At 40.6% G+C, this 110,604-nt stretch carries 120 protein-coding genes, 1 pseudogene, 4 riboswitches and 1 other annotated feature (1 of these 126 only partly in view); of the genes and pseudogenes, 86 read left to right on the top strand and 35 right to left on the bottom strand.

The annotated features are described in order from the left end of the window. Nucleotides 1-39: 39 nt before the first annotated feature. From LCD34_RS18535 to LCD34_RS18525, 3 genes and pseudogenes are all read left to right on the top strand, one after another. On the top strand, nt 40-1,158 hold the full coding sequence (locus LCD34_RS18535) for a tetratricopeptide repeat protein (RefSeq protein ID WP_057079666.1): 1,119 nt from the start codon (nt 40-42) through the stop codon (nt 1,156-1,158). Further along, on the top strand, nt 1,148-1,321 hold the full coding sequence (locus LCD34_RS18530) for a RapH phosphatase inhibitor (protein ID WP_148780218.1): 174 nt from the start codon (nt 1,148-1,150) through the stop codon (nt 1,319-1,321). Before LCD34_RS18535 ends, LCD34_RS18530 begins: the two co-directional genes overlap by 11 nt. Before the next feature lie 110 nt (nt 1,322-1,431). Beyond that, nucleotides 1,432-2,261 (top strand): annotated as a pseudogene (locus tag LCD34_RS18525) (SMI1/KNR4 family protein). Nucleotides 2,262-2,302: 41 nt separating this feature from the next. Here LCD34_RS18525 and LCD34_RS18520 read toward each other — a convergent pair. The 4 genes from LCD34_RS18520 to LCD34_RS18500 form a co-directional block, all read right to left on the bottom strand. Further along, nucleotides 2,303-2,551, bottom strand: coding sequence for a DUF2651 family protein (locus LCD34_RS18520; RefSeq protein WP_035392368.1), 249 nt, complete (start codon nt 2,549-2,551; stop codon nt 2,303-2,305). Between the two features lie 19 nt (nt 2,552-2,570). Further along, a complete protein-coding gene (locus LCD34_RS18515) occupies nt 2,571-3,761 on the bottom strand; it encodes a hypothetical protein (protein WP_065864795.1) in 1,191 nt (396 codons plus the stop codon). Nucleotides 3,762-4,060: 299 nt separating this feature from the next. Continuing rightward, nucleotides 4,061-4,945, bottom strand: a complete 885-nt coding sequence (locus LCD34_RS18505) for a LysR family transcriptional regulator (protein WP_224559828.1) — start codon at nt 4,943-4,945, stop codon at nt 4,061-4,063. A gap of 23 nt (nt 4,946-4,968) precedes the next feature. Beyond that, entirely contained in the window at nt 4,969-5,667 is a 699-nt protein-coding gene (locus tag LCD34_RS18500; RefSeq protein ID WP_224559827.1) for an aspartate/glutamate racemase family protein, read from the bottom strand. A gap of 192 nt (nt 5,668-5,859) precedes the next feature. On the opposite strand from LCD34_RS18500, the gene LCD34_RS18495 reads away from it, so the two are divergent. Next, nucleotides 5,860-6,384, top strand: a complete 525-nt coding sequence (locus LCD34_RS18495) for a DinB family protein (RefSeq protein WP_224559826.1) — start codon at nt 5,860-5,862, stop codon at nt 6,382-6,384. Nucleotides 6,385-6,388: 4 nt separating this feature from the next. Here LCD34_RS18495 and LCD34_RS18490 read toward each other — a convergent pair whose 3' ends face one another. Next, a complete protein-coding gene (locus LCD34_RS18490; protein ID WP_048003231.1) occupies nt 6,389-6,952 on the bottom strand; it encodes a GNAT family N-acetyltransferase in 564 nt (187 codons plus the stop codon). Nucleotides 6,953-6,968: 16 nt separating this feature from the next. Further along, nucleotides 6,969-7,874: a LysR family transcriptional regulator gene (locus LCD34_RS18485; protein ID WP_017359617.1), complete on the bottom strand. Its 906-nt coding sequence runs from the start codon at nt 7,872-7,874 to the stop codon at nt 6,969-6,971. A gap of 109 nt (nt 7,875-7,983) precedes the next feature. Between LCD34_RS18485 and LCD34_RS18480 the strand changes: the two genes are divergently transcribed. Then, nucleotides 7,984-9,144, top strand: a complete 1,161-nt coding sequence (locus tag LCD34_RS18480) for a CynX/NimT family MFS transporter (protein ID WP_017359616.1) — start codon at nt 7,984-7,986, stop codon at nt 9,142-9,144. A gap of 114 nt (nt 9,145-9,258) precedes the next feature. Here LCD34_RS18480 and lpdA (LCD34_RS18475) read toward each other — a convergent pair whose 3' ends face one another. Then, a complete protein-coding gene (gene lpdA, locus LCD34_RS18475; RefSeq protein ID WP_046343321.1) occupies nt 9,259-10,653 on the bottom strand; it encodes a dihydrolipoyl dehydrogenase in 1,395 nt (464 codons plus the stop codon). 184 nt (nt 10,654-10,837) lie between these two features. Here lpdA (LCD34_RS18475) and LCD34_RS18470 point away from each other — a divergent pair, with 184 nt between their 5' ends. The 3 genes from LCD34_RS18470 (at nt 10,838) to LCD34_RS18460 (ending at nt 13,109) form a co-directional block, all read left to right on the top strand. Continuing rightward, nucleotides 10,838-11,407 carry a TetR/AcrR family transcriptional regulator gene (locus LCD34_RS18470; RefSeq protein ID WP_007498915.1) on the top strand — a complete coding sequence of 190 codons (570 nt, stop codon included), beginning with the start codon at nt 10,838-10,840 and terminating at the stop codon, nt 11,405-11,407. A 20-nt stretch (nt 11,408-11,427) separates the two neighbouring features. Continuing rightward, nucleotides 11,428-11,847 (top strand): GNAT family N-acetyltransferase, encoded by a 420-nt coding sequence (locus LCD34_RS18465; RefSeq protein WP_007498913.1) that lies wholly within the window; start codon nt 11,428-11,430, stop codon nt 11,845-11,847. Between the two features lie 128 nt (nt 11,848-11,975). Beyond that, complete coding sequence (locus LCD34_RS18460; RefSeq protein ID WP_136944435.1) at nt 11,976-13,109, top strand: tetratricopeptide repeat protein; 1,134 nt, start codon at nt 11,976-11,978, stop codon at nt 13,107-13,109. Between the two features lie 789 nt (nt 13,110-13,898). Here the strand turns inward: LCD34_RS18460 and LCD34_RS18455 are convergent. Then, entirely contained in the window at nt 13,899-14,162 is a 264-nt protein-coding gene (locus LCD34_RS18455) for a hypothetical protein (protein ID WP_024720168.1), read from the bottom strand. A 251-nt stretch (nt 14,163-14,413) separates the two neighbouring features. On the opposite strand from LCD34_RS18455, the gene alr reads away from it, so the two are divergent. Further along, the gene (alr, locus tag LCD34_RS18450) at nt 14,414-15,595 is read left to right on the top strand and encodes an alanine racemase (RefSeq protein WP_224559824.1); all 1,182 of its coding nucleotides are present in this window, start codon (nt 14,414-14,416) and stop codon (nt 15,593-15,595) included. A 78-nt stretch (nt 15,596-15,673) separates the two neighbouring features. Here alr and LCD34_RS18445 read toward each other — a convergent pair whose 3' ends face one another. Next, complete coding sequence (locus tag LCD34_RS18445; protein WP_206116146.1) at nt 15,674-16,786, bottom strand: NAD(P)-dependent alcohol dehydrogenase; 1,113 nt, start codon at nt 16,784-16,786, stop codon at nt 15,674-15,676. Between the two features lie 215 nt (nt 16,787-17,001). Here LCD34_RS18445 and LCD34_RS18440 point away from each other — a divergent pair, with 215 nt between their 5' ends. The 6 genes from LCD34_RS18440 (at nt 17,002) to hag (LCD34_RS18415) (ending at nt 23,893) form a co-directional block, all read left to right on the top strand. After that, nucleotides 17,002-17,616, top strand: a complete 615-nt coding sequence (locus LCD34_RS18440; protein ID WP_113747577.1) for a TetR/AcrR family transcriptional regulator — start codon at nt 17,002-17,004, stop codon at nt 17,614-17,616. A 133-nt stretch (nt 17,617-17,749) separates the two neighbouring features. Beyond that, the gene (locus LCD34_RS18435; RefSeq protein WP_224559823.1) at nt 17,750-19,270 is read left to right on the top strand and encodes a kelch repeat-containing protein; all 1,521 of its coding nucleotides are present in this window, start codon (nt 17,750-17,752) and stop codon (nt 19,268-19,270) included. Between the two features lie 230 nt (nt 19,271-19,500). After that, nucleotides 19,501-20,403: a flagellin Hag gene (gene hag / locus LCD34_RS18430; RefSeq protein ID WP_148780209.1), complete on the top strand. Its 903-nt coding sequence runs from the start codon at nt 19,501-19,503 to the stop codon at nt 20,401-20,403. A 274-nt stretch (nt 20,404-20,677) separates the two neighbouring features. Next, nucleotides 20,678-21,598 (top strand): flagellin Hag, encoded by a 921-nt coding sequence (hag, locus tag LCD34_RS18425; protein WP_144610177.1) that lies wholly within the window; start codon nt 20,678-20,680, stop codon nt 21,596-21,598. Nucleotides 21,599-21,811: 213 nt separating this feature from the next. After that, on the top strand, nt 21,812-22,684 hold the full coding sequence (gene hag, locus LCD34_RS18420) for a flagellin Hag (protein WP_008346308.1): 873 nt from the start codon (nt 21,812-21,814) through the stop codon (nt 22,682-22,684). 288 nt (nt 22,685-22,972) lie between these two features. Continuing rightward, nucleotides 22,973-23,893 carry a flagellin Hag gene (hag, locus tag LCD34_RS18415; protein WP_041092274.1) on the top strand — a complete coding sequence of 307 codons (921 nt, stop codon included), beginning with the start codon at nt 22,973-22,975 and terminating at the stop codon, nt 23,891-23,893. 27 nt (nt 23,894-23,920) lie between these two features. Here hag (LCD34_RS18415) and LCD34_RS18410 read toward each other — a convergent pair whose 3' ends face one another. Then, a complete protein-coding gene (locus LCD34_RS18410) occupies nt 23,921-25,390 on the bottom strand; it encodes an NAD(P)/FAD-dependent oxidoreductase (RefSeq protein WP_224559822.1) in 1,470 nt (489 codons plus the stop codon). 221 nt (nt 25,391-25,611) lie between these two features. On the opposite strand from LCD34_RS18410, the gene LCD34_RS18405 reads away from it, so the two are divergent. Next, nucleotides 25,612-26,436 (top strand): methyl-accepting chemotaxis protein, encoded by an 825-nt coding sequence (locus tag LCD34_RS18405; protein WP_224559821.1) that lies wholly within the window; start codon nt 25,612-25,614, stop codon nt 26,434-26,436. 39 nt (nt 26,437-26,475) lie between these two features. Here the strand turns inward: LCD34_RS18405 and LCD34_RS18400 are convergent, their stop codons facing one another. After that, complete coding sequence (locus LCD34_RS18400) at nt 26,476-26,847, bottom strand: DUF5412 domain-containing protein (RefSeq protein ID WP_017359605.1); 372 nt, start codon at nt 26,845-26,847, stop codon at nt 26,476-26,478. Between the two features lie 244 nt (nt 26,848-27,091). Here LCD34_RS18400 and LCD34_RS18395 point away from each other — a divergent pair, with 244 nt between their 5' ends. Further along, a complete protein-coding gene (locus LCD34_RS18395) occupies nt 27,092-27,715 on the top strand; it encodes a poly-gamma-glutamate hydrolase family protein (protein WP_047945590.1) in 624 nt (207 codons plus the stop codon). On the opposite strand, the gene LCD34_RS18390 is transcribed toward LCD34_RS18395, so the two are convergent. Further along, nucleotides 27,706-28,290, bottom strand: coding sequence for an ImmA/IrrE family metallo-endopeptidase (locus tag LCD34_RS18390; protein ID WP_017367071.1), 585 nt, complete (start codon nt 28,288-28,290; stop codon nt 27,706-27,708). The genes LCD34_RS18395 and LCD34_RS18390 overlap by 10 nt on opposite strands. Nucleotides 28,291-28,601: 311 nt before the next feature. Between LCD34_RS18390 and LCD34_RS18385 the strand changes: the two genes are divergently transcribed. Continuing rightward, nucleotides 28,602-29,501 carry an N-acetylmuramoyl-L-alanine amidase gene (locus LCD34_RS18385; RefSeq protein WP_224559820.1) on the top strand — a complete coding sequence of 300 codons (900 nt, stop codon included), beginning with the start codon at nt 28,602-28,604 and terminating at the stop codon, nt 29,499-29,501. On the opposite strand, the gene LCD34_RS19605 is transcribed toward LCD34_RS18385, so the two are convergent. The 6 genes from LCD34_RS19605 to LCD34_RS18360 all read right to left on the bottom strand — a co-directional run bounded on the left by LCD34_RS19605 (nt 29,490) and on the right by LCD34_RS18360 (nt 33,071). Further along, a complete protein-coding gene (locus tag LCD34_RS19605) occupies nt 29,490-29,621 on the bottom strand; it encodes a hypothetical protein (RefSeq protein ID WP_255201815.1) in 132 nt (43 codons plus the stop codon). The genes LCD34_RS18385 and LCD34_RS19605 overlap by 12 nt on opposite strands. 99 nt (nt 29,622-29,720) lie before the next feature. Then, the gene (locus LCD34_RS18380) at nt 29,721-29,897 is read right to left on the bottom strand and encodes a type II toxin-antitoxin system SpoIISB family antitoxin (protein ID WP_008346289.1); all 177 of its coding nucleotides are present in this window, start codon (nt 29,895-29,897) and stop codon (nt 29,721-29,723) included. Further along, nucleotides 29,866-30,636 (bottom strand): type II toxin-antitoxin system SpoIISA family toxin, encoded by a 771-nt coding sequence (locus LCD34_RS18375; RefSeq protein WP_019743468.1) that lies wholly within the window; start codon nt 30,634-30,636, stop codon nt 29,866-29,868. The genes LCD34_RS18380 and LCD34_RS18375 overlap by 32 nt, the downstream gene beginning before the upstream one ends. Before the next feature lie 138 nt (nt 30,637-30,774). After that, a complete protein-coding gene (locus tag LCD34_RS18370) occupies nt 30,775-31,773 on the bottom strand; it encodes an inorganic phosphate transporter (RefSeq protein WP_008346283.1) in 999 nt (332 codons plus the stop codon). Between the two features lie 15 nt (nt 31,774-31,788). Continuing rightward, entirely contained in the window at nt 31,789-32,406 is a 618-nt protein-coding gene (locus tag LCD34_RS18365) for a DUF47 domain-containing protein (protein WP_017359157.1), read from the bottom strand. A gap of 206 nt (nt 32,407-32,612) precedes the next feature. Then, the gene (locus LCD34_RS18360; protein ID WP_135226790.1) at nt 32,613-33,071 is read right to left on the bottom strand and encodes an ASCH domain-containing protein; all 459 of its coding nucleotides are present in this window, start codon (nt 33,069-33,071) and stop codon (nt 32,613-32,615) included. A gap of 227 nt (nt 33,072-33,298) precedes the next feature. Here LCD34_RS18360 and ggt point away from each other — a divergent pair, with 227 nt between their 5' ends. From ggt to LCD34_RS18270, 18 genes are all read left to right on the top strand, one after another. Next, complete coding sequence (gene ggt, locus LCD34_RS18355) at nt 33,299-35,053, top strand: gamma-glutamyltransferase (RefSeq protein WP_148780207.1); 1,755 nt, start codon at nt 33,299-33,301, stop codon at nt 35,051-35,053. A 258-nt stretch (nt 35,054-35,311) separates the two neighbouring features. Then, a complete protein-coding gene (locus tag LCD34_RS18350) occupies nt 35,312-36,343 on the top strand; it encodes a sulfate ABC transporter substrate-binding protein (protein WP_224559819.1) in 1,032 nt (343 codons plus the stop codon). Between the two features lie 11 nt (nt 36,344-36,354). After that, on the top strand, nt 36,355-37,200 hold the full coding sequence (gene cysT, locus LCD34_RS18345) for a sulfate ABC transporter permease subunit CysT (RefSeq protein WP_224559818.1): 846 nt from the start codon (nt 36,355-36,357) through the stop codon (nt 37,198-37,200). A gap of 5 nt (nt 37,201-37,205) precedes the next feature. Next, nucleotides 37,206-38,075, top strand: a complete 870-nt coding sequence (cysW, locus tag LCD34_RS18340) for a sulfate ABC transporter permease subunit CysW (RefSeq protein WP_224559817.1) — start codon at nt 37,206-37,208, stop codon at nt 38,073-38,075. A 15-nt stretch (nt 38,076-38,090) separates the two neighbouring features. Beyond that, on the top strand, nt 38,091-38,822 hold the full coding sequence (locus LCD34_RS18335; RefSeq protein ID WP_224559816.1) for a sulfate/molybdate ABC transporter ATP-binding protein: 732 nt from the start codon (nt 38,091-38,093) through the stop codon (nt 38,820-38,822). Nucleotides 38,823-39,062: 240 nt separating this feature from the next. After that, on the top strand, nt 39,063-39,530 hold the full coding sequence (locus LCD34_RS18330) for a PTS sugar transporter subunit IIA (RefSeq protein ID WP_008346265.1): 468 nt from the start codon (nt 39,063-39,065) through the stop codon (nt 39,528-39,530). A 50-nt stretch (nt 39,531-39,580) separates the two neighbouring features. Beyond that, complete coding sequence (locus LCD34_RS18325; RefSeq protein WP_035700436.1) at nt 39,581-40,954, top strand: PTS galactitol transporter subunit IIC; 1,374 nt, start codon at nt 39,581-39,583, stop codon at nt 40,952-40,954. A gap of 19 nt (nt 40,955-40,973) precedes the next feature. Then, complete coding sequence (locus tag LCD34_RS18320; protein ID WP_008346262.1) at nt 40,974-41,252, top strand: PTS sugar transporter subunit IIB; 279 nt, start codon at nt 40,974-40,976, stop codon at nt 41,250-41,252. Between the two features lie 62 nt (nt 41,253-41,314). Further along, nucleotides 41,315-41,761 carry a hypothetical protein gene (locus tag LCD34_RS18315; protein WP_224559815.1) on the top strand — a complete coding sequence of 149 codons (447 nt, stop codon included), beginning with the start codon at nt 41,315-41,317 and terminating at the stop codon, nt 41,759-41,761. Then, complete coding sequence (locus LCD34_RS18310; RefSeq protein WP_041092293.1) at nt 41,758-42,789, top strand: alcohol dehydrogenase catalytic domain-containing protein; 1,032 nt, start codon at nt 41,758-41,760, stop codon at nt 42,787-42,789. The genes LCD34_RS18315 and LCD34_RS18310 overlap by 4 nt, the downstream gene beginning before the upstream one ends. Before the next feature lie 180 nt (nt 42,790-42,969). Further along, a complete protein-coding gene (pdhA, locus tag LCD34_RS18305; protein WP_008346257.1) occupies nt 42,970-43,953 on the top strand; it encodes a pyruvate dehydrogenase (acetyl-transferring) E1 component subunit alpha in 984 nt (327 codons plus the stop codon). Between the two features lie 31 nt (nt 43,954-43,984). Next, nucleotides 43,985-44,965, top strand: coding sequence for an alpha-ketoacid dehydrogenase subunit beta (locus LCD34_RS18300; protein WP_224559835.1), 981 nt, complete (start codon nt 43,985-43,987; stop codon nt 44,963-44,965). An 18-nt stretch (nt 44,966-44,983) separates the two neighbouring features. Then, nucleotides 44,984-46,303 carry a dihydrolipoamide acetyltransferase family protein gene (locus LCD34_RS18295; RefSeq protein WP_224559814.1) on the top strand — a complete coding sequence of 440 codons (1,320 nt, stop codon included), beginning with the start codon at nt 44,984-44,986 and terminating at the stop codon, nt 46,301-46,303. 12 nt (nt 46,304-46,315) lie between these two features. Next, complete coding sequence (lpdA, locus tag LCD34_RS18290) at nt 46,316-47,698, top strand: dihydrolipoyl dehydrogenase (RefSeq protein ID WP_224559813.1); 1,383 nt, start codon at nt 46,316-46,318, stop codon at nt 47,696-47,698. A 31-nt stretch (nt 47,699-47,729) separates the two neighbouring features. Continuing rightward, nucleotides 47,730-48,425: an SDR family NAD(P)-dependent oxidoreductase gene (locus LCD34_RS18285; RefSeq protein WP_224559812.1), complete on the top strand. Its 696-nt coding sequence runs from the start codon at nt 47,730-47,732 to the stop codon at nt 48,423-48,425. Continuing rightward, on the top strand, nt 48,403-49,188 hold the full coding sequence (locus LCD34_RS18280) for an SDR family NAD(P)-dependent oxidoreductase (RefSeq protein ID WP_224559834.1): 786 nt from the start codon (nt 48,403-48,405) through the stop codon (nt 49,186-49,188). The genes LCD34_RS18285 and LCD34_RS18280 overlap by 23 nt, the downstream gene beginning before the upstream one ends. Nucleotides 49,189-49,281: 93 nt before the next feature. Further along, nucleotides 49,282-50,238 carry a sugar-binding transcriptional regulator gene (locus LCD34_RS18275; RefSeq protein ID WP_224559811.1) on the top strand — a complete coding sequence of 319 codons (957 nt, stop codon included), beginning with the start codon at nt 49,282-49,284 and terminating at the stop codon, nt 50,236-50,238. A gap of 63 nt (nt 50,239-50,301) precedes the next feature. Continuing rightward, nucleotides 50,302-50,631 carry a hypothetical protein gene (locus LCD34_RS18270; RefSeq protein ID WP_017359142.1) on the top strand — a complete coding sequence of 110 codons (330 nt, stop codon included), beginning with the start codon at nt 50,302-50,304 and terminating at the stop codon, nt 50,629-50,631. 13 nt (nt 50,632-50,644) lie between these two features. On the opposite strand, the gene LCD34_RS18265 is transcribed toward LCD34_RS18270, so the two are convergent. Continuing rightward, complete coding sequence (locus tag LCD34_RS18265) at nt 50,645-51,970, bottom strand: APC family permease (protein ID WP_019743458.1); 1,326 nt, start codon at nt 51,968-51,970, stop codon at nt 50,645-50,647. 329 nt (nt 51,971-52,299) lie between these two features. Here LCD34_RS18265 and LCD34_RS18260 point away from each other — a divergent pair, with 329 nt between their 5' ends. After that, nucleotides 52,300-53,250, top strand: coding sequence for a ring-cleaving dioxygenase (locus LCD34_RS18260; RefSeq protein WP_017359141.1), 951 nt, complete (start codon nt 52,300-52,302; stop codon nt 53,248-53,250). Nucleotides 53,251-53,292: 42 nt separating this feature from the next. On the opposite strand, the gene LCD34_RS18255 is transcribed toward LCD34_RS18260, so the two are convergent. Beyond that, nucleotides 53,293-54,612 carry a S1C family serine protease gene (locus tag LCD34_RS18255; RefSeq protein ID WP_224559810.1) on the bottom strand — a complete coding sequence of 440 codons (1,320 nt, stop codon included), beginning with the start codon at nt 54,610-54,612 and terminating at the stop codon, nt 53,293-53,295. Between the two features lie 169 nt (nt 54,613-54,781). Here LCD34_RS18255 and proG point away from each other — a divergent pair, with 169 nt between their 5' ends. The 10 genes from proG (at nt 54,782) to LCD34_RS18205 (ending at nt 65,375) form a co-directional block, all read left to right on the top strand. After that, the gene (gene proG, locus LCD34_RS18250; RefSeq protein WP_039963379.1) at nt 54,782-55,606 is read left to right on the top strand and encodes a pyrroline-5-carboxylate reductase ProG; all 825 of its coding nucleotides are present in this window, start codon (nt 54,782-54,784) and stop codon (nt 55,604-55,606) included. Between the two features lie 189 nt (nt 55,607-55,795). Continuing rightward, on the top strand, nt 55,796-56,620 hold the full coding sequence (locus tag LCD34_RS18245; protein WP_008346235.1) for a M55 family metallopeptidase: 825 nt from the start codon (nt 55,796-55,798) through the stop codon (nt 56,618-56,620). Nucleotides 56,621-56,638: 18 nt separating this feature from the next. Continuing rightward, a complete protein-coding gene (locus LCD34_RS18240; protein ID WP_008346233.1) occupies nt 56,639-57,574 on the top strand; it encodes an ABC transporter permease in 936 nt (311 codons plus the stop codon). After that, complete coding sequence (locus LCD34_RS18235; protein WP_224559809.1) at nt 57,571-58,533, top strand: ABC transporter permease; 963 nt, start codon at nt 57,571-57,573, stop codon at nt 58,531-58,533. The genes LCD34_RS18240 and LCD34_RS18235 overlap by 4 nt, the downstream gene beginning before the upstream one ends. A 7-nt stretch (nt 58,534-58,540) precedes the next feature. Further along, on the top strand, nt 58,541-59,554 hold the full coding sequence (locus tag LCD34_RS18230; protein WP_008346229.1) for an ABC transporter ATP-binding protein: 1,014 nt from the start codon (nt 58,541-58,543) through the stop codon (nt 59,552-59,554). Further along, nucleotides 59,551-61,170 (top strand): peptide ABC transporter substrate-binding protein, encoded by a 1,620-nt coding sequence (locus LCD34_RS18225; protein WP_017359136.1) that lies wholly within the window; start codon nt 59,551-59,553, stop codon nt 61,168-61,170. Before LCD34_RS18230 ends, LCD34_RS18225 begins: the two co-directional genes overlap by 4 nt. A 312-nt stretch (nt 61,171-61,482) precedes the next feature. Beyond that, complete coding sequence (locus LCD34_RS18220) at nt 61,483-62,424, top strand: LD-carboxypeptidase (RefSeq protein WP_017359135.1); 942 nt, start codon at nt 61,483-61,485, stop codon at nt 62,422-62,424. Further along, on the top strand, nt 62,421-63,500 hold the full coding sequence (locus LCD34_RS18215; RefSeq protein WP_144678888.1) for a dipeptide epimerase: 1,080 nt from the start codon (nt 62,421-62,423) through the stop codon (nt 63,498-63,500). Before LCD34_RS18220 ends, LCD34_RS18215 begins: the two co-directional genes overlap by 4 nt. Next, nucleotides 63,500-64,417 carry an NlpC/P60 family protein gene (locus tag LCD34_RS18210; RefSeq protein ID WP_224559808.1) on the top strand — a complete coding sequence of 306 codons (918 nt, stop codon included), beginning with the start codon at nt 63,500-63,502 and terminating at the stop codon, nt 64,415-64,417. The genes LCD34_RS18215 and LCD34_RS18210 overlap by 1 nt, the downstream gene beginning before the upstream one ends. Further along, nucleotides 64,407-65,375, top strand: a complete 969-nt coding sequence (locus LCD34_RS18205; protein WP_008346217.1) for an ABC transporter ATP-binding protein — start codon at nt 64,407-64,409, stop codon at nt 65,373-65,375. The genes LCD34_RS18210 and LCD34_RS18205 overlap by 11 nt, the downstream gene beginning before the upstream one ends. A 61-nt stretch (nt 65,376-65,436) precedes the next feature. Here the strand turns inward: LCD34_RS18205 and LCD34_RS18200 are convergent, their stop codons facing one another. Further along, nucleotides 65,437-66,297 (bottom strand): dimethylarginine dimethylaminohydrolase family protein, encoded by an 861-nt coding sequence (locus LCD34_RS18200; protein WP_017359132.1) that lies wholly within the window; start codon nt 66,295-66,297, stop codon nt 65,437-65,439. Nucleotides 66,298-66,476: 179 nt separating this feature from the next. On the opposite strand from LCD34_RS18200, the gene LCD34_RS18195 reads away from it, so the two are divergent. The 5 genes from LCD34_RS18195 (at nt 66,477) to LCD34_RS18175 (ending at nt 69,557) form a co-directional block, all read left to right on the top strand. Next, nucleotides 66,477-66,998, top strand: coding sequence for an acyl-CoA thioesterase (locus LCD34_RS18195; RefSeq protein ID WP_008346212.1), 522 nt, complete (start codon nt 66,477-66,479; stop codon nt 66,996-66,998). A gap of 114 nt (nt 66,999-67,112) precedes the next feature. Continuing rightward, the gene (locus LCD34_RS18190; protein WP_017359131.1) at nt 67,113-67,439 is read left to right on the top strand and encodes a PadR family transcriptional regulator; all 327 of its coding nucleotides are present in this window, start codon (nt 67,113-67,115) and stop codon (nt 67,437-67,439) included. Nucleotides 67,440-67,443: 4 nt separating this feature from the next. Continuing rightward, nucleotides 67,444-68,196: an HAAS domain-containing protein gene (locus LCD34_RS18185; protein WP_017359130.1), complete on the top strand. Its 753-nt coding sequence runs from the start codon at nt 67,444-67,446 to the stop codon at nt 68,194-68,196. Nucleotides 68,197-68,506: 310 nt separating this feature from the next. Continuing rightward, nucleotides 68,507-68,995, top strand: coding sequence for a small multi-drug export protein (locus LCD34_RS18180; RefSeq protein ID WP_007498817.1), 489 nt, complete (start codon nt 68,507-68,509; stop codon nt 68,993-68,995). Nucleotides 68,996-69,011: 16 nt separating this feature from the next. Next, nucleotides 69,012-69,557 (top strand): GNAT family N-acetyltransferase, encoded by a 546-nt coding sequence (locus LCD34_RS18175; protein WP_048002074.1) that lies wholly within the window; start codon nt 69,012-69,014, stop codon nt 69,555-69,557. Here the strand turns inward: LCD34_RS18175 and LCD34_RS18170 are convergent. Next, on the bottom strand, nt 69,552-70,610 hold the full coding sequence (locus LCD34_RS18170; RefSeq protein WP_048002073.1) for a bifunctional transcriptional activator/DNA repair enzyme AdaA: 1,059 nt from the start codon (nt 70,608-70,610) through the stop codon (nt 69,552-69,554). The genes LCD34_RS18175 and LCD34_RS18170 overlap by 6 nt on opposite strands. Before the next feature lie 199 nt (nt 70,611-70,809). Then, a riboswitch (guanidine-I (ykkC/yxkD leader) is annotated at nt 70,810-70,919 on the top strand. Between the two features lie 66 nt (nt 70,920-70,985). Between LCD34_RS18170 and LCD34_RS18165 the strand changes: the two genes are divergently transcribed. Together LCD34_RS18165 and LCD34_RS18160 are read left to right on the top strand one after the other, a co-directional pair. Then, a complete protein-coding gene (locus LCD34_RS18165; RefSeq protein ID WP_024719620.1) occupies nt 70,986-71,315 on the top strand; it encodes a DMT family transporter in 330 nt (109 codons plus the stop codon). Then, nucleotides 71,312-71,626, top strand: coding sequence for a DMT family transporter (locus tag LCD34_RS18160; protein WP_017367096.1), 315 nt, complete (start codon nt 71,312-71,314; stop codon nt 71,624-71,626). Before LCD34_RS18165 ends, LCD34_RS18160 begins: the two co-directional genes overlap by 4 nt. 33 nt (nt 71,627-71,659) lie before the next feature. Here the strand turns inward: LCD34_RS18160 and LCD34_RS18155 are convergent, their stop codons facing one another. Beyond that, complete coding sequence (locus LCD34_RS18155; protein WP_024719622.1) at nt 71,660-71,845, bottom strand: hypothetical protein; 186 nt, start codon at nt 71,843-71,845, stop codon at nt 71,660-71,662. Between the two features lie 163 nt (nt 71,846-72,008). Between LCD34_RS18155 and purU the strand changes: the two genes are divergently transcribed. The 6 genes from purU (at nt 72,009) to LCD34_RS18125 (ending at nt 77,583) form a co-directional block, all read left to right on the top strand. After that, a complete protein-coding gene (gene purU, locus LCD34_RS18150) occupies nt 72,009-72,911 on the top strand; it encodes a formyltetrahydrofolate deformylase (protein WP_138825629.1) in 903 nt (300 codons plus the stop codon). Between the two features lie 43 nt (nt 72,912-72,954). Further along, nucleotides 72,955-73,174: a binding site (T-box leader), on the top strand. Between the two features lie 56 nt (nt 73,175-73,230). After that, nucleotides 73,231-74,328: a glutamate 5-kinase gene (proB, locus tag LCD34_RS18145; protein ID WP_025207224.1), complete on the top strand. Its 1,098-nt coding sequence runs from the start codon at nt 73,231-73,233 to the stop codon at nt 74,326-74,328. A gap of 12 nt (nt 74,329-74,340) precedes the next feature. Beyond that, a complete protein-coding gene (locus tag LCD34_RS18140; RefSeq protein WP_224559807.1) occupies nt 74,341-75,588 on the top strand; it encodes a glutamate-5-semialdehyde dehydrogenase in 1,248 nt (415 codons plus the stop codon). A gap of 124 nt (nt 75,589-75,712) precedes the next feature. Then, the gene (locus tag LCD34_RS18135) at nt 75,713-76,849 is read left to right on the top strand and encodes a tetratricopeptide repeat protein (RefSeq protein ID WP_008346192.1); all 1,137 of its coding nucleotides are present in this window, start codon (nt 75,713-75,715) and stop codon (nt 76,847-76,849) included. Beyond that, complete coding sequence (locus LCD34_RS18130) at nt 76,839-76,973, top strand: hypothetical protein (RefSeq protein ID WP_008346190.1); 135 nt, start codon at nt 76,839-76,841, stop codon at nt 76,971-76,973. Before LCD34_RS18135 ends, LCD34_RS18130 begins: the two co-directional genes overlap by 11 nt. 181 nt (nt 76,974-77,154) lie before the next feature. Next, a complete protein-coding gene (locus tag LCD34_RS18125; RefSeq protein WP_017367099.1) occupies nt 77,155-77,583 on the top strand; it encodes an organic hydroperoxide resistance protein in 429 nt (142 codons plus the stop codon). Nucleotides 77,584-77,613: 30 nt separating this feature from the next. On the opposite strand, the gene LCD34_RS18120 is transcribed toward LCD34_RS18125, so the two are convergent. After that, nucleotides 77,614-78,060 (bottom strand): MarR family winged helix-turn-helix transcriptional regulator, encoded by a 447-nt coding sequence (locus LCD34_RS18120; RefSeq protein ID WP_008346188.1) that lies wholly within the window; start codon nt 78,058-78,060, stop codon nt 77,614-77,616. A gap of 161 nt (nt 78,061-78,221) precedes the next feature. Between LCD34_RS18120 and LCD34_RS18115 the strand changes: the two genes are divergently transcribed. Further along, entirely contained in the window at nt 78,222-78,641 is a 420-nt protein-coding gene (locus LCD34_RS18115) for an organic hydroperoxide resistance protein (RefSeq protein ID WP_008346186.1), read from the top strand. A gap of 72 nt (nt 78,642-78,713) precedes the next feature. On the opposite strand, the gene LCD34_RS18110 is transcribed toward LCD34_RS18115, so the two are convergent. The 3 genes from LCD34_RS18110 to LCD34_RS18100 form a co-directional block, all read right to left on the bottom strand. Then, complete coding sequence (locus LCD34_RS18110; protein WP_008346184.1) at nt 78,714-79,184, bottom strand: nucleoside deaminase; 471 nt, start codon at nt 79,182-79,184, stop codon at nt 78,714-78,716. 142 nt (nt 79,185-79,326) lie between these two features. Then, on the bottom strand, nt 79,327-81,615 hold the full coding sequence (metE, locus tag LCD34_RS18105; RefSeq protein ID WP_224559806.1) for a 5-methyltetrahydropteroyltriglutamate--homocysteine S-methyltransferase: 2,289 nt from the start codon (nt 81,613-81,615) through the stop codon (nt 79,327-79,329). 155 nt (nt 81,616-81,770) lie between these two features. Beyond that, nucleotides 81,771-81,963, bottom strand: a riboswitch (cobalamin riboswitch). A 113-nt stretch (nt 81,964-82,076) separates the two neighbouring features. After that, nucleotides 82,077-83,036 carry a S8 family peptidase gene (locus LCD34_RS18100; RefSeq protein WP_007498796.1) on the bottom strand — a complete coding sequence of 320 codons (960 nt, stop codon included), beginning with the start codon at nt 83,034-83,036 and terminating at the stop codon, nt 82,077-82,079. 460 nt (nt 83,037-83,496) lie between these two features. Between LCD34_RS18100 and LCD34_RS18095 the strand changes: the two genes are divergently transcribed. The 9 genes from LCD34_RS18095 to LCD34_RS18055 all read left to right on the top strand — a co-directional run bounded on the left by LCD34_RS18095 (nt 83,497) and on the right by LCD34_RS18055 (nt 90,192). After that, entirely contained in the window at nt 83,497-83,799 is a 303-nt protein-coding gene (locus LCD34_RS18095) for a hypothetical protein (protein ID WP_224559805.1), read from the top strand. Between the two features lies 1 nt (nt 83,800). Next, complete coding sequence (locus LCD34_RS18090) at nt 83,801-84,004, top strand: helix-turn-helix transcriptional regulator (protein WP_008346178.1); 204 nt, start codon at nt 83,801-83,803, stop codon at nt 84,002-84,004. Between the two features lie 200 nt (nt 84,005-84,204). After that, complete coding sequence (locus LCD34_RS18085) at nt 84,205-84,891, top strand: response regulator transcription factor (RefSeq protein WP_008346176.1); 687 nt, start codon at nt 84,205-84,207, stop codon at nt 84,889-84,891. Nucleotides 84,892-84,894: 3 nt separating this feature from the next. Continuing rightward, nucleotides 84,895-86,244, top strand: a complete 1,350-nt coding sequence (locus tag LCD34_RS18080) for an ATP-binding protein (RefSeq protein WP_056704869.1) — start codon at nt 84,895-84,897, stop codon at nt 86,242-86,244. Nucleotides 86,245-86,310: 66 nt separating this feature from the next. Beyond that, nucleotides 86,311-87,000: a PepSY domain-containing protein gene (locus tag LCD34_RS18075; RefSeq protein ID WP_060780998.1), complete on the top strand. Its 690-nt coding sequence runs from the start codon at nt 86,311-86,313 to the stop codon at nt 86,998-87,000. A 92-nt stretch (nt 87,001-87,092) separates the two neighbouring features. Continuing rightward, nucleotides 87,093-87,611, top strand: a complete 519-nt coding sequence (locus LCD34_RS18070; RefSeq protein WP_008346169.1) for a PepSY domain-containing protein — start codon at nt 87,093-87,095, stop codon at nt 87,609-87,611. Between the two features lie 76 nt (nt 87,612-87,687). Beyond that, nucleotides 87,688-87,831 carry a hypothetical protein gene (locus LCD34_RS18065; protein ID WP_008346168.1) on the top strand — a complete coding sequence of 48 codons (144 nt, stop codon included), beginning with the start codon at nt 87,688-87,690 and terminating at the stop codon, nt 87,829-87,831. A 131-nt stretch (nt 87,832-87,962) separates the two neighbouring features. Then, a riboswitch (M-box (ykoK) riboswitch) is annotated at nt 87,963-88,126 on the top strand. A gap of 207 nt (nt 88,127-88,333) precedes the next feature. Continuing rightward, a complete protein-coding gene (mgtE, locus tag LCD34_RS18060) occupies nt 88,334-89,692 on the top strand; it encodes a magnesium transporter (protein WP_007498785.1) in 1,359 nt (452 codons plus the stop codon). 101 nt (nt 89,693-89,793) lie between these two features. Beyond that, the gene (locus tag LCD34_RS18055; protein WP_048002065.1) at nt 89,794-90,192 is read left to right on the top strand and encodes a lipoprotein; all 399 of its coding nucleotides are present in this window, start codon (nt 89,794-89,796) and stop codon (nt 90,190-90,192) included. Nucleotides 90,193-90,326: 134 nt separating this feature from the next. On the opposite strand, the gene LCD34_RS18050 is transcribed toward LCD34_RS18055, so the two are convergent. After that, on the bottom strand, nt 90,327-91,190 hold the full coding sequence (locus tag LCD34_RS18050) for a LysR family transcriptional regulator (protein ID WP_056704864.1): 864 nt from the start codon (nt 91,188-91,190) through the stop codon (nt 90,327-90,329). Nucleotides 91,191-91,390: 200 nt separating this feature from the next. On the opposite strand from LCD34_RS18050, the gene LCD34_RS18045 reads away from it, so the two are divergent. Then, nucleotides 91,391-91,753, top strand: a complete 363-nt coding sequence (locus tag LCD34_RS18045; protein WP_224559804.1) for a cupin domain-containing protein — start codon at nt 91,391-91,393, stop codon at nt 91,751-91,753. 245 nt (nt 91,754-91,998) lie between these two features. On the opposite strand, the gene LCD34_RS18040 is transcribed toward LCD34_RS18045, so the two are convergent. Then, a complete protein-coding gene (locus LCD34_RS18040; protein ID WP_007498778.1) occupies nt 91,999-92,328 on the bottom strand; it encodes a MerR family transcriptional regulator in 330 nt (109 codons plus the stop codon). Nucleotides 92,329-92,520: 192 nt separating this feature from the next. Between LCD34_RS18040 and LCD34_RS18035 the strand changes: the two genes are divergently transcribed. The 3 genes from LCD34_RS18035 (at nt 92,521) to LCD34_RS18025 (ending at nt 93,699) form a co-directional block, all read left to right on the top strand. Continuing rightward, nucleotides 92,521-92,676 (top strand): hypothetical protein, encoded by a 156-nt coding sequence (locus tag LCD34_RS18035; protein ID WP_008346151.1) that lies wholly within the window; start codon nt 92,521-92,523, stop codon nt 92,674-92,676. 38 nt (nt 92,677-92,714) lie between these two features. Continuing rightward, the gene (locus LCD34_RS18030; protein WP_144684399.1) at nt 92,715-92,879 is read left to right on the top strand and encodes a stress protein; all 165 of its coding nucleotides are present in this window, start codon (nt 92,715-92,717) and stop codon (nt 92,877-92,879) included. A 355-nt stretch (nt 92,880-93,234) separates the two neighbouring features. After that, nucleotides 93,235-93,699, top strand: coding sequence for a MarR family winged helix-turn-helix transcriptional regulator (locus LCD34_RS18025; RefSeq protein ID WP_088004396.1), 465 nt, complete (start codon nt 93,235-93,237; stop codon nt 93,697-93,699). Between the two features lie 30 nt (nt 93,700-93,729). On the opposite strand, the gene LCD34_RS18020 is transcribed toward LCD34_RS18025, so the two are convergent. Next, nucleotides 93,730-96,153, bottom strand: coding sequence for an EAL domain-containing protein (locus LCD34_RS18020; RefSeq protein ID WP_058213834.1), 2,424 nt, complete (start codon nt 96,151-96,153; stop codon nt 93,730-93,732). A gap of 248 nt (nt 96,154-96,401) precedes the next feature. On the opposite strand from LCD34_RS18020, the gene LCD34_RS18015 reads away from it, so the two are divergent. The 4 genes from LCD34_RS18015 (at nt 96,402) to LCD34_RS18000 (ending at nt 100,250) form a co-directional block, all read left to right on the top strand. Then, complete coding sequence (locus LCD34_RS18015; protein ID WP_007498772.1) at nt 96,402-97,016, top strand: DedA family protein; 615 nt, start codon at nt 96,402-96,404, stop codon at nt 97,014-97,016. 78 nt (nt 97,017-97,094) lie between these two features. Next, a riboswitch (yybP-ykoY riboswitch) is annotated at nt 97,095-97,201 on the top strand. 96 nt (nt 97,202-97,297) lie between these two features. Continuing rightward, nucleotides 97,298-98,089, top strand: a complete 792-nt coding sequence (locus LCD34_RS18010; protein ID WP_048003405.1) for a TerC family protein — start codon at nt 97,298-97,300, stop codon at nt 98,087-98,089. Between the two features lie 215 nt (nt 98,090-98,304). Next, entirely contained in the window at nt 98,305-99,060 is a 756-nt protein-coding gene (sigI, locus tag LCD34_RS18005; protein ID WP_008346139.1) for an RNA polymerase sigma factor SigI, read from the top strand. Next, nucleotides 99,057-100,250 carry an anti-sigma factor domain-containing protein gene (locus LCD34_RS18000; protein WP_144684393.1) on the top strand — a complete coding sequence of 398 codons (1,194 nt, stop codon included), beginning with the start codon at nt 99,057-99,059 and terminating at the stop codon, nt 100,248-100,250. The genes sigI and LCD34_RS18000 overlap by 4 nt, the downstream gene beginning before the upstream one ends. 39 nt (nt 100,251-100,289) lie before the next feature. Here LCD34_RS18000 and LCD34_RS17995 read toward each other — a convergent pair whose 3' ends face one another. Together LCD34_RS17995 and LCD34_RS17990 are read right to left on the bottom strand one after the other, a co-directional pair. Next, nucleotides 100,290-100,484, bottom strand: a complete 195-nt coding sequence (locus tag LCD34_RS17995) for an alpha/beta-type small acid-soluble spore protein (RefSeq protein WP_008346135.1) — start codon at nt 100,482-100,484, stop codon at nt 100,290-100,292. Between the two features lie 124 nt (nt 100,485-100,608). Beyond that, nucleotides 100,609-101,325, bottom strand: coding sequence for a DUF1836 domain-containing protein (locus LCD34_RS17990; RefSeq protein WP_046343373.1), 717 nt, complete (start codon nt 101,323-101,325; stop codon nt 100,609-100,611). A gap of 279 nt (nt 101,326-101,604) precedes the next feature. Between LCD34_RS17990 and htpX the strand changes: the two genes are divergently transcribed. From htpX to LCD34_RS17965, 5 genes are all read left to right on the top strand, one after another. Then, complete coding sequence (gene htpX / locus LCD34_RS17985) at nt 101,605-102,504, top strand: protease HtpX (RefSeq protein ID WP_007498762.1); 900 nt, start codon at nt 101,605-101,607, stop codon at nt 102,502-102,504. Nucleotides 102,505-102,647: 143 nt separating this feature from the next. Beyond that, entirely contained in the window at nt 102,648-103,994 is a 1,347-nt protein-coding gene (locus LCD34_RS17980; RefSeq protein WP_007498761.1) for a TrkH family potassium uptake protein, read from the top strand. Between the two features lie 300 nt (nt 103,995-104,294). Beyond that, nucleotides 104,295-104,822 carry a DUF421 domain-containing protein gene (locus tag LCD34_RS17975; RefSeq protein ID WP_017359458.1) on the top strand — a complete coding sequence of 176 codons (528 nt, stop codon included), beginning with the start codon at nt 104,295-104,297 and terminating at the stop codon, nt 104,820-104,822. Continuing rightward, on the top strand, nt 104,819-104,983 hold the full coding sequence (locus tag LCD34_RS17970; protein WP_008346124.1) for a hypothetical protein: 165 nt from the start codon (nt 104,819-104,821) through the stop codon (nt 104,981-104,983). The genes LCD34_RS17975 and LCD34_RS17970 overlap by 4 nt, the downstream gene beginning before the upstream one ends. Then, nucleotides 104,976-105,128: a hypothetical protein gene (locus LCD34_RS17965; RefSeq protein ID WP_217967278.1), complete on the top strand. Its 153-nt coding sequence runs from the start codon at nt 104,976-104,978 to the stop codon at nt 105,126-105,128. Before LCD34_RS17970 ends, LCD34_RS17965 begins: the two co-directional genes overlap by 8 nt. A gap of 64 nt (nt 105,129-105,192) precedes the next feature. On the opposite strand, the gene LCD34_RS17960 is transcribed toward LCD34_RS17965, so the two are convergent. After that, on the bottom strand, nt 105,193-106,212 hold the full coding sequence (locus LCD34_RS17960; protein WP_224559803.1) for an acyltransferase family protein: 1,020 nt from the start codon (nt 106,210-106,212) through the stop codon (nt 105,193-105,195). Nucleotides 106,213-106,505: 293 nt separating this feature from the next. Here LCD34_RS17960 and LCD34_RS17955 point away from each other — a divergent pair, with 293 nt between their 5' ends. From LCD34_RS17955 to LCD34_RS19600, 3 genes are all read left to right on the top strand, one after another. Then, a complete protein-coding gene (locus tag LCD34_RS17955) occupies nt 106,506-108,701 on the top strand; it encodes a PAS domain-containing sensor histidine kinase (protein WP_008346118.1) in 2,196 nt (731 codons plus the stop codon). A 1-nt stretch (nt 108,702) separates the two neighbouring features. Continuing rightward, nucleotides 108,703-109,194 carry a methylated-DNA--[protein]-cysteine S-methyltransferase gene (locus LCD34_RS17950; RefSeq protein WP_019743074.1) on the top strand — a complete coding sequence of 164 codons (492 nt, stop codon included), beginning with the start codon at nt 108,703-108,705 and terminating at the stop codon, nt 109,192-109,194. Nucleotides 109,195-109,283: 89 nt separating this feature from the next. Continuing rightward, nucleotides 109,284-109,418, top strand: a complete 135-nt coding sequence (locus LCD34_RS19600; RefSeq protein ID WP_017359454.1) for a hypothetical protein — start codon at nt 109,284-109,286, stop codon at nt 109,416-109,418. A 24-nt stretch (nt 109,419-109,442) separates the two neighbouring features. On the opposite strand, the gene mtnA is transcribed toward LCD34_RS19600, so the two are convergent. After that, nucleotides 109,443-110,504 carry an S-methyl-5-thioribose-1-phosphate isomerase gene (gene mtnA / locus LCD34_RS17945; RefSeq protein ID WP_017367119.1) on the bottom strand — a complete coding sequence of 354 codons (1,062 nt, stop codon included), beginning with the start codon at nt 110,502-110,504 and terminating at the stop codon, nt 109,443-109,445. 6 nt (nt 110,505-110,510) lie between these two features. Further along, nucleotides 110,511-110,604 carry the 3' portion of an S-methyl-5-thioribose kinase gene (gene mtnK / locus LCD34_RS17940; RefSeq protein WP_224559802.1) on the bottom strand. Its footprint extends 1,100 nt past the window's final position, so only the last 94 of its 1,194 coding nucleotides appear in the window; its start codon lies off the right edge, out of view — the gene reads right to left on this strand; it ends in the stop codon at nt 110,511-110,513.

The raw sequence follows: 110,604 nt of genomic DNA, 5'->3' as shown, positions 1-110,604 counted from the left end.
AATGTCATATAAGGGAGTTCAATGGAAGGGGGATAAGGGATGGAGAAAGTTCTTTCTTCACATGTAGGTGTTAAAATCAATGAATGGTATAAAATGATTCGACAATTTAGTGTACCAGATGCAGAGATTTTGAAAGCTGAGGTCGAACGAGAAATTGAACGAATGGAAGAGGATCAAGATCTGCTCATTTATTATCAATTGATGTGTTTTCGCCATCAGCTTATGCTCGATTATATTAAACCTTCAGAAAAACGATCGCCTTCTGTTTCTGAATTGGTTGATAAAATTGAGAATTCTAATCATCAACTTTCGGGTATGCTGCAATATTACAATGCTTTTTTTAGAGGAATGCATGAATTTAGTAAGAAAGAATATGTACAGGCTATTCAATATTACAAGATCGCTGAAAGGCAGCTTGCACTGGTTGTCGATGATATTGAGCAAGCGGAGTTTCACTTCAAGGTGGCTGAAGCCTACTATATTATGAAACAAACTCATGTTTCTATGCATCACATCATAAAGGCGCTAGATATTTATAAAGAACATGAGCAGTATAAAGTTCGCCAAATTCAAAGTCTAATTGTCATTGCAGGAAATTATGATGATTTCATGAGATATGAAAAGTCGTTGCAACATTTAAAGACTGCTTATTCAATTGCTGTGGGCGCAAACGATCAACGTTTAGTAGCAAAAACATTATTAAATATTGGTAATACATATGATAGGCAATCAAAGTATACAGAGGCAATAAAGCATTATAAAGAAGTGTTAGATGTCATTTCTTCGGAAAATAGTGACATAAAGCCAATCACTCTATTTAGTTTGTGTTGGTCGCTGTACAAGTCTAATCAAACTGATGAAGCGGATCTGCTCGTTGAAGATGGACTTATATATTCCTCAAAGGTAAATGATTCGCTAAGTGTCTTGTTATTTAAAGCATTAAAAGCTATTTATATGGATACTAATGAACAAGCTTTGAAAGAAGTGTTTGATGTTTTTGAAGAAAAGAAACTACATGTCTATGTGGAAGCATTTGCTCAAAGTGTCGGATTATTTTATGAAAAAAAAGGGGACTTTGAAAAAGCTGCCGAATATTACAGAAAGGCTCTTAAGGCTCAAAATGATATTCAAAAAGGAGAGTGTCTGTATGATTATTAAAAAATTACTAATCATTTTATCCATTGTATTGTTAAGTGTTTCAACAGCAGAAACTTTAAAAATCATTGAAACGAAATCAATTCGGAATACAACAATGGAGGAACAAAAATCAAATCGAAACACGATTATGATTGATCGAAATACAACTTCTGAAAATGTATAGACAAGATTAAAACAGACTTTAAGAGTCTGTTTTTTTATGAATTAGAATGAGTAAATGAACAGTGGGTCAATGTTATACTTATCTCAGATAGATACGAGGAGGCATCCACTTTGAAATCATTCTGGGAGAAAGAAGAAGAGAGTCCTTTTACGTTAGAAAAGATAGATGAAGAACAAATTCTTGAAGCAGAAGGAACGCTTGGTGTCACTTTACCTGATACATACAAAAAACTCATTTTAGAATGGAATGGTGGTTTTACAGTTCGTAATGCTTTTCCAACCGATCGGCGAATTCATGGGCAGAGGATCATGTTCAATTCGACCATCTAAGAGGAATCGCCAAAGATGATGGAATTATGAATAGCGCTCAGTTAAGTGATGAATTGGAGCTGCCCGAGGGACTTGTTTTCATCAGCGGGGAAGAAGATACATGGATCGCCATGGATTATCGAGAAACGAAGGAACATCCTCCTATTCACTATTTCGATTTAGAGATGGAAGTGAATTTTAAGCTGGCAGATACTTTCGATGAATTTGTTGAGCGGTTATATACAGCTGACGATGCCATGGTTGATGTAATAGAGATTGAGGAGGAAGCTTCGGATTTATATATCAGTAAAGAAGAGCTTGAACTCATTTTTGAGAGAGGAGACCTTCGTCAGCAGAATCTCTTCAAAATGGCACATTATCCAATGGAAGACATTGAAGAGATCGCATGGTTTTTCTTGCGCATGAAACAGTGCATCAAACAGATAAAAGATCAACAGGTCTTGTATGAAACAGCTACTGCTATTCACTCCAACCTTCTGTTAAACCCAGATATGCCAAGGAATGACCGTATTAATCAAGAGCTGCAAGAAATTGCTGAATTTCTAGAAAATAGTGAAGATCCGAATACCGCCTTTTTGGGAGAGGACATTCATCCAGTGAAAAAACGATAGTGAAAGATGAAAAGCCCTTTCTAGGGCTTTTCGAATGTAGTTTATGATCTCTTTTTATTTAAAATTTTCATAATGAATAATGCTATATATGAAGCAATGAATGAGCCTAAAGTGTAAACAACAGCCCAGCCAAAGAAAGAGACATTAAAAAGTGTAAATGTCAGAATAAGCAAAATGATAAAGCTCACAATTGGCATGAAATAAACCTTTTGTACAAACAATGTGACGATAAAAGAAGCGATGATCATACTGACTGGAAGCAAGCCGAATGCGAATTCTAAATGAGTCATCTTCATTCTCCCTCTAGAATCACCTATTAAATATTTTGAGAACATCATTTCTATTTTGTTCTAACATGAAAAAGTCATATTCAGAAACATGATTCTTATCCAAAATTTTGTCGAGACCTTTTATCTTTAAAGAATTCAATCTTTTTCCCTTTTGGTATGAATAAGAAGATATTTCATATTCTCCGGTCTTTTTTTGGTTTAATGAATATATATGATCAGAATTTAAATAAACGAACTTAACTTCAAGTCCTTCTTTTTGTTCTAAGGAAAAGGATCCTTCTGATTTCATTGTTTTTGTGTTAAATGTATAAATCTTAGAATGTGCAGTGAAATGATATAAAATATCGTCTTTTATATAGAAGTGCTTTTCATTTGGTGGTATTAGTTGATCTTCACTTTTATAACTGCCAAGTAAATATGCTCCTCTTAATTTGTTCTTTTCTATATCAAATACGGCTACTTTAAAAGACACATCTTTTGAATCTTCAGGAGTGTGATAGAGGATAAAATAAGCTAATTTGTCCTTAATAATGATATTTGAATAAACTTCCCAGTCTTCGTTGATGGGCTTAACATGACCACCTTTTTTAAGAGTCGGTCTGTTCTGTAAATTCAATTCATGAAATGTAGAATGATCAGTATCCATATCTTGATTGATCACGTAAATTTTATCATCATCGCTTCCTGTACTAACAAAGTATCCATTTAAAAGCTGCTCTTGAAATTTTTGACTGTTGCCCCATCTGATTAAACTTTGATAATCTTTTTCTCCAAAACCTTGGTTGTTTAATGTATAAAATATTTTTTTGTTCTTTAAATATCCATTAGCTTGGCCATAGCCAGTATGTACTTTATTTTTAAACTTAAAATGGGCAGTTTTTTTTCCAAGAATATTTATTTCAGAAGGGTTCTCTTTCATTAACATCTGTTCACCTTGAGCAATAGAACCTAATTCAATTGCGCCACCTTTTGAGGTAGTTATTTCGCCTTTTTTATCTATATATACTGTGTAGCTCCCTTCACGCTGATAATCAATTGATGCTGAAAGGTAGATAGTAGCTAATTTGTCATTTAGAAATGAAGGTTTGAATTCATTTTCTGATACAGCTGTAGCATTTTCTTTGATGAATAAATGTTTAAGTAAATAATAGGAAGAAAACAAAACAAAAGCAATAAGAACGCTAATAACTAATTTTTTCTTGAATCTCATCGTCAAACAACCTTTCTAATTAGGACTGTATCATGAAAAGAATGATTTAGAAAAATTTGCTCCCTTTAGAGAGTATGAAGTCTTTCTAAAGGGAGCTTACTTTATTTAACTTTTCTCACCAACTTTGTATACCCTGAGTCACGAACATCTCGAGGATAGCCCCCTAATCCTCCATTTTTGTCTATATCAATCTTTGCTTTCAATTTAAAGGCAGATTAACTTACCGTAAAAGCAGCGCAGTTATGAAGTTACAATTGCATAAAGTCATGACTCCAAAAAAGCCCTTAAAAAGGGCTTTTTTAAGTAGCTGAATCTAAGTCATGAAAAAATTGTTTAAGGTGATCAATGAAAACGGATTTGGATTTTCCTTTTTTATAAATGAACTCAATATTGATGTTGAAATTGATAGATGGCTCAATTGAAATTTGTGTTAATGTTCCTTGTTTTACTTCATTTCTAACACAATGATGAGGTAGAAACGATAGTCCCATTCCTTGCAGCACTAAATTTTTTGCAGTTTCCATATGATCAACCTCAATGGAGATGTTCGGTGTAATATTGTTTTTTTGAAATAATCGGTGGAGCATCAACCAATCAAATGACCCATAGTCAAAGAAAATAAAAGGTTGTTCTTCTAGTTCATTCATATTGATGTTGCCTAGGCTGGCAAGCGGGTGATGAGTTGGGACGAACAGCCCGATTGGATCGCTGAAAATCGGGATTGATTCAATTTGAGGATGTGTTTCAGTCCTGACAATGCCAAAGTCTACTTGGTTGTTAATCACTTTTTGGACAACATCCTTTGAATGTCCTGTTACAATTTTCACTTTCAGGTTTTCGTATTTTTCTTTTAGGGCGGGCAATATGTTAGGCAATAGATTATTGGAAATAGAGGATGCGCATCCAATCGTCAATTCATAAGGGATCATCGTTTGTTTGAGACTATGCTTTGCTTCTTGATAAGAATGGAGAATCTTTTTGGCATGCGGGTAAAACTGTTCACCTTTTTCCGTCAGAGATAATTTATTTCTCTGTCTATCAAATAATTTCAGGTCTAATTCTTTTTCTAACGATTGAATACGTGCCGAAACAGAAGGCTGGGTTAAATACAGTGCTTCTGCAGCTTTATTGATACTGCCTAGCTGGCATACATAAATAAACGCTTCTATATTCTCAATATTCATGTTATCCCCTTATATGACGTTCTTTAAATGTTTAGCTTTTCAAGCTCATACACTAATTTTACAGCTTCTTTCGCCAAAATGACAGTAGGGTCAATCACTTTCACAGCTTTGGTTGACCTTAGAACTAAAGGAATTTCTGTACAGCCGGCAATGATGGCTTCTGCTCCTTGATTGATTAAAATTTCTGCAGCTAACGCCAGTTCACTTTCGCCTTTACTCAATTTCCCTGCTTTCACGGCATAAATCCCATTCATCACGTTTTTCTGAAGATTTTCACTAGGAGTCATGACATCAATCTTGTGATGGGCACAAGCCTTTTGATAGAGCTGGGTTTTTAATGTGCCATCAGTACATAGTAAGCCCACAGACGTATAGTGATGTTTGTTCAGGTGCTTTGCAGTTTCTAATGGCATATTCATGATAGGGATATGAGTGGATTGTTGTACGTTTTCTAAAAAGAAGTGAGCGGTATTGCATGCAATCAGAATAAAGTCCGCTCCTGCGCGTTCTAATCTTTTAGCTGATGCAATCATATGTTCTGTAGGATCTTCGCCTTTCCCAAATATGGCATTGGTTCTATCAGGGATTTGCGGATCATTATCAGCAATCACATGGAGATGATCCTGATCTTTAATAGCTGGTGTATGAGAGATGATTTTTTTCATCAGATCAATCGTCGCTAAAGGGCCCATACCACCCATAATCCCAATCGTTGTAGACATCACTATCACCACATTTCATTTTTTTCTATTATAAAAAAAGAAAGGATGGTGAGTGTTATAGAAAAGTTCTATTTGTATATAGAAGGTTGATTAAAAGCACCTTTTATTTTCTTCTTTATCTGTTTTGCAGTATGAGTTGCAATCTAATCAAAAAACATTAGAATAAAGAAAAATTGATAAAGGAGCTACCATATGAATTTCAATTTGGATGAAGCTTTAGATATGTTGAGTCGAACTCCTCGTACATTAGAAAGTCTTTTGTCAGGTTTATCGAAGGATTGGCTTCACAGTCGTGAAGGGGAGGGAACGTGGAATCCCGTTGAAGTCATTGAACATTTGATTGAAGCAGAGAAATTCAACTGGATTCCTCGATTAAATGTCATTCTTGCTGATGGAGAGAATGCCCCATTCCCTGCATTTGACCGCTACTCCCATTTGAATCAAACTGAAAGACAGATAGAACAAGCACTAGCGGAGTTTCATCATGTGCGGATGGAGAATGTGGCATACATTCAGCGTATGACACATTCAAGTCTTGATCTAGAGAAAAAGGGCGTCCATCCAGAATTCGGCGTCGTGCAAGTGAGCGAATTACTTTCTGCGTGGGTTGTCCATGATTTCACCCATATCTCCCAAATTGTTCGGGTCATGGCGGAACGATATCGAACCGATGTAGGACAGTGGAGCGCTTATTTAGGGATTTTGAATAGGAAATAAATGTTTAATGACGCTTCGCGGCCCACTCAGATTGAAGAATGGCATATTGATATTCATCGACCCAATGTCCTTTTGACATATAATTTTGCAGCAAATGTCCTTCGCGTCTCATGTCTAAACGTTCCAGCACTCGAATGGATTTTTCGTTGCGTACATCTGTAAAGGCAATGATTTTATGCTTGTTCAGTGTAGTGAAAATATATTCGATCATTGAATTCAAGGCTTCGTGAATATAGCCCTTTCCTTGAAATTCAGGCGCGAGTGTAAATCCTATTTCAACGATTCTAGGCTCGCTGCCGAGTGTATGAATGGCGCAATCTCCTATCAGCTGATTGGATTCAGATAAGGCAATCGCGTATTGAAACCACGTCCCTGGTTGATTAGGTTGTTGCGTCATTTGGTGTTGAACAAATGATTCAGCTTCTTCGTGCGTGTAGTTTTCCCAGGATTGAAATGTGGCAATAGAGGGATTTGATCGGTATTGATAAAATGCTTCAATATCCTGCTGATCAAACTGACGAATCACAACCCGGTTTGTTCTTGTAAATATGCTGTTTGCATTCTTCATGTGTTACCCTCACTTTTTAATTTGTTCTTGATTTGAAAAAGTCTATTAGCCATTCAGATAGCTGTTTTTGCGCTTTGGTCACAAATCGATCGGCATAATACGTTAATTCAAGATGCCGAACAGGAGCAGGAGCAGAAATAGGGATAGAGACAATATTAGGCCATGCTGAATGTTGCTTTAACAGCCCTCTTGGCTGGATGGTGGCACCGATCCCGGCTTCAACCAACTGCAATAATGAAGTGGCAGACCCAACATCCATGACCGTGTCCAATTCAAAACCGTGTTCTTTACATACGTCATCGACCAAATCTCTTCCTAGATAGCCTTTTGGATACATGACCAGCGCATGCTTTGTCAGCTCTTTTAGCGTCACTTCACGCCTTTTTGCCAGTTCACTGTCTGAATGAACAAACAATTCGTAGGGCTCATCGCCAAGTGGAATTTGAATCAGGCGTTTATCCGCAGGCCCGCGCAGCCCAATTCCGATATCGACTTTATGTGAGAGCACCTCGTCACGAACAAAGATGGTCGAAAAAGCCTTTAGATTGATCTCTGGATACAGCGTTTTAAATTCTACAAAAAGCGGAACAAGCTGAAAGTCAAGATCAGAGGGAAGGACGGCAAGCCGAACGGTACCCCGCTGTTCAGATAAGAGTTCTTTCATAGCATTTTTGGCATCTCGCTCAGCCTGAAGCATTTTCAAGCCATATTGATAAAGAAGCGTACCAGCTTCAGTTGCAACTACTTTTTTACCGATTCGGTCAAAAAGCGGCATCCCAACTTCAGCTTCAAGCAGCTGAATCTGTTGGCTTAATGTAGGCTGTGATATACCTAGTTGCTCTGCAGCCTTTGTGAAATGTAAATGATCGAATACAGCCATAAAATAGGTAATGTGACGAGTATCCATATGCCATCCTTTCATTAATGATAGTATTTTCCTATCATCATAATACGAATTATTGTATTGATCAATGAATGAAGCGGATTTATACTCATAGTAACCTCAACAAGATGAGAGAGGAAGAAGAGTATTGATAAAAAAAGTATTTTATTTAGCTGCTTTATTTTTAGCTGCCTTAAACTTGCGCCCAATCATTACATCCGTAGCTTCTATGATGAGCATGATTCAATCAGACCTTGGCGTTAGTGCACTCACGGCAAGTCTTTTAACCACTTTGCCGGTCTTGTGCATGGGAGTGTTTGCCCCTGTAGCAACGAAACTAAGCCGCCGGTTTGGATTAGAGAGAACTCTTTTTTTCTCGATTTTTCTTATCACAATTGCGACTGGACTGCGTGGTACAAGTCAAACGGTTACCATCCTTCTCATGACTGCTTTTGCAGGAGGAGTTGGAATTAGTTTTGCCGGACCATTGTTGTCTAGTTTTATTAAAAAGTATTTTCCGAAAAGTCCTGGGATTGTCAGTGTGTACTCTATATCGATGACAGTTGGCGCTGCACTTGCTTCGGGCTTGACCATTCCGATTTACCTTCGCAGTGAGCATAACCTTCCACTTGCGTTAGCCTGCTGGGCGGTTTTAGGCGTTATTGCACTGATTTTATGGCTCGGTCTAGCTCGTAAAAACCAACAAGCAGATCATGCAGACGTGCCGCTGAGATTACCGCTACGAAACAAAAAAGCTATTCAATTTACTTTGTTCTTTGGCTTTATGTCTAGCATGTTCTATTCGTTAACAGCGTGGATTTCACCCATTGCGCTTGATTTTGGGAATAGTCCGCAGTATGCCGCCATGCTGCTTACGATATTTACGCTCATTCAGATTCCGGTGGCATTACTTGTTCCAGCAATCGTTAATCGTCTAGGAAAGCCGAAATTATTTCTGATCTTATGCAGTTTGTCAGAGCTGATTGGCCTCATATTCCTTCTACTGCCAATGCCGATCCTGCCAGCTGTTATTTTTCTAGGGATTGGAGCAGGTGGATTATTTCCTTTGGCGCTTATGTTGCCTATTATTGAAACGCGTACGCCAGAAGAAGCCGGTACATGGTCAGCGATGTCACAGATGGGCGGGTATATCATGGGAGGATTTGGTCCATTTTTAATCGGTTTGATTTTCGATATCAGCGGACATTTTCAAGCTGCTATTGTCGCAATGCTCGCCATCGTGATGCTGATGATTGGCGTGCAGTTATCGATGAAGTTAGGGAAAAAACGTGATGAGGTATCCAATTAAAGATCAATATACCGCTGCTTTTATATCATGACTCAATTGAAATCGCCATAGCCTATTCCTAAGTAGGCTATGGCGATTATTTTACTCAATTTTTAAAAGATGCACCTGAATGAATTATCGTGCCAGATTTTTTTCAACTTTACGAGTGGCCATTTCTGCAGCCTCCATGATCATTTCACCTAATGTTGGGTGAGGATGAATCGTCATGGCTAAATCTTCTACTGTAGCACCAATTTCAATAGAGAGAGAAAGTTCTGATATAAGAGTAGATGCCTCTGCACCTACGATCTGTGCTCCTAAAATAAGGCCAGATTCAGCATGGGCCACAATCTTCACAAATCCTTCTGGTTCTTTTAATGCCAGTGCTCGACCATTAATAGAGAACATTGTTTTTCCAGTAACAGTCGGAATGGATTGTTGCTTGCAATCCGTTTCGCTCAGTCCAACACTCGTCAATTCTGGGCTAGAAAACACAACAAGTGGGATCGCTTTATAATCGATCATCGAAGGTTTCCCGGCGATTGCCTCTGCTGCCACCTTCGCTTCATAGGAAGCTTTATGAGCCAGAGCAGGACCCTCGGTGATATCACCAATTGCATAAATGTGCGGAATGGAAGTTCTGCATTGTTCATCAATTTTAACTAGTCCGTTAGGGGTAATGGACAAACCGATAGAATGGAGACCTAATGTTCCATCTGTATTCGGTTTTCTTCCGACAGTAATCAGTGCATAATCTGCTTTCAACGTGTAACTTTCTTTCTGTTTCTCATAATAAAGATCAATTCCGCTCATATGCTGCTCAGCACCTATGACGTTTGCTCCTGTAATCACGGTGATGTCATCTTCTTTCAATTGTCGAACAACAGGTGAGACAAGTTCACTTTCAAAGCCAGGCAATACTTGATTACCGCCTTCCAGAATGGTGACTTTTGATCCAAACCTTGCAAACATCTGTCCGAGTTCAACACCAATATATCCACCCCCAACTACGACAAGGCTTTTAGGGATTTCGGGAAGGGATAGTGCTTCAGTGGAAGACAATATACGACCTCCGAAAGGGAGTGATTTAATTTCAATTGGACGAGAGCCGGTTGCTAATATAAGGTGTTTGAAGTTGATTCGTTTTTCACCTTTTTCGGCATGTTGAATCACCGCTGTATGCTGATCGAACAAGCTTGCCTCGCCTTCCAAAATAGTAACTCCCGCTGACTTTAACAAAAATTGGACGCCCCCAGCTTGTTTTTCCACAACAGCTTTTTTGAACGCTTGGGCTTCATTGAAAGAACCGCCTTCTTGAAAACCACCCCATTGTGTGCGGAGTTTGAACCGCTCTGCTTCTGCTATTAGCGCTTTAGAAGGGATACAGCCTACATGGGTGCATACGCCACCTAACTGATCACGTTCTACAATCGCTGTCTTCATGCCGAGATGAGCTGAACGTAACGCCGCCACGTAGCCTCCCGGACCTGATCCAATCACTAATGTATCTACTGTTTCTAAATGAATCATTTCTTGCACCTCCAATTTCAAAATATGATGATCATAATATATTATAGTCATCATATTTTGGCAAAGTCAATCCCATTTGAGTGAGGAAAGATGGATTTCAGTCAATTGACACATGATAATATGATGAATATAATTTTTTAATAAATACACTTAGATGAGTTAAAAGGAAGGAGGAGAAAAGAGGATGCCTTATCCGAAAGGTCATAAGTCAAAAGTGAGAGAGCAGATCATCGCTAGTGCTGCACGAGCATTTCGAACAAATGGCGTCCGTAGTATCAGTTTGCCATACATTATGAAAGGGGCAGGTCTAACTCATGGAGGGTTTTACGCTCACTTTAAGAACAAGGATCAGTTGGTGATAGAGACTTTTCATTTTGCTATTACTGATACGATCAAGCTGCTGCAAAGTGTTGCAGACAAGAAAACAGACCAGCCTCGAATTCAGACGATCATTGACTTTTATTTAAGTTCCGTTCACCGTGATCAGACGGAGATCGGCTGTATATTGCCTGCACTGGCAGGGGAGATTGCTCAATTATCGCAAGAGGTACGTAAAGCCTATACAGATGAATTGAAACGGTTTATGGCGTTTATAGCTGATACGGGAAACATAGATCTCTCTACCAGTTACGCACTAGTAAGCAGCATGATTGGTACAATTGCTCTTGCACGAGCTGTCAATGATTCGCAGTTCAGTGATCAATTGTTAATGGCAGGTAGAACACAGGCAAAACACATTTTAAATTCAAATTAAAAAACATAGGGGATGTTGCGATGTTGATTAGAGAAGCAAGCATAGAAGATTATCCACAATTAAGACAAATCTATTTAGAATCCCGACGTCAGAGCTTTCACTGGCTCAATACAGAAGAAATCAAACTGCAAGATTTTGATCAAGATACGCAGGAAGAGCAAATTTTTTTAGCTGAGGAGAGCAATAAAATCCTTGGATTCATCTCATTATATGTACCAGATCGTTTTATTCATCTCTTGTTTGTACATCCAGAAGCTGCTGGTCAAGGGGCTGGCGATCTGTTGCTGAAACATGCGATCAAAGTGCTCGGAACACCAGTCACCCTCAAATGTGTATCCGAAAATCACAAAGCTTTGTCTTTTTATCAAAAAAGAGGATGGAAGGCTGTTGTAGAGGAAGGGGAACCTGGGGCGAAGTACTGGGTGCTTATTTATGAATAGAAGTCATGTTATCTATCATTCACACGGCCCTTTATAGGGCTTTTTTGCGGTTTATTTTCGGTGTCGAATGATTCATAAAATGATAATATATGTCATTGTAGGGAAAATAGAGGAAGGGGTAAGAGCTGATGGAGAAAGTGCTTTCTTCTCACGTCGGTTTGAAAATCAATGAATGGTATTATCATATTCAACGATTTAATGTACCGGACGCCGAAGCATATAAAGAAGAAATCAAATCAATGATTGATCATATGGAAGAGAATCAAGATTTATTATTGTATTTCTCACTCATGGAGTTCAGACATAAATTAATGCTAGATTACTTGAATCCTTTAGAAAATGGGAAAGAACGAGCGAACTTCAGGGAACTTGCAGTGAAGATAAAAAAAGATCAAGAGAAATTAACAGGATTGCTTGAGTATTACTTTAATTTTTTCTATGGGATGTATGAATTTGAAAACTACGAATACCTCAATGCGATTACCTTCTATAAGCGAGCAGAAAAAAAGCTGTCTCTTGTCAGCGACGATATTGAACGTGCCGAGTTCAATTACAAGATGGCGGAAATCTATTACCACATGAAACAAACCCACATGTCCATGCACCATATCGCACAGGCGATAGAATGTTACCGAGAAAAAGATACATACACAGTCAGAGAAATCCAGTGTTCTTTTGTCATTGGATTAAACTATATTGATATGGGCTGCCCCGAAAAAGCCATTCCACATTTTGAACGTGCGCTTGAACAAGCTGCCGATCACTCAACAAAAAGACTAAAAGGGTCAGCGCTCTATAATTTAGGGTTGAGTTATTTCCATCATGGTGACCTAGCACAAGCAATTGTTCACTTTAATGACTCGATTCGAGCATTTAAAGAGCAGGGGTACGAGCATTTAAATCGAATTTTAGACCCTCTCGTTATGTTATCAAAATCCTATTTTAAAAAGAACGAACAAGATCTAGGTACGTATGCATTACATAACGGTATAGAACTATCTGAAAAGCTGAAAGATCATGTGTTGTTACGTATCTTTACGTTTTTAAAATCACTATACGTTGACAACAATTTTGAACAACTAGAAAAAATTTCAGATTGGTTAGAGATGAAGTCCATGTATCCTGACCTTGAAGACTTAGCAAAAGATGCTGCAAAATATTATAATGAGATGGGAGATAAAGACAATGCGATGCATTTCTATGAAAAAATTCTTTATTTCCAAACTCAAGTAAAGCGGGGTGACTGTCAGTATGAAATTTAAAACGTTATCAGTAGTATGTGCAGTGATCAGTGTCATCAGTATTGTTAGTTATTTTACATCTGAAGTGACAGCAAGTCATGATGAAGCTAGGAGAGGTCATACGGCAAGTATCGGTTATACTGCTTAAATAAAAAGCCCCTTAAGGGCTTTTTATTTTAAGACGGTATATATGCTATGAATAAAGAATATTTTTCCCATAGAAAAGATATTGAGGAGGAAGTAAAATGACAATGTTAAAATCCAAATTATTTCGAAGGATTTTCATTATATTCTTTGCTTTAACCTTTATGATTAGCCTGTTTAATATGGCTGTATTTCCAGGGACGCCAGTGTCTTATTATGTTGGTCTGATTTGTAAGATGTTGTTAATCAGTTTGTTAAATGGTATGTTTTTCGGAACAATCTTCTATTTGATTGTCACCTTTCTTATCGCTAAAGATTTTAATCAAAATCAATAGTTAGCAAAGCATTCATGAATTTAACATTCTGATTGGCAGGCAGTATAAGCCGATACTAGAACAACAAAGATTCAAAAGTTCTCAAGTCTCATTTTTCATTCGCAAAACTCCACTATAAACTCATTCAAAATTTGAATTGCCAATGTAAATTTCTTTTTCGTCTTTATATCGATTCAATGTTGAATGTTGTTAATAATATGAGAATAGCTAGAAAAGTGTACCACATGAATAATGATTACTAGGGGGAATCATTATTCATGTGAGGCCTCTAAGTATGTGAAGCAAAAAAATCTGCCCTAATAAAGGGGGCAGATTTTTTTGCATTTTTACATTATTCGTAAACATAACAAGTGCCGCTTATAACAGTGACACATTCATAAGTATTAGAGTAAGACTTACCATTCGAATCTCTAAAGAAAACGGTGACGGTTGCTACTCCACTGCTATTGTAGCCATTCCATTGATATTGATAGCCATCATACTTGTCCCTAATAGGGATTAAATTCGAAGCGGCATCAGCAGGAATTGCAGAGAACATTAAAGCACCAGTGAAGAGAGTAGCTCCCACTATTTTTTTCATTTTTCCCTTAAACATTAAAACATCTCCCTTTTCCTTATTTTTCTATTAAACCAATGTTTAACAGATGCTTATAAGAATAGCACGTCTAGTAGGAGAAAAATGTCAAAAAATGTCTAAATAAATAAAAATTTAAAAAATATACATATTTAGGAATTATTTGTCTTCGGCATGATCGAATTTTTTTTCCTAAAAATGAATAAAGATAGACTACGCATAAAAGTGAACATGGATAAAGGGATGATTAAATTGATTAGGAGGAGAAATACATGCAAAAGCTTTGCAGGGAAGTCTGGATTGAAGTCAATCTTGATGCGATTAAAAGAAATATCGAAGCCATTCAAGCGCATATTCCAAAGAAGAGTAAGATCATGGCCGTCGTGAAGGCGAATGCTTATGGACACGGTTCAGTGGAGGTAGCGCGGCAGGCACTAGAAAGCGGTGCGACAGAACTTGCAGTTGCTAGCTTAGAGGAAGGCATTGTGCTGCGAAGAGCAAAAATTGAAGCGCCGATTTTGGTTCTTGGATTTACCCCGCTCGACTGTGTGAAAAGGGCCGCAGCCTGGAGAATTGATCTATCTGGCCTTCGTGAAGATTGGATTGCTCAAGCAAATGAGATCTTAGCCGAAGAAGAAAGCCAGCGCCGGCTTGGGATTCATGTCAATGTTGACACGGGGATGGGGCGATTAGGTGTACGGACAAAGGAAGAGCTGTTAGCGGTGGTGAAGGCGCTTGAAAAGAGTGAAAACCTGAGGTGGGATGGAATATTTACGCATTTCTCCACTGCGGATGAGCCTGACCCTGATTTCACGTTGCTGCAGCACAGCATCTTCATTGATTTTCTTCGGTTTTTGAAAGAAGAAGGGATCAAACTGCCGACCGTACATATGAACAATACAGCTGCTTCGATTGCGTTTCCTGAATTTAGTGCCGATATGATCCGGCTTGGTATCGGACTTTATGGACTGTATCCATCGCAATATATTCAAAGCTTAGACGCTGTTCAATTGGAACCGGCACTAAGCTTAAAGGCAAGAATTGCTTTTGTAAAAGAAATGGTCACAAAACCTAGGACGGTCAGCTATGGGGCAACCTATGTCGCAAAGCCTGACGAAGTCATTGCGACCATACCGATTGGTTATGCAGATGGGTACTCACGTGCTTTATCCAATCGAGGGTTTATGCTTTTCCGCGGAGAACGAATGCCAATTGCGGGCCGAGTCACAATGGATATGACCATGATCAGCTTAGGAGAGATGAAAGCAAAGCAAGGCGAGGAAGTCGTCATTTATGGCCGTCAAAAGGGCGGAGAAATTTCTGTTGATGAAATTGCTGAAATGCTCAATACGATTAACTATGAAGTCATTGCAACATTAAGCCGCCGTGTTCCAAGGTTTTATCGTCGAGGCGGGAAGATTATTAAAATATCGACGCCGGTGATGTATGTGTGAAGGTAAGGACAGCATGAAAGTCCAAAAATCCCCCTTTATACGGAAAGGGGGATTTTGAGTTTCATTTCTTATTTCGGCTTAAGCTCGATACTCTTTATCTAAAATAAGAATGGGTTTAATCGTAGATCCATTTTTAGAATCTTCAAAAGCTTGTTCAATCTCTTCTAATTCGTAGAATTTTGCTAGTTTCTCAACTGGGAATTGTCCATTTTTAAAGAACTTGACTAGTTTAGGAATGAATAGTTGAGGAACGGCATCTCCTTCTATCACACCTTTTAACGTGAGCGCATTGAGCATGAGATCATTTGTCACATTAAACGTTAAATCGCGCTTTCCTACTGCTACTGTTGCACAAGTTCCTTTGACACGCAGGCAGTGAAGAGCAGCTAACGTGACTTCTGGTACTCCAGTTGTTTCAAATGAGTAATGTGCTCCTTTTCCTTCTGTGATTTCCTTAACTTTTTCAGCTGGATTCTCATGTTTACTGTTGATGACATGTGTTGCACCTAATTCTTTTGCTAGCTCAAGGCGGCTATCATGGATATCAACGGCAATAATCGGATCACAGCCTGCAATTTTTGCTGCCATTAACCCACTTAAACCAACAGCGCCTGTACCGAACACAACAAAGCTTGTACCTGGAGCTGGAGCAAGTGAATTTAAGACAGTACCGCTCCCAGTCATTAAGCCGCAGCCAAATGGTCCTAAATAACGTAAATCAGTTTCTTTGTCTACTTTCACCACATTTTTCTCATCAACCGTTGCATATGTACCAAATGACGATTGACCAAAAAATTGTGATACATCTTGATGCTCATGTGTATGGATAGGCGTTTCATTATGTTTATTACGACCAGAAAAATTTAGTGGAATCATGTTTTCACATCCACCAGCGTTCCCGTCAAGACAATTATGGCAATGACCGCAATAAGCGAAACCAAGTACAACGTGGTCTCCTTCTTGAACGGTTGTGACATTAGAACCTGCTTTCACGACTATGCCAGAGCCTTCATGTCCTAATAAAGCAGGACGTGGAACAGGGAGCGTGCCATCTAATACAGTGGCATCCGTATGACAAACGCCAGATGCAACGATTTTGACAAGCACTTCATCTGCTTTTGGATCATCTAGTAATAGTGTTTGTTTCTCGAAATCTTTTTCATTTGTTGTGACCATCGCTTGAATTTCCATATCATGTGCCCTCACTTTTTGTATAGTATGATATTCTGAAGAAAGGTTAGATCAAATGTCACAAAAAATTCATTTCTTTATGACTAAGTTGATTGTAGGACGAAAGATTTTCCGTTTCAATCAGCAAAAAATCTTTTTTGTATAGGTTTTCAACACAAATGAATTTATGTATCTCTAATCAACATTTTTTAAAAAGTGTCTAAAGGAGGGGCCCCATGATCAAAAAAGAGGATCGCCGTGTTGAGCGAACAAAAGAAACACTTCGTCAAACATTCAAAATACTAGTAAAAGAAAAAGGATATTCGCACGTAAAAGTGAAGGATATTGTGGAAAAGGCAAACTATAATCGGACCACGTTTTATGTGCATTATGAAAGTAAAGATGAATTAGCAGCAGATGTTATTCACCGGGAAATGGTCAATTTCGAATATGAATTTTGTAAGCCGACTCGTGAAAATCCACTGTTGGATTTAACTCGCATGAAACCAGAGGGCACCGATGTATTTCAATATATCGTTGAAAATCGCGACTATTATGATTTATTAGTGATGGAAGACCGAATTCCCCACATACAAGAAAAATTGCTTAAAAAAATACAATATATTTTCCAAAATAGAATGTCGTTTGTGAGTGATCAGTATGCAGAAATCAACGACAGTTATTTTGTCCAGTATCGTTCATACGGCATCTTTGGTTTTATCATTGAATGGATCAGAAATGACTACAATGCATCTCCCTCAGAAATGGCACGACGTATTATCAATTTATTATATATTCAATCCTCACTTATGATTCAGTTGAAAGATGAAGAAGCGATTATGAAAAGGTGATGCTTAGGCCGCATCTCTAGCGCACAACATTTTGAATGTATATAAAGTTTCGTTTAAAACTTCTTTAAATTGTAAACTTTGTAAAAAACAGCACGATAAAAGGAGGGAACATAACGAGTTGGAGGAATAGAAAATGAAAAAAAGGTTTTTATTATTTATCACGGTACTCCTATTAATGAGTACTCTTAGTCCATTTAAAGCAAATGCAGAAAATTCAATTGGATGGACGAAACGAGCTGATTTACCAGAAGAACGTATTAATGCTGGTGTGGGAGTCGTTGATGGGAAGATTTATGTATTTGGTGGAGCAAGTGAAATAAATAAGTTGAATAACCAAACATTTATGTATGATCCAAAAAAAGATGTTTGGGAAGAGAAAGCCAGTATGCCAAGAAATAGAACAGGCGGTACTTACGCTACTGTAGGTAAAAAAATCTATCTAATAGGTGGAATTAATGAAGAGACAGAAGTAGCTTATAACACTATAGATATTTATGATGCAGAACTTGATCAGTGGGCTGAAGAGCCGATTCGAATTCCAAGAGAGCCGGTTTTTTCAGCTTATAGTAAAGGAACTTTACAAGCAGTTGCAGTGAAAGAGAAGATATATATTGTATCTTCAAAAAACTCATATAAAAATAATGTCTATGAATACAATACAACCTCTGGTGAATGGAAGAGCTTGGACTCCTCAGGCTTACCATCTCGAAATGGGAGAGCCATTTCTGCAATTGACGGAAAAATATATGTTGCAGGTGGCGAAAATTCGATAGGGCATAGTAGAGAAAAGTATTTGTTTCAGTATGATATTTCAACAGATACTTGGAAGAGATTAATTGATGTTCAGTTAACATCTTATACATATGAACCCTCCTATGAAACTTACAACGGCAAGTTCTTTATTATTGGTGGGCAATTATATGGTGATAGTTCGAAAAATATGGTAAACAAAGTTCAGATTTTCAATCCAAAAGATGGCCAATTTAAAAATTCAGCATATGATTTACCAGAAGGTAGAGTATCAGCTGTCGCAGCAATTGTTGATGACCAATTGTATGTCATTGGCGGACGTAACTATTCGGAATCTATGAGACATCTTTCTGTGAAAAGTGATTACAGATCCGTGATTTCTATTTCATTAAAAGACTTACAAGTGACTGAGGATGAAAAAAAACCGGATGATGGGATAGCAGAAGACCCAAAGGATCAAGATGGGACACAGCCTGGTGATGGAACAACCGAAGAACCGAAAGATCAGGACGGGACACAGCCAGGTGATGATACAACCGAAGAACCGAAAGATCAGGACGGAACAAAGCCAGGTGATGGTACAACAGAAGAGCCAAAAGATCAGGACGGAACAAAACCTGGTGATGGTACAACAGAAGAGCCAAAAGATCAGGATGGAACAAAGCCAGGGGAAGAATCAACAAAAGGTATACTTTCAATTACTATGATAAACGGACTGCAAAAGGATTATCTGCTCTCAATGAAAGAAATCAACAATTTTCTTAACTGGTACAAAGAAAGAAGCTTTGGAATTGGGATGAACTTCTATGAAATCAATGATGAGCATAATAAAGGGCCTTTTACAAGTAAGAAGGATTATGTGGTGTACCAAAATATCCTAATGTTTGATATCAAACAATACTGATATTCATATAATGGAAAAACTGCTGGTGAAAGATCAGCAGTTTTTGTTTTTGTGAAATTGTTAAAATTAGGACTAATATCATTAAAAATGCGTTATTTTTTAAAAAATCTGTTAAACATCCTATAACCATGTCCGATATTAAAATTGACAGGGGTGATAAGCCCTAGAACGAAGGACTTTTTTCAGACAAGGACGTCTGTCAGGTCCCACATACATGGAGGTAATAGGAAATGAGAATTAACCACAATATCGCAGCACTTAACACATTAAACCGTTTATCTGCAAACAACGGTGCGAGCCAAAAGAACATGGAGAAACTTTCTTCTGGTCTTAAAATCAACCGTGCAGGAGATGACGCAGCAGGTCTAGCGATCTCTGAAAAAATGCGTGGACAAATCCGCGGATTAGAAATGGCTTCAAAAAACGCCCAAGATGGTATCTCACTTATCCAAACAGCTGAAGGTGCATTGACTGAAACTCACTCAATCCTTCAACGTGTACGTGAGCTTGTTGTTCAAGCTGGAAACACGGGTACACAAGACGATACAGATCTTGGTGCAATTCAAGAAGAAATCAAGAACCTTGTCCAAGAAATTGGTAATGGTTCTGAGAAGAATGGTATCTCTGATCGTACTGAGTTCAACGGTAAAAAATTGTTGAATGGTGCTTTCGCTAATGGTACAGCTACTTTAACTTTCCAAATCGGTGCAAATAAAGCACAAAAATTAGAAGTGAATATCGAAGCAATGTCTTCTGATAAAATTGGTGCTACTCAACCAGATGGAACTCTTGTAACTGGTCAAGCGGTCTCTAACATTGATGTTACACAATTCGCTGCTGCTACACCAACACTTACATTTGATCAGCAACTAGACATCGTAGATGGTGCAATCGAACAAGTTTCAAATCAACGTTCTAAACTAGGTGCGGTTCAAAACCGTCTAGAGCACACGATCAACAACCTTGGTGCTTCTGGTGAAAACTTAACAGCTGCTGAGTCTCGTATTCGCGACGTTGACATGGCGAAAGAAATGAGTGAGTTCACTAAGAACAACATTCTTTCTCAAGCTTCACAAGCAATGCTTGCACAAGCGAACCAACAGCCACAAAACGTACTTCAATTACTTCGTTAATGACAGGCCCCTTTATGGGGCTTTTTTGTTTTGTTCCTATTCAATTTAATACAGGTTATGTGCTCATCACTTGAACGAAGAGAATAATAGAAATCTATTTAAAACTAAATGGTGAATAAAGATATGTAAAATCGATCAATATATATTAAAAAATGTTAAACTTCCTATGAAATAATCCGATAAAAGAATTGTCAGGGTTGATAAGCCCTAGAATAAAGGACTTTTTTCAGACAAGGATGTCTGTCAGGTCCCACATACATGGAGGTAATAGGAAATGAGAATTAACCACAATATCGCAGCACTTAACACACTGAACCGTTTATCTGCAAACAACGGTGCGAGCCAAAAGAACATGGAGAAACTTTCTTCTGGTCTTAAAATCAACCGTGCAGGAGATGACGCAGCAGGTCTAGCAATCTCTGAGAAAATGCGTGGGCAAATCCGCGGATTAGAAATGGCTACTAAGAACGCACAAGACGGTATCTCTCTTATCCAAACGGCTGAGGGTGCATTGACTGAAACTCACTCAATCCTTCAACGTGTTCGTGAACTAGTGGTTCAAGCTGGAAACACGGGTACACAAGACGATACAGATCTTGGTGCAATTCAAGAGGAAATCAAGAACCTTGTCCAAGAAATTGGAAATGGTACTGATAAAAACGGTATCTCTGATCGTACAGAATTTAACGGAAAGAAATTACTTGACGGTACGTTCAGCGCAGCTGGTGCTACACCAAAATCATTAACTTTCCAAATTGGTGCAAATAAAGCACAAAAATTAGAAGTTAATATTGAAGCAATGTCTTCTACAGCACTTGGTGCGGTTGATCCCGGTACTGGTGCTCTTATTGCAGACCACGCAGTAGCTGACATCGATGTAACACAATTCGCTGATCCGACTGCTACTGGCGCACTTTCTTTTGATGATCAATTAGATATCGTTGATGGAGCGATCAAACAAGTATCTGACCAACGTTCTAAACTCGGTGCAGTTCAAAACCGTCTAGAGCACACAATCAACAACCTTGGTGCTTCTGGTGAAAACTTAACAGCTGCTGAGTCTCGTATCCGCGACGTTGACATGGCGAAAGAAATGAGTGAGTTCACAAAGAACAACATTCTTTCTCAAGCTTCACAAGCAATGCTTGCACAAGCAAACCAACAACCGCAAAACGTACTTCAATTACTACGTTAATGAAGAGCCCTTTAGGGGGCTTTTTTTGTTTCCTAACTTCATACAGTTCATAAAACTGAATATGTTGAAATGCGATAAAAAATATTAAAGAATGTTAAACTTCCTATAAAATAAACCGATAATACACTTGTCAGGGTATATAGACCCTAGAACGAAGGACTTTTTTCAGACAAGGACGTCTGTCAGGTCCCGCATACATGGAGGTAATAGGAAATGAGAATTAACCACAATATCGCAGCGCTTAACACATTAAACCGTTTGTCTGCAAACAATGGTGCGAGCCAAAAGAACATGGAGAAACTTTCTTCTGGTCTTAAAATCAACCGTGCAGGAGATGACGCAGCAGGTCTAGCAATCTCTGAAAAAATGCGTGGACAAATCCGCGGATTAGAAATGGCGTCTAAAAACGCACAAGACGGTATCTCACTTATCCAAACAGCTGAGGGTGCATTGACTGAAACACACTCAATCCTTCAACGTGTTCGTGAACTAGTGGTTCAAGCTGGAAACACGGGTACACAAGACGATACAGATCTTGGTGCAATTCAAGAGGAAATCAACAACCTTATCAAAGAAATCGGTGGCGGAACGGATGGAAATGGAATTTCTGATCGTACTGAATTCAACGGTAAAAAATTGTTGAATGGCGACTTTGAAACAGATACATTAACATTCCAAATTGGTGCAAACAAAGCTCAAAAATTAGATGTGAACATCAAAGCGATGTCTGCTGATAAAATTGGAACAGATCCAACTGACGCTACTAAAACAGTATCTGCTATTAAAGTAACTGATTTTGCAACAACTAGTTTCGATGATCAACTAGATATCGTTGACAATGCAATTAAACAAGTATCAGACCAACGTTCTAAACTTGGAGCAGTCCAAAATCGTCTAGAGCACACAATCAACAACCTTGGTGCTTCTGGTGAAAACTTAACAGCTGCTGAGTCTCGTATCCGTGACGTTGATATGGCGAAAGAAATGAGTGAGTTCACTAAGAACAACATTCTTTCTCAAGCGTCTCAAGCAATGCTTGCACAAGCGAACCAACAGCCACAAAACGTACTTCAATTACTACGTTAATGAAAGGCCCCTTGATGGGGCTTTTTTTAATGCCGTTTTTTCTTCGTTTTTTCTCCTTAATTATGATTCTTAAATCCCTCTGATAAATCATGAAAAATGACCTTTAAATTTGGCATACTCTAGCGAAACAATCATAATGAATAAGACTTTTTCCTTATTTATTCCTTTTTTGTTAAACATATTCCATTAAAGTTCGATAAATGGATTGTAAGGCTTACAAAAAAATTCTAATTTAGAACTTTTGGACATGGATGTCTAATTGGTTCAAACACATGGAGGTCATTTAATATGAGAATTAACCACAATATCGCAGCACTTAACACACTGAATCGTCTTTCTACTAACAACGGTTCAAGCCAAAAGAACATGGAGAAACTTTCTTCTGGTCTTCGCATTAATCGCGCAGGGGATGACGCAGCAGGTCTTGCGATCTCTGAAAAAATGAGAAGTCAAATCCGTGGTCTAGAAATGGCTACTAAAAACTCTCAAGATGGTATCTCTCTTATTCAAACGGCTGAAGGCGCATTGACTGAATCTCATGCGATACTTCAACGTATTCGTGAGCTTGTTGTTCAAGCTGGGAACACAGGTACACAGCAGGAAGAGGATTTAGCATCCATTCAAGATGAAATTTCAAACTTGCAAGATGAGATTACAAGCATTTCTACTCGTACAGAGTTTAACGGGAAGAAATTATTAGACGGAACTTATTCGTCTAAGGGTGCTGATGACGGTGGTGAGGCACAAAGCCTTGTATTCCAAATCGGTGCAAATGCAACACAGCAAATTACACTTAACATTGAAAACATGGGTGCTTCAGTTTTAGGTACAGATGGGACGGCTGAAGGTGAAGATGGAGCCGGTTCTGTTGCTGGAATCGATGTGACAAAATTTATTAGTGCAAGTGGTGAAGATGGCGAGGAAGCTGCTGGATTTGATGCACAACTTGGTATTATTGAAACAGCTATTAAGCAAGTGTCTGCTCAGCGATCTAAGCTTGGTGCAGTCCAAAACCGTCTAGAGCACACAATCAACAACCTTAGCGCTTCTGCTGAAAACTTAACAGCTGCTGAGTCTCGTATCCGTGACGTTGACATGGCGAAAGAAATGAGTGAGTTCACTAAGAACAACATTCTTTCTCAAGCTTCACAAGCAATGCTTGCACAAGCGAACCAACAGCCACAAAACGTACTTCAATTATTACGTTAATTAAAAGCCCCCGTTGAGGGGCTTTTTTTATGTTGATTTTAGCAATTGATGTAATTGAAAGTCTGGAACAGCTTCGTAGAAGAAAGCTTGATTTAATTCATCATTCTTTTGATCCCACCTATGCCACCAGTGGCCGACCTCACCAGTGGAGTCAGCTTGAATCATGTCTTGCAGCTGCTCTAGGTTGATGATTTTTCTCGGTTCTATTAAGAATGAATGCATACGATGATATGCCTCAAGGTATTTAGTTTGTTTTGTTTGAACGGCATATTGTACATAATAATTGAAAAATTCTTGTACAAATGTCAGATGCGGAATGGGGGTTCCTTTTAATTCGACGCCTTCCCAAGCCATATCCGCAATTGCACAAAGCCACCAGCCAAGTTCATTGGCGTGCTGCATTTGTTGTAAGGTATGTCGTTCGAAAGAAATAAGCTCATTTTCTTGTGCTTGTTTGAGCATACGCTCAAGTGTCTGTGCCTCAAGAGCTGCCTTTGTCATTCCCTGACCATGTATTGGATCTAATGTGCATAAGGCATCACCCATGACCAATAAGCCGCTTGGCCAATCTTCCATTTGTTCATAGTGGTTTCTGACACAAGCCGGAACTCTAAATCCTTTTGGTTTCGTATAGGGAATTAAATGAGTGATGGCTTCTGCTATCGAGGGATTGGTCAGCCTAGCGGTCTCTGCATCAAACTGATCAGCGTCCGTTGTTGGATAATGAGAACCGCCAGCTGCTGAGAGAAGAACAGCTGCTAAATCATGATCTACTCGTTCAAACAGTCCTGTAGGAATTTTCTTATTTGGCTGTCCAACGATGACCATTGGTTCCAGATTCGGTGCCTCAGGTGGTATTTGGTAGTATCTTGTGCTATAGCCAAGAGACACGATTAGCTCATCTGTCTGCGGCAAGGTTCGCCCTGCGCTTTTCAGCCATTTTGGCAATTTAGACATTCTTCCAGACGTATCAATGACTAAGTCCGCACTTATTTTGTTGATGATTCCAGGCTTTATCCTCCGATCTTTGACCTGTAATCCACTCACTTTAGTCGTTTCTTCTTCAAAAAGAAGAGCGATCGCTTCATGTTTTTCTAAAAATTGAACACGTTCCTCACGTAACATTCTTTGCATCAGCACCCACTCTAGCATGGCACGTCGTGTGACAGCTGTTTCTTCAGTATCGGTGAGTACTAACTCGCCATCTTTTGTCATAAAGCGAGATGTCTGATGCCATGTGTTGTACCCGCCCATTTCGAGTAATTCTTTTGTATAACCAGGAAATAGACGTTCCACTATTTGTTTGCCTAGTGGCAGCATTCTATGTGGATGAAAAGCTTGAGGCGTGCCAAGACGATTCTCAGGAGCGTCTGGCAATTCGTCCTTTTCAATAATCAATACTTCAAGGTAAAAACTTGATAAAACCTTTGCAGCGAGCATTCCCGTTATTCCGCCTCCGATGACGATCGCCCGCTCATACTTCATGGGTTGTGTCACAACATGCGCCTCCAGTGAATATATAAAATGGTTACATGACCATTTCATCATATGTTGATTTTCTAAGTATAGCAAATTCTTGTTTTTTTGAATATAGAAAGGAATTGGCATACTTTTTACTCGTAAATATGAAAAAAACTTCAATCTTGATCATTATTTTTTAAAAATCATGATCAAATTTAAGAGGAATGACCGATAAATACATTAAGGGGGTAGAGAGAATGGATATACTACAGAGTATTGTAACCGCAGTACCTTATATGATGAAGATTTTAAAAGATGAAGTGACGATGGGGGTCATTGATCGAGAAAAATTCTTGCTGTATTTGCCATCAAAAGATGTGGATTTTCAAATACGGACAGGAGATCTCATTAAACCAGATGATCAGAATATGAAAAATGCGCTTAGAGGCAAAACATCAAGTACATTTGTACCTGAATCGGTGTATGGGACGCCTTTAAATGCAATGGGATTGCCGATTTTCGATGAAAATCAACAAGTCATTGGTGCAATCGCTTTAGGTTTTCCGCTTAAAAATCAAATAGAGCTTGAGGCGTATATGGAGTCATTGAACGACATCATTCAAAGTATTCAAGAAAAAGTACATGTGGTGGCGGCTCATTCAGAAGAGCTCTCTGCGACAAGTGAGGAAATGACATTCCAAACACAGCAAACACTTGAAAGTTCGAAAAAAACTTCAGATATTACAAAAATGATCAAAGGTATCTCTAAACAAACGAGTTTGCTAGGATTGAATGCTTCAATTGAAGCGGCCAGGGCAGGGAAAGAGGGAGCGGGTTTTAGTGTGGTAGCGAGCGAGGTTCAAAAGCTCTCAAGCGAAACCTCACGTGCAACAGAAAACATAGAAAGCTCATTGCAAGGGATTTCCTCTAATATACATACGTTACTTGAGAGTATGGGCCATATGAAAGGGTCATCTTCAGAACAAGCTTTATTAGTGACGGAGTTTAGTGAAATTGTAGATAGGTTGACGATGGTTAGTAAAGAAATGAAAGAATTTATGCAAAAGGTGATGTCAACGTAAAAAACGAATCCAGAAAGGGTTCGTTTTTTTGTTGGCTCGTTATTTTCTGTTTTTCTGATCAAAGCGATAATCGTATGTTTCACCTTTGACCACATTTAAAAACTCATGTCCAATTTGAACGAGCTGTGCATTTTCCCATTTGATCAGAGGATCTTTATCAGGGTACTTCCAGTAGATTGTTTTCTTGTGATGGGTGAGTTTGTTTTCAATTTCTGCTCTGACCGCATTCTCTTTTAGCTTTCCTCCGCTATGTCGATACGTGTTAATGGTATAGGTTCCATCAGGTGATGATATCGAGCGGATGAATGTTCCGTGAGACACGCCTTGAAGAGAGAAGCATTTCCAGTAAATAATTCCGGCGAAGCTAAGACATAAGATGGCAAGGATGATGGTGGTTTTCTTTTTAAACATGAATTCCTCCAGGTGTAGATCGCAATATTCTAATATATGAGAGAGATGACAAAAAGATTCATATAGTTCAAAAGTTCTATTCATTTCAATTATCGGTCATTTTTTCTCAACATTCAACAGTTAGCCCGTAAAGATAAGGAAAATTTAAGGATGCATTCAGATCACACTGGTGAATCGAAAACACTTTACAAAAGAATTTGCGATCAGTAGACTTATGCTCATATAGAGAAATGGGGCAGATGGAATGAATCAAATCATAGATACGTATCAAAATTATGAAGAGCTTTCCGCTCATGAAAGAAAAGGGATCGACTATCAGATTCTTCATCAGCGGAAAGGGGATCAGCTTCTCGTCCTGTCACCTCATGCGGGAGGAATTGAATCTGGCGTGAGCGAGCTGGTCCATGAAGTGGCAACAGATTATTCTATGTATTTATTTGAGGGCCTTAAAGTGAAAGGCAATCATGTTCTTCATATTACGAGCACACGTTTTGATGAGCCGATTTGTCTTTCTCAAGTGCATACACATCATTATACGTTTGCACTCCACGGCTATGGAGAAACAGACGTCCTACAAACTTTAGTTGGCGGTACCGACAGGGAAAAAGCTGCTGAAACAGTGAAGTGTCTCACACAAAATGGCTTCCATGCCTTGCTTTTATCTGAATCGGATCAATTTGCTGGAACACATCCTCAAAATATTAATAATCAATGCCTCACAGGAAAAAGTGTTCAAATTGAAATTAGCCAAGCTCAGAGAAGAGCTTTCTTTCAAGACTTTAGGCGGAGCCGTAGGCGTGATACACAAACCGAACAATTTTATCAATACACAAATGTACTGAAACAAGTGTTAAGCCTTTATGAATAAACTTCTGACGTCACGTGTGCTGACGCTTTTGTTTGATACGCAGCTTCATTTTCTGCGACCTTGCTGGCTCTCATTAAATAAGAAGTGAATTCTTTTTGAAATTGAATGCCGGCTCTTCGCTGTTCAAATAGAGCAAGCCGTTTTTCAGCAAAAGCCCGAGTGACATGAAATGTTTGAGCAATATGCAAAATGGCTTGCTGCCTAAGGTTTGGGAGCGTCATTTGCAGCAGCATAAAAGTCGGAACACAAAAATGATACATGAATTGTTTTGCTTGAAACTCTTGCAGTTCTCGAAAGAGCTTGTGCATGTTAAAGTGGTTGCCTGTATGCTTCAGCACATGACAAAGCTCGTGGGCGAAATCCTGCCACTGTTCTTCTGACGATAAGGCTCTGTTTAAAATAATACTGTAAAGACCTTGATGTTTGATCATCATGCTGCCAGTATCCTCGTAGTGTACCCATACATGAAATTCAGCTGCGATCCTATGCATGTCTACATAGGCAGGACCGCTTATTTGCAGTTGAGTGTATAACCGTTTAATATCTTCTTCTAAATGGGTTAAAAAATAAGTCATGTCAAAACCTCCATACAAACGTATGTTCTATTTTTGCCGTAAAAGAAAAGTCCATATAGGACTAAATGGCTAATAAAGCTATCGCTTACTTTTTATATCGGCTTGTTTTTAACAATTTTAACATAAAATCAAAGAAAATTGGAAGTTTTTCCTGTTTTTTATTCTGATTTTTTATTTTTTACAAAGATAAAACGGCGATTGAATTCAAATTTTACCATAGTCTTATGACGAAAACAAACAAATTTGTCTTACGTTTGCCACCGATTGATGAGCAAGATCAAACATCAATTTAACAAAAAGGAGTGCAAAACATGGTACAAATTTATCAAGATTTTATTCCAGTTGGAAACGGAAATCGGCCAGGATATGCTATGACGCCGCTTTATGTAACTGTGCATAACACAGCCAATACATCTAAGGGAGCTGACGCAAAAAGTCACGCGGCATATGTCAAACGCTCAACAACAGAGGTAAGCTGGCACTTTACAGTGGATGACAAGGAAATTTTTCAGCATCTCCCTTTAAATGAAAATGGATGGCATGCTGGGGATGGACATGGAGATGGCAACCGAAAATCGATTGGCATTGAAATTTGTGAAAATGAGGATGGAAACTTTCAACAAGCTGTCAAACATGCCCAGTGGCTTATTCAAAAGCTTTTAAAAGAACATGGCATTCCATTAGCAAATGTGGTGACGCATCAGCATTGGTCAGGAAAAACATGTCCACGTCTGCTGCTAGCTACATGGGATGAATTTAAAAGAGGAATTGAGACTGCAGGTGATCCGGAAACGGTGATCACATATGTGGTGAAAAGCGGGGATACGCTAACGAGTATTGCCAAAGCCCATGGTGTTACAGTGAGTGATTTACAGACATGGAATCAGATTAGTGACCCGAACATGATTCGAGTTGGACAAGTTCTCAAAATTTATCGTGCAGAAGAAAAGCTCAGTTATGAACTGCCGGATGGGGTGTTAAAGGTGACATCACCTCTGACAAAAGGGGAGCATGTACGTCTCGTCCAAAAAGCGCTTGCTGCTGTGTATTTTTATCCTGACAAAACAGCTGCAGATAAGGGCATTGATGGCGTTTATGGGGAAAAAACAGCCAATGCCGTCGCGCGATTTCAACTGATGAATGGTCTAACAAGTGATGGAGTATACGGTCCTAAAACAAAAGTGAAGTTGCTTCAACTATTAAATCAGTGAGTCTTTCTTTTTGGCCGCTTGAATGACGGCTTCACTTTTTTCGTGTAATCGGCAGATATAAGGGGATGGCTTAAATTCAGCAAACTGAACATACCTCAATTGTTTAAGTTTCTTTTTCATATTGGCACCTCAATCGTTGCAGCAGTTGGTTTTATTGTATGCAAGTAGATGTGAAAATGGAAGTAGGACGCGGATGAAGTTCCGCGTCCTTTAGTGTAATCAAGCTTTTTTATTTTTATACTCATCTAGGAGCTGTTCATTCTTTTTGAAAATACGCTCCGTATGGGGACTTACTTTGTAATCAGCCATACTAATATGGCGCTTTTTCTTTAAAATCTTAAATGGGTTTTTCTTGCGATTGTTATTATCCCCTTGAAGTGCGTGTTCCATCTTCATCACCTTCCTCTTCGTCAGGCAAGATTAGGTCATAAATCGTTGTAAGTGAAGTCATTAATAAATAGTCGAATTCAGTGACAATATCCTCAGAGGTCAGCTTAATCACAAAGTGCGCATCCGCTACTGAAAACGGGATGAGAACCAATTTGCCGAAATCATCGTAATACACTTCCTGCCTGTCAAGCTTTGCTTGAATGAGCGCTCTCTGATCAAGTGTCCGCAGCAGGTCATCTTTTTGCTCCTGCGTATCATAAGGACAAAGAACTGCTTGAATATTCATTTTTTCTGCAAAAGAATAGATCAGTCGTTCAATTCCCTCTATATATGCTTCTATACTTCCATAATATACATGGATCGGTTCGTTTTTCAATAGGTATTGGTACGTTTTTAGTTTATTGAGGTAAGAATGAAGCAGGTCGTTATTTTGTTCTAGGAGTTGATGGGTGTCGGTTTCAAGTTCATGATTTCCGAGTTTTTTAATATAGGAGCTGAGGAAAATAAAGGCATCAGTTAATGCGAAAAAAACAGCAATAATCAGGTAGTGCATCCAATCGGTGAAGATTGAAGCAGGGTCATTTGTCCAGTATACAACAGCACCCGCTACATAAATCCAATACCACGTTTTACGAATCGCAAACATCTTTTCTTTTACTTTTTGTTCAAAGCGCCATACCGCAAATACATATACAGCAAGAGCACCTAGCAATAACCAAACAGTCAATTGAAAAAATAATAGCATGTTCTTCTCTCCCATAGACAGATGGATACTTATTTATTTCTATGGATATGATTGGAAACCCTGCTTCATGAAAAAATGGCTTGCAGAAAAAGAGGATGCAAACAAATAAAAAAAGACCTGTTAGACAGGTCTTTGATATTAGAGAATCGCATTTAACACAAAGTATATAAGTGCCCCTAGAGTTCCCGAAATCGGTAATGTGATCACCCAAGTGACAAGCATACGTTTTGCCGTACCCCAGTTGACTCCTTTTACTCTATGTGCAGATCCTACACCTAGAATAGAAGATGAGATCACGTGAGTGGTACTAACCGGTAAGTGAATAAATGTTGCACCGAAGATAATAGCTGCACCCGTTAAGTCTGCAGATACTCCGTTTACTGGACGAATCTTCATGATTTTACCGCCGACTGTTTTAATAATCTTCCAGCCGCCAATAGACGTACCTAGTCCCATTGCAAGCGCACAAGAGAATTGTACCCAGAAAGGAATGTCGTCTGTTGTATGCAAATTACCTGCAATTAAAGCCATCGTAATAATTCCCATCGCTTTTTGCGCATCGTTTGTTCCGTGGGTATACGATTGCAATGCAGCCGTTAAAATTTGAACACGTCGGAATTGTTTATTTGTTTTTGCGAGATTGTTGTTTCGGAATACAATTTTGATAATGGTATACACGATATATCCCAAAACAAAAGCCAGGATAGGTGAAAGCAAAAGTGCTTGAATGATTTTAATGAATCCCGAATAGTTTAAAGCGCCAAAACCAGCAGAGGCAATAACAGCTCCTGCAATTGATCCGATCAGTGCATGTGAAGAACTACTCGGAATCCCGTAATACCAAGTAAGCAAGTTCCAAGTAATGGCTGCAATTAAAGCAGCCAAAATGACGACAGATCCGTTTTGAAGTGTAAAAGGATCTGCGATGTCTTTTGTAATGGACTTTGCCACACCTGTAAATGTCATTGCTCCTAAGAAGTTCATGAACGCTGCCATAATAATAGCATGTCTAGGCTTTAACGCTTTTGTTGAAACTGAAGTGGCAATGGCATTTGCTGTATCGTGGAATCCGTTAATGAAATCAAAAGCAAGTGCACAAATGACAATAAGTATGGTAAGGATGAGTAATGTATCCATGTTTAACTAACCCCGTTACGCATTCTTCATAATGATTGTTTCTAGATTGTTAGCAACACTTTGACAGGAATCTGCGATTTCTTCAAGTGTTTCGTAAATTTCTTTGTATTGAATGACCTTAATTGGATCTGTTTCTTTTCCAAACAAGTTCTTTAGTGATTTGCGGTGAAGATTGTCACAATTATGCTCAATCTCTTTAATTTTGATTGCGTGCGGATGAATATCTTTCAAGCGATTATCAGCCAGTAATTCAATAGTCGTTAAAATTTCTTTCGCACATTCTCTGATGTAGTGGCTGAATTTGTCGATATGTTCGTCAGAGCTTGTAATTGAATAAATTTCTAAAGTTGCTGAAAAATGCTCAATGCCGTCTAAAACATCGTCGAGGCTATTCGTCAATTGAAGAATGTCTTCACGTTCAATCGGTGTAATAAAGGCTTTATTCAGCTCTTTAATCATGGTATGAACATGATTATCACCTTTTGTCTCATATTCCTTCAATGTGTCAGAAAATTCTTTCAGAGTGGTTTGATTTGTTACTTTATAGCTAACAAAATACTCAGCAGTTTCATCTAAATTTTTAGCAATTTCCGTTAACAAGACGGAAAACTTGTCTTTTTTCCTTTTTAACATGTAAAAACCCTCCATTGTATAAATGAGACAATGCACACATCAAATAATTATATATTCTTTTGTCGAAAAAAAACAGGTGTAGTCGAAAATTTCTTCACTTTTTCTATTTGATCTTATTCTGACCTAAAGATGTGATCTCAACTCACCTTTTTCAGAAAGGGGAAAAGAAAGCAAAAAAGCGGACCATTTTTGGCACCGCTTAAACGTTAAGAAGCTGAATAAACAAGCTTAAATCGCTCACAAACAAGAAGCATATCTTCCTTAAATGTTAATCCGTACGGCTTAAGGGCTTCTGTGAAAAATTCTTCATGTTCTTTGTACCAATAGTCATATGAAAGATCGCCTTCACCTTCTGCTTTTGCAAATGATTCAGGAACCTCATTCATTGGCATGATATCTACTTGTGTGATCTCTATGATGGCTTTTGGTTCCTCCCTGCTGTCCAAAATGACCGCATATTGACCGGGTTTTGGAAGAGGCTCTTGTTCTTTTTCGTAAAAAAGGTATCCAGAACAAGTGGCTGTTTTTTTTCCTTGTTGTACAAGGTCAAGCAAGTGATCTGGATCTGCGCCAAATGCCCAAGCAGAAACAGAGGCGTGATTAGGAGTTTTTCCTGATTTTTCTTCCCAATAAGATTCCCAAAATAAAGTGCTTTTGTGGTTCATCCTTTTTCCCCCTTTGTTATGAGTTTATTATATCGTGAAGTTTCAAACTTGGAAAACGCATGTCTTTATTACTACAAGATGTGCATGTCATATGTTTTGAAAACATGCGTTTTGATTGGCAGATATAGGATGATAGAATGAAAAATTTTGAAATTTTAGAATAATCTATTGTATTCTGGTCAAGAAGTCGGTAAGGTCAAAGTAAGAATATGGAAGGGGTGTTGTTCATGAAACGCATTTCTCTAACTGTTTTGTCCATATGTCTGTTTGTTTTCTCGTTTTTCCTGCCGGTCAGCCAAGTCACTGCAAACGAAACTCATGGGAATAAAGTAGCTGTTGGTAAAGATGGTATGGTGGCTACTGCACATCCGCTTGCATCGGAGATTGGTGCTGACGTATTGAAAAAAGGTGGGAACGCAGTGGATGCTGCTGTTGCCATTCAGTACGCACTTAACGTAACAGAGCCAATGATGTCAGGAATTGGCGGTGGCGGATTTATGATGGTTTATGATGGGAAAACAAAGGAAACTTCCATCATCAATAGCAGAGAGCGAGCACCACAGGGCGCAACACCTGACATGTTTTTAACAGATGATGGAAAAGTGATTCCGTTTGCTGAGCGATCTACACATGGAAATGCGGTAGGTGTTCCAGGGACTGTAAAAGGTCTTGAAGCTGCATTAGATAAGTGGGGTACTCGTTCTATGAAGGAATTGATTGAGCCCTCCATTCAACTTGCAGAAGATGGTTTTAAAATTGATTCTGTCTTGGCAAAAGCGATTGATGATCATCAAGGAAAATTGAAAAAAACGGCCGCAGCGCCAATTTTTCTTCCGAATGATCAGCCGCTCGAAGAAGGAGATCTGCTTGTCCAGCCAGGTCTTGCAAAAACATTTAAACTCATTGCGAAAAAAGGAAGCAAAGCATTTTATGAAGGAAAAGTAGCAAAGGCACTTGCAAATACAGTTCAAGATTTTGGCGGGACGATGACTTCAAAAGATATCAAACGTTATGAAGTCAAGACTGACAAGCCAATCTGGGGAGACTATAAAGGATATCAGCTTGCAAGCATGCCTCCACCAAGCTCAGGCGGGGTGTTTATGCTACAAATTCTCAAAATACTTGACCATTTTAACCTGTCTCAGTATGACCCCAAATCATTCGAAAAATATCAGCTGCTTGCTGAAACAATGCACCTCTCCTATGCTGACAGAGCCGCATATGCCGGCGACCCCGAATTCGTAGATGTTCCACTAAAAGGACTACTAGACGATGATTACATTTCAGAAAGAGCCTCTCTCATTCAATTAGATCAAATGAATCGCAGCCCGAAAGAAGGAGATCCTTGGGCATATGAGGATGAAAAAAATCCATCCCCAATTGTTCCTCAGCCAGAAGATAAAACCATTGGTGAGACGACCCATTTTACTGTTGCAGATCAGTGGGGAAATGTTGTGTCATTCACCACTACCATTGAACAATTATTTGGTACAGGGATTCTTGTTCCAGAGTATGGATTTTTCTTAAATAATGAACTAACTGATTTTGATGCACGACCTGGCGGTGCAAATGAAGTCCAGCCAAATAAACGTCCATTATCAAGTATGACACCGACGATCATTTTTAAAGATGGAGAGCCTGTCATGACTGTTGGATCTCCTGGTGGAACGACGATCATTGCTTCTGTTTCACAGACGATTCTCAATTTACTTGAATATGACATGGAGCTTCAGGATGCGGTAGAAGAGCCAAGAATCTACACAAACAGCTTAACTTCGTATCGTTATGAAGTAGGTGTCCCTCTAGATGTAAGAACAAAGTTAAATGATATGGGTCACCAGTTTGGCAGTTCCCCTATTGATATAGGGAATGTGCAAGCTTTACTGATTGATCGAAAAGCAGGGACATTCACTGGAGTAGCTGATTCAACGAGAAATGGAACTGCTGTTGGTGTCAATCTAAAGGTAGCTGCAGATCAATAGCATTTCCCGGGAAAAGAAGCGCCTCATCAAGACGGCGTTTCTTTTTTTCATTATAATAAAAACATAGTTGACACCTGTGAATAGTTTGAATAATATATAGACTAACATCAATCATACATAGCTGATCGGACAACCGAAGGCTCTTGGCATTGACGTACAGGACTTTTTTGTACTTCAATCGCTGAGAGCCTTTTTTGCGTATAGAACTGAAAACGGCAAGGTTGGTGTCACTATTCAATGTGAAAGGGAGCGGATAACATGAAAAAATGGATATGGATGTCTATTGCGATGACACTTTTCATCATCACAAGTGCTGCATGCTCAAATGCGAATGAAGCCTCAAATCAAAAGGGAAAGATTGAGCTGTTGAATGTGTCATACGATCCTACACGTGAATTGTATCAGGAATACAATCAAGCCTTTCAGATTTATTGGAAAGACAAAACCGGTGAAGATGTGACGATACAGCAGTCTCATGGAGGATCAGGTAAGCAGGGGAGATCGATTATTGATGGACTCGAAGCAGACGTGGCTACACTTGCTCTTGGGTACGACATTGATGCCATTGCAGATCGAGGGCTACTTTCAAAGGATTGGCAAAAAGAATTTCCAAATCAGTCCACACCTTATACGTCTACGATTGTGTTTCTTGTGAAGAAAGGAAACCCCAAAAATATTAAAGACTGGGATGACTTGCTTCAGCCAGGTGTATCCATCATCACACCAAATCCAAAAACGTCAGGCGGTGCAAGATGGAATTATTTAGCCGCATGGGCATATGCCGATAAAACCTTTCATGGGGATGAAGAAAAAACGAAGGATTTTGTGAAAAAGTTATATGAGCATGTCGAAGTACTCGATTCAGGTGCTCGTGGCGCCACAACAACTTTTGTCGAGCGCGGTCTTGGTGACGTGTTAATTGCTTGGGAAAATGAAGCCTATTTAACACTGCATGAATTAGGTAAAGACAAATTTGAGATTGTCAGTCCCTCCATTAGTATTCTAGCAGAGCCGCCCGTTGCCGTTGTCGACCAAAATGTGAAACGAAAAGGAACAGAGAAAGTGGCAAAGGCTTATTTAGATTATTTGTATTCTAAAAAAGGACAGGAAATAGCGGCTAAAAACTATTATCGACCAAGAAATCAAGAAGTGCTAAACAAATATAAAGATCAATTTAAAGAGATTGATATGGTGACCATTGATCAGGCATTTGGCGGATGGCGAAAGGCGCAGAAAAGATTTTTTGATGATGGCGGATTATTTGATCAAATATATAGCGGACAAAAATAGGGGGCGACGTGATGAAGAAAGGCTATACTGCCGCCAATAAAAGAAAACGTGTATTGCCTGGATTCGGGCTGAGTCTCGGAGTGACACTTGTTTATGTCAGTGCGATTGTCGTGATTCCTTTATCTATGGTATTTATTTGGACGGCTTCATTAGGAGCAGAAGGAATTTGGAATGTCTTTAGTGATGCGCGGGTGCTAAAGTCGCTGCAGCTTACGGTTACGACTTCTTTTGCAGCTGCACTCATCAATGCAGGTTTCGGTGTACTGATCGCATGGGTTCTCACGCGGTACTCGTTTCCAGGAAAGAACATCCTAGATGCCCTCATCGATTTGCCGTTTGCTCTTCCAACGGCAGTGGCTGGCATCGCTTTGACGACTCTTTATTCTCCGAATGGGTGGATTGGGCAATTTTTGCATGTGAAGGTGGCATACACCCCGCTCGGGATTATTTTGGCACTGATTTTTATTGGCATTCCATTTGTCATAAGAACGGTTCAACCGGTCATTGAAGGGCTTGAGCAGGAAGTGGAAGAGGCCGCAGCCATACTTGGTGCTACAAGAAAACAGACCTTTTTTCATGTACTGCTGCCTGCCTTGTTTCCAGCGGTGCTGACTGGATTTGCTCTTGCATTTGCAAGAGCACTCGGTGAATATGGCTCCGTTGTGTTTATAGCGGGAAATATTCCGTTTAAAACAGAGATTACACCACTGATGATCATGTCTAAGCTTGAGCAGTATGATTATCAAGGTGCCGCAGCTATTGCCTGTTTCATGCTGCTCTTATCATTTGTCATTTTGTTATTGATTCACGGATTGCAGTGGTTTGTCGAGCGGAAAAAACAAGTGGAAGTGAGGTGAGATGATTGGAAAGGGAGCTTCTTAAAGAGCACCGCATCAAGTACAGGAGTCCTGTGACGGAATCAAAAGCGGTGAAGCGTATGTTGATTGGTGTGGTGTATGCTTTTTTGATTTTGTTTTTACTCATGCCGTTGATTGCTGTGTTTTCAAAGGCTTTTGAGAAAGGATGGAGTTCTTATCTTCTTGCCATCTCACATCCAGACACGCTTGCGGCAATTAAATTGACTGTTTTCATTGTGATGATCACATTGCCGCTTCAAATGATTTTTGGGATCAGTGCTGCTTGGCTCATCACAAAATTTCATTTCCCGGGAAAACGTTTGTTAACGACTGTCATTGATCTTCCGTTTGCGGTTTCACCTGTCATTGCAGGACTTGTATTTGTACTTTTATTTGGTTCAAATGGACTTTTAGGACCGTGGCTTTTAGCAAATGGATGGAAAGTGATTTACTCTGTACCGGGGATGATTCTTGCGACCATCTTTGTGACATTTCCTTTTGTTGCGAGAGAGTTAATTCCGTTTATGCAAAATGAAGGCATTCATGAGGAAGAAGCATCGCTTACGCTTGGTGCCAGTGGGTGGAAGACCTTTTTCCTTGTGACACTTCCAAATATAAAATGGGCCCTTTTTTACGGCGCCATTTTAGCAGGGGCTAGGGCAATTGGTGAATTTGGTGCAGTGTCGGTTGTATCTGGTCATATACGCGGAATGACGAATACGATGCCGCTTCATATAGAAATTCTATACAACGAGTATCAATTCCAAGCGGCTTTTGCTGTGGCCTCTCTCATGGCGTTTGTAGCGGTCATTACATTAATCATCAAGCAGATCATTCAGCAGAGAGATCATAGGCTTGGCAAGCGTTCAAAATAAATGGAGGGATCAGCCTTGGGGATTACAGTGAAACAAATATCAAAGCAATTTGGGCAGACGAAGGTTTTGCAAAACGTGGATTTGACGATCGGAAATGGGGAATTAATATCCTTACTAGGACCATCTGGATCAGGTAAGACGACTTTATTAAGAATTATTGCAGGGCTTGATGATGCGAATACAGGGCAGATCTTATTTGGAGAACAGGATTATACTCACATCCCAGTGCGAAAACGGCAAATTGGTTTTGTCTTTCAGCAATATGCGCTTTTTCGAAATATGACGGTATTTGATAATGTGGCTTATGGATTGAAGATGAAACCTAGAGGAGAAAGGCTGCCTAAAAAAGACATCAAAGAGCGCGTGCATGAGTTGCTGAAAGTCGTTCAATTAACGCAGTATGCACATCGTTATCCAGAGCAGCTGTCAGGTGGACAAAAGCAGCGTGTAGCACTTGCACGTGCTCTAGCCGTCAAACCGAAAGCTCTTCTCTTAGATGAACCTTTTGGTGCACTAGATTCAAAGGTGAGAAAAGACTTAAGACATTGGCTGAAAAAAGTTCATCAAGAATTTCAAATGACGACCATTTTTGTGACGCATGATCAAGAAGAAGCGTTTGATATCGCTGATCGTGTTGTGGTGATGAATGAGGGCAGAATCGAAAAAATCGGCACAAAAAAAGAAATGACAGAGCAGACAGACAACCTTTTTGTAGCTGAGTTTTTAGATATAGGAAGCCATATTTAACAAGAAGTTGATGTGATGTAATAAAAGAGATGCGGCAAAAAGCTGCATCTTTTTTTATAAAAATTCTCCTAGGAACATTGACTTATAATTTCGAATATTATAATATCTTTACAAAGGTAACAGTATTGAACATTTTATAAAACATCTATTTGTAAGCGCTTTACAAAAGGTTCTATTTTAAAATGTTCATTCTTTTTGTTACATGTGTTCATATTTATACCAAATGAAAGGGGTGGTTGTTTGAACAGCTTGTTTGAGTTAGATCAACAGCTGATTGAGCTGCAATACGAAGCATCTTCAAGTGAGGAGGTGACTGCCTATTTAGCAGAAAGGTTAGAAACTGGTGGATATATTAAATCGAGCTTTTTACCAGCAGTGCTTGAAAGAGAAAAAACATATCCGACCGGTCTTCCTCTTGCGACCTTTGGGGTAGCCATTCCCCATACAGATCCTGAACATGTAAACAAACCGGCGATCAGTGTAGCGACATTAAAGGAACCTGTTATTTTTCATAAGATGGGAAGCCCTCATGAGACAGTTCAAGCCAAAATTGTGTTCGTTCTGGCAATCTCTGAACCTAGTAAGCAGCTCGTGATGTTAGAGAAACTGATGACGCTTTTCAGAAAAGAAGAAGTAATGACAAGTTTATCTCACATGACATCGTATGAAGAAGCTGTTGATGTACTTCAAAAAGAATTAAACCAATAGCTATTCACGACATAATGTAAGCGCTTTATTTAAAATCAGGAGGTGGATGTATGATCAAGCAAGCCGTCGATTTCATCTTAGACTTAGGGCCAACAATTATGCTCCCAATTATTATGACGTTATTCGGTATGATTTTAAGGCAAGGATTTAAAAAATCCTTCCGTGCAGGTATTACCATCGGAATTGGATTTGTCGGGGTCAATCTTGTCATTAATTTACTTGTAAGCGGTCTTGGACCAGCAGCCAAAGCCATGGTCAATTCCCTTGGATTAAAGCTTGATATTTTAGATGTCGGTTGGCCGATTGGAGCCGCCATTTCTTTTGGTACACCTGTTGCCCCTTTGATGATTCCTCTTGTGCTCTTGTTAAATGTCATTTTGCTGTCTGTTAACTTTACGAAAACATTGAATGTGGATATTTGGAATTTCTGGCATTTGATTTTCGCTGCTTCTGTTACTTACTACGCTTATCATAATATGTTCTTAGCTCTTGCCGTTGGTTTAATCGTTTCTGCGATTACACTAAAACTCGCCGATTGGACGGCACCGACGATTGAACACCATTTCGGATTAAAAGGCGTATCGATGGCTCATGCTGAAACGGTTAACTTCGCTCCGCTCATGTATGCGTCAAACCGCGTGATTGATAAAATCCCTGGTCTAAACAAAATTCATGCGGATCCAGAAACTTTGAAAAAACGTTTTGGCATCTTTGGTGAACCGCTTGTAATGGGTCTTATACTTGGTATCATTATTGGTCTTCTTGGGGGCTATGATGCAAAAGGTGTCATGACCCTTGGAATTCAAATGGCTGCAGTGCTTGTGTTAATGCCAAGAATGGTTGCTTTATTAATGGAAGGACTTATTCCAATCTCTGAGGGTGCTCGTTCTTATATTCAAAAGCGTTTCCCTGGAAAAAATGTCTATATTGGTTTGGATACAGCGATTGTCATTGGTCATCCAGCGAATATGGCTGTAGCCCTTTTGATGGTGCCAATCACCATTTTGCTCGCTGTCGTTCTTCCTTACAATGGTATGCTGCCGTTTGCAGACTTATCGGTTCTGCCATTTACAGTAGTATGGGCAGTAGCAGCCGCTCGTGGGAATATTATTCGCGGCCTCATTAACAGTATTTTTACTTTAATGATTGTTTTCTTCATTGCAACGAACCTTGCACCACTCGCCACAACAATGGGGAAAGCAGTTGGTTTCGACTTCCCAGAAGGGGCAAATATGATCTCTGGTATCGATCTTGGTTCACACGTCATTCCTTGGATCATGGTGAGACTTCTTGATCCGAGCAATCCTTACTTCATTGCAGCGATTATCTGTGCACTGGCATATGCGCTTCTTTGGTACTGGGTGCGAAATGATATTAAAAAGCAGTATGCAAAAGAAATGGGCTTAGATCAGAAAGATCAATAAACGAGCTGGAGGGATTCTCATGGCAAAAAAAATATTAGTATCTTGCGGAACGGCAGTTGCGACATCAACGGTTGTGGCAAAAAAGGTAGAAGAGACATTAAAGGAAAAAGGATACGATGTCATCGTTGAACAATGTAAGGCATCTGAGGTTCCGCAGAAAGCGGAGGGTGCTGATTTAATTGTGACGACAACGCCTGTTAGTGATACAAAAGGAACGCCTGTGATTCAAACGTTATCTTTTTTAACGGGATTTGGCATTGAAGAAGATATTGAAAAAATTATCGATCATATTAAGTGAACGATGATTGCGTGGAGGAGCTGCGAAAGCTCCTTCCATGTCATTTGAAAGGGGGAGCTCTCATGCAGCAGCATGCTTATAGCCGAACGTCTGCCATGTTTTCTATTTTCCTTCCGGCCTTGTTAATATGTGTGTTTTTTCTCTGGTCTCTTTATACGTTGATGTCGGCAGGACCTGAGCCATTAGCTGTGTTAGGTGTCTATACGCTGCCTATCCTTATGCTTTCTAGCATCACTGGCCTGAATCAGCCAACGAATATCATGATTAGTGAAAATGAGCTGAAAATAGGTGCGTTTGGCAGGTGGCACACATATGCCGTGTCCGATATTAAAGGAAAATTGTTTTTAAAACCATATCCTCATATCGGGAAAGTATATGTCAGAGTGGGACCTGCGCGAATATTTGGCGGACGCTACTGGATTTCAAGTGAGATGAGTGAGTACAAGCAGCTCGTTCAATCCTTGCAGAGTCTTGCGACATGTGATGAAAAGGAGGATGCGGCTAAATGAAATCAGCTGTCTTTTATTCTTCAGAGGACATTCGTTACGAGGAGCGGAAGCGGCCAGCCATTGGTGATGATGAAGTATTATTAAAAATGCGTGCCTGCGGGTTATGTGGGACGGATATTTATAAAGCGACACATGAGACGGTACCTCCTGGCACAGTGCTAGGGCATGAAATCGCTGGTGACATTATCGAAACAGGCCGTCACGTCACACATGTTCAAACGGGAGACAGGGTGTATGTAGCGCATCATGTCCCTTGTTTCACTTGTGACTTTTGTCAAAGAGGATTTTATACAATGTGCCCGCAATTTGCAGCCACAAATGTAGAGCCGGGCGGTTTTTCGGAATATATTCGTGTTCCTGCTTTACATGTGAAGCATACAATGGGCAAACTCCCACATGACGTCTCATATGAACAAGGAGCGATGGTCGAACCGGTTGCCTGCTGTCTTCACGGCTTTGAAAGGGCGCCCGTTCATCCTGGAGATTCGGTCTTGATTCTTGGAGCGGGACAAATTGGCTGCATTCAATTACAGCTTGCCAAATATTATTTGGCTGGAAAAGTGTTGATCACAGACGTAAATGAGAACAGGCTCCGTCAAGCAAGAAATCTTGGGGCGGACGTCGCTTTTCATCCAGCATCTGAGCCAGTAGAAAACCGCGTCATGAAAGAAACAGATGGAAAGGGAGCGGATCTTGTCATTATTTCTGTGGGGAGCAGTGCGCTTTTAAAAGAAGCATTTCAAGCTGTTGCAAGAGGCGGAACGATTTTGGTCTTTGCTCACTTTCCGAAAGGGGATGTCTCCATTCCAGCAGAACGTTTTTTCCATGATGAAGTAAAAGTAGTCGGAGCTTATTCCTCGCATCCATACCATTATCGTGAAGCGCTGGAGCTCTTAAAAGCGAAGGTCGTTCATACAGAAAAAATGGTGACGCATCGATATCCATTAAGTCAGCTTCGTCAGGCGATAGAATGCGCTAGGCATCCAGAAGGTGAAAGCGTCAAAATCATGATGTATCCAGATGAATGAGAATGTACGAGATGGAGAGAAAGAGAAGGTCTTTGGAAAAGGGCTTTGCCTTTCTCTTTTTTTCTGAAAAAAGATGAAAACGCTTAAAAAATAAACGGAAATGCTTGACTTCAATGAGAGTTAAACGTATGATAATTACAAATGTAACACATAAGAACAAATGTAAAGGGGAGAGAAGAAATGCAAAAACAAATCACTTTGCCTGAACAGATTAGTCATGAGAAATTAGCAGATTTATATAAACAAATGTGGTTAGTAAGATATTTTGATGAAAAGGTCGATCAATTCTTTGCTAAAGGATTAATCCATGGAACGACCCATTTATGTGTTGGACAGGAAGCATCGGCTGTTGGATCTATTGCTGTGTTAAAGGATGAAGATAAGATTGTCAGTACACACCGCGGACATGGTCACTGTATTGCAAAAGGTGCAGAGGTCAATAAAATGATGGCTGAACTGTTCGGACGTGAAACAGGTTACTGCAAAGGAAAAGGCGGTTCCATGCATATTGCCGATTTAGAAAAAGGAAACCTTGGGGCAAATGGAATTGTTGGCGGCGGTATTCCACTTGCAACAGGTGCGGCGCTCACGTCCAAGATGAAAAAGGAAGGCTTTGTGGTCCTTTGTTTCTTCGGAGACGGCGCTACAAATGAAGGCAGCTTCCATGAAGCGCTGAATCTTGCTTCCATTTGGGATTTACCTGTTGTGTTTATTTGTGAAAACAACCAATACGGCATGTCTGGTCCTGTGAAAGAAATGATCAACATTGAAGACATCTCAACAAGAGCAGAAAGCTACGGAATGCCAGGGAAAACAGTTGATGGAAATGACATGGTTGAGATCATGAATACAGTAGATGAAGCGGTAAGCCGTGCAAGAGCTGGAGAAGGGCCATCACTCATTGAAATGAAAACGTATCGCTGGAAAGGCCACTCAAAGAGTGATGCGAAAAAATACCGTACACGTGAAGAAGAGACAGAATGGAGACAAAAAGACGGAATTAAACGCTTTAAGTCACTCTTAATGGAGCTAGATGTTCTGACAGAAGAACAGGCTGCTCGTTTACAAGAAGAAGCGAAGCAAGAGATCGAGGCATCTGTTGAATTTGCGAAAAATAGTAAAGAACCATCAATTGACACACTATTAGAGGATGTATACGCCTAATTAGGAGGGGAATCACGTGACAAACACGACAGTGAGAGAGATTTCATATTTAGAAGCCGTTCGAGAAGCAATGAGTCAGGAAATGAGAAAAAATCAAGATGTCTTCATTTTAGGTGAAGATATCGGCGTATACGGTGGCGCATTTGGTGTCACGCGCGGAATGATCGAGGAATTCGGTCCAGAACGCGTCCGCAATACGCCAATTTCAGAGGCTGCCATCGCAGGAGGCGCAGTCGGATCTGCTTTGACAGGGATGCGTCCAATTTTAGAACTTCAATTCTCTGACTTTATTACAATTGCAATGGATCAGCTTGTAAACCAAGCAGCGAAAACACGTTACATGTTTGGCGGAAAAGGGAAAGTGCCGCTTGTTGTCAGAACACCAGCAGGTTCCGGGACAGGTGCCGCAGCGCAGCACTCCCAAAGCTTAGAAGCGTGGATGGCTCATATTCCTGGACTAAAGGTGGTTCAGCCTTCAACAGCTTATGATGCAAAAGGACTTTTAAAAGCAGCAATGGATGATGACAACCCTGTCATTTTCTATGAACACAAGCTTTTATATAAAACAATTGGTGAAGTACCAGAAGAGCAGTACTCGATTCCTTTAGGGAAAGCGGATGTGAAGAGAAGCGGAAAGGACGTCACAATTGTCGCAACAGCCATTATGGTGCACAAAGCGCTCGAAGCAGCGAAGGAACTAGAAGCGGAAGGAATCGATGTCGAGATCATTGATCCGAGAACGCTCGTCCCATTAGATGAAGAAACCATTATTGAATCTGTGAAAAAAACAGGCAAATGTATCGTTGTGCATGAGGCAGTGAAACGAGGCGGCTACGGCGGAGAGATTGCGAGTATGATAGCGGAAAGTGAAGCCTTCGACTATTTAGATGCACCTATTAAACGACTTGGCGGTCTTGCCGTCCCAATACCGTACAACCCAACGCTGGAAAAAGCAGTCATTCCACAAGTGCCAGATATTATTGAAGCAGCAAAAGAGCTCGTGCGCTCTTAAGTAAAGGGGGAGAAGATCATGCCAAAAGAGATATTTATGCCGAAGCTAAGCAGTACGATGGAGATCGGTACCTTGCTTCAATGGTTTAAAGAAGAAGGAGATTCGGTTGAAATCGGTGAGCCTCTATTTGAGATTATGACAGACAAAATCAATATCGAGGTTGAAGCCTATGATGATGGCGTTTTTCTAAAGAAATATTACGAAGCAGATGATCAGATTCCAGTCAATGCTGTCATTGGATATATCGGAGAGGCAAATGAGCAGGTACCGAGCGAGCCGCCAGCGCAGTCAGATGAAGCATCTTCTGAAGACAGTGGAACGTCATCACCATCTGAACCATCTGTTTCGACTGAAGTTGAACCAACTGGTGAGAAAGTACGCGCAACACCTGCAGCGAGAAAAACGGCAAAAGATCACCAATTAGCCATTCAAGAAGTATCTGGTACAGGACCAAAAGGCAGAATTCAAAAACGGGATGTCGAAGCGGCCCTTCATACGAACGAGGAAGGCCAGCGCGTATCACCACTTGCAGGAAAAGTGGCTGCTCGTGAAGGAATCGACTTAGCGAATGTTGCTGGTTCTGGCGCTCACGGCAAAATCATGAAGAGTGATGTGACAGCAGCAGGCGCACAAAAGGCAGAAGCTGCTCCAGTGAGAACACAAAAACTAGCCGGGATGAGAAAAGTGATCGCAGATCGCATGTCACAAAGTGCCTTTACAGCGCCGCACGTCACATTAACAAGTGAAATTGATATGACAAAAGCAAAAGAAGTGCGCAAACAGCTGCTCCCAGCGATTGAAAAAGAGACAGGCTACAGATTGTCGTTTACAGAAATCATCATCCATGCGGTCAGCAGTGTCCTCACGCGCCATCCGCAAATCAATATGACGTTTGAACAAAATGAGCTCCATTTCCATGAGGATGTGCACATTGGTCTTGCGGTTGCTGTGAAAGACGGCTTAATGGTTCCGGTCATCTCTCATGCAAATCAAAAAGGGCTGAAACAGCTCACAAAAGAAGCAAAAGAAATTGGTCGAAATGCACGCGATCAAAAGCTACTGCCAGACCAGTTGAAAGGGTCTACATTTACCATTAGTAACTTAGGGATGTATGCCATTGATACGTTTACCCCAATTATTAATCAGCCGGAAGTGGCGATTTTAGGCGTTGGACGCATTCAAGAAAAACCTGTAGTGATCGATGGAGAAATTCAGGTGCGGCCAATGATGGGCGTCAGTTTATCATTTGATCATCGAGTGGTAGATGGTGCACCAGCAGCAGCCTTTTTAACAGACCTTAAAAAAGTGCTTGAACAACCATTTGAATTGCTAATGTAGGAGATGAATCGGATGACAAAAACGTATGATCTGACAGTCATTGGCGGAGGGCCTGGCGGATATACTGCCGCCCTTCAAGCCGCTGAACGTGGACACAAGGTTGCATTGATTGAAGAGGATTTTCTAGGGGGGACTTGTTTAAATCGAGGCTGTATCCCTTCAAAGACACTGCTCAAACATGCAGAAGTAATTGAATCCATTGAGAAAGCAAAAAGCTGGGGAATCGAAACAGGTGAGATGGTTCTTTCCTTCGATAAAATGAGAAAACGTAAAGATGATGTCATCGAAAAACTCAGGGGCGGAATCGCCTTTTTATTAAAGCAAGGAAAGATTGATGTATATAACGGCAGAGGAACAGCTGTGACAAAAAATCGCATTGACATTGAAAAACAAGATGGGTCAGAAACGATTGAAACAAAAGAGTTGATCATTGCCACTGGCTCATCACCTGCTATTCCGCCTATTCCAGGGCTCAAAGAGATTCAATTTGACACAAGTGATACGATCTTTGACATCCCAGATATTCCTGCATCTGTCGTCATTATTGGCGGGGGTGTAATTGGTCTTGAGCTGGCATGTATCTTCCAGAGTCTCCAATCAAAAGTCACCATTATAGAAGCCGCTCCGTTGATTATTCCGCAGGAAGATGAAGAAGCGTCGAAATTACTAGAAAAAGAATTGAAGAAAAAAGGCATCCATATCGCAAAGAAAACGACGGTGACAGAAGTAACAGAAAGCGAAGGAGTCAAAGCGATTCATGCGACAGACGATAAAGGAGAGACGCACATCTTTACGGCTGAAAGGCTGCTAGTTTGTGTCGGAAGAAGACCAAATGTCTCTGCTGTCAGTCAGCTGGATCTTCAGCTAGATGGTCCTTTTATTAAAGTGAACGACGAGATGAAGACAAGTGCTGAAGGTGTATATGCAATTGGCGATGTAGCCGGCGGCTATCAGCTCGCTCATGCGGCGATGGCAGAGGCAGCCGTTGCAGTTAGCAATATATGCGGCGAGCCTGAAAGAATGAATCACGACATCGTTCCTAGATGTATTTATACATTGCCAGAAGTAGCGAGTGTGGGATTGACTGAGAAAGAGGCAAAAGCCAAAGGGCTAAACGTGCGAGCAGAGCGATTTGATTTAGCTGCAAGCGGAAAAGCGTTGGCAGCAGGTGTTCAAACCGGTTTTATTAAACTCGTGTACGATACCGTATATGGTGAAGTCATTGGCGCTACAATGGTTGGTCCGCACGTAACGGAGATGATATCAGAGGCTTCTTCATTTATGTATTTAGAAGGAACAGCTGAAGAGATGGCCAAAATGATTCACCCGCATCCAACCATCTCAGAAGGCTTTTATGAAGCAGCTCTTGATATTGTAAGTAAGCTGAGAAAATAAATGCCAAACAAGGGATAGGGAGGAGATCCGTGTGCACGTCCAGCTTCATCAGAAAGTGGCACTTGTGACAGATAGCACAGATGGATTTGGAGAAGCCATCTGTCTGGCTTTGGCCCAGGCAGGTGCACATGTTTTCATACACGCTTTTCGTGATGAATCAAAAGCAAAGTCGATAAGCGAAGACATTGAAAAATTAGGCGGCCAATCGACTGTTGTCATCAATCCGCTTGAGACACCGCGTGATGCTACGCTTATGCTAAGACAAGTCATCGATACATGCGGCAAGCTTGATATTTTAGTCAATCAAGCCGAGCAAAAAGCAGATGAGGAGATTGATGACGCAAGTCCTGAGATATGGGTCGATGAAGTGGAAAGGTCCGTAAATACAGTCTTTCTTTCCAGTCAAGCCGCTGTGTGGCATATGGTGGATCAGAAGCAGGGCTGCATCATTAATATTTCCTCATCAGGCAGCATAACAGGTGATGGCGGGATCTCACATGCTACATCAAATAGTATGTTGAATGCCATGACAAAAGGGTTAGCGCGCGAATTTAAAGACAAAGGCATCCGGGTATTGGCACTACTTCCGCCGCCTCTCCATTTGCTTCCTGACAAAGAGCAAATCAAGGAGACGGTGGCTCATATGACGGTTTTCTTAAGTACATCGTACGGCGCATTTACAGATGGAGCAGCGATTATGCTCGATGGGGGTGAGAGCGCTGGCTAATCAACAAAAACCAGTTCTCATCGTAGGTGGCGCCCAAGGAATCGGCAAAGAAATTGCTCAGCGTTTTTTAAAAGAAGGGCATCGTGTAGCTGTGTCAGATATAGATGAACAGGGACTTTCGCTTTTAAAACAACAGCATCCTCAGCTGCTGACGTTCCAAGCTGACGTTTCATCGTGGGAAAGTGTTCAGCAAATGGCGTCAGCAGCTGAAAGGGAGCTGGGCGGTATTGGGCATCTTGTCTATTCAGCAGGAATGACGAAATCCCTTCCTTTTTTAGAGGTTGATTTTTCACTTTGGAAAAAGACACTGGCTGTGAATCTATATGGTCTTTTCTACTGCATCAAAGCATTAGCACCCTATCTATGTGAGCGGAATGAAGGCAGCGTCGTCATTATTGGATCAGGATCTGCGATAACAGGCTCTGGCGGCGGCATCCAGTATTACGCGTCAAAAGCCGGGGCATTTGGTCTCATGCGTTCGCTTGTAAAGGAATTGGGTTCCCATCATGTCCGCATCAATGTCATTGCACCGCGCGTCATTGAATCTCAGATGCTTGATACGCTCTATCCGACTGAGCTTGAGAAAAGTCAGCTTCGATCACTTATTCCTATCGGGAGATTAGGAAAACCGGAAGATATTGCTGGAGTCACTTTATTTCTCGCAAGTGACGAGGGAAGCTATTTGCACGGACAGATACTGTTATTAGACGGCGGGAGAACGTATCAGCCTAAATATAGCGAGGGAAAAAGAGCGGAGAGTTAATCGCTCTTTTTGTCATTTTCATAACAATTGTTCCAATTAGAAACGAATGTTTGGTATACTGGTAATCATAGTATATTAAAAGGATGATGTCACATGCTGAATTGGGAAGAAAGACGACAGCTCGTCAAGGTTGCTCATCTTTATTATACAGACGGGTGGACGCAGCAAGAGATTGCAAAAAAACTCAATGTCTCAAGACCAGTCATTTCAAAGCTCTTACAAAAAGCAAAAGATGTGGGAATCGTTGAAGTGTACATTAAAGACGAAAGTATTCATACAGTGGAACTTGAAAAGCAGCTGGAAACAACTTTTCAATTAACGGATGCTGTCGTTGTCCCAAGTGTCGGGACAATGTCTGAGATGGTCAAACGGGCAGTCGGTCAAGCAGGCGCCTATTATCTTTCTAAAAACATGAAAGGCGCTGAGAAAATCGGTATTTCATGGGGAACCACACTTGCCGAGCTCGTGAAGGAATATCCATTTGAACGAAGAAACAATGTCAAAGTCATTCCTTTAGAGGGCGGAATGGGCAGGCAGGCAGTCGACATTCATGCGAATCAGCTGGCATATGAGCTGGCAAAAAAGATGAATGGTACGTGCTCCTATTTATATGCACCTGCGATTTTAGAAACAGAAGAATTAAAAGAGCGGCTGATGGCGATGCAGGACATAGAAGCTGTGCTTGAAGAAGGCAGAAATGTCGATATTGCCCTGATCGGTATTGGGAATCCGCATAAAGGCTCTACATTAAAAACAGTCGGTTATTTAAAAGAAGAGGATTTGTCTGGTTTAAGGCAATCAGGAGCTGTTGGTGATATTGGTTTTCGTTTCTTTGACGGGGAAGGGAAACCAGTCCAAGATGAGCTGAACCAAAAGGTGATTGGATTATCGTTAGAACAATTAAAGAGCGTGAAAAAAGTCATCGCAGTTGTGGAAGGAACCCATAAGGCTGAAAGTATTTTAGGGGCCTTAAACGGCGGCTTTATTCAGGTGCTCGTCACCGATGAATTGACTGCGGCAGCTATTTTAAAGGAAGCATCTGTCCAATAAACAGCTGACAGCCATCGTATTGTATAAAAAGAGCAACATCAAACGAGAAAGGAGCTGTGTATCTTGAAGAAAACCGAAATGGAAGCAAACCTACACTGTACTCGGTGCCAAGAAGAGACCCTCCACAGCATCGTTTATGTGAATGATCAGATGAAAAGCGTTGAGTGTACAGAGTGTCATCAGAAGATCAGTGTGCAAGTCGACATCATAAAGGAATTTTACAAAGAAGTATATGAAAAAATTGCCACAAAGCCGAAGCGGATGACGCAGGAGTATAAGGCGAATCTGAATGGATTTATTTCAAGACTCCCCATCCGGGTTTTAAGTAAGCCATACCGGCTGATGAGATATTTAAACGAATCTTATAAGGTCATTAAGCAATATAAAAAATAAAGCAGAGGCTGTCTTAGCGCTCTGCTTTATTTTGTGTTTTTTTCATGTAGTAATAAATCGGCAGTCCGGCAATGCCGATCAGCATGGAGATCAGGCAGCTTTGCCAATCGGTGATCATGGTGCTGATTAAGACAAAGAAAGAGCCGATAATCGCAATGATCGGTGTGAGCGGGTAAAGTGGTACGCTATAAGCGCGCTTCATTCCCTTGTTTTGTTTTCTTAGCTTAAAGACAGCGAAAAAGGCCATCACATAAAAGATGTAAATCATGAAAATCGAAACCTCTGACAGCTTCTCGGGATTACTGACGATCATAAACACAATGGCAATCAAAATCTGTACAAATACAGCGATCCAAGGTGTTTGAAAAGTAGGATGAATGCGTGAAATGGCTTTGGCAAATGGAATTTGTTTTCGTTCTGCCATCGCAAAAATGACACGCGGGAACGAAAGAACCTTTCCATTCAAACAGCCAAAGATACTAATGATGATTCCGATACTAATAATTTTACCGCCAATGGGACCAAAGAGCATTGTAGCAGCTGTGCTTGTGGCATTTTCACCTAGTTGAACGATTTGATCAGCTGGTAACACATGCAAAAGGGCGATGTTAATAAAGAGATAACATGCTGTGACAATTAAAATACCGCCTGCCATCGCGCGAGGAAGCAGTTTCTCTGGATTTTTCATTTCACCGCCAAGCGCTGCAAGCAAAATCCAGCCATCATAGGCGAATAATGTCGCCAAAATTGCTGCACCGAAGTTCATCTGAGCGATACTCTCATTGACGGCTGTGAAAATATGTTCATTTCCTTTCCATAAGCCAAACACAATAATTGCTGCAATTGGAACAAGCTTTCCGATCGTAGTCAGCCCTTGGACAAAACCGCCGTATTTCGTTCCCATGATGTTGATCACACATAAAAAAAGAACGGTGATAATGCCAATGGTTGTAGCCCATATAGATGAAAGAGAAAATAAATTAGCTAATAATGAACCAAAATAAAGACCAAGAGCACCAATAATCGCTGGTCCGTAAATAATAATTTGCACCCAGCCACATAAGTAGCCCCAAAATTCACCGTATACTTCTTCAAGATAGGCATATAAACCGCCAGTACGTGGGATTTGTGTACCAATTTCAGCGACTGTGAGTCCGCCTGCAAGGGTTAAGATCCCGCCTAACAGCCATGCGAATAAGGCGATGCCTGAGCTTCCTGAATAAGAAAGGACGTTGCCAGGCTTCATAAAAACGCCAGATCCAATAATTGTTCCGATGACAAGAGATAGGGCAAAAAATAAGCCGATGTCTTGTTTTAACGCTGGTTGTTCTTTGTTCATTACACACGACCTCCTGCATCACTTTCATACGTTACTGTGACATGTATTTTGTTCATTGTAATACGATTTTAGGAAAACAAGAATTAAAAAAATTTTCTGATTTTCGTATTTGTATTTAAAAGTGTTCGTTTATTGGAGATATTAGGATGAATGTTATCTTAAAAGCGAACGATATAAGAATATTTTTGATGTAATGTTAATTTAATAGGCGAAAACCGAACATCCAATAAAGATGCAGCCGAATGGTTGACTTTTCTTCTAAAATGACCTATTTTATTCATAAGGATATTATCTTGAATTCGAGATATTTTATAATAGGAGTGAACACAATGAAAATAAATGGGATTCACCACGTATCAGCACTAACAGCAAATGCTCAGAAAAACGTTGATTTCTACCGCCAAATCCTTGGCTTAAAACTGGTGAAAAAAACAGTCAATCAAGATGATCCATCGATGTATCATCTATTTTATGGAGATGAGGTCGCCTCACCTGGTACAGAGCTGACGTTTTTTGAAATACCGATGCTCGCCCGCCGGCTGGACGGAACAAATGCGATCTCACGCACAGGTCTGATTGTCACTTCAGAAGAGGCACTCACTTTTTGGGAAAAGCGCTTTGAAGAAAAAGGTGTAAAGAAAGAAACAGCTTCTTTAAGAGGCGGCAGACCTGCCTTGAAATTTACAGATCCAGAAGGACAGCAGCTGTTTTTGACTGTAGAACCAAGCGTGCAAGATGAAGCGAAGCCGCCAGTGCATGATGAGATTCCTGCTGATTTTGCGATCAGAGGTTTGGGGCCAGTAGAATTAACAGTCGCAGAAGCAGATAAAACGATCAGTGTGTTAACGAGCATCCTTGGTTTCACAGAAAAAGCACGTGAACAATCAAATGATGGGGAAATCGTGACGATTTTTGAATCAGGACAAGGCGGAGCTGGAACAGAGATTCATGTCATTGAAAAAGCAGAAGGACCTGTTGAGCGATCTGGCAGAGGGAGTGTTCATCACGTAGCTTTTCGTGTAGCGGACGCAGAAGAGCTTGAAAAATGGCATGATAAAATAGCCAAAGCCGGTTTCACCAACTCTGGTGTTGTAGAACGTTTTTATTTCAAAGCCCTATATTTTAGAGAGCCAAACGGCATTTTGTTTGAAATCTCAACAGACGGTCCGGGATTTACAGTGGATGAAAGCGTGGATGAGCTTGGTGATCAATTAGCACTTCCACCATTTTTAGAGCACAAACGAGCAGAAATTGAACAAAGATTGGTCCCAATCAAGTGAACATGAAAAAAGCAGCTCAATTTTTATGAGCTGCTTTTTTCGTTAAGAGCTGACTTGCTTTGATTCAGATTGTGTTAATGTCACTTGTTTTGTTTCTTCTGTTCCATTACGAACGAGTGTGATGCTGACGGTATCTCCTACTTTTGCATTCGTGTAAAGCTCGTGACGTAATTCACTGCCGGTTGTCACTTTTTTACCATTGATGGCGGTGATGACATCCTCTGTCTTTAATCCAGCTTTGGCAGCAGGTGAGCCAGCAGCGATTTCTTTTACGTACACGCCTTTATCCAGCTGACTGCTTGTCAGTCCAAGCGTTTCCTTCTGATAAGCATCTGGTACTTGTTCGAGATCCAGCATGCTGATACCGATATAAGGTCGTTCGATTTTTCCTTTTGTGAGAAGCTGCTCTGCAATTGGTTTGACATCATTGATTGGGAGCGCAAACCCGATACCTTCCACACCTGTTTCAGAAATTTTCATACTGGTGATCCCCACAACCTTTCCGTCTGTTGTTAACAGCGGCCCGCCGCTGTTGCCGGGGTTAATGGCGGCATCTGTTTGAATGACATTAATACTGCTTTCGCCAGCTGATGTATCCATAGACACTGTTCGATCGACACCGCTGACAATTCCTTGCGTCACTGTTCTTGATAAATCTTCACCAAGCGGGTTTCCGATTGCGATGACGGTTTCTCCTGCACGAAGGGATGAGGAGTCTCCAAGTTCAGCGACTTTTGTAACGCCACTGCTACTAATTTCCACGACAGCAAGATCAGTCAGCGGATCAGAGCCGACTACTTTTCCTTCCACCGTCTTGCCATTATGCAAGGAGACTGTTAATTTACTTGCTCCTTCAATCACATGGTTGTTTGTTAATACATAGGCTTTACTGCCCGATTTTTTGAAAATAACCCCTGATCCGGTACCGCTTTCTTGCTCTTGACTACTGCTGTTTTGATTTTGCTGTGATCCATCAAAAGGTGTGTTCATATCGCCAAAATCTGTGGTTGTTTGACTTTGTGTTTGATAGTTTGTAATGCCGACGATGGCTGGTGATACGTTTTCGACCATACTTGAAATACTGCTGGTCGAATTCGATGTTTGTGACGCTGTTGTTTTTGACGAATTTGTACTTGTATCATTTGTCGATACAGCGGCTGTTTTCGTTGACGAATCAGTTGAATGATTTTCTGAATGCTGAGCATATGGAGTCAGAACGTAAACACCTAACGCTAACGTACCGCCTACAATCCCGCTGACAAATGGCTTCAGCCAGCCACTTGGCTTCTTCTGTGTTTTTTTCGGCTGTTCAATAGTTTGTAATTCATAAGAAGTGTGTTTTTCATCTTTGTGTTGTGTCATTAAGATCACTCTCTTTCATCGATTTTTACATGTATGTGTTCAAGATGTTTGACTGTATGTGGTGGATACTGACTTTATCGTAAGAAAAAAGTGTGGGATAAAAATGAAAACATTGTGGGAAATTGTTAAAATAAGTAGTGAATCTAAGCAAAATAGAGGAGATTAAACTGTGGAGACTATTGGAATCATTGGATATGGAAGCATGGCAGATATGATGGTACAAAAATGGCTGGATAAAGGAGTACTTCATGCCAGTCAGTTTATGATCCATACAAGAAGTGAAACGGAGCGGCTGCAACAGCTGAAAGAGAAGAACCAGCATGTCAACATTTGCTCTTTAGATGACATCTCTGCATCATGTGATGTCGTGTTTGTTTGTGTACCACCGCTTGCTGTACTTGATGTCTTAGATCAGCTGAGCCCCGCAAAGACATCTCTTCATATCGTATCAGTGGCAGCGGCTGTCACGTTAGACAAATTAATGCAACATACGAATCAGCCGGTTTCTAGATACATTCCCACTTTGACATCAGCCGTAGGAACGGGTGTATCCCTTGTGGCGCATGGTGAAACCGCTGGGCAGGAGGCGCAAGAACGACTCCACCGCCTGCTTTCAGCTTTTAGTATCGTCAGGGAAGTGGAAGAGGACCGGTTTGATGCGGCGAGTAATTTGACAAGCTCTTCTCCGGGCTTTATTGCAGCAATCTTTGAAGAAATGGCGAGAGCCGCTGTTCGGAATAGTGAGCTTTCTTTAGAAGAAGCCTATGAATTTTTAACATATGCGCTGCTCGGTACAGGTCAGGTTCTTGTTGAACGCGGACTGACATTTGCTGAAACGGTGAACAGGGTCGCAACAAAAGGCGGGATTACAGGAGAAGGCGCTGCAGTCATTCAGCAGCAGGCACCGCAAATGTTCGATGACTTGTTTACACAAACGATGAAAAAATATGCGCAGCTAAAATCGCAAATCGATGAAGCAGACAAACACCACTAAAGACATAGCTAGTGGTGTTTTTTCTGTAAAATAAATCCTTTCGCATCAATGCTTTTGACCTGTATTACCTGAGTCTAATTTCCTTATTTTCAGACATTGTATTGAAAAATCAATCAAGTTCTCATATAATTTTTTAGAAAATTTAGAAAAATATACACAAATTTTAAGTTTAATTAAAGGGGGATGGGGATGAAGCTCTATTTATCAGTCGATATGGAGGGAATTACTGGTCTAGCTGATCATACATTTGTTGATAGCCGCCAGCACAATTATGAGCGCGGGAGAAAAATCATGACAGGTGAAGTGAACGCCTGTGTAGAAGCTCTTCTTACACATGGGGCGACCGATATTTTAGTGAATGATAGCCATTCTAAAATGAATAATCTGTTGATTGAAGAATTGCATGAGGAAGCATCTCTCATATCAGGTGATGTAAAGCCTTATTCAATGGTTCAAGGATTAGATCAAACGTATGATGCCGCTGTTTTTTTAGGCTATCATGCAAGGGCATCAATGAAAGGTGTGATGTCTCACAGTATGATTTTTGGTGTCAGACATTTTTACATAAATGATCATCCGATTGGTGAAATGGGCTTTAATGCGTATGTCGCAGGCTATTATGGTGTTCCGGTCATTCTTGTATGCGGAGACGATCAAGCGGCACTTGAAGCAGAAAAGTTAATGCCTGGCGTGAAAACAGTGGCGGTGAAAGAAACCATTTCAAGATCTGCTGTGAAATGCTTAACACCAGCGAAAGTGAGCACCCTCATCTCGCAGCAAGTGGAAGCTGCCATGAAACAAATTCATCAAATGAAGCCGCTCACGCCTCCTGAGCAGCCAGTGCTGAAAATCGAGTTTGCCAATTATGGACAAGCTGAATGGGCGAATTTAATGCCGGGTACGGCCATCATTGAAGGGACAACAACGGTGACGTACCAAGCAGAGAATATATTAGAAGCCTACCAAGCGATGCTTGTCATGACAGAGCTTGCCGCACGTACAACATTTTGTTAAGCGAGGGGGAGACAGCAGATGGCCAGCTTTTTGCTCAAGCGTTTGATTGCCATGATTGCCACGATTTTAACCATCACAACTTTAACGTTTATTTTAATGAAGGTCATCCCAGGATCGCCCTTCAATGAAGAACGAAATACAAACGAAACTGTTCAGCGAAACCTCGAAAGCTACTATCACTTAGACGAACCACTCTATGTTCAATACATGATCTATTTAAAATCCATCGTTACTTTTGATTTTGGTCCTTCCATTAAAAAGCCTTCTGAAAGTGTCAATGATTTATTGGCGAGAGGTTTTCCAGTCTCATTAGAACTTGGTCTTATCTCTATTTTGATTGCTGTCATCTCCGGCATCTTGCTCGGAATCATGGCTGCCCTCCGGCATAATGGCTTGATTGATTATATCGCCATGACGATTGCTGTTTTCGGTATATCCATACCAAACTTTATCTTTGCTACCTTATTAATTCAGCAGCTTGCTGTGAATGTAAAACTCTTTCCTACAGCGATGTGGACAAGTCCAATGCATATGGTGCTTCCTACCATTGCACTGGCGGTAGGTCCAATGGCGATCATTGCCCGATTAACGAGATCGAGCATGATTGAAGTGCTGTCGCAGGACTATATTCGAACTGCAAAAGCGAAAGGACTTTCCCCTTATAAAATTGTGTTTAAACATGCCCTGCGGAATGCACTTTTACCTGTCGTCACGATCCTCGGCACACTTGTCGCAAGTATTTTAACAGGCAGTTTTGTCATTGAAAAAATCTTTGCGATCCCTGGAATGGGAAAATACTTTGTCGAGAGTATTAACAACCGTGACTATCCTGTCATCATGGGAACCACTGTTTTTTACAGCATCATCTTAATTACCCTTCTTTTCATTGTAGATGTGACATATCGTCTGCTTGATCCAAGGATCCAGCTGCATCAGAAAGGAGGAAAGGCATGAGTATACACCTTCAGCATGATCAAATGAATCAAGCGCATGAAGTGCCAGATGAATGGTTTGCGCCTAAAGAACAAAAGACATCTGAAGTCCATGCCATTAAAAGACCTTCACTTTCGTATTGGGCAGATACTTGGCGACGGTTAAAACAAAATAAACTCGCTATGTTTAGTTTATCGGTGCTGATTTTTCTTTTCGTCATGGCTATATTAGGCCCACTCCTTGCACCGAATAGTGTGATAGAACAGCGGCTTTCCATGCAAAACTTGCCACCGTCAGCTGCTCACTGGTTTGGAACAGATGAACTTGGACGTGATGTGTTTACACGTACTTGGTACGGCGCACGCATTTCATTATTTGTGGGCGTGATGGCCGCTCTCATTGATTTTGCAATCGGTGTCATCTATGGCGGTATTGCAGGCTATAAAGGCGGGAAGTATGACCATGTCATGATGCGGATCGTCGAGGTGCTTTACGGTCTGCCGTATTTACTCGTCGTCATTTTATTGATGGTCCTGATGGGGCCTGGGCTTGTCACTATTATTGTGGCGCTCACTGTCACAGGGTGGATCGGGATGGCAAGAATCGTGAGAGGTCAAGTCCTTCAGCTGAAAAGCCAAGAATATGTCCTTGCCTCGAAAACCTTTGGCGCAAAAAGTTTGCGCATCATCCGCAGAAATTTACTGCCGAATACGATGGGACCGATTATTGTCCAGATGACGCTAACTGTACCGACAGCGATTTTTGCTGAAGCATTCTTAAGTTTTCTCGGTTTAGGGATTCAAGCGCCGTTTGCAAGCTGGGGTGTGATGGCCAATGATGCCTTGCCGACAGTGCTGTCAGATAATGGTCACTGGTGGCGTTTATTCTTTCCGGCATTTTTTATTTCGCTGACGATGTTTTGTTTTAATAATTTAGGTGATGGCTTGCAAGATGCGCTTGATCCAAAGATGAAGAGGTGATGGCGCTATGAGAAAAATGCTTCGGATTATCGATCTGCATGTTAGCTTTCGGACATATGGCGGTTCTGTTCAAGCGGTACGCGGGGTGAATGTGGATGTGTATGAAAAAGAAACCCTCGCCATTGTAGGAGAATCAGGCTGCGGGAAAAGTGTGACGTCTCAAAGTATCATGCGGCTTCTCCCTGCATACAGTGCACAAGTTGATCAAGGGGAAATTTGGTTTCGTGATCGCAACTTGCTGTCATTATCTGAAAAAGACATGCGCAGCATACGTGGTGTCGATATCTCCATGATTTTTCAAGATCCTATGACGGCACTCAACCCGACGCTGACAATTGGAGATCAGCTGATGGAAGCTGCAAAAGTGCATCAGAAGCTGACAAAAAAAGAAGTGAAAGAAGAGGCGCTTCGTATGCTTGACTTGGTGGGGATACCGCAGCCGAAAGAGAGGCTGAAGCAATATCCGCATCAATTCAGCGGTGGCATGAGGCAGCGGCTCATGATTGCAATGGCTCTTATTTGTGAGCCGAAGGTGCTGATTGCAGATGAACCGACAACTGCACTAGATGTCACCATACAGGCGCAGATTTTAGAACTATTTAAAGAGATTCAGAAAAAAACAGGCGTGACGATTATTTTAATCACACATGACCTAGGGGTCGTAGCACAAGTCGCTGATCGAGTGGCTGTCATGTACGGGGGGAAAATCGTTGAAGTTGGGACAAGGCGAGATATCTTTTACAGTCCGCAGCATCCCTATACAAAAGGGCTACTGCAATCCGTTCCAAGGCTGGATATGAAAGATGAGCTCATTCCTATTGAAGGAAGCCCGCCTGATTTATTTGCCCCGCCAAAAGGATGTCCATATACTGATCGATGCCCGTCTGCGATGAAAGTGTGTGATCATATCATGCCGCATGAAACGCAGCGTTCACCTACACATGCAGTACATTGCTGGCTTCAAGATGAACGAGCGAAGCAAACGGTTTTATCTTCAACACAAAGGGGGAGTTTTTCATGAGAAAAACAGGTTGGATTCTCAGTATGTGCTTTATCGCAGTGATGCTGCTTGCAGGATGTACAGCCAATGAGCAAGCAGGCAAAGGATCTTCAAGCAAGGGCGATGAGAAAGTTTTGACATTAAATAACGAAAACGAACCGACATCATTTGATCCGCCCATTGGTTTTAATAATGTGTCCTGGCAAGGGCTCAATAACTTAATGGAAGGATTAACGAGACTGAATGAGAAGCACGAACCATCTGCTGCCATGGCGGAAAAATGGGACATTTCAAAGGACGGAAAAACGTACACGTTCCATTTAAGGGATGGGATTAAGTGGTCAAATGGTGACCCAGTCAAAGCAAGTGACTTTGAATATGCGTGGAAGCGGCTGCTAGATCCAAAGACGGGCTCTTCTGCGGCATTCTTAGCTTATATGATTGAAGGGGGCGAAGCGTTTAACAGCGGAAAAGGGAAGAAAGAAGATGTAAAAGTCAAGGCTGTTAATGATCAAACGCTAGAGGTCAAGCTAGCATACCCGCAGAAATCTTTCTTAAATATGACCGCAAACCCTGCCTTTTTCCCGGTGAATGAGAAGGTAGCGGAGAAGGACCCGAACTGGGCCAAGGATGCGAAAACCTTTGTCGGTAATGGACCGTTTAAGCTGACAGAGTGGAAGCATGATGAAAGCTTTACAATGGAAAAAAGTGACACGTATTGGGACAAACAAACGGTCAAGCTGGATCAAGTGAAATGGCTCATGATCAGTGATCGAAACACAGATTACCAAATGTATCAATCAGGAGATTTAGATACGGCCTTCGTTCCGGCAGAACAAAGTGAAGACCTGTTAAAAAGCAAAGATGTGCAAATTGAAGATCAAGCAGGGCTGTTTTTTTATCGTCTAAATGTCAACATGGAGCCTTTTCAAAATAAGAACATTCGCAAAGCCTTTCAAATGGCGATCAATCCTCAGGATATTGTAGAGTATGTAACGAAAAATGAAGAGAAGCCAGCACGTGCCTTCGTTTCACCAGGAATTTTAGATTCAAAGGGTGAAGATTTCAGAGAAGCTGGCGGCGACCTTGTCAAACATGATACGAGTGAAGCCGTAAAACTATTAGAAAAAGGGTTGAAAGAAGAGAACTATTCAAAGCTGCCGCCCGTCACATTAACATATAGTACAAAGCCTGAAAATAAGAAAAAAGCAGAAGCCATTCAGCAGCAATTAAAAGAAGCGCTAGGGGTAGATGTGAAGCTTGCCAACATGGAAGCAAATGTGTTTGCAGAAGATCAAAAGGCACTCAAATTCCAATTCTCGCAAAGTTCATTTCTAGCTGACTATGCAGACCCAATCAATTTCTTAGAGAGCTTCCAAACAGGAAATGCGATGAACCGGACAGGTTGGTCAAATGATACGTATGACCAGCTGATCAAAAAGGCGAGTCAAGAAGCAGATGAACAAAAGAGAAATCGTATGCTGCATGATGCCGAGGCACTTCTCATGGAAGAAGCACCGATCATTCCCATTCATTTTTATAACCAAGTCTATTTACAAAAAGAAGGCGTAAAGGGCATTGTCCGTCATCCTGTTGGTTACATTGATTTGAAATGGGCGCAGGTAGATGGAGAGTAAATGGAAAAATGAGAGAACGGGACGCTTTGAAAAAAGCGTCTCAGCGTGTAGACAAACCCTCGCATTCGGTGTCAGTCCTGCGCTTCGGTGCTCACGAATGTCAAATTCGCTCCGCGCCGATGCTCGTCCTTCCTAGGGCTGCAAAGGTTTTCTATCACGCTGAAAAGAAGACAAAGGGTTAAAATAAAGTTCATTTTAACCCTTTGTCAACAATCTGGGACGCTTTGAAAAAAGCGTCTGTTCCTTTATTCGTTCATGTTATGAAGAAGATGCCCATAGATTGAAAGAAACGAAGAGAAAGAGGGGATTGGCATGAACCAGCTGCCAGTGGCACTTCAAACAGGAGATACAGTGGGAATCATTGCACCAGCAAGCCCGCCTGATGAGCTGAAATTAGCAAGAGGTATTTCTTTTTTAGAAAGCTTAGGGCTAAAGGTGAAAAAGGGGAAGTATATCGTCTCCCGGTATGGTTATTTAGCAGCTCATGATCATGAACGAGTGGAAGATATTCATCACATGTTTCAAGATCCAGATGTGAAGGCAGTGATTTGTGCTTGCGGAGGATACGGAACAGGAAGAATTGCAGAAGCCATTGATTATGACCTCATTCGCCGGAACCCAAAAATCTTTTGGGGATACAGTGATATTACATTTTTACATACAGCCATTCAGCAGCAGACGGGTCTTGTCACCTTTCATGGTCCAATGCTCTCCTCTGATGTGGGACTTGAAGAGGTTCATCCGTATACAAAGGATACCTTTTTACAGCTATTCACTCCAAAAGCCTTTTCGTATACGAACCACCTGTCACCTCTTCACACTTTTTATCATGGCACGGCTTCAGGCGAAATCACCGGAGGAAATCTTGCCCTTATCGTCACGACACTTGGTACACCTTTTGAAATTGATACAAAGGGGAAGCTTTTATTAATAGAAGATATTGACGAAGAACCATATAAAATCGATCGAATGATGCAGCACCTAGCCTCTGCAGGAAAATTACATGATGCGGCGGGATTTATCATTGGTGATTTTCATCAATGTGAGCCGAAAAAGAAAGAGCAGTCGTTAACGCTGGATCAGTTATGGGAGACGTATATTGTCCCGCAACAGAAACCTGCACTTGGCGGTTTTCGGATCGGTCATTCATCTCCAAACTTCGCCGTTCCAATCGGCGTGCAGGCTACATTAGATGCTACAGGGAAAAAACTGCATATTTCCCCAGGTGTTGCAGCGAAAGAGGCGATCAAATGAAAATCGTAGATGTTCGCACATGCAGAACGAGTGTACCGCTAAAGAAGCCTTTCAAAACAGCATTAAGAACGGTGTATGACGCCGCATCTCTTATTGTGATCATCACCTATGATCAAGGTGATGTCAGCTATGGAGAGGCAGTGCCGACATCGGTCATTACAGGTGAAACACTGGAAAGCATCGACTATGCTATTTGCGCTGTGATGAGGCCGATCTTGATTGGGGCCTCATTGTCACAATATGAACAAATCTTTTCAGCGATCGACCGTGTACTTGTAGGCAACACGAGTGCAAAGGCTGCAATAGATATGGCGATTTACGATGGTTTAGCGAAGCAGGCTGGCCTGCCGCTTTATCAATATCTTGGTGGTTATCGTAATCAGCTGGAAACGGATTACACGGTTAGTGTCAACCGTCCGCTAGAAATGGCAGAGGATGCGAAGCAATATGCAGCTGAAGGCTTTCGTACCTTAAAGATCAAAGTGGGAAAAGATGATATAGATACGGATATTCAGCGGATCAAACGGATTCGAGAAAAAGTCGGGCCGGATATTCAAATCAGGCTTGACGCCAACCAAGGCTGGACATGGAAGGAAGCGATTGTCGCCATTCGAAAAATGGAGGCACTCGATATTGAACTAGTCGAGCAGCCAGTGCCTAAAGAAGACATCGAGGGTCTGCGCCGGGTGACGGAAGCAACAGACACATTGATTATGGCAGATGAAAGTATTTTTAGCCTCCATGATGCCATCAAGGTGTTAGAAACGAGAAGCTGTGATCTCATCAACTTAAAATTAATGAAAACAGGCGGTATCAAAAAAGCGCTGAAAATCAATAGTTTAGCAGAAGCATACGGCGTCAAGTGCATGGTTGGCAGTATGATCGAATCAAAACTAGGGATTACCGCAGCCGCTCATCTTGCTGCAAGCCAACCGAATATTACCCGTTACGATTTTGATGCGCCGCTTATGCTCAAAGAGGACTTAATAGACGGAGGAATTATCTATCAAGGAAAAGATATTCTCTTTCCGCCGCATCATGGGTTAGGCATTCAAAGAGTGAAAGGGGTCTTATGATGTTATATGAATCAAAGGTTCCAGTCGCAAATATATGGACAGCACCGCAGTCGCCGAGAGAAATAGATCGACACGTTCTTCAAAGTTCCGTCCAGATCAAAGAATGGATTGATGAGCAAACATATGAACAGAAATTGGCCTTATGTGAAGAAAATCTTATTCAAACCCAAGTACTGCTTGGCGAACGAGTCATTGGGCTGGAGGAAACAGATGGCTGGATGAAAGTTGTCATCCCGCAGCAGGCAAGCCGGAAACACCCGCAAGGCTACCCAGGTTATATCCCTGTAGAGCAATTAAATGAAGTATCAGAGAGTGAACCAGCTGCTAGTCCCTTGATTGTTTGTCAGAAAAAAGCGGTTTTATATCAAAACGGAACACCGGATATGGAGGTTAGTTTTTTAACAGAACTAGCACTTGTTGAAGAAATGAGCGATTCCTTTGATGTTCTAACTCCAGTAGGAAGAAGAGAAATCAAAAAAGAAGATGTGCGCCGTGCTTCATCACCTTCTTCTATGAGCGGTAAGGATGCCTTAGCCATAGGAAAACAATTTATTGGACTGTCATATTTGTGGGGCGGCATGAGCAGCTATGGCTACGACTGTTCGGGTTTTGTTTACAGCATGTACAAAGCATGTGGATGTTTATTACCGAGAGACGCAAGTGACCAAGCAGTTCAAGGAACTCCAGTCGCATCAAACCATTTGGCGCCAGGTGATCTCATGTTTTTTGCCAATGACAATGGGAAGGGAGCAGTTCGCCATGTAGGGATGTATGCTGGAGATGGCATGATGCTTCACTCGCCTAAAACGGGCAGACAGATTGAACTCCTTTCTCTTTCTGGTACTTCATATGAACAGGAATGGGCAGGAACAAGGCGGTATTTGAAAGCTGAGAGGGGGAGATGTGATGGGAAGTGAACCACTTCTGCAAGTCAACAACTTAAAAAAGCATTTTCATCTATCGAAAGGAAGAACGTTAAAAGCATTAGATGGTGTCACCTTTCAGCTGAAACAAGGCGAAACCTTTGGTCTTGTTGGTGAGTCAGGCTGCGGGAAATCTACACTTGGAAAAGTGCTCATGCGGCTTTATGACCCGACAGAAGGGGAAGCTTTGTATGAAGGGAAAAGTCTCCATCACTTATCGAACCGAGAATCATTTGATTTCAATAGGCAAATTCAAATGGTGTTTCAAGATCCGTATTCTTCTTTAAATCCTAGGCTCTCTGTAAAAGATATTATGCTAGAACCGATGGAGATCCACCAATTGTATGGCAGTCAAAAGAAAAGGCTCGAGCGCGTGAAGGAACTGCTTGAAGCGGTGGGGCTAAGTCATGATTTTGCTACACGCTATCCTCACGAATTCAGCGGAGGTCAGAGGCAAAGAATAGGGATTGCTAGAGCACTCGCCTTATCGCCAAAGTTTATCGTGGCAGATGAGCCGATTTCTGCACTAGATGTATCCGTTCAAGCTCAGGTCGTGAATTTGCTGAAAAAACTGCAAAAAGAAGAAGGATTGACGTTTTTATTTATTGCCCATGATTTATCGATGGTTAAATATATTAGCGATCGAATCGGTGTCATGTACTTAGGACATCTCGTGGAGATGACTAGCAGTGATGCTTTATATAAAACACCGCTTCATCCATATACACAAGCATTGCTGTCTGCTATCCCGATTCCAGATCCTGATGTGGAAGATAAACGCAAGCGGTTTATTTTAAAAGGAGAAATTCCAAGTCCAGTGAATCCGCCAAGCGGCTGCGTATTTCGGACAAGATGTCCTGCTGCAATGGATGTATGTGCGGACAAAAAGCCAGTATTACAAGCAGTCGAAGAAGGGCATGAAGTGGCTTGTCATTTATATGATAGGAAATAGATAGAGGGAAGAAGGTAAGCATTTAAAAAGCCAGCGAGTAGACAAGCTGGCTTTTTGGCTTTTATGAACGCCTAATAGGTAATGTACAGCATCTAAAAGAGCCGCCGGATTTAATGATTTCTGAAAAATCTACTTCAATGACGGTGTAGCCGTGGGCTGTTAATGCAGCATTTGTTTCTTGGTTGATTGGTAAGCTGATGACTTTTTTCTGTCCAATGGACAACACATTTGGTCCAAGTGTGAACTGCTCTTGCTCACTTATTTCAATGAGATCATAATGCTTTTTGAGCATATGAAGATCCTTTTCCGTAAAAGCTTCAGGGTAAATCAATATCTCATGATGAGAAAGAATATTCATCACACAATCAAGATGCAAAATGTGAGAAGGAAGATGAATAGGAATGATGTCGTGATTCGGCAGTTCTTTTTTGAGCTGCTGGATGGCGGCTAGATTTGTTCTTTTGCTGATCCCCACAAATACACGGGTTTGGTCTATAAGCACATCGCCGCCTTCAATCGTTCCATCATCCAGCGTGATGGTTGTCCATCCTTTTGTCTGTGCCCATTCTTTTAAGGAATGTTCTTCTCCTTGTCTGACAGGGGCTGCCATGTTTGAAACAAATAAAGTCTGTCCAATTGTAAATCCAATATCCCGAGTGAAGACTTGTTCAGGGAAACGTTCATTTGCTGGAAGAAGGACAGGCCGGACATGATGGTTTTTCAGCGTTTGGATGAATTGCTTATGCTGCGTGAGGGCTTTGATTTGAGAAATATTTTCTCTTGCAAAATGCTTTTGGGTTTCATTGATGATCTGTTTAATTTCCATATAAATTGGACTGCATAAGAGGACTTCTTGTAACTCATCATATTCACTCATACATTGCGGCGTTTTATACACTTTCTCTGATTTCATAGAATCCATCAAAGGGCCTCCTTGTTTATCGATAGTTATATTATTCCTCCTTCTAGTAAATGTTGAAACATTTCCGAAAGAAAATCTCTCATGAGAGACTAAAGCAAAAAGTTTAGACAAACCTAATAGAATAGTGTTTAATAAAAGTCGTTCCGCATCAACGAAAACAGCAAGAAGGAGCTATGACGATGAGTGAAGAAAATTTCAAATACTGCAAGGAATCGAAAGTTGTGAAAACCAGCAGGGTATTCCCCCTCGATACGAATAACCACCAAACGTTATTTGGCGGGAAATTAATGAGTTATATAGATGACATTGCTTCCATTTCGGCAGCAAGACACAGCCGTAGTGAAACAGTCACCGCATCAATGGATTCAGTTGATTTTTTAGAGCCGATTGGACAGAAAGAGTCCGTCTGCTTAGAATCTTATGTGACATGGGTCGGCACATCTTCTATGGAAGTATTCGTCAAAGTCATTAAAGAAAACTTGATGTCTGGAGAGCGCAGACTCGCAGCAACTTCATTTCTTACATTTGTCTCGCTTGATGAAAACGGGAAGCCAAAACGAGTTCCACAAGTCATGCCGGAAACAGAGGAAGAAATCATGCTTCATCAAACAGCGAAGCAGCGGGCAGAGGAAAGAAAAAGCCGCCGAAAGCATAGTAAAGCTTTGGCTGACGCACTTGGGACGGATAAGCCTTGGGCGTAAAAATCACCCTTTAAGCGGTGATTTTTTTCTATGTCGGTATCTTGCATGGCAAGATAGTGTGTGGTAAGATCAAACTATCTTGTCATGCAAGGTACTGAAAGCGGAGGATTGATGATGACGCAATCAACACAAATGCTAAAAGGAATTTTAGAGGGATGCCTACTGTCGATTATTTCTGAAGGTGAAATTTATGGATATGAAATGACAAAGAAGCTTGCGCACTATGGATTTGATCAGATTAGTGAAGGAAGTATTTATCCGATCTTGCTGCGTATGCAAAAAGAACAGCTGGTTCATACGTCCACAAAAGCATCGGCGAGCGGACCGAAAAGGAAATACTATACGCTCACACAAAGAGGCGAAGAAGCGCTGACAGATTTTATCATGCGATGGAAAGAGCTGTCAGAGAATGTAGAGCGATTATTACATAAAGGGAAGTGAGAAGATGGTAACAAAAGAAACGAGACACATCTTATTAGAGCTGCAACTCTATCTTATATCAAAAGGGAAAAATCAGGACGAGATCGACGAGGTGATGGATGAATTAACGACACATGCTGTCGAAGCTGAGAAAGATGGGAAAACAGGGGAAGATGTATTTGGCGGAGATCCACGGGGCTTTGCTGATGAGCTGGCGAAAGAGCTTTCTAGAAATCATAAAGACTGGGTTCCGTTTGTCAGTGCTTTTTTAATTGGATCTCTTTTTTACATGATGTTAGCAGATGCCATCAGTCAAAGTTTATCGTATTCTTGGTATGCACTCATTGGTTATCCGCTCATCATAGTGGCCAATGTGATCATGACCATTGTGATGTTTAGGGCTTCTGCCTTTCAAACAAGCAGGAGGGCATTCTTTTACTTTTGGATATTAGGTGTTTTTCAGATGACAGCCTTGATCACAGTGAAATTATTGGACCAAAAACTTGGTACTCCTTTACTTGTGCTGACCTCGAGCCAAAGATGGGGCGTCATTCTTCTGTTACTGCTGTGTATTGTCTTATTAAATGCCATTTTAAAAGCCAATATGGTGTCGCTCATTCCGGTGATCTTCTTTGGACCGCAACTCCTATTCGAATGGCTTGGATGGACATCACCTCTCATGCTTCTTTTCACAAGTCTGGTATCCATTGTGATTTTAGTCTTGCTCACAATCGCTTTTTTACGGAAAACAAACAAGAAAAATGAACATTTAATGTAAATAGAGCACATCATTTGCGATGTGCTTCAGCGTGTAGACAAACCCTCGCATTCTTTGTCAGTCCTGCGTGCTGGTGCTCACGAATGTCAAATTCGCTCCGCGCCAGTACTCGTCCTTCCTAGGGCTGCAAAGGTTTTCTATCACGCTGAAAAGAAGACAAAGGGCTAAAATAAAGTTCATTTTAGCCCTTTGTCAACAATCTGGAGCACATCTCTTGCGATGTGCTTTTCTTTTTCTAAAAAAATGTAGATATGGGATCACATTTTTCTTTACAATGAGAAGAGGACAAAAATGAAAAGGGGTTCTGTAATTGGATATTGTATGGGGGTATGTACTCGTTTTTATATTGGCTGCTTTACCTTTCTTTGAAGTGGTTGGTGTCGTTCCGCTGGGGATTTTAAGTGGTCTGCATCCTGTGACAACGGCAGTTATTGGATTCGTCGGCAACTTTCTTACCGTCTTGCTACTCATCGTCTTCGTGGACCGATTTAAAGCGTGGTGGCTGAAGAGGAAAGAGGAGAAACATGATGAAAAAGGAGAGAAAAAACAGCTGAAAGCCAGAAAGGTTTGGGAACGGTATGGTCTCCCTGGTTTGGCACTTATCGGTCCTTTTATCATTGGCAGTCATTTAGCGGCTTTTATGTGTATGAGCTTCGGTACGAAAAGAAAACAAGTCACTGTGTGGATGACGGTCAGTTTAATCATGTGGACCGCATTAGCTGCTAGTTTAACGGGTGCGGGGTTCCATTACTTTGCCCCAGATTCAAATGGGTTGTTCGGAGATATTTTTAGCAAGTAAGCAAGGAGGATAACAAATGACACATCAAACACGGATCGTGCTCGAAACAGAGCGTCTCAGACTGAGAACAATGGATGAACACGATGCATCTTTTTTATATGAAAAGCTATTCCAAGATGAAGAGGTCATGAAGTATTATCCTTCACTAAAGGATGAAAAGCAGACAAAAGAGTGGATTGCTTGGAATCAAAAGAATGACCGCACGTACCATACATCCCTGTGGATCATTGAAGAAAAAGAAACGAAAGAACCACTTGGACAAAGCGGAATTGTTCTCCAAAATGTCGAAGGACAAACAGAGCTTGAAATTGGCTATATGCTAAAGAGATCGGCATGGGGAAAAGGATATGCTGTTGAGGCTGCAAAAGGCTGTCTTGCGTATGGTTTTGACGATATGAAGGTGAGGCGAATGGTCAGCTTAATTCGCCCTGACAATGAAGCGTCAGTCAAGGTCGCAATGAAAATGGGGATGAAAAAAGAAAAAACCATTTCAAAATGGGATCAAATGATTGATGTTTACAGTGTTACTCGTGACGGAAAAAGCGGCTCGCTTGAATCATAAGGAGAGCCGCTTTTTCTTTTGTTCTAACTGAAGTAAATATTTCTTTCGTTCGATTCCCCCGCCATATCCGCCAAGTTCACCGTTTGTTTGAATGACTCGGTGACAAGGAATGATGATGGCCAACTGATTGGCACCATTTGCATTTCCAACTGCCCGAACCAAATGGGGATCGCCAAGCATGATGGCAAGATCTCGATACGATCTCGTTTCGCCTGACGGAATCTGTAAGAGAAGATCCCATACCTTTTTCTGAAAAGGGGTGCCATGTATTGCAAGTGGCACAGTAAACTGCGTGAGTTTCTTTTCAAAATATAAGGCCAATTCCTTTGCTAATTGCTGATGGACGTTTGTTTCTCCAACTAAAATACGGGCATGATGTTTTTTTCTGATGTTCTCAATTTCTCTTTCTAATCCTCGTCTGTCCATAAATTCAAGCAAATACACATGGGTTGCATCTGAAATGCTCATCATCCGCCCAATCGGAGTGGAAATAAAATTCGCATGCAAAATATTGACTTGCGCCTTTTTGGGAGGATTTCCCATGATTTTCGTAAAGGCATCATTGAAGGCACTGGAAGACTCATAACCGAAGGTGACTTGCTGATCAATGACTTTTTTTCCGTTCAGAATCTCTTTAAACGCTAGCCCCATTCGGCGTGATCTAGCATATTGAACAAAGGTCATTCCATAGATTTCTTTGAATTTTCTCCGAGCTGTTGCAGAGTGAATCCCTAATTGGCGAAAATCTTCTTCTTTCCACCGTTTCTCAGGACTCTCTTCAACTGCTGATACAAGTGTTTTGACTTCTTCTGGAATGCTGTTAGGATATGTTAAAGGCGTGCATCGCTTACACGGCCGATACCCTGCAAGCAGTGCCTCCTCTGCTGTAAAGAAAAACTCGCAGTTCTCATATTTTGGTTTTCTAGCAGTGCACGTGGCATGGCAGAAGATGCCGGTTGTTTTAATACCAGCAAAAAACGTGCCGTCATATTGTGGATTTTTATCAACAAGTGCTTGATAAAATTCGTGTTTTTGTTCGTCGGTCATCATCATTTGATCCACCTCTTGTTTTATTATATCAGTGATGTGGTCGTTCCTCTTTCTAACATTTAGTATACTTCGCTTTCATCCACTTTCTTTCGAAAAATGAACAAGTATATTTGAAGGGAAAAAGCAAAGTGGTAGACCGGCATATCAGGGTGTGATACACTTTTTCATACAGAATCGGCTGTATGCTAGATCTGATTATCATGAATTGGTTTTCTAGGGTTCCGTGCGGGCAGCGCAGTCTGGACCGAGAGAAAACACATAGGGTCTAGACAATAGACCGTATGGACACGGAGGGATAAAAGCCCGGGAGATTTGATCAAACGATCGATTTCCGGGCTTTTTTTATTGCTTGGAATCGGTAAGAAAGGAAGAGATCGAATGAAATGGGGAAATGTTTTGATTGCAGCCGTATTTGAAGTCGGCTGGGTAATGGGGTTGAAATATGCTGGCTCTATATTGGAATGGAGCGCAACCATCGTTTGTATTGTCGTCAGCTTTTATTTACTCCTAAAAGCCACGACGGTACTTCCAGTTGGCACACTTTACGCCGTTTTCACCGGACTTGGAACAGCCGGTACGGTCATAGTAGGGATGGTCATGGGTGAGCCGGTACAGCTAGTAAAATTACTTTTGATCATGGTGCTTTTAAGCGGTGTATTAGGACTCAAATTGACCACAGGTGAAAAGAAAGGGGAGGCTGAATCGTGAGCTGGCTTTTACTCATTGGGGCAGGCATCTTAGAAATGCTTTGTGTCACCATGATGAATCAATTCCAGAAAGATCGCCATGTCAAATGGATTTTCTTCATAGCAGCTGGATTTTCGCTTTCCTTTCTGATGCTGTCTCTTGCGATGAATACAATTCCGATGGGAACGGCGTATGCGATTTGGACAGGAATCGGAGCAGCTGGAGGAGCGATTGTTGGGATGTTGTTTTATGGTGAGTCGAAAGACGCAAAACGTATTTTCTTTATCGCACTGATTTTATCGGCAGCGGTCGGGTTGAAAATCATTGAATAAGAAAAGGCTGGCAAACATGTGCCAGCCTTTTTGCTACATCGAATGATGATTGGAATCGTTTTCATTTTTGCGGTAAAGTTGACTCACAAGCAGAAAACATACACCAAATGTAAGTAAAGGAATGAGTCTTTCTCCGGTCATAAATAGATAAATGCCCGTGATTAGACATACGATGCCGAGCCAAAAGCTCACTTTACCAAACAAAGTCATGCTTTTCATCTCCATCACTCCTTTTGTGATAAAAGGTCTATTCATATTATATCACGCCAGGTGCAGAATTGAATGAATATTCAATAAAAAATACGCCACTTAATTGCTTTTTCTGTTTCCAGTCCAGTATAATATTTCATTAGAATGAAAAACGTAAATGAGGTCATAAGACATGAGAACATTGATTACAGAGAAACTTGAATTACACAGACAAAAGCATGAGCAAAAAGGAAGGCTTTTAGTCAGCTGCCCGGATCAGCCTGGTATTGTGTCAGCTGTTTCTACTTTTTTATTTGAACATGGAGCAAACATCATTGAATCTAGTCAATACACAACAGATCATGAGAGCGGCCGGTTCTTTTTAAGAATTGAATTTGATTGGAAAGACATTTCTGCCAACTTAGATCAATTGAAAAGCAGTTTTGAGCCAATTGCGCAATCATTTCACATGACATGGAGCATGTCGCGTGCAAGTGATCTAAAAAAGCTGGCAATCTTTGTGTCCAAAGAGCTTCATTGTTTACATGAACTTTTATGGGAATGGCAAAGCGGTAATTTAATGGCTGAAATAGCGGTTGTCATCAGCAATCATGAAACGGCAAAGGATACAGTCGAAGCACTCGGCATTCCATTCCACTTCGTGAAAGCAAATAAAGACATTCGCCAAGATGCAGAAAAACAACAGCTTGCCTTATTAGAAGAATATGATATTGATGCGGTTGTGCTTGCTAGATACATGCAAATTTTGACGCCAGCCTTTATTGAACAGCACCCGAACAAAATCATTAATATTCATCATTCCTTCCTGCCGGCTTTTATAGGGGCTAACCCTTACAAGCGTGCATATGAGCGAGGGGTTAAACTGATTGGCGCGACTTCCCATTATGTCACCAATGATTTAGACGAAGGGCCAATCATTGAACAGGATATTGAGCGGGTAGATCATAGAGATGATACAGAGGCATTAAAAAATATTGGCCGCACGATTGAGCGCAGCGTGCTTGCCCGAGCTGTCAAATGGCATCTGGAAGATCGAATCATTGTCCATGAGAATAAAACGATTGTGTTTAATTGACCGCTTGACTTTTCTGAAGCAATTGGTGATAATATAAAAAAATTAACGAGCGTTGAGAAGGAATAGTAAGCAGGACCTGCTGTGTAAAAGAGAGCAAATGACATGCTGAAACATTTGCCGCAGACAGCTGCTGAACCTACCCTTTGAGCCTTAGAGGAAAAATCTAAGCGCATGCCTGGCGTTACAGGAGTTGAGTGGAATAAGCAGACGTGTGCTTATTCAATGAAGGTGGTACCACGGAAAATCCCTTTTTCGTCCTTTACATAAGGAGAAAAAGGGATTTTTTATGTGGTGAAAGGTATAGCGGAGGGAATCAATGATGAAAAAGCAAAGGATCGTCATAAAAATTGGTAGCAGTTCATTAACAGAGCAAAAGGGAGCCATTGATGAACAAAAAATGCAGGATCATGTCAAAGCCATCGCAAAGCTAAAAGAGGCAGGGCATGAAATCATTCTCATTTCGTCAGGTGCCGTTGCGGCGGGATTTGGCAGTTTAGGATATCCGTCAAGACCTGTGACCTTAAAAGGGAAGCAGGCTGCTGCTGCTGTTGGTCAAGGCTTGTTAATGCAGAAATATACAGAACTATTTTCACAGTTTCAGATGACGCCTGCACAAATGCTTTTAACACGTAATGACTTTTCAGATCGTACAAGATATCGAAATGCTTACGCAACGATGATGGAACTGCTCGAAAGAAAAATTTTACCGATCATTAATGAAAATGATTCTGTGTCCATCGAGGAGCTTACCTTTGGTGATAATGACATGTTATCAGCACTGGTCAGTGGCTTAATTCATGCAGACCAATTGATCATTTTAACAGATATCAACGGAATTTATGATGCCAATCCAAGTGAGAATCCTGATGCGAAGCGGTTTGATGTGCTGACTCACATTTCAGATGAATTGTTCTCATATGCGAAGAGTACGGGTTCAAAGGTTGGAACAGGCGGAATGAAATCTAAGCTTTCAGCTGCACAAACAGCTCTCTCCCTTGGCGTTAAAGTCTTCATTGGCACAGGTACAGGGGAAGACAAGCTTCTTCACATTCTCGCTGGTCAAGGGGACGGCACATATATTGGTGAACAAGACTTATCATCAGTCAATAACCGTCGCCAATGGATTCAATTCCACTCACCAGTCTCTGGGAAGATCATGATTGATGCGGGGGCAGAGGCGGCGATTTTGCATAATGGAAGGAGTCTTCTTCCAGCTGGTGTCATTGATGTAGCTGGTGAATTTTCTAAAGGAGAGGTCGTCGAAGTTGTTGGTCCAAACGGGTTAGTCGGTAAAGGGCAAACATTGTATGATTCTGATGAGCTTCTTGGCATTAAAGGGATGCGAAGTCAGGAGCTTTCTTATGAAAAACCTGAAGTCATTCACCGAGATCACTGGGTTCAGCACGTACAAAACTGAGGAGGGAAAACGATGAATGAAGTTCTAGAAAAAGCAAAAAAGGCAAGCGCGGCCAAAGATCAGCTGCTATTAAAAACAACTGAACAAAAGAATGCTGCATTAGACGCTATTGCAAATGCATTAAAAGCATCTTCAGCTTATTTAATTGCTGAGAACCAAAAAGATGTTCAGGCGGCTATAGACAAAGAGTTCACGCCATCTGTGATCGACAGAATTACATTAACAGAAGAGAGAATTGAAGCGATTGCAGACGCTACGCATCAACTCATTCAGCTCAAAGACCCAATTGGTGAAACATTAGAAACCATTCAAAAAGAAAACGGGCTTTTCATTGAAAAAGTACGTGTGCCTCTTGGAACGGTTGGGATGATTTACGAAGCAAGACCAAACGTGACAGTCGATGCGGCCACTCTTTGCTTGAAAACTGGAAATGCTGTGATTCTTCGAGGAAGTTCATCGGCCATTCATAGTAATAAAGCGATTGTGAAAGTCATTCATGAAGCGCTGCAACCAACGGATATTCCAGTAGACAGTGTACAATTGATTGAAGATACAGGCCGTGAGACAGCTAAAACCCTGTTCACTTTAAATGACTATCTAGATGTCCTGATTCCACGCGGCGGGAAACATTTAATTGATCTTGTTGTGAGAGAGTCTACTGTTCCAGTACTTGAGACGGGTGCAGGGAATTGTCATATTTACATTGATGAAACAGCCCAAAAAGAAATGGCTGAACAAATTGTTCTGAATGCGAAAACACAAAGACCATCTGTTTGTAATGCCATTGAGAGCATTGTCATTCATGAAACGTGGGCAAAAGAACATGGCGCTTCGCTCTTTGAAGCACTTCAGACACATGGTGTAGAGATACGGGGCGATGAAGCAGTATGTGCACTTGTACCGAGTGCCACATTAGCTAAGGCCACTGATTTTGAAACGGAATTTTTAGCGCCGATTGTCAGTATTAAAACCGTAAAGACCATAGAAGAGGCGATACAGCATATTCAAATGTATAGCTCTAAGCATTCTGAAGCGATCATTACGGAAAACGAGCAGCATGCGGCACTTTTCTTAACAGCCGTTGACGCAGCCGCTGTGTATCATAATGCATCTACCCGGTTTACAGATGGCTTTGAATTTGGCTACGGAGCGGAAATAGGCATTAGCACACAAAAATTGCATGCTAGAGGACCAATGGGTCTGCCAGCCTTAACCTCTGAAAAATTTGTGATTCGTGGTCAAGGACAAATAAGAGAATAACCAATCCAAAAGAGAGTCTTATCGCACAAGGCTCTCTTTTTCCTTTCATTTTTGTATTTCTTCGGTCAAGTATGATAAAATATGGTAATGTTTTATATTTTGAGAAGATTGGAGAAGGCAACGTATGGCGAAAATCATTCCCTCTTCGGATATTGGAGTGAAAATCAACAAGTGGTATGAATTAATCCGCAGATTTGATTCAGAACAAGCAGAACAGTTAAAGCAGGAAATTCGCACCTCTCTTGATTCAATGGAAGAAGATCAGAATTTGCTTCTCTATTTTTCTTTAATGGAATTCAGGCATGAGGTCATGCTCGATTATTTAAAGCCATTAAAGGAAGGAAAGCTTCGCGCCAACTTTTCTGAGCTTTCGAAAGAAATAGATGAGCATCAAACGCATGTCACAGGTATGCTTGAATATTACTATCATTTCTTCAGAGGCATGTATGAGTTCGGCCGGAGAGAGTACATTGCTGCCATATCGTCCTATCAAAAGGCAGAGCACAAGCTTTCTTTTGTATCCGACGATATTGAACGTGCAGAATTTCATTTTAAAATGTCAGAAATATATTATCACATGAAACAAACACACATTTCGATGCACCATGCCAAACTAGCGCTGGATGTCTATATTCAGCACGAACTATATGCGCTTCGTACCATTCAGTGTGAATTTATTGTAGCCGGTAATTATGATGATATGAGAAGGCATGAAAAGGCATTGCCACATCTCGAAAGAGCACTTGCAAGGTCAAGAGACTTTCAGAATGTGCGTTTTATTGCTTCTTCTTTGTTTAATATGGGCAACAGCTATTACAGAATGGGAGACTTGAACCGCGCACTCGACTTAATGAAAGAATCCATCTCATTATTTGATCAAAACCAATCTGATCATCTTCGTCGATCGATAGACCCTCTTTATACAGCCGCTCAGATCTTATACAAACAAGGTAAAAACAATGAAGCATTATATTACAGAGAAGAATGTATGAAACGAGCAGAAGCTCTGCAGGATGACATTCATATTCAGAAGACCATTTTTTTAGAAGCGTTGTACTTACGACAAGATGCAGAGCATATTAAACGAATTTTCCATTTTTTAGAATCTTCCTATGCATATCCAGATATAGAAGAGCTGGCTTTAGACACCGCAAAGTATTATAATGAAATGGAGGATTATGAAAAATCTTCCATGTTCTATGGGGAAGCGGAACATGCTCGTATCTATATTCAGAGAGGGGATTGTTTATATGAATTTTAAAAAATGGGCAGTCGTCTGTACAAGCATCACGATCTTGGCATTATGGATCACATCACCTAATGCCGACCCCGATAACAGAAACCATACGCTAGAAAAACCGAATCCGCAGCATATCACGATCTAAAAAGCCCTTTTTAAAGGGCTTTTTTTATTGCCTTGACCGATTCCATCATCGTGCGATGTACATTCATAAAAATAAAAAATGGAGGAAAGATGAAAGTGAGTGTTTTTCATTGACTCTTGAATTTAGATTGTGTACAATTCAATTGTAGAAAACATTAATAGAGAGAAAGAGGGTTATATTCATGTCAGAAGTTTTATTTACTGCAACGGTATCAGCTGTAGGAGGAAGAGAAGGTAAGGTTGTGTCAACAGATGGTGTACTAGAGCATGATGTAGCAATGCCAGGAACGCCAAGAGCGAAAAAGCTTGAGAAAGCAACGAATCCAGAGCAATTATTCGCAGCGGGCTATTCTGCATGTTTTGATTCAGCCCTTCAAATGGTCGCAAGACAAGAGCGTATCCGTTTTGAAAGTGAAGTAACGGCACATGTAAGCTTAGTCAAAGACAGTTCAGACGGCGGTTTCAAATTAGGTGTCAAATTAGAAGTAAAAGGAACTGGCATTGAGCAATCTGCACTTGATGAACTTGTTCATAAAGCACACGGCGTTTGCCCATACTCAAAAGCAACGCAAGGAAACATTGAAGTAGAATTAGTAGCTGTCGCTCAATAATAGACATCAAAAGGCTGAGGGAATATTCCCTCAGCCTTTTGATTGTGTTAATTTTTGCAAAAGCTCATGTAAAGAAGCGCGAAGTGTTTTCAGCTCTTCTTCTGATCTGCCTGTTCCAGACAGCATTTGAAATGGAATCGAAGTGGCCTTCTCTTGTAAAGCTTCTCCGTATTCTGTTAAACGAATTTGGACCGAACGCTCATCCTCTTTCGAACGTTCGCGGATGATGAGTCCATTTTGTTCCATTCGTTTTAGCATAGGTGTGAGTGTACCGGAGTCTAAATATAAAAGCTCTCCCATTGTTTTCACATTTAATGTCCCATGCTCCCATAACAAAAGTAGTGCCAAATATTGCGGGTATGTGATATTTAACTCTTCTAATAATGGTTTATACTGCTTCGTCATTTCTCTTGAACTTGCATATAACAAGAAACAAAGCTGATTTTCCAGCTTCATATGTTCAAATTCATTTGTCATATCTGTCACCAACTATTTTTTGTCATACTTATCATTGTATAAGATTTTCTTCCTTTTTAAAATAAATACAGACTAAAAATGAAAAATTCTTCAATGTGCCATAAATGTTTGAGCAACGAATAGAACGTGAAAGGTATAAGTAGAAGAAGGAGGAGATCAAGATGAAACCATTATTTACTGCAAAAGTAAAAGCACAGCACGGAAGAGCAGGACATGTTCGTTCTGATGATGGTGTGCTTGACCACAACATTGTGATGCCAAACGCAAAGAAAGATGGAGAAACTGGTACGAATCCTGAACAATTATTTGCAGCGGGTTATGCGGCCTGCTTCGGAGGGGCGCTTGAACAAGTCGCTAAGAAGCAAGGTGTCGAAATTGAATCAGAAGTAGAAGGACATGTTAGTCTATTAAAAGATGAAAGTGATGGCGGTTTTAAACTTGGCGTGAAGCTGATTGTTTCCGCTAAAGGGCTTGACCATGACAAAGCGAAAGAGCTTGTTGAGGCTGCACATGAATTCTGTCCATATTCAAAAGCAACAAGAGGAAACATCGAAGTAGAGCTTGAAGTGGCGGAATCATGAAAAGAAAAAAGGGCTAAAATTTAGCCCTTTCTCAACAATCTACTGACACCTGCTGTGGAGCAGGTGTCTTTTTTAATATTCTTTCTTTTTGTCGTATGTGTCCCATGCTTCAAATGGAGCAAGGGTTTTTTGAAGTGTCAGCTGGTAAAATGGAATGTTTCTTGATTCGTATTCTTTATTGATTTCTTCATAAATAAAGGAGTCATCAAAACCAGAAGTCGCTGCATCCTTGTGTCCAGCGGCAAAATATACGGCCTTTGGTCTAGCCCAATAGATAGCACCAAGACACATTGGACAAGGCTCACAGCTTGTATACAAAATACAGTCTTCTAATTGATATGTATGTAGTGTTTGGCACGCCTTTCGAATAGCTGTCACTTCTGCATGTGCAGTTGGATCATTACTCGTTGTGACATTGTTGCTTCCCTCTGCAATAATCTGACCGTCTTTGACAATGACCGCTCCAAAAGGGCCGCCTGTGCCACTATTTACTCCTTCTACTGCAAGATCAATTGCGCGTTGTAAAAAAGCTTCGTGATTCATTGTCTTCCTCCCTTTGTTCGACTGACTTCTCTAGTATAAACGAATCATGATAGAAAAGGAATCATTGTAGGAGGAGATCGAACAGGACAATTTACGCATAAAAAACCCCTGCCAAATGTTCAGCAGGGGAAGAGTGAGTCCATTATGCGTGCTGCGCTAGCTTTTTACGAGCGACTTCAGCAGCTGTCACCATGTTTTTCAAAGCAGCAATGGTTTCAGGTTCTTGTCTTGTTTTCAGTCCACAGTCAGGGTTGACCCAGAAGCGATCTGTCGGACAGACGTTCAGTGCATCATCAATGATTTTACTCATTTCTTCAACAGCTGGAACGCGCGGGCTGTGGATGTCATATACCCCAAGTCCAAGGCCTTTCAAATACGGGTGTTTTTCTAAATAATCGAGGAACCCGCCATGACTGCGTGAATGTTCAATCGTAATCACGTCTGCATCAAGGTCTTCAATCGTATCAACAATATCCTCGAAGTTGCTGTAGCACATATGTGTATGAATTTGCGTTTCATTTTGAACAGACGATGTCGATAGACGGAATGACTCTGCTGCCCAGTTTAAGTATGCTGCCCAATCACTCTCTTTTAAAGGAAGACCTTCTCTTAGCGCAGGTTCATCCACTTGAATCACTTGAATACCCGCTGCTTCTAACGCTTCTACCTCTTTGCGTAAAGCAAAAGCGATTTGGAAGGCAATGTCTTTACGAGAGATATCTGTTCTTGGGAAAGACCAGTTTAAGATCGTGACAGGCCCTGTCAGCATTCCTTTGACTTTTTTCTCTGTTAAGCTTTGAGCGTAAACCGTCTCTTTCACTGTCATTGGCTCTGTAAATTCTACATCTCCATAAATGATCGGCGGCTTTACGCATCGTGATCCATAAGATTGAACCCAAGCGAATTTTGTAAAGGCAAATCCAGCGAGTTTTTCACCGAAGTATTCAACCATGTCTGTACGTTCAAATTCTCCATGAACGAGTACATCTAGGCCAATCTCTTCTTGAATATCAATCCATCTTTTTGTTTCTTTTTTAATAAATTCATCATACTCTGCATCTGTCCACTCATTTTTGCGCCATTTTTGACGAGCACTGCGCACCTCAGCTGACTGAGGGAAGCTTCCGATTGTTGTGGTTGGAAGAAGCGGCAGTTCAAGAGATTCATTTTGAATGCGTAGTCGTTCTTCAAAAGCAACTGGACGTTTAAAATCTTTTGATGAAAGGCTGTTGCGCTCTGCTGTCAGGTCCGCATTCGTTCCTTTCGCGAATTCTTTTAACGTCAGAAGTGCTTCATTTGCTGCATGGATGTCTGCATCAATGGCAGCTGCTCCTTTTGATAATCCTTCTTTTAATAGCGTTAATTCAGCCAGCTTTTCAGTGGCATAAGAAAGTCCGTTTAATAGTTTTTCTTCAAGCTGTTCGCTCGGATGTTTTGCAACTGGGACATGTAGCAGGCTGCTTGAAGGCTGTAGCCATACTTCTTTTGGCTGCACGTCAGCAATCACTTCAGAAATAAACGATAATCTTTCTCCTAGATCTGATCTCCAAATATTTCTGCCGTCGATGATACCGGCTGCTAAAATTTTATCTTTTGGGAAGCCGTGTTTTTTCAATTGTTCAAGGTTTCGTCCTTGATCATGGACAAAATCAAGACCGATGGCTTCAACAGGATACGTCACAAGCTCTTCATAGGCATCTACTGAGTCAAAGTATGTTTGAAGGAGAACGTTTAAGGCAGGTACAGCTTCTTTAATCGTTTGATAGATGGCTTTTACTGCTTTCACGTCTTCACTTGAAGCTGTGACTAAAGCAGGCTCATCAATTTGAACCCATTTTACACCGGCTTCTTCAAGCTCTTTTAACAACTGAGTATAAAGCGGCACTAGGCGTTGCTGAATCTCTTTCACTTCATTGGCTTCATAGCCTTTAGAAAGAGAAACAAATGTATAAAGACCAAGAACAACAGGTTTTGTTTCAACACCAAACGCTTTTTTCACCTTTTCGTATGCTTCAAGTGGTTTGTTATGTGTGAGTTTGAATTCTGTGCTTTTTTCGTATTCTGGAACGATGTAGTGATAGTTTGTATTAAACCATTTTGTCATTTCACTTGAGACAGCATCTTTTGTTCCTCTTGCCATCGCAAAGTATGTATCTAGCGGGTCTTTCAAGCTGCGGAAGCGCTCTGGAATCCAATTGAACATAACGGCAGTATCCAGCACGTGATCATAGAAGGTGAAGTCGCCAGAAGGAACAACGTCAATTTGTTGATCAATTTGAGTTTTAATAGCGGCTAAAAATTGTTCATCGAGTGTGCTTAAGAGGGTTTCTCGGTCAGTTTGACCTTTCCAATAAGACTCAAGTGCTTTTTTCCATTCTCTGTTTAAACCAATTCGCGGGAAACCTAGATTACTTGTTTTAACAATTGTCAATTCCAATTCCTCCTCTAAATATAAAAAGACACTCACACTCATGGTCAAGATTGATGAGGGCAAATGTCTGGTTTAAAAAGACAAAATGTGTGTGCGAAAGAAGGCGTAAGTATCAATGACGAACGCTTTTCCGACATCTCCTATCAACCGTAGGGGGTTTGATGTGATAGAGCGGCTGGTATCCTGGCTAGTGAATCTGCAAGCTTTTCATCCTTCCCATCTTTACGACAGTGGATGATTAACGAAAAGCTCTCCTCACTTACAGTGGCGGGACCGCGCCGGATTTTCACCGGTCTTCCCAATTAAAATTCGACGTGTGATCGAATTACCGACTCTCAAACTATGAATTTATTGTGTTCGATTATATAACGTTCACTTCATTTCGTCAAAGTAAATTTTGAATAATTTTAATTTAAAAAATCCTGAGAAAATTCTATCTTTTCTCAGGACCTAACATGTACCTATAGAGACAAAAGTTCTGCTTCCAATGTTTTCTCAAGAAGCACATCTGGTGCAGTTAAATATAAAAACCCGTTTCCTACAAGGGTTTTCGATTGTTTTAGCGGAAGGGTTCTCCGTACGAGCTGAGCATATACCTCAGGTTCTGTCAGCTTACGCTGGAACGCTTCTTCTTCGGCATTTTTAATAATGGCGAGTGCACCGCTCACATGAGGGGCAGCCATGGAAGTGCCTGTTAGTCTTCCGTATTTATGGTTAGGGAGAGTGGATAAAATGTCTTCACCTGGAGCGACGAGGTCGATTTCTTTATTCGCATTGGAGAATTCAGAGGATTCTCTTGCAAGAGAGACAGAGCCGACGGCAATGACCTCGTTGTATGCAGCTGGGTAGGAGAACTCTTCAGTACGCTCGTCTCCGTCACCTTCATTTCCTGCTGCGCAGACAACAAGCACACCGCTGCTTACCGCATGTTGGATGGCCTTTTGCAGTTCTGGTTCATTGCTTGGCCCACCGAGAGACATGGAAATGATATCAACCTTCTGCTCAACCGCATAGTTAATGCCATTGATAATCCATTCGTATTTCCCGCTGCCATTTTTCCCTCCAAGAACTTTCACGATCAACAGCTTGGCTTCAGGGGCAACACCTAAAATGCCGCCATTTTGATCCGTTGCTGCAATCGTTCCTGATACATGGGTACCATGCCCGTTGTAGTCTTTTACATTCTCAGCATCTCCATTGTCATCATCGGTAAAGTTTTTTCCTCCGATAATCTGATCTTTTAAATCGGGATGCTCCGTGTCGCAACCTGTATCAAGGACAGCAATGGTTATGCCTTTTCCTTTGAAGCCACTTGACCAAAGTTCGGGTGCTTTAATCTCCTGAATACTTTCCGGCGTCTCTTTCGCTTCCATCACATTGGCTTTTACTTCATACGGAATTAAGCGAATTTCACCTTTCATAAGAAAGCCCTCCTTATTTTGTTTTCAAAGTAGATTCAGGTTGCGTAATGTTATTGTATAAAACAAATGTTTGATCGGAAAGGGTCAATTGTAATAATTTTTCAAATAATCAAATAATTATTTATTGTGCAGTTCTCCTCATATCTTGCCGAAAGAAGTCACCTTTTGAAGAAAACTCTTAGTATCATATGAAAAAGAATGAAATGCTGCATAGTGAGCTTGCACCTGTACAGATGAAAATGGGTGAAAAGAACTAAAAAAGGCAGATCGAAAAAAACATCATATAAAGAGATAGAGGATGACAGAAAAGAAAAAGGTACATGCCATGTGCAGATGATTGTTTTTTCATTATAATGATCGAAAGAATATAGAATGTAAAAAGTATTTGACATTTTTTAAGCGGATGATATGATTAAAATGTAAAAAATATTTGACATTTTGATTGGGAGGGGACTAACCGTTGGATGTTGTCAAAGTTGTGTATTCAGTCATATTATTAGTGGTCGGACTATTCATCTTTTTCGCGCCTATGATTCTAAAGGGTGATGAAAGAAAGAGATTTATCTACTCAAAGGCTCAATCGTATGCATTTATGGTGGTCATTGGTATGCTTTTATTAGAAGTCGCACAGTCCATATTTTTAACGACCCAAGGGAACAATTCTGATAAGGGGTTTGGGATTTCTCCCATCATGTTCCTAACTGTGATTTCGGTCATTTATTTAGTTACATTACTCATATACAGAAAAAAATATGGTGATTAAATTGCAAAATCATATAAGAGAACTAAGGAAATCCATTAAATTATCCCAAGAAGAACTTGCTAAACGGTGTAAGGTCTCGAGACAAACCATCAATGCCATTGAAAACGATAAGTACGACCCTACTTTACAATTAGCCTTTGACATCGCCTCTGTTTTGAATACGACTGTAGATGAGCTTTTTGTCAGTCAACCTAAAAAGAAGTAAAGGACCAGCCTCAGAAAAGAGGCTTTTTTTGTTGATTTGTGTAATGTGAAAGGATCAGCTGAAAATAAAAATCAACCATATTACATAACAATTCCTCATTCATAAAAAATAAGATATGAAGATTGTGACTGTTCCAATGGAGAAAGGCAACATATAATAATGGAAAGACAAGCTTGCCTTTTCAGATAGGAGAGATAGAGATGAACAAAGGGAAGATACTCGTGGTCGAAGATGAAAAGAAAATTGCAAGAGTGCTGTCATTAGAACTTGAATATGAAGGATATGAGGTCACAGTCCAAGATACAGGGATGAAAGGACTCCAGGCGCTCGAGGAGGAGAGTTTTGATTTAGTGCTTCTAGATGTCATGCTTCCAGAATTAAGCGGACTTGAAGTGCTTAGAAGGGTTCGAAAGACAAATACGGCAACACCGATCATTTTGATTACCGCAAGAGGAAGTGTTCCCGATAAGGTCAGCGGTCTTGATCTTGGGGCAAACGATTATATTACAAAACCCTTTGACATAGAAGAATTATTAGCGCGAATTCGTGCACAGCTGAGGTTCAATCACAATGCGCAAGAGGAAAAGGAAATTGAGCTAAGTATTGCAGATTTAACGGTGAATGAGAAAACAAGAGAAATTCAAAGAGGCGGTCAGACGCTTGAGCTGACACCGAGAGAATATGACCTGCTTGTTCATTTATTGAAACATCAGCAACAAGTGCTCACAAGAGATCAGCTTTTAACAGCTGTCTGGGGTTTTGATTATTTTGGTGACACGAACGTGGTTGATGTCTATATTCGCTATTTAAGAAAAAAAATCGATTACCCGTTTGAAAAACAATTGATTCACACAGTGAGAGGTGTGGGTTATGTGATGAAAGGATAAAGCATGAGATTAAAAAATAAGATCCAGCTTTATACATCGTTGTCCTTGTTTTTAATGGTGCTGCTGTTTCATACAGCGATTTATTTTATTTTTTCAATGACCTTGACGCAAAAAGATATGTCCAGACTGTCGGAAGTAGCTGAAAATATTGCGATTGCACTAAAGAAGTCAGAGGAAGAGGGCCTTCCATCTTCAGAGCTTCTGAAAGCGTATCTGCCTCAAAATGGTATGATCCGTGTCGTCACAGAGAAAGGTGAATCAAAGCTGACCGTCACGAAGGAATCTACGTTTAGCTCACTTCCTTTTACATACGAATCTGGTCAGACAGCAGAAATTCAAGAATACAATAAGCATATGATTGCGTTTGCGGCTATCCCTGTCATTTGGACAAATGGGGACATTGTGTCGCTGCAAGTATATGAAGAAATTGAAAATACAGAAGAGAACTTGGCGTTATTAAAAATGATTTTAATCACTACTGGCGTTTTGTTTATTGTGCTTTCTTATTTTGCAGGCCACATTTTAACGAAACAAATTGTCCGCCCAATTAGCCGAATGACCAATACGATGAAAGCAAGTATGAGAGAAAAGGCATTTAAACGAATTGAATTAACAGGCGATTCAAAGGATGAACTGTATCAAATGGGTCAAACCTTTAATGAAATGGCGGAAATTCTCGAGAAACATTATGAGAAAGAGCAGCAATTTTTACACGATGCTTCTCATGAATTGAAAACACCCATTACCGTCATCATGAGCTACAGCAATTTACTAAAACGCTGGGGACAAAGCCGACCAGAGGTCGTAGAAGAATCCTCTCAAGCCATTCATGATGAGGCAAAAAAAATGAAAAGGCTGACAGATCAACTACTCACACTGGCGAAAAATGGGCAGCCGCTTTACTTGGACATGAAGCCGGTTGATCTTGGTCAATTGTGTAGCCAAGTCGGCCATACACTTGAAGTGGCAACCAATCGAACCATCCTTACTCATATACAAACCGATCAGCCTGTGATTGCTGAAGGAGACGAAGAGAAGATCAAACAGCTTTTGACCATCTTGATTGATAATGCGGTTAAATATAGTGCAGAGCCAGTTGATGTGAACTGCGGACGAGCAGGAGAGAAACCGTTTATTTCGGTTGTTGACAAAGGAATTGGCATAAAAGAAGAGGATCTGCCGAAAATCTTTGACCGCTTTTTCCGTGTGGATGAAGCGAGAAACAGTGAGACGGGTGGGACTGGACTTGGCCTGTCAATTGCGAAGCAAATTGCTGAAGAGCATGGGGCTGAGCTAAAGGTAGACAGCCGTATCGGTGAAGGAACCGTGATGACCATTCTTTTTCAGAAATAAGTAGGTCTTTTCTCATCAATTTCTCATTTCCTCCTTATAAAATAGGAAATAGGAAGGAGGCGCTGCATGTCTAGAAAACTGAAAATGCTGCTTACGCTCGCAGGATGTCTTTTCATTCTTGCGGCCTTTGCAATGCTCATGATTCAAACCATTGACAAAAAAATATTAAGCGAAGCAGACATTAAAAAAATCATAGCAAAAGACTACAATGGAAACATCACAAATATTGATTTGATCAATCATAAACAGGACTATACATTGACGCTTGAAAATTCAAATGGCATCTATCAAATCATTGCATCTTCCTCAAGCGGTCAAATGAAAGAGATGAAACAATTAAAGAGCTATCAAAAACCAAATGAGAAAAATGCCGAACTCCAAGCAGAAGAGGTGGCAGTGAAAAAAGTGAAGGGTACCGTGATTCAAAAGAAAGAAAAATCGGATCGCTTTATCTTTACGATTCAATCAAAAAAAGAACTGTATCAAGTGGATGTTGAGAAAGACACGTTCAAGGTGATTGAAGCAGAAAAGAAAAAGCCAACCTCTAAAGAAAAGAAGCTCACAAAAATAACGGTAGAAGAAGCCATTCAGATTGCCGTAAAAGAAGTGGGCGGCACAGTGGATGATGCAGATCTTGAAACTTTTAGCGGAATGCTCGTGTTTGAGGTAGAGCTCGATTTGCCGGATGGAAGAGAGGCAGAGGTGTTAGTGAATGCCTATACAGGAGATATTGAAGGCATTACGTACGAAAACTAATCATTTTCTCATGATTTTCTCATCTTCCTTTCCTTCCTTTATCATCTTGTTTTTTTAAGATAAAGGAGAAATAAACAGAGGAGGAATGAAATATGATAAAAAAAGTACTAGTCGCTACAGCATTCACAGGAGCACTTGTTGCAGGTGGTTTCACCCTTCAAGCGCAAAATACAAATCAAACGGCAAATGCCGAACAAGTGGTGCAAAAGAAATCTTCATTTGTCTCAAAGAAACAGGCTGAAAAAGCAGCATTAAAAGTTGTGAAAGGCTATGTAGATGATGTAGATCTTGAGCGTAAAAAAGGAAAATGGGTATATGAGGTCGAGATTAAAAAAGGCGGCTTTGAATATAAAGTATATGTCGATGCCAAAACAGGCAAAGCGCTCAATGATCCAGTCAAAGAAAAGAAACAAAATGTAAAAATCACCAAAAAACAGGCTGAACAAATTGCCCTTGCAAAAGTAAAAGGAACAGTCACAGATTCAGAATTAGATAAAGAAAATGGTGTGTACTTGTATGAAATTGAAATTACGACACCAAGCGGCGAAGAAGTTGATTTTGAGATTTCCGCTAAAACAGGCAAAATCCTCAAGCAAGAATGGGACGATTAAGCTATAAATGAACCTTACACTTTTATGTGTAAGGTTTTTTCATTGGGACAAACTACTGGAAAGGAGGCGAGAGAATATGATGAAGAAAAAAGAAGAAGAACAGACGATGGATCGTGCGGAATATGTTCCCCATCCTGATGGAGAAGGATATGCTTTGTTTTTGCATGATTCCTTTCATCTCCTCTCCCAAGAGGATATGAATCAGCCGGAAGAAGAATAAAAGACATGAAAGGGCGATGGTCAACTTGTCTATCGCTCTTTTTTTGAAAAGTAAGCGAATACATCAGGAAACTTGGCATCTTGCTTATTGACATCATTGCGCTTTTTCTGTAATCTCAGTGTGTCAACAATATGAGACTTCGTTAGGTGAGGCTCCTGTATGGAGATACGCTGCTGCCCAAAAATGTCCAAAGACGCCAATGGGTCAACAGGAATCATCGACATAAGGTGATTTTTAATGCAGCTGGATGAATCCTATGCCATACAGTGCTAAAGCTCTACGATTGAAGGAGCAAGTGTTTATTTGTCATGCTTACAAAGCGCCTTCATTCGGTTGAAGGTGCTTTTTTATGAGAAAAGGAGGTGTGGGGATGGATCATCCCGATTCGAGACACATAGAGAGTATGTCAAAAGATCAGATTGACACATCAGATAGAGGAGATCCTGACCCCCGCACAATCTAAGGGATTCGGGTATCTCCTGATTTTGGGGAGGTAACAGCGATGATACAGAACATTACGTACGATGAACTCATTTTACGCATCATTATTTTACTAAGAGATGGAAAACGTAAAGAATTTAAAAACATTATGGAAGAACTGCAGCCTTATGATATGGCCTACTTATTCAAGGAGCTTCCAGAAAAACATCGCGGCCGCTTTCTCAGCTTTTTAACAGTCGATGACGTGACGGAAATGATGGGTGAACTGGAGCGGGAATATCAAGAGATTGTTCTTGAAAAAGTAGGGAAAGACAAAGCCACCTTCGTCACAAACAAAATGGATAACGATGACCTTGCCAACTTGTTTGATGAGATGGAGGATGAGCTGAAGGATCAGCTTTTATCTAACATGGAAGCAGAGGAATCCAAGGCCGTCCAGCTTCTCATGAATTACCCTGCTGAGACAGCAGGCCGGATCATGACCAATCGGTACGTTTGGATTCCGCAGCATTATACGGTTCAAGATGCCGTGGTGAAGCTGAAAAGCTTTGCTGAAATTGCCGAATCGATCAACTACTTATATGTCATAAATGATCAAAAACAGCTTGTAGGGGTACTCTCATATAGGGATCTTATTTTAGGTGAGCCAGATGAAAAAGTGCAGGATCTTATGTTTACAAGAGTCATTGCCGTTGGTGCCTTTCAAGACCAGGAAGAAATCGCAAAGCTCATTGAACGATATGATTTCCTTGCCATCCCTGTTGTAGAAGAGAACAATGTCTTAGTCGGAATTGTGACAGTCGATGATATCATTGATGTTGTGATTCAAGAGGCAGGAGAAGACTATGAAAAGTTTGCTGCCTCTGGTAAAGATATCACGTTCGACACACCGGCATTTGTGGCGGCATACCGACGTCTTCCGTGGCTTATTTTGCTCTTATTCATTGGGCTGATTTCAGGCAGTATCTTAAATTATTTTGAAGATACCCTGCAGCAAGTCGTTGCTTTAGCATTCTTCATGCCGATGATTGCAGGTATGACAGGGAATACAGGGACACAGTCTCTAGCGGTTGTTATTAGAGGATTGTCAAAAGAAGAATTAACGAAAAAAACCATTATGCGCTTGATTTTCAGAGAGCTGAGAACAAGTATTTATATTGGGATTGTTTGTTCAATCATTATTACGGTCGTTGCCATGGTATGGCAGGGCAATATGATTTTAGGTTTTGTTGTTGGTTCCTCGCTTCTTGCAACACTGATTATTGGGACAATGGCAGGTACGGTCGTGCCGATTATTTTACACAGATTAAACGTCGACCCAGCCATTGCATCTGGACCGCTGATCACAACATTGAATGATATTTTATCCTTACTCATCTATTTTGGAATTGCAACAGCATTTCTTCATACACTGATGTAGTCAAAAGACTGTAAAATGTAACGTTTTACAGTCTTTTTTGAATAAAGATTGCATATAGCGCTTCCATCCTTTACATTTTAAGGAGAAGGTGGGAGAGAAAAATGAAGAAGCTTTTATTCATTTTCATGTGCATTGTTTTGCTAAGTGCATGTTCAAGAGAAGACGAGGGAAAAGATAGAAGACTGGTAGCATCAGAGCATATGCTTGAAGCGATAACTGAAGGAAATAAACGAAAAATGGACAACGTCTATGTCGAAGGCGCAGTCCCAAGTCCAAGTGACATTCTTAAATCGAAAAAGGAATGGGGAATTGAGACGCTTTCTTATGAAGATTTTCAATTGGAAGAAGCCAGCATCCACGTCTTTCATGCAAATTATAAAGATGCAAACACTGGAGAAAAAAAGGCGCTTGCCTTTCGGGTGAAAGAAGATCCTGAAAAAGGCGGCGTACGAATTGACTTTGTAGGGGTTGTTGAAGGAACTGATGCTTCATCTAAATAAAAAGAATCGTTCATATGCTTGGCATAAGTTGAGATAATGTAAAAGGATAGAAGAGCTGAAAGAATGTCGCTCTATCTATCCTCTTTTTTGTATCACACATGATCTTATTAATGAAAACAATGATCTGTCTCAGATCACATATTCGTAATGCCTATTAACTCCATAAATTGTGACAGGGCACTGGTCATGTACGAATCACGTCGCCTGATCAACACAGTGGGTACGATTCGATGTGGTTCTGGTAATGGATGACAGGTAAATTTGCCTTCTCCCCGAGATTCAACCATAGATTTTGGTAATATAGTCACTCCCAGCCCGCTTTCAACACATTTAAGGACGCCCTCTAACGTACCATATTCCATGACCTTCATAGGAGGATAGCCGTTGTTCTCTAGCCACTTTTGCCATCGTCCTAAATAAATACAATGGGCGAATGACGAGAGCAACGGCTCATGTAAAATAGATTCTACCTGGAATTGCTCCGTGGAGTAGCTTGTAATGAGAACGAGGGATTCTTCCAATACAGGATACTCGATGATTTCTGGATGAAGAATTGGCCCATCTACCAAGGCCCCGTCTACTTTGTAGTTGAGGATAGCGCTAACTTGGTCGACTGTAGGTGCCATATACAAGCTCAATTCTACTTGTGGAAATTTTTTGTGATATTCTGTGAAAATGCTGGGCAATCTTGTAGATGCGGTGGACTCTATAGATCCAATGTGTAAAGATCCTCGCGGAGTAGAGGAAAGCTTTACTGCTTCTATCGCTTCTTCGTAATCATATAGCAATTTATTTACATAGGGCAGTAGTTCACGTCCTGCAGGCGTTAAAGATATTTTCTTATGATATCGATAGAGAAGAGGTACACCTAACTCTTGTTCAAGACGTTGGATTCTTGCGGTGACATTGGACTGCACATAATTTAATTTTTGAGCAGCTTTTGTGATGCTTTGTTCAATGGCAACGGCTTTAAATACTTCCAAAGATTTAATATCCAAACTAACTCTCCTTTTTTGCATCATAAATTGTGATGATCTATATGCTATTTTTTGATTTTACGTGATCCAATGAAGTATGTAAACTAAATGATAGAAGAGGTTGATGCTCATTGCGTCCCTTTTATCTGATTGAGAGGAGAAAATGAGATTTTCTTAGCTGTGGCAATTAAACGTTTCCATTTAATAAGGAGGGGAATCGATTGATTTCAAAGGTAAATATCGAAGAAAAATTTTCGCAAATAAATGATTATTGGAATCCTAGAATAGGTGGAGAGTTGAATGACTCATACATGAAAATGGTGAAAATTAAGGGTGAATTCATTTGGCATCACCATGATGATGAGGATGAAATGTTCTTTGTGTGGAAAGGCAATCTAGTCATCCGTTTTAGGGATAGGGAAATAACGCTTCATGAAGGAGAATTTCTTGTGATTCCAAAAGGAGTTGAACATCAGCCCGTTGCTGAAGAAGAAGTTCACTTGCTCTTAATAGAACCTAAAACGACGCTAAACACGGGGAATGTGCTCAATGAACGAACTGTTTCGATTCCTGAACAAATTTGAAAAACTAAATCGTTAAAGATCAAGTATCTTAGGTGATAAATAGTTGAATGGTTGTTTTAGCTAATAACGAGGCTGCAATTGCTGCCTCGTTTTGTTGCTTCAATGATTCAGATGAGCTGTAACGCATTTGCTTTCACTACCTGAAATAAACTCTTCAGCAAGAATCGGTTTGTGCTTTCATCGTTTCATATTCAGGACGATCAGATGCTAAGTCTATTTTGCTGAGTAAGCGATTGTTATTTAGTTCATCGATTCTTGTACCGGAAGTGCGCGTTAATTTGACCTTCCAGCATCTTTTTCTTATATTGTCCGCTTTTTAATGCCTGTTCTTTTTTCTTCATGTCTTTCAAAATCTCCGCTGTCTGCACACCATCTTCCCGTTTATTGGCGATATCCATTAAACGTTCTACATCAGAAAAAGAATATTTCCGTGTGCCTCTTGTTGAGCGCTGGGGATAGATGAGTTTCCGTTCCTCATAATATCGGATTTGCCTGACGGAAAGTCCTGTTAATTCACTGACAATCCCGATTGAAATGACTTTTTTATCTTTATAAGATACATCTTCCTGCGTCATATCCTCACCCCTGCAAGTCTTTTCTTCATATTATATCCAACAGTCAGTAAAAAAACCTAACGTTTGTTAGATAATATAACACAAAAATGAATAAAGTGAAAAACAATGGAAGGAAAATTGACATATAAAGTGCAAATCATATCACGTAAACATATGATAAGAAAAAGAAAAAATGAGGAGGAGGCGCACTTGATGGAGAAAACACAGATCATCCGTATGGCAAAAGAAATCATCGCATTAGATGTGAAGAGGGATGAACTGCTGGAGCAGTTCATGCAGGCTGCGGGTCAGAATGCACATGCTCTTCTTAGAGCCGTACAAAATGATTTGTATAAAAAGTCCTCATAAGCACCCGATCCATATCCATTGATAGGAGGGGAGATGTCATGCGGCGTATATTAAAAGAAGCTTTAGCGAAAGAAAGACATTATTATACGAAGCAGCTTTGCTCACTTGGGGTGTACAGCCCTGATATGACCAAGAACATGACAATTAGTGACTTAAAAAAAGAGTATCATTTCTTTTTCAACAAAACCGATCGCTTTCTTTAACATCCCTTATCATGTGCGTTGTCACATGAAGGGTTCTTTTTTTGTGTTTAATATTATAGCAATATTGAATTTTGTAGAAATTTGACGAATCAAATGTAAGAAAATATAGAGCCTTTACAGATTATGTTAAAATTTGTCGTAACATGATGGTTTGCTGGAAAAGCTTTTTTTCGAGATGATTGTGAAAAATAAGAAGGATTTTAAAAGTTTATATCGAAATCTTATACATAACACGAATGGAGTCACTTATGTGGTTGAAAGGGTTTTCAAAAACGTACTTCTATTTTTTACGAAAGGCTCCAACTGCACCGCAAGAAAGCCTTGAAGTTAAAAAAATATTATAAGAGGTAGATATGTGATGAGACTATCGTTTAATGAAGAAGAAGTAGAACGTTCAATGACGCTTTACAAAGTTTTTGCAAGGGCATTTAAAAGCGTTTCCGAACACAGTATTAGAGACAGCAAGGAGCATGGATTCAATCCAACTGAATTTGCCGTTCTCGAATTACTGTATACGAGAGGTGCTCAAAAACTTCAGCAAATCGGCTCAAGACTCCTGCTTGTCAGCGGGAATGTGACGTACGTAATTGACAAGTTAGAACGAAATGGTTTCATTGAAAGAGAACAGGACCCAAAGGATAAACGGTCAGTTTATGCCCATTTAACGGATAAAGGGCGCAGTTATTTGGATAAAATTTATCCAATCCATTCTCTTCGAATTGCGCGGGCGTTTTCTGGTCTTTCGCGTGAAGAACAGGAGCAATTAATTAGTCTGCTGAAAAAAGCAGGTATTCACAGTCAGCATTTGTTATTTAGATAAAACGAAAAGGTGCCATGGTTGGCACCTTTTTTATGTATCCAGCTGATGAGCAGGATAGGCGATAAATTTTTCAATATCACTAGCTGGAAGTGGCTTGGCATAATAAAAGCCTTGTAGATCGTCACAGCCCTGCGCAGATAAAAGTTGCGCTTGTGCAAAAGTTTCAACACCTTCAGCAATGACTTCTAGAGATAGCTGGTGCCCCATTGCAATAATAGCCCCTGTGATTTGCTCAGACTTTGAATCACTCAAAATATCCTCGATAAATGATTTATCAATTTTCAGACGGTGAATCGGCAAATCCTTCAAATAGCTTAAAGAGCTGTGGCCTGTACCAAAATCATCAATACTAATACGGACGCCAAGTTGTTTTAGAGATGTCAGTACTTGTTTTGACTGCTTGATGTTATCCATTGTCATGCTTTCTGTCACTTCAAGCTCAAGAAGTGATGGTTGAAGGTCGTATTTTTTTAGCGTTAGTTTGATCAAATCAATTAAGTCTTCAGAGTTAAACTGCTTAGCAGATAAATTGACCGCTACAGGGATTTTCAATTGCTTGTCATACCACAATTTTGCCTGCTGACATGCCGTGTCAATGACCCACCTTCCAATATCGATAATCAGGCCGGATTCTTCAGCAAGTTCAATGAAAGCCTCGGGTGATTTTAGAGAACCGTCTGGTGCTTTCATTCTTAAAAGGGCTTCAACACCTGTCATTTGTCTTGTTTTGGCGCTGATTTGCGGCTGATAATGAAGCACAAACTGCTTTCTTTGAATGGCATCTCGTAGCTCCAGTTCGCGATTAAGTCTGTCCTCACTCAATCTCTCCATAGATTCAGTAAAGAATTCATAGCGGCTTTGTTTATGTTTCTTTGATAAGTACATGGCCATATCTGCTTTTCTCATCAATTCCATGCCATTCTTTCCGTTTTGCGGAGAGATGGCGATTCCAATACTAATGGATGTAATGAGCTGATGGTTTTGAATGAAAAAAGGTCGTTCAAATTGGCGAATGATGTTTTTCGAAAGCTGTTCAATTTTATGTGTACCATGCTCCAGGTGAGGAAAGATCATTAAAAATTCATCCCCGCCAATTCTTGCAATAAAGCCATTGTCAGGCAAACATTTGGTTAGTCTGTTTGCGGCGGCTTTCAACAGCAGATCGCCTATGTTATGACCAAGGGCATCATTAATAATTTTAAACCGATTTAAATCAAGAAAAAGAACTGCCGTTGACGTTTTTGTCTCTTCTTGAGCGGATAAAACATCATTTAAATGATTAATTCCATGACGACGGTTGGGCAGTTCAGTTAGTGCATCATAATGTGCCATCACATGAATTTCTTTTTCAGCAATCTTCTGCTGGGTTAAATCCTTTAAAACGAGATAAATGCTGTCAAGTGTATGGTTGACGTGTACGGGTATGTATGTAACATGATAATAATAAAAACGATCTGCTGCTTTCAGTTCTGCTTCACGCGTAATTGCTTTTTTAGATTGATCAATAAAGTCTTCCCACATCTCAGTCGGCATGACATATTGACTCACATCATCACCAATCCAGGAATTGCACATTTTCAAAATGTGTTTGCCTGGGTCATTCGCAGATATCACTTTTCGATCAACAGATAACACGATAATCCCATCTATATTATGTTTGATCAGTGATTGGAACCGCTGTTCATTTTCTTTTAGCTGATCGGATTGTGACATAATCCGGTGATCAATATAGGCGCCGAAAATCATAAGTGATTGGACGATAAGCGTCATCAGGCCGATGAAAATGGACAGGCTAAATGGTGACATTTCAAGAGAACCACCCGCAGCGGCATGACCATCTGAATGAAAAAACATCGTCGAAGACGCCATGCCAGTGTAATGCATGCCCGCAACAGCACCGCCCATCATCAGTGCACCCGCTATTTTTAACAGCTGATCTCCCCGCCTTTTCTCAGAGCGATGGAGCCGGAAAAAAAGGTGTAATGAAAAGAATGAAGCGAGCGCACCAATAAAAAACGAAAGAAAAAAGAGAACAGGGTCATAGCTGATGGTGACATTCGCCATTGATTCCAATCCGAGGTAGTGCATGCTGCAAATAGCTGAGCCCATCGTGATCGAACTAATCAAAAGTCGTCTTGTAGAAAGTTGCTGCTGAATACATATTGAAAATGCAATGAAAGAACCGATAAAAGAGGCCAAAATCGATAAAATGAGTAAGGGTGTTTCATATGTGATACCAGAGCGTAGGTGAAACGCCATCATGCCAATAAAATGCATTGACCATATTCCCATCCCCATGATCATCGCACCAATGATCAACCATACTCTTTTCTTTGCGCCGCTCGACTGGATCACCCGGCTGGCTAATTGAAGAGCTGAGTAGGAGGCGACAGCGGCGACAGCGACTGACAGAAAGACAAGCCATCCGTTGTAGCTTCCTGTTAAATGTGTCATGTAAGAAAACCTCCTGTATCTAAAAACAGACATATACTTAATATATCGGATCAAGTGGCGCCTGTGTTCACTTTTCCTTTACTTAAAAAGGGTATTTAGCATTTTTTTTGAACATTTTTTATAGTAAAATCAAATTTAATGTAAAAAAACGAAGAAAAGTGAATCATTTTTGGTTTTTTATTCGTTTAATAGGTGGCACGGTACGATTTGCAAGCATAGCCTGTCAAACTGATTATGTGTGAAAGGGATTGATAAACATCGAAGATTTTATTATTTCATTAGCTGATGCCTTTAAGAATTTGTCGTACTTCGGCATCTTTCTTGCATTATGCATTGAATTTGTTCCTGCTGAAGTGGTGTTGCCTCTTGCAGGTTACTGGGTTTCAAAAGGGGACATGGCCTTCATTGGTGTTGTGGCTGCCGGTTCTATTGGTGGTGTGGCAGGCCCCTTGACCTTGTACTGGTTAGGACGTTATGGAGGGAGACCCTTTTTAAATAAATATGGCAAATATTTCTTTGTGAAACCTGAGTCACTTGATAAATCGGATGCATTTTTTGAAAAGCATGGCGGATTTGTTGCGTTTAGCGGCCGATTTATTCCAGGGGTCAGAACCCTTATTTCCATTCCGTGTGGTATTGCGAAGATGAATGTGTGGGTTTTTTGCCTGTATACGTTTTTGGCGATTACGCCAATTACATTTGTATATGTGTATCTAGGATTTGTCCTTGGGGAGAACTGGCAAGAGGTTGGAACCATTTTAGAACCATATGTATTGCCGATTGGAATTGGTATGCTCTTATTGTTTGTTCTCTACGTGTGGCTGAAACGAAGAAAAAGAAAAACAGAAACACCAACGGCTTAATCAGTGGGTGAAGATGAAAAGTCACCTGTTGACAATCCGGGGTCTGTTGATTATGATATAAGTAATCTAAATATTCTTAATCCCACCAAAGGGGAGTAGCGTCCGGTTATCACCGGAAACAAAGTCGTCATTACATGGAACCTCATTCCATCGGCTTTGTTGGCATGATTTACATATCACATGTCTAGCAAGACCTTTGCCATTACAGGCAAAGGTCTTTTTTGCATTCATAAGCCTTTGTCTGTTGTGGGACAATAGATAAAAAATAAGGAGGAATGATGATGGATGCAGCAATTATTTTAGAGTACGGGTGGGTTCTTCTCGTATTGATTGGATTAGAAGGGATTTTAGCAGCTGATAATGCGCTGGTTATGGCTGTGATGGTCAAACACCTTCCTGAAAAACAAAGAAAAAAGGCATTATTTTACGGACTTGCGGGAGCATTTGTCATGCGATTTGGTTCTCTTTTTCTTATTTCGTTTTTAGTAGATGTGTGGCAAGTTCAAGCCATTGGCGCAATTTATCTTCTATATATTTCGATTCACCATATTTTAAAATCGCACGTATTTAAGAAAAAGGAAGCAGACACAAACATGAAACAAAGCGGCTTTTGGGCAACCGTCGTAAAAGTTGAGCTTGCTGACATTGCATTTGCAGTAGATTCTATTTTAGCAGCTGTTGCATTAGCTGTGACTCTGCCAGCAACAAACCTTCCACAAATTGGCGGGCTTGATGGCGGTCAATTTATTGTCATTCTATTGGGCGGTATCATTGGTCTAGTGATCATGAGGTTTGCGGCGACTGTATTTGTGAAACTGCTTAAAACGAGACCAAGCCTAGAAACAGCAGCATTTGTCATTGTCGGATGGGTTGGCGTGAAGCTGACGCTCTATACACTTTCTCATCCAGCCATTGGGGTCGTGTCCTCTCATTTCATTCATTCAACATTATGGAAAGTCATTTTCTGGACGGTTCTTCTCGCAATTGCAGCATTTGGTTGGTTTTTATCAAGTCCATCAAGAAAAGGCGGCCAGCAAAACGAGGAAAAACAAGAGATGCGGCTGGAAGAGTAGGTTTTTTGAAAGAAATATCATTTCATTTTCATAACACGTATATTACAAAAAAGGGGGTGATACCCCCTTATTTCTTTGCTTTTAAACGAAACGTTGTAAAGTAGATAAAGAAATACATGTCACAATTGAGTAACAGGAAATGAATTCCTCATTTCTTCCTTTGCGCTTCCCTCATAAATTAGCTATCATAAATGAGTAATATAGGGAGAACTGAGGTGAAACCATTGCTTAGCCTTTTGTTTAAAAAGGGAAAGAAAAAGCAAACATTAGAGCAGTCGGCAATCAACATCCAACAGGGTGATACCGAGCTGCAAAATGCATTAATAGAGCAATACAAACCATTTGTCGCTAAGACGGTTTCATCCGTTTGTAAACGATATATAGATGAAAAAGATGATGAATTTAGCGTAGGCTTAATTGCCTTTAATGAAGCGATAGAAAAATACTCTGCCGAAAAAGGCAACTCACTCCTTGCATTTGCGGAGTTAATTATTAAAAGAAAAGTAATCGACTATATTCGAAAAGAAGCAAGAAACGCGCCAACGGTTCAAATGGACCTTCAAGAAAGTGAGAATGGCGAGTACTCGCAAAGCATGATTGAAGCAGAGCTTTCTGCAAATGAATATAGGCGTTTAATTGAACAAGAACATAGAAGAGAAGAGATTGAACATTTTAAAGAACGATTGAAAGTATATGGTCTTACGTTTCAAGAACTGCTTGAGCATTCACCAAAGCATGCGGATGCGAGACAAAATGCCATTAAAGTGGCCCATACACTCGTGAAGCACGATGAACTGAGAACCATTTTATTTCAGAAAAAACAATTGCCAGTCAAACAGCTGGAAAAGCTAGTGGAAGTCAGCCGCAAAACGATTGAGAGAAATAGAAAATATATTATTGCGATGGCGATCATTATGACAGGTGATTATGTGTATTTGAAAGATTACCTTAAAGGGGTGCTTAATTCATGAGAAGAGGCATTATAGTAGAGAAAAACAAAAAATATGTCACACTGCTGACCCCTGATGGACAATTTCTGCGGACAAAGTATGAACAGCAAGACTATGAAATCGGTCAAGAAGTGACGTTTCCGAATGAATCACGTCTCGAAAGAAAAAGAGCCGGTTTTTTTGACCTGCTTCGTTTACGTCCGTTAAATGCAGGAATTCTATCAATTGCAGCAATTATTGTCGTGATTTTCACTATGATGCCATCTTTCTCAAGTCAAAAAGCATATGCATATATGACGATTGACATTAACCCAAGCTTTGAGCTGAAACTCGATCACAATTATCAAGTGATCGGTGTCACTCCGCTGAATAAAGATGCGAAGCAAGTACTGGCCAGTATGAAAGATTTAGAAAAAAACGACATGACCAAAGTCGTGCAGGAAATCATCGATGATTGTGATAAAAAGGGATACGTGAACCACTCTAAAAGCATTTATATTTCAACTGTTTATGAAAACAAGCAGGATCATACATACAAAACAAACGTAAAAAGTAAAATCAGCACCATCTCGGGGGAATATCAAAAGCGCAATTATAAGCTGGAAACTGTGGAAGGTGACCTGGAAACAAGAGAAAAGGCACAAAAAGCAGGCATTTCAACAGGAACTTATATTAGAAATCAAGAAATGCAAGACAACGAACAAGAGGACGTTAAAAAAGAAGATGAAGATCCAGCAGATGACGAGGCTGTCAAAGAAGAAGAGCCGAAAAATGCTGATGAAGATCAAAAAGACGAAGACAAAAAAGAAGACATCAAGACAGACGATAGCGATGAGATGCAGCCTGATAAAGAAGCTCCTGAAGGCGAAGACAAAGAGCAGAAGGAAGTTGAGAGGGAAGAGCAAGGAGCTGTTCAAAAGCCTCACCAAACAAGCCCTAATCTTGACAACAAAGAGAAAAAGGGAAAAGAAGAAAAGGATCGCTCTTTTGAAAAAGACAAAGAGCAAAAAAAAAATCACTCGACTGATCCAGATGAAAAAAAACATCCAAACGGCACATCACGTGGTGACACTAAAAAGCATGTAAAAAAAAACGACAGTGGTCAGAATCGTCCGTACGGCGAACGTAACAGAGATGGCGTCAAACAAAAAGGAAAAAACACACCGCCCTCATACCGTGAAAACCGGGATGAACCTACATATGAACAGTAAAAAAACGCCAGAATAGATCCGGCGTATTTCACCATGTCTTTATTTAGTTGAATGGCCCATTTGAGATTGCGCCTGCTGTACGAGTCTTTTTGTCATCTCGCCGCCAACAGAACCGTTTGAACGTGCGACTGTATCTGAACCGAGATTCACGCCAAATTCTTGAGCGATCTCGTATTTAAATTGATCTAAAGCTTGTTCTACTCCAGGAACAAGAAGTTGATTTCGATTTGCCATCACATATTCCTCCTTTCACCTCATGTTTGTTGCGCCTTCTTATTTTGAAAAAAACAGCCTGCAATTATGCTGGCAATTGCTGCACAAAAAAGCCGAGGTGATGAAGGTCACCTCGGGCTCAGTTTTAAGCCTTTTTCAGCTGAAGCGTATTCAACATCATTTCTTGCGCTGTGCTTTGCAAGTGAGAAGTGAAAACGGAGAAAACGGTAGAACTGATAATGCCTTTAATCAAATGCCATTGCGGCTTCGTCAATTCTGTAAACTCTTCGTGGAGTTTGTCCGTCTGCTCTTCTGTCATTTCTCGTAAATTCGTTTCCTTTAATGGAAAATGTGTATGGTGATAAATAAAATCAAGGACGTGCGCATATGCTTCATAAAAACGGATGGGGCTGATAATATCATCCGTTCGATCTGTGATCGTATTAAATAAGGCAGATAAGATCGTACGAATAGAATCAAAATCAAATACTGATTTTAAATCCCGGACAATTAATAAAATAACGACTTGATCAATGGAGTACTTCTTGCCAAGCTCTGGATGGCCGATCATATCTTTAATATCGCGCTTGATCCAGTTTTGAATGGCTGTCGATTTAAGAGAAGTCAGTTCACACAAGTTGCCAAGCTCAACGATTTCGTTCGTTGAAAGCCCGTGCTCTGATTTTTGCTTCCGCCGTTCGAGTTTTTCAAAAAACGAAGGGATTCTTAATTCATCATATTCATGTTCCTTATCGCTTTTTACAGATAAATTCAAAAGCTGAAGCGGAGTCAGATCTCCCTCGCCTTTTAGAGAATACAGAAGTCTCGTCATGTCAATTCTCGTTAATTTAAAAGTCACCATGTTCCACCTCATTTTGTACGTCAAAAACGTGATTATTGATCTAATTCAACATCATAATCTCTTTTTAATGAAAATGCAAAATAAACTAAAATAGGACCGGTGCGTCACAATTTGTTCACTTGTTTGCGGATGCAAGTAGCGTAATCATTGAAATGACGAGGTTTGAGCCAGTATGATAAACATAGAAAACGATTCCTTTTTCCTTGCAATTTGAGACGTTTATTTTTATAATTTTATTAATAAGTTCAAATGAACTTAATATGACAGCGGAGGTTATGTATGGGTAAAAGAATATTTCTGTTTATATTAACGAACATTCTTGTTATCACTACGATTGGTATTGTCCTATCGGTTATTAGTGCAGCAACTGGTGTTGGTTCTTATATAGGAGCAGACGGAAGACTTAATATCCTTTATCTTCTTGTATTCAGTGCAGTTGTTGGTTTTGTAGGCTCGTTTATGTCACTAGCGATGTCTCGCTGGATGGCAAAAATGATGATGGGTGTGCGTGTGTTAAATCCAGAAAAGGATTCATTAACATATGATGAGCAGCAGCTTGTTGACCGCGTTCACAGACTATCAAGAGCAGCAGGCCTTTCTAAAATGCCTGAGGTCGGTATTTACCAATCATCTGAAGTAAATGCATTTGCGACAGGTCCTTCTAAAAGAAGATCGCTTGTTGCCGTATCAACTGGATTGCTTCATGAAATGGATGATGCAGCAGTTGAAGGGGTTATCGCTCACGAAGTCGCTCACGTAGCGAACGGTGACATGGTTACAATGACGTTACTTCAAGGAATCGTCAACACGTTTGTTGTCTTCCTTTCAAGAATTGCGGCATGGATCGCAAGCCGTTTCGTTCCACGTGAAGAGCTTGTGCCGATTGTTCACTTTATCGCTGTGATCGTCTTCCAAATTATTTTCTCTATCTTAGGAAGCCTTGTCGTATTTGCTTACTCTAGACATCGCGAATTCCATGCAGACCGCGGCGGTGCGGACCTTGCAGGAAAAGATAAAATGATTCATGCGCTCCGTTCACTAGAGGCGTATACATCAAGAATTAAAGATGATGATCAAACAGCTGTTGCTACACTGAAAATCAGTGGTAAAAGAAAAGCTTCTCTTTTCTCAACACACCCTGATTTAAACGAAAGAATTAGAAGACTCGAAGCAAAATAAGAAAGATCAAAAGACATTCTGCGTAAGGATGTCTTTTTCTTTTTGATGAAAAAGTAAATAAAGCACAAAATACCTTTAAAATCTTCTCTCTTTTCATTAAAATGATATAGTATTCGAAAAGAAAGATAAAAGAAGGAATAACCATGAATCCAATGAAAAAACTAATCGACCGGCTGTCGGCTTTTCAGTTGATTGCCCTTTACTATTTTCTTGCTGTGACCGTGTCGTTCATTCTACTCAGTCTGCCAGTGGCTCACCAAGAAGGAGTCAAATGGACATTTATTGATGCGCTGTTTACAGCTGTGAGTGCTGTCAGTGTCACGGGTCTGACTGTTGTCGATACGTCACAAACATTTAGTGTGACCGGGATGTGGATCCTTGCATTTGTTTTGCAAATCGGTGGTATCGGCATTATGACCCTTGGTACATTCGTCTGGCTGGTTATGCGAAAAAGGATCGGCATTAAAGAAAGAAAATTAATTATGGCAGACCAAAACCAGAGCAACTTATCAGGAATTGTAAAACTCATGAAGCAGGTCTTATATTTAATCTTACTGATTGAGTTTGTAGGCGGTCTGATTTTAAGTATGTATTTTCTAAAGTATTACGATGTGCAAGGCGCTTTTTTACACGGATTTTTCTCTAGTATCAGTGCCACAACCAATGGAGGATTTGATATTACTGGGAATTCGTTAATTCCTTATAAAGATGACTATTTCGTCCAATTTATCACGATGCTGCTCATCATTTTTGGCGCTATTGGCTTTCCGGTACTTGTCGAAGTAAAGGATTATTTATTCAATCAAGACCGAAAACATGCATCGTTTTCATTGTTTACGAAAATTACAACGATCACGTTTGGCCTCCTTGTTGTCGTTGGGGCAATTGGGATTTATGCACTTGAAGCTCGGTTTACTTTTCTAGGGAAGAGCTGGCATGAAATCTTGTTTTATTCTTTGTTTCAATCAACAGCTACTAGAAGTGGCGGGCTTTCGACATTAGATATTACGCAATTGACAGAGCCGACACTGTTATTTTTATGTTTGTTGATGTTTATCGGGGCATCTCCAAGCTCGGTAGGGGGCGGAATTCGGACAACCACGTTTGCCCTTAATTTACTTGCTTTGTTTCATTTTGCGAGAGGAAATAAGTCCATTAAAATCTTTAAAAGAGAGCTTCATCAAGCGGACATTAATAAATCCCTCATGGTGACGATGATGGCCTTTATTTTAGTGTTTGGTGCTACATTTCTGTTAACTTTATCAGACCATCATACACTTCTTGAAACTTTATTTGAAGTTTGTTCTGCCTTCGGAACAACAGGACTGTCGCTCGGAATTACGTCTGACTTGTCCGTATTTGGTAAGTGTATTATTATGGTCGTCATGTTTATAGGACGGATTGGAATTCCAAGCTTCTTGTATTTAATTGGCCGCCGGGAAAGTGAAGCGAATTATCATTATCCGAAAGAGCGTGTGATCATCGGCTAACCAGCATTCCTACTGAATGCTGGTTTCAGCGTGTAGACAAACCCTCGCATTCGTTGTCAAATCTGTGCTCCGGTGCTCACGAATGTCAAATTCGCTCTGCTCCGGTGCTCGACTTTCCTAGACTGCAAAGGTTTTCTATCACGCTGAAAAGAAGACAAAGAGTTAAAATAACGATCATTTTAACTCTTTGTCGACAATCAGACCAGCATTCCTACTGAATGCTGGTTTTTTTATTTCCATTATATAACTGGCTAAATCACAAAGGATGTTCGCAATCTATAGGTAAGAGGTGAAAGAGACGTGCTGGATGTGTTATGGAAAGCAATTGTAATGCTGCTCGTTGGTACTTTGCTGCTGAGAATAGCAGGGCCTAAATCCATTAGTCAATTAACGGTTCAACAGACAGTCATCATGATTTCGATTGGATCGATTATTATCCAACCCTTTATTGAGCATAATTTACTTGAAACCATTTATGCGGCCGCCATTTTTATTGTGGCGCTTGTGATTATGGAAAAGCTGTCGATTCAATTTGATTTTTTTGAAAAATTGGTTTCAGGGAAGTCTGTGGTGATTTTAGAGGATGGAGAAATGCTTGATCACAAGCTGAAAAAAACGCGGCTGACAAGGGACCAATTCAAAATGCGCTTAAAGCAGCAGGGCATCACAGACATCAGCAGTCTCAAAAAAGCAACGCTAGAAGCGAATGGGCAAATTGGATATGAGTTAAAGCCTGAGGAAAAACCAGTGACAGTCAAACAAATGAAAGAGCTATTTGATCAATTGAGCGAAGAACTAAACATGTTAAAAAGGAATGATGACAAATGAAAAGAAAAACAGCAAAAAATGAAGCACTCACGAATAATATGACGCCTACAGAAAGCATGGCACACGATCAAGGACAAACACAATTTGACGAGCAATCAGAAGACCGCCAGGCGAACCGAAATTCTCATCAAGGGAAACAGGGGGGAGCATCTCGTGACTAAAAAACATGTGAAAAGTAAAGATATGAAAGACCATAAAAAACCGATGAACCCCGATATCTTGGAAGAGGAATTTGGCAGCGAGCTGGGAGATATAAACAGCAGTAAATGGATTGATACCTTAATGAAGCCTAAAAAAAAACGATGAATGTCACACTGAACAGAAAAACAAAAAATAAATAGAAAAAAACGATCCAGAGAGATCGTTTTTTCTATTTAATATAACTGTTTTGTCTGCCAGTAATGGTTCGCATTAGACTGGTCATTTTGAGCTCGATGACTGGTTGTGCAACAGTTTTAACAAATGTACTAGATAGGGTAAAGGTTAAGAGGACCGTAAGTAGCAATAGAATCAATACACTTGCCGTATTTAGAGCCCAATCATCAAACCAAGTCGTTCTTAAAAGCTTAATCACAAAGCCATGAAGTAAATAGACATATAACGTTCTTGTGCCCCATTTGGTAAAGAAAAACCGGCGTGTAGGGACTAATGCAAAGAAACTAAAGGTAGCAGCAAATGCAAGTAAATACCATGCCATTCGTTTCATCGCTGCAATGAGTCCTTCATCTCCAAGAGAAGCGTACGATTGTGACCCAAATAAAAAGGAATAATCGAATTCATAAAAATAGCAAAACAGGAACACGGCCATCAGTACAAGAAGTGCAGTCAGTTTCCCTTTGCTTGTTCGGATAAATTCAAAGTGCTGCTTTTTTAAATAAAAGCCAGCTAAAAACATCGGCAAAAAGACAAACGTACGAGATAGGCTGAGCGTATCACTAATGCTGTCCACGTAACCGACAAGTAACGCCATCGATAAACTGACGATCATTGCCCAGTGGAATGGCAGTTTTGAAAAAGGAATAAGTAGTAAGTTCCAAAAGAATAAACTGATTAAAAACCATAAAGACCATTGCGGATCAATCGGATTTAAGTTAGAGATGCTTTGATCCTGTAAGAAATAATAATACACAGAATAGATGACCTGAAAAATCAAATATGGGATGATCAGCTTAACTGCGACTTTTTTCATAAAACCTGGTTTTCTAAAACCTTTGGCAAAGAAGCCAGACACCAATATAAAAGCGGGCATATGGAATGTATAAATAAATTTATATAAGTAGAGTATCCAGTCATTATCATGTATGAATGACCGTAACAAATGACCAAAAACAACTAGAAAAATCAGAAGAAATTTTGCATTATCAAAATAACTGTCTCTCGTTGACGTCATAACATCACCTTTCCTGCTTCATTTCGAACATAAACGTTCTAAGTGCAATGTTCCCTCATTTGCCCCATTTTAAAATACAAATTGGCTCATTTCGCTATTTGATGTGAAATTGTAGAACGGTTGTAAAAGAAGCGTAAGAAAAGAGAATCGTTATACAATCGTGTCATCCAAATGAAACAAATGAAGCAAGCTTCGTGTAAAAAGTTCTCTTTTTTTATGAGTCGAATGAAGGAACAATGAAAATCTTGTAGAAATATTGTAGAGGAATGAGGCTGGAAAAGGAGTGTAAGAGAATGACTGAAACGCTCGATGGTGCGAAAAATATCAGAAAATTAGAAAAAGAGAACGAATATTTGCGAAATGAATTGATACAGCACAAAATGCTGTTAAATAAGACGTTAGATGCCATTTTTATATTTGATCAGCACCTCAACATTATTCAAGCCAATGAAGCGACATGTAGGCTTGTGCAAACACCGAAAGAAGACCTCCTCAATAAATCCGTTCTAGATTTCCTATACGGCATCCCGAAAAACAAAATTGACTGCTCACTTGAGATTTTTTTTCGAAAAGGAACGTTAAAAAGAGAGATCTCCATTCAACTTGAAAATGGAGAGACAAAATATATTGAATTTGCAGCAGAGCACGACGTGGTGAATCAACAATATATTGTCGTCATGCGTGATATTTCTTCAAAGAAAATATTAGAGCGAGAACGCTCGATGAATGAGCAGCTGTTTAAAGATTTATTTGATCGAGCGATTGACGGTATGGTCATTTTTGATCAGGATGGTTGTATGATTGACGCCAATCACTCTTTTTGCCAGAGCTTTGAACTTCAAAAAACAGATTTAACAGACCGCTACTTAAATGAATTTGTTGAAGAAGAAAACCTTCCAGCGCTCCAGCAGCTCTTAACTTCATTGAAAGAAACAGGGAAAGCAAAGGGAGAACTTCCTGTTACCCTTCAATCTGGGCAGCACAAATTATTCGAACTGACTATCACATCCAATGTGATGAGTGGTTTTTACATGTCCATCATGCGTGATATTACAGAAAAAAGATTAATGGAAGAAAAGCTGCTAAAAAGTGAAGAACGTTTTAGAGAAATATTCGAAAATGCGATGGATGCCATCATCATTTGGGCGGATGATGGAGAGATTGTCAGGGCAAATGAATCCGCCTGCCGAATTTTCGAATTACCGATGCATCAGCTGATTGGCAAGAAACTCATGGATTTTCTAGTCAAATCTGATCGCAGATACCGGCCGACAAGAAGACGGTATATCAGGAATCTTGAAATCAGAGAAGAACTCCTCTTTAGAATGGCGAATGGCCAATTCAAAGAGCTTGAGTTCACCTCTAAGCATGCGGTATTAGAAGGACAGCACTTAACCATTTTACGGAATGTCAGTGACAGAAAGCGAATGGAAGAGGAGCTTCGAGAAAGTGAGCTCAAATTCCGTAAAGTATTTAATGGCTCTATGGATGGCATTGTTCTTTTCGATAATCAATACCGGATTATAGATGTGAATCCTTCTGCAAGTGAACTGCTTGGCCTCAAAGATGATCACTTAACGGAAATGAACCTTTTTCATATCCTTGCGCCATATCAAATTGAAAATTTGGCGCAGCCAGCTCAGGCGATGTCATTAGACGAGATGGACAATGAAGTTCCCTTTGTGCTGAACCATCCAGATCAACGTATTTTGGAGTTTTCTTTTAAACGAAATATTATTCATAACATGAATTTGGCCATCTTTAGAGATGTGACTGAACGCAAGGAATTAGAGGAGCGGGTAAGAAAATCGGATACGCTTCATGTTGTCGGAGAGCTTGCCGCTGGAATTGCTCATGAAATTAGAAATCCAATGACAGCTTTAAAAGGCTTCATTCAGCTGCTCAAAGGAAACATTGAAGGGGAGTATTCGCTCTATTTTAATGTCATCACATCAGAGCTAAAAAGAATCGAATCCATCATTACAGAATTTTTGATTTTAGCGAAACCGCAGGCCATCATCTATGAAGAAAAAAATGTCGTGCAAATTGTCAAAGACACGATGGACCTTCTTCACGCACAGGCCAATCTTGGCAATGTACAAATGCATTTAGATGTGCTTGATGATATTCCGCTCATCTACTGTGAACAAAATCAATTGAAGCAAGTCTTTATTAACATTTTGAAAAATGCGATTGAAGTAATGCCTCAGAAAGGAAATGTATACGTGAGCATTCAAAGGAAGGGGGAGGAGCACATTGTGATTTCTCTTCGTGATGAAGGCTGCGGCATGACAGAGGATAAACTAAAGCGTCTTGGAGAACCATTTTATACAACAAAAGAAAGAGGCACTGGACTTGGGTTAATGGTTAGTTATAAAATTATTGAAGAGCATCAAGGAACCATTGAAGTAGAGAGTGAAGAAGGGGTCGGAACAGTGTTCCATCTCACGCTTCCACTCCGGCAGCAGAAACAAGAAGGGGAGCTTTAATGTGTATTATACAGTCTATACCGCACCAATCGGGGCATTATACATACTAGAGAAAGATGGAGCCATCATTGAAGTGAAGTTTGATGATGAATCGTTTTTGGTTAAAAAACAGAGAGACCGTTTTAAACAAGAAGACACGCCTGTATTAAAAGAAGCGAAAAAACAGCTGGATGAATATTTTAAGGGCGATCGGAAAGTGTTCGATCTCCCGCTCAAGCAAGCAGGCTCTCCGTTTCAAGAGCAAGTGTGGGAGGCACTTTCTACTATTCCGTATGGTGAATCAAAAAGCTATGCTGATATTGCAGAAGCGATTGGCAATCCAAAGGCTGTCAGAGCCATTGGACAAGCTAATAGACGCAATGCATTGCCTATTTTTATCCCGTGTCACCGGGTCATTGGAAAAGACAGGACTCTGACTGGTTATGCAGGGACGAAGACAGGGATGAAAGCGATCCTGTTAGAATTAGAAGGCATCCCATTTGTTCAAAAATAAATGAATTGACCTGTTCCAAATGTTTAGTGAGCGACATATCCTTTTATTAAGCTAAAAAAGTTGGTCTAGGGAAAAAGGAGGCTGCAAACATGTTATGGGGCAAAAAAGATAAAATGTACGCCGTCACATCACTATGTGTCAAAATGAACGTGTTGACAGAAGAACAGAAAAAAGAAATATTAGCAAAAACAAACGAAACAAAAAAGCGCGGTGCTCTTAAATGATAAGAATCCCGCGCTTTTGTTTGATTAAAGTGACACGCTTTCAGTAAATAGTGCATCAATCTCTTCTGTATAGTTGGAAGTGATAATGCCTTTTTCTGTAATGATCCCGGAAATGAGATGGTGAGGAGTGACATCAAAGGCAGGGTTAAATACCTGCACGTCAGGAGGCGCAATTTGGATGCCGTTTAATTCCTTTACTTCCTGCGGGTCGCGTTCTTCAATCGGAATATCTGATCCATCCTGAGTTGACACATCAAAGGTCGAAAGAGGCGCTGCCACAAAAAATGGAATTTGAAAGTGTTTAGCCAAAATAGCCAGACTTAACGTTCCAATTTTATTTGCTGTATCACCGTTTCTAGCGATTCGATCTGCACCAACAATAACGGCAGAAATTTGTTTTTCTTTCATCGTATGGGCTGCCATATTATCCGTGATAAGCGTCACATCTACACCGCCCTGCATCAATTCCCATGTCGTCAGACGAGCGCCTTGAAGGACAGGACGTGTTTCACATGCGTAAATGTGAAGATCGAGGTTTTTCTTTTTCGCTAAATAAAAGGGTGCAAGCGCTGTTCCGTACCGGCTTGTGGCAATCGAGCCTGCGTTACAAATGGTCATAATTCGATCACCAGATTTAAAGAGCTGAAGAGCATTTTGACCGATTTGCCGGCATGTTTCTTCATCTTCGATTTGAATTTGAATGGCTTCATGGACAAGATCAGTTTTGGCTGCATTCACCGAAGCAGCACGCTCAATGCGCTGATAAAGACGGTCTAATGCCCAGGCAAGATTCACAGCGGTTGGACGAGCACTGTTTAAATATTCTTTCAGGCGAGCGACTTCTCGCTTAAAGAGATCAATGTCTTCTGTATCAATCTCTTGTGCACTGAGTGCGAGCCCAAAAGCCGCTGTAATGCCAATAGCAGGTGCTCCGCGCACTTTTAGCGTCACAATGGCATCATACACATCTTCTTTTGTATATAAATGCTCAAACACGGTTTCAGCGGGTAATTTTTGCTGATTCAAAATGTTGATACGGTTTTCTTCCCATTCGACGGAACGGGGAACTTCAAATTCTTTAGACAAAACTCGTCACTCCTTTACAGTTTGCTGGAATAATGCGACGAGGTCAGACGCTGTTTCCACTGCATGATATTGTTTGATCAATGTTTTTCCTAGTGTAAGT

The organism is Bacillus sp. RAR_M1_44 (assembly GCF_020165935.1).
Lineage (GTDB): Bacteria > Bacillota > Bacilli > Bacillales > Bacillaceae > Bacillus > Bacillus altitudinis.
The sequence above is the reverse complement of the archived record's forward strand: the minus strand, read 5'-3'. Positions and strand labels throughout refer to the sequence as shown.

What these genes read in the sequence shown, in the direction of transcription:
- LCD34_RS18205 (WP_008346217.1), top strand. Translation starts at nt 64,407, where the DNA reads ATGGGAAGTGAACCACTTCTGCAAGTCAACAACTTAAAAAAGCATTTT.
- LCD34_RS18265 (WP_019743458.1), bottom strand. Translation starts at nt 51,970, where the DNA reads ATGAACAAAGAACAACCAGCGTTAAAACAAGACATCGGCTTATTTTTT.
- LCD34_RS18155 (WP_024719622.1), bottom strand. Translation starts at nt 71,845, where the DNA reads ATGAAAAGCATGACTTTGTTTGGTAAAGTGAGCTTTTGGCTCGGCATC.
- LCD34_RS17960 (WP_224559803.1), bottom strand. Translation starts at nt 106,212, where the DNA reads ATGACGTCAACGAGAGACAGTTATTTTGATAATGCAAAATTTCTTCTG.
- LCD34_RS18385 (WP_224559820.1), top strand. Translation starts at nt 28,602, where the DNA reads ATGGTACAAATTTATCAAGATTTTATTCCAGTTGGAAACGGAAATCGG.
- LCD34_RS18520 (WP_035392368.1), bottom strand. Translation starts at nt 2,551, where the DNA reads ATGACTCATTTAGAATTCGCATTCGGCTTGCTTCCAGTCAGTATGATC.
- lpdA (WP_046343321.1), bottom strand. Translation starts at nt 10,653, where the DNA reads ATGATTCATTTAGAAACAGTAGATACATTAGTGATTGGATCAGGTCCG.
- LCD34_RS18225 (WP_017359136.1), top strand. Translation starts at nt 59,551, where the DNA reads ATGAGAAAAACAGGTTGGATTCTCAGTATGTGCTTTATCGCAGTGATG.
- LCD34_RS17970 (WP_008346124.1), top strand. Translation starts at nt 104,819, where the DNA reads ATGAAAAGAAAAACAGCAAAAAATGAAGCACTCACGAATAATATGACG.
- LCD34_RS18465 (WP_007498913.1), top strand. Translation starts at nt 11,428, where the DNA reads ATGTTGATTAGAGAAGCAAGCATAGAAGATTATCCACAATTAAGACAA.
- LCD34_RS18235 (WP_224559809.1), top strand. Translation starts at nt 57,571, where the DNA reads ATGAGTATACACCTTCAGCATGATCAAATGAATCAAGCGCATGAAGTG.
- LCD34_RS17995 (WP_008346135.1), bottom strand. Translation starts at nt 100,484, where the DNA reads ATGGCAAATCGAAATCAACTTCTTGTTCCTGGAGTAGAACAAGCTTTA.
- LCD34_RS18505 (WP_224559828.1), bottom strand. Translation starts at nt 4,945, where the DNA reads ATGAATATTGAGAATATAGAAGCGTTTATTTATGTATGCCAGCTAGGC.
- LCD34_RS18135 (WP_008346192.1), top strand. Translation starts at nt 75,713, where the DNA reads ATGGCGAAAATCATTCCCTCTTCGGATATTGGAGTGAAAATCAACAAG.
- LCD34_RS18260 (WP_017359141.1), top strand. Translation starts at nt 52,300, where the DNA reads ATGAAAATAAATGGGATTCACCACGTATCAGCACTAACAGCAAATGCT.
- LCD34_RS18500 (WP_224559827.1), bottom strand. Translation starts at nt 5,667, where the DNA reads ATGTCTACAACGATTGGGATTATGGGTGGTATGGGCCCTTTAGCGACG.
- LCD34_RS18255 (WP_224559810.1), bottom strand. Translation starts at nt 54,612, where the DNA reads ATGACACAACACAAAGATGAAAAACACACTTCTTATGAATTACAAACT.
- purU (WP_138825629.1), top strand. Translation starts at nt 72,009, where the DNA reads ATGAGAACATTGATTACAGAGAAACTTGAATTACACAGACAAAAGCAT.
- mgtE (WP_007498785.1), top strand. Translation starts at nt 88,334, where the DNA reads ATGATACAGAACATTACGTACGATGAACTCATTTTACGCATCATTATT.
- LCD34_RS18245 (WP_008346235.1), top strand. Translation starts at nt 55,796, where the DNA reads ATGAAGCTCTATTTATCAGTCGATATGGAGGGAATTACTGGTCTAGCT.
- LCD34_RS18495 (WP_224559826.1), top strand. Translation starts at nt 5,860, where the DNA reads ATGAATTTCAATTTGGATGAAGCTTTAGATATGTTGAGTCGAACTCCT.
- LCD34_RS18490 (WP_048003231.1), bottom strand. Translation starts at nt 6,952, where the DNA reads ATGAAGAATGCAAACAGCATATTTACAAGAACAAACCGGGTTGTGATT.
- LCD34_RS18240 (WP_008346233.1), top strand. Translation starts at nt 56,639, where the DNA reads ATGGCCAGCTTTTTGCTCAAGCGTTTGATTGCCATGATTGCCACGATT.
- LCD34_RS18120 (WP_008346188.1), bottom strand. Translation starts at nt 78,060, where the DNA reads ATGACAAATGAATTTGAACATATGAAGCTGGAAAATCAGCTTTGTTTC.
- LCD34_RS17990 (WP_046343373.1), bottom strand. Translation starts at nt 101,325, where the DNA reads ATGGTGACTTTTAAATTAACGAGAATTGACATGACGAGACTTCTGTAT.
- LCD34_RS18455 (WP_024720168.1), bottom strand. Translation starts at nt 14,162, where the DNA reads ATGTTTAAGGGAAAAATGAAAAAAATAGTGGGAGCTACTCTCTTCACT.
- LCD34_RS18010 (WP_048003405.1), top strand. Translation starts at nt 97,298, where the DNA reads ATGGATGCAGCAATTATTTTAGAGTACGGGTGGGTTCTTCTCGTATTG.
- LCD34_RS18190 (WP_017359131.1), top strand. Translation starts at nt 67,113, where the DNA reads ATGACGCAATCAACACAAATGCTAAAAGGAATTTTAGAGGGATGCCTA.
- LCD34_RS18080 (WP_056704869.1), top strand. Translation starts at nt 84,895, where the DNA reads ATGAGATTAAAAAATAAGATCCAGCTTTATACATCGTTGTCCTTGTTT.
- hag (WP_144610177.1), top strand. Translation starts at nt 20,678, where the DNA reads ATGAGAATTAACCACAATATCGCAGCACTTAACACACTGAACCGTTTA.
- LCD34_RS18445 (WP_206116146.1), bottom strand. Translation starts at nt 16,786, where the DNA reads ATGGAAATTCAAGCGATGGTCACAACAAATGAAAAAGATTTCGAGAAA.
- LCD34_RS19605 (WP_255201815.1), bottom strand. Translation starts at nt 29,621, where the DNA reads ATGAAAAAGAAACTTAAACAATTGAGGTATGTTCAGTTTGCTGAATTT.
- LCD34_RS18170 (WP_048002073.1), bottom strand. Translation starts at nt 70,610, where the DNA reads ATGATGATGACCGACGAACAAAAACACGAATTTTATCAAGCACTTGTT.
- LCD34_RS18210 (WP_224559808.1), top strand. Translation starts at nt 63,500, where the DNA reads ATGTTATATGAATCAAAGGTTCCAGTCGCAAATATATGGACAGCACCG.
- LCD34_RS18100 (WP_007498796.1), bottom strand. Translation starts at nt 83,036, where the DNA reads ATGAAAGGTGAAATTCGCTTAATTCCGTATGAAGTAAAAGCCAATGTG.
- LCD34_RS18515 (WP_065864795.1), bottom strand. Translation starts at nt 3,761, where the DNA reads ATGAGATTCAAGAAAAAATTAGTTATTAGCGTTCTTATTGCTTTTGTT.
- LCD34_RS18035 (WP_008346151.1), top strand. Translation starts at nt 92,521, where the DNA reads ATGGAGAAAACACAGATCATCCGTATGGCAAAAGAAATCATCGCATTA.
- LCD34_RS18315 (WP_224559815.1), top strand. Translation starts at nt 41,315, where the DNA reads ATGCAGCAGCATGCTTATAGCCGAACGTCTGCCATGTTTTCTATTTTC.
- LCD34_RS18065 (WP_008346168.1), top strand. Translation starts at nt 87,688, where the DNA reads ATGATGAAGAAAAAAGAAGAAGAACAGACGATGGATCGTGCGGAATAT.
- LCD34_RS18535 (WP_057079666.1), top strand. Translation starts at nt 40, where the DNA reads ATGGAGAAAGTTCTTTCTTCACATGTAGGTGTTAAAATCAATGAATGG.
- LCD34_RS18310 (WP_041092293.1), top strand. Translation starts at nt 41,758, where the DNA reads ATGAAATCAGCTGTCTTTTATTCTTCAGAGGACATTCGTTACGAGGAG.
- LCD34_RS18400 (WP_017359605.1), bottom strand. Translation starts at nt 26,847, where the DNA reads ATGTTTAAAAAGAAAACCACCATCATCCTTGCCATCTTATGTCTTAGC.
- LCD34_RS18085 (WP_008346176.1), top strand. Translation starts at nt 84,205, where the DNA reads ATGAACAAAGGGAAGATACTCGTGGTCGAAGATGAAAAGAAAATTGCA.
- LCD34_RS18130 (WP_008346190.1), top strand. Translation starts at nt 76,839, where the DNA reads ATGAATTTTAAAAAATGGGCAGTCGTCTGTACAAGCATCACGATCTTG.
- LCD34_RS18125 (WP_017367099.1), top strand. Translation starts at nt 77,155, where the DNA reads ATGTCAGAAGTTTTATTTACTGCAACGGTATCAGCTGTAGGAGGAAGA.
- LCD34_RS18295 (WP_224559814.1), top strand. Translation starts at nt 44,984, where the DNA reads ATGCCAAAAGAGATATTTATGCCGAAGCTAAGCAGTACGATGGAGATC.
- alr (WP_224559824.1), top strand. Translation starts at nt 14,414, where the DNA reads ATGCAAAAGCTTTGCAGGGAAGTCTGGATTGAAGTCAATCTTGATGCG.
- LCD34_RS18320 (WP_008346262.1), top strand. Translation starts at nt 40,974, where the DNA reads ATGGCAAAAAAAATATTAGTATCTTGCGGAACGGCAGTTGCGACATCA.
- LCD34_RS18110 (WP_008346184.1), bottom strand. Translation starts at nt 79,184, where the DNA reads ATGAATCACGAAGCTTTTTTACAACGCGCAATTGATCTTGCAGTAGAA.
- LCD34_RS18115 (WP_008346186.1), top strand. Translation starts at nt 78,222, where the DNA reads ATGAAACCATTATTTACTGCAAAAGTAAAAGCACAGCACGGAAGAGCA.
- LCD34_RS18055 (WP_048002065.1), top strand. Translation starts at nt 89,794, where the DNA reads ATGAAGAAGCTTTTATTCATTTTCATGTGCATTGTTTTGCTAAGTGCA.
- ggt (WP_148780207.1), top strand. Translation starts at nt 33,299, where the DNA reads ATGAAACGCATTTCTCTAACTGTTTTGTCCATATGTCTGTTTGTTTTC.
- LCD34_RS17955 (WP_008346118.1), top strand. Translation starts at nt 106,506, where the DNA reads ATGACTGAAACGCTCGATGGTGCGAAAAATATCAGAAAATTAGAAAAA.
- lpdA (WP_224559813.1), top strand. Translation starts at nt 46,316, where the DNA reads ATGACAAAAACGTATGATCTGACAGTCATTGGCGGAGGGCCTGGCGGA.
- LCD34_RS18365 (WP_017359157.1), bottom strand. Translation starts at nt 32,406, where the DNA reads ATGTTAAAAAGGAAAAAAGACAAGTTTTCCGTCTTGTTAACGGAAATT.
- hag (WP_148780209.1), top strand. Translation starts at nt 19,501, where the DNA reads ATGAGAATTAACCACAATATCGCAGCACTTAACACATTAAACCGTTTA.
- LCD34_RS18360 (WP_135226790.1), bottom strand. Translation starts at nt 33,071, where the DNA reads ATGAACCACAAAAGCACTTTATTTTGGGAATCTTATTGGGAAGAAAAA.
- LCD34_RS18165 (WP_024719620.1), top strand. Translation starts at nt 70,986, where the DNA reads ATGAAATGGGGAAATGTTTTGATTGCAGCCGTATTTGAAGTCGGCTGG.
- LCD34_RS18000 (WP_144684393.1), top strand. Translation starts at nt 99,057, where the DNA reads ATGAGAAGAGGCATTATAGTAGAGAAAAACAAAAAATATGTCACACTG.
- LCD34_RS18215 (WP_144678888.1), top strand. Translation starts at nt 62,421, where the DNA reads ATGAAAATCGTAGATGTTCGCACATGCAGAACGAGTGTACCGCTAAAG.
- LCD34_RS18395 (WP_047945590.1), top strand. Translation starts at nt 27,092, where the DNA reads ATGAATCAAATCATAGATACGTATCAAAATTATGAAGAGCTTTCCGCT.
- LCD34_RS17980 (WP_007498761.1), top strand. Translation starts at nt 102,648, where the DNA reads ATGAATCCAATGAAAAAACTAATCGACCGGCTGTCGGCTTTTCAGTTG.
- LCD34_RS18040 (WP_007498778.1), bottom strand. Translation starts at nt 92,328, where the DNA reads ATGACGCAGGAAGATGTATCTTATAAAGATAAAAAAGTCATTTCAATC.
- LCD34_RS18325 (WP_035700436.1), top strand. Translation starts at nt 39,581, where the DNA reads ATGATCAAGCAAGCCGTCGATTTCATCTTAGACTTAGGGCCAACAATT.
- LCD34_RS18390 (WP_017367071.1), bottom strand. Translation starts at nt 28,290, where the DNA reads ATGACTTATTTTTTAACCCATTTAGAAGAAGATATTAAACGGTTATAC.
- LCD34_RS18140 (WP_224559807.1), top strand. Translation starts at nt 74,341, where the DNA reads ATGAATGAAGTTCTAGAAAAAGCAAAAAAGGCAAGCGCGGCCAAAGAT.
- LCD34_RS19600 (WP_017359454.1), top strand. Translation starts at nt 109,284, where the DNA reads ATGTTATGGGGCAAAAAAGATAAAATGTACGCCGTCACATCACTATGT.
- cysT (WP_224559818.1), top strand. Translation starts at nt 36,355, where the DNA reads ATGAAGAAAGGCTATACTGCCGCCAATAAAAGAAAACGTGTATTGCCT.
- LCD34_RS18175 (WP_048002074.1), top strand. Translation starts at nt 69,012, where the DNA reads ATGACACATCAAACACGGATCGTGCTCGAAACAGAGCGTCTCAGACTG.
- pdhA (WP_008346257.1), top strand. Translation starts at nt 42,970, where the DNA reads ATGCAAAAACAAATCACTTTGCCTGAACAGATTAGTCATGAGAAATTA.
- LCD34_RS18230 (WP_008346229.1), top strand. Translation starts at nt 58,541, where the DNA reads ATGAGAAAAATGCTTCGGATTATCGATCTGCATGTTAGCTTTCGGACA.
- LCD34_RS18030 (WP_144684399.1), top strand. Translation starts at nt 92,715, where the DNA reads ATGCGGCGTATATTAAAAGAAGCTTTAGCGAAAGAAAGACATTATTAT.
- LCD34_RS18200 (WP_017359132.1), bottom strand. Translation starts at nt 66,297, where the DNA reads ATGGATTCTATGAAATCAGAGAAAGTGTATAAAACGCCGCAATGTATG.
- LCD34_RS18075 (WP_060780998.1), top strand. Translation starts at nt 86,311, where the DNA reads ATGTCTAGAAAACTGAAAATGCTGCTTACGCTCGCAGGATGTCTTTTC.
- LCD34_RS18020 (WP_058213834.1), bottom strand. Translation starts at nt 96,153, where the DNA reads ATGACACATTTAACAGGAAGCTACAACGGATGGCTTGTCTTTCTGTCA.
- LCD34_RS18350 (WP_224559819.1), top strand. Translation starts at nt 35,312, where the DNA reads ATGAAAAAATGGATATGGATGTCTATTGCGATGACACTTTTCATCATC.
- hag (WP_041092274.1), top strand. Translation starts at nt 22,973, where the DNA reads ATGAGAATTAACCACAATATCGCAGCACTTAACACACTGAATCGTCTT.
- LCD34_RS18485 (WP_017359617.1), bottom strand. Translation starts at nt 7,874, where the DNA reads ATGAAAGGATGGCATATGGATACTCGTCACATTACCTATTTTATGGCT.
- LCD34_RS18530 (WP_148780218.1), top strand. Translation starts at nt 1,148, where the DNA reads ATGATTATTAAAAAATTACTAATCATTTTATCCATTGTATTGTTAAGT.
- hag (WP_008346308.1), top strand. Translation starts at nt 21,812, where the DNA reads ATGAGAATTAACCACAATATCGCAGCGCTTAACACATTAAACCGTTTG.
- LCD34_RS18370 (WP_008346283.1), bottom strand. Translation starts at nt 31,773, where the DNA reads ATGGATACATTACTCATCCTTACCATACTTATTGTCATTTGTGCACTT.
- htpX (WP_007498762.1), top strand. Translation starts at nt 101,605, where the DNA reads ATGGGTAAAAGAATATTTCTGTTTATATTAACGAACATTCTTGTTATC.
- LCD34_RS18375 (WP_019743468.1), bottom strand. Translation starts at nt 30,636, where the DNA reads ATGCTATTATTTTTTCAATTGACTGTTTGGTTATTGCTAGGTGCTCTT.
- LCD34_RS18405 (WP_224559821.1), top strand. Translation starts at nt 25,612, where the DNA reads ATGGATATACTACAGAGTATTGTAACCGCAGTACCTTATATGATGAAG.
- LCD34_RS18380 (WP_008346289.1), bottom strand. Translation starts at nt 29,897, where the DNA reads ATGAAGATGGAACACGCACTTCAAGGGGATAATAACAATCGCAAGAAA.
- LCD34_RS18185 (WP_017359130.1), top strand. Translation starts at nt 67,444, where the DNA reads ATGGTAACAAAAGAAACGAGACACATCTTATTAGAGCTGCAACTCTAT.
- LCD34_RS18460 (WP_136944435.1), top strand. Translation starts at nt 11,976, where the DNA reads ATGGAGAAAGTGCTTTCTTCTCACGTCGGTTTGAAAATCAATGAATGG.
- LCD34_RS18280 (WP_224559834.1), top strand. Translation starts at nt 48,403, where the DNA reads ATGGGGGTGAGAGCGCTGGCTAATCAACAAAAACCAGTTCTCATCGTA.
- LCD34_RS18275 (WP_224559811.1), top strand. Translation starts at nt 49,282, where the DNA reads ATGCTGAATTGGGAAGAAAGACGACAGCTCGTCAAGGTTGCTCATCTT.
- LCD34_RS18220 (WP_017359135.1), top strand. Translation starts at nt 61,483, where the DNA reads ATGAACCAGCTGCCAGTGGCACTTCAAACAGGAGATACAGTGGGAATC.
- LCD34_RS18440 (WP_113747577.1), top strand. Translation starts at nt 17,002, where the DNA reads ATGATCAAAAAAGAGGATCGCCGTGTTGAGCGAACAAAAGAAACACTT.
- LCD34_RS18195 (WP_008346212.1), top strand. Translation starts at nt 66,477, where the DNA reads ATGAGTGAAGAAAATTTCAAATACTGCAAGGAATCGAAAGTTGTGAAA.
- LCD34_RS18470 (WP_007498915.1), top strand. Translation starts at nt 10,838, where the DNA reads ATGCCTTATCCGAAAGGTCATAAGTCAAAAGTGAGAGAGCAGATCATC.
- proB (WP_025207224.1), top strand. Translation starts at nt 73,231, where the DNA reads ATGAAAAAGCAAAGGATCGTCATAAAAATTGGTAGCAGTTCATTAACA.
- LCD34_RS18070 (WP_008346169.1), top strand. Translation starts at nt 87,093, where the DNA reads ATGATAAAAAAAGTACTAGTCGCTACAGCATTCACAGGAGCACTTGTT.
- LCD34_RS18435 (WP_224559823.1), top strand. Translation starts at nt 17,750, where the DNA reads ATGAAAAAAAGGTTTTTATTATTTATCACGGTACTCCTATTAATGAGT.